Raw genomic sequence first — 115,343 nt, forward strand, 5'->3', positions numbered from 1 at the left:
TGAGTTCGAAACACCTTCAAGTCATGGGTAATATTAGCCGTGACAATGAAGACTACGGCATGCTAATGAACTTCATCACCCACTCCACCATTAGCTATAACCAAATAAACAATATTTGGACGAAGCCAGAGAATAAAGTGGTGGGTCGCGAAGGCAAAGGTCTCTTTGTCTACAATTCTGGATACAACGAAATTAGCCACAACACCATAGATACCGCTGAAATTGGCATTCACCTCACTGCGGGCTCTGAAAATGTCAAAGTCACTGGTAATAGCTTCATCAATAATCCGATTCAAGTTAAGTATGTTTCAAATCAAGCGCAAGAATGGAGCATTAACGGCAAAGGGAACTATTGGAGTAACTATCTAGGATGGGATCTCAATAATAGCTCAACGGGCGATACCCCATTCGAGCCTAACGATGGCATTGATAAAGTGGTATGGAAATACCCAGAATCTAAAGTACTGCTCGATAGCCCTACTATTTTGATGCTGCGCTGGATTCAAAAACAATTCCCAGTATTAAAACCATCGGGAGTGAAGGATTCCTACCCACTCATGTCACCGCCCAATCACTCGGAAAAACGCGAGCAACTACTGGCTCCAACAGCATCACAATTACAGGGGAGTCACTCATGAATCAGGCTATCGTTCAACTCGATAATGTGAGCAAGCAATACAAAAATGTCTGTGCGGTTGATGCGCTGAGTTTCTCCATTATGCCCGGCGAGGTATTGGGGTTATTTGGTCACAATGGCGCGGGCAAAACCACGACCATGAAACTCATTTTAGGCGTCACACAAGCATCGCAAGGGAGCGTATCCGTCTTTGGCATGAATCCAAGCAGTCAACAAGCATGGCAAGGACGCAAACAAATTGGCTATTTGCCTGAAAATGTCAGCTTTTACGAGCAGCTAACCGGGCTCGAAGTCCTCACCTATTTTGCTCGTTTAAAATCGGCGCCCAAGCAACAGATCACCGATTTACTCAACCAAGTGGGTCTGTCCCATGCACTACACCGACAAGTCAAAACTTACTCAAAAGGCATGCGACAGCGTCTCGGTTTAGCACAGGCTTTTCTTGGTAAACCGAAACTACTGCTTCTCGATGAGCCCACAGTTGGACTCGACCCAATTGCCACTCAGGAATTTTATCAAAGTGTCGACACATTAAAAAAAGAAGGGGCAAGCATCATACTCTGCTCTCATGTACTACCGGGTGTCGAGCAACATATCGATCGAGCGATGATCTTATCTCAAGGTCGCTCAATCACCATCGGTACTTTGGATGAGCTGAGGTCACAAGCACAGCTACCGACAAAAATAAAAACCAGTGGGCTGAATGGTGCAATCTATAGCAACAGCAAACTCGCGGAGTTCGCGATTTCAAATGATCAACTCTCTGTTCCCAAAGAAGACAAAATGCGAGTGCTCAAAGAGTTACTCGCACATGAATCGTTGAGTGATATTCAAATGGAACCCGCTAACCTAGAGCAGATTTACCAACACTTTCTCGGGTTAACACCAAGCACCAGTCAGGACAAATTCACTAAGCCGCAGGAGAACACACTATGAACCCTATTTTTGCTGTCGCGCTTAAAGAGTTTCAAGACGGATTGCGAAACCGCTGGTTAGTGTCCATCACTCTGGTCTTTGCCTTGTTATCGATTGGTATTAGCTATTATGGAAGCGTCGCCTCTGGTCAACTGGCAACACCATCGCTATCTTCCACCATTGCTAGCCTCTCTAGTCTATCCGTGTTCATTATTCCGTTAATCGCGCTGCTACTTTGCTATGACAGCTTTGTTGGCGAGCAAGAGTCTGGCACCTTACTATTATTGATGACCTACCCTGTGAGTCATGCGCAATTGCTGTTCGGTAAATTTATCGGACAGGGAGGAATCATTACACTCGCAACGGTACTAGGTTTTGGTTCTGCAGGCGTTTTGTTAAGTCTTACCACACCAATTCAAGCCATTTGGGGGGCGTTTACTCTATTTATTATCACCTCTAGCTTACTCGGTTTATGCTTCGTTGCACTGGCGTATCTCATTAGCCTTATGGTGTCTGAAAAATCCAAAGCGGCCGGGGCTGCATTACTCACTTGGCTATTTTTTGTTTTGGTTTTTGATCTTGTGCTGCTTGGCGTACTGATTGGCGGATATGAATTACTCGACCAACAGACGCTCGTACAGATCATGTTGCTCAACCCTGCCGATCTTTTCAGGCTCATCAATCTTTCCGCCCTTAATCAAACCGATGTAAATGGCGTACTCGCCGTAGCAATAAACAGCAGCCTATCAACGCAGAGCCTGATTTTCGCCTTGTTCGCTTGGATCTTATTGCCCTTAAGCGTGTCACTTTTCATTTTTAGACGTAAGCACTTATAGCAATAACAGACGCATGCAACACAATAATAATCACGACAATAATCATCACAATACCGATATACCTTGAATGACTCAAATCTCCAAAAGACAAAGGACGACTACTAATGAATATCATTAAATCACTGATTATCCCTATTTTCGCCTTGCTCCTCTTTGGCTGCGGAGAGTCGGAACAACAGCAAGTTATTCGGCAAGCCCAAGCTATCGAAAGCGCCGACGAATGCCATCTATGTGGCATGGTCATCACCAATTACCCCGGACCAAAAGGGCAAGCCTATCAAAAAGGCAGCGACACAACGGTTCGCTTCTGCTCCACCAAAGATATGTTTAGCTATATTTTACAGCCAGATAACCAGCGCCAGATCGAACAGGTCTTTGTCCATGACATGAGTAAAACGCCCTGGCAGAAACCAGAAAATGAGTATTTTATTGACGGCAAAACAGCGTGGTATGTCATTGGTTCGAATCAAACCGGAGCAATGGGCAAGACATTGGCAAGTTTTAGCCAAGAGTCTGATGCCAAGGCATTTTCAACGGAATTTGGCGGCGAAGTCTATCGCTTTGACGATATCACTCTCGACAAGCTGTAACGGACACACTGCATCGGCTTCACGTTAACTTTTCGGCTATTTCATCTAGCCGCTATCAAGGCAAATCCGTCCGGTCTGGAAAGAGAACCGCTACTCCTTCCAGACGAGTGATAATACGTAGCTAGATTATTGCAATGCCGTAATAATCAATTACGCTTTCCGTACTTCCAAATCAATATTTTTTAATTATACTTCGCGCCACAGAATACGAGTTGTTTCGTGTTCATCTATGCGGCGTGTTGCTATATGTTCCAACTACTTGTTTCGTTGCCCCCAGCCATTGCACTTTCTATTGCCATTGTAGCTGAGGTGATTGCCACTTCATTCATTCCAAAAACACAACAATTCACCAAGTTATCACCCAGTATTATTGTGCTCATTGGTTACGGTATCGCTTTCTTTTTACTGTCCGTTACGGTCAAAACCATGCCCGTTGGCGTAGTGTACGCGATTTGGAGTGGTGCCGGTATCGTGTTAGTCGCCACCGTTAGCTACTTTGTTTACGGTCAAAAACTCGATTTACCAGCATTAGTCGGCATTGGGTTTATTCTTGCCGGAGTTCTTATCGTGAACTTATTGTCAAAAACCGTTGGTCACTAAATACGCGCTTTCATTGGGAACCATAGAAAAGACAAGGTCGGATAGACTGCGCCTGCCTTGTCTCATTGCACACTTACGTGTGATTTTTAATGTATTCCATAAACGCTCTATCAGCGCGAGACAAATAGCCATCTTTACGCCATGCTAACGCAAGATCGACAAAAACAGGTGGATCAAACGAGACACCGCGCGTTTTGGGTTCGTGCTCCGTTACCAATTCTAATAAAGCGGTGATAGCAAAGTCTTGCTTTACTATGCTTAAAATCATCGGCAGTAAGTTCGTTTCGTAAGAAAACTGAGCTTCTACCCCTCTTCTTTGACACTCTTCATCAATAAAATCCCGGTGAAAATAACCCGGCTTGAACATCACCAACTCTTCTTGAAAGAACGCGTCAAAGGTTAATGTGTCTTGCGACGCAAAAGGATGGTGTTCGCTCATTACCGCAACCATCTCTGAACGGTAAATGGGGTCGACATCTAAGTCATCCGGTACATCGGTGTTGCGAATAACGCCTAAATCAATCTCCCCTGCCAGTAGCATTTTACGAATATCTTGCGTGCCCGCTTCAACCACTGTCATTTTTAAGTTGGGGTACCTTGATTTAAACGCCATGATGATTTTTGGGAAAAAATAGCTCCCCATCATGCTTGGAGTGCCTAAACGCACCTCCCCTTTCAGCAAGCCTTTCAGCTCATCAATGGCCAATGTCGCGTCGTCGACTTGCTGCAATATTTTTTGGGCGTGCGGCTTCAGCGCCCGCCCTTCCTGAGTCAACACCACCTGCTTGTCGATCCGGGAAAATAGCTGAACACCCAATTGTTGTTCAAATTTTTTAATTGAGATACTTAACGCAGGTTGAGCAATGTTTACCTTCTTTGCTGCTCGGGTAAAGTTTTGCTCTCGAGCCACCGCGAGGAAATGTTTGAGCTGTCGAATATCCATATAAACAAAATATATTATAGTGATATTTTTAATATATTTTATTTATTACCACTCAGGTGATAATTTCGTCACATTGCTGCATTTTAGTCGGCATTTAGAAACCAAATGAGGTGATTTGTGATTGAACGACATTCAGCAGAATATAGTAAAGTGACTTGGGGACTTTCACTCGGTTCATTTCTGGTATTTTGTAACCTATATGTCTTTCAACCAATCCTGCCCCAACTCTCACAGCATTTTGCGGTTTCTGAAACCGAAATCAATTGGGTCTTTGCCGCTGCAACGTTAGCACTTTCCCTTTCATTGGTGCCATGGGCAATCAGTTCAGAGAGCTTGGGACGACGCGCGGTCATGTTAACTGGGCTATTTCTACTGCCTGTCATTGGCGCATTAATGCTACTTACGACAAGCTTATTATCGCTTGTTATGCTGCGCGCGTTAATGGGGTTTGCTTTAGCCGCATTTGCCTCTGTTGCTGTCGCCTATATGGTTGAGGAGCTCTCTAGCGAAGCATTTAACAATGCGATTGGCGGTTACATTGCAGCCAATTCTTTGGGGGGAATCGCCGGCCGTATCGCAGGAGGCGTATTAACCGATATGTTTGATTGGCAAACCGCTGTCATTGTTATCGCTTGCTTTACCTTTGTATGCGTCTTAATAGTGGCATGGCTGCTTCCGCAACAAAAACACTTTAAACCCACTAGAGGCATGTTCCGCCACCACAACCGAGCTTTAGTGATGCATCTCTCCAATCGCAATATATGGCTTGCCATGCTGATTGGCGGGGTAAATTTTGCTTTGTTTGTTAACCTATATTCAGTCATGGGGTTTAGGCTAGTCAGTGAGCCTCACAACCTGCCCATCGCAATGGCGGCACTGATTTTTCTTTGCTACCTCGCTGGTACACTAAGCTCCAAATGGAGTGGTATTTGGAGTCGTCACTTTCCCCCTATCACCGGAATGGCACTCGGTGCGACCATTAGCCTATGTGGGATGCTCATTGCCATTGTCGACACCATTCCAGCAATGGTTGTTGGGTTACTATTCATTAGTGGCGGCGCTTTCTTTACGCATACCTTAGCCTATGCATGGGTAAGCCAAAAAGCGCAACAGGCCAAAGCGACCGCAACTGCATTATATTTGGTGCACTATTACATAGGCGGCAGTTTAGGGGGATTCTTTCTACTTTATTGCTGGCAACACTCTCAATGGCTCGGGGTCGTAGAAGGAGGGGGAATATTATACTTACTGCTATTCGCTCTTTGTTGGAAGCTAAAACTTGTCAGCGAGTCTGTGCTAGTCGTCAACTCTCCCGCTTAACGGTTATTTTGAGCGATTATTAGCGAAACGTCTTCAGCGATCATATAATCCGATTTAAGAATTTTATCGGTAGAGTGTTATGTCGTTACGAGAAGAAATTGTCCACATTGAAGGGCAAGTCCAACAATGGTTAAAAGAGGTCGTAATCGGGCTAAATTTATGCCCTTTTGCTGCAAAACCAGAGCGCAATAAGCAGATCAAGACCTTTGTCAGCTTAGCGAATAAAGAAGAAGGACTGCTAGAGGATATTTTGGGAGAACTCATGCTATTGGAGCAAACTGAGCCCGAAGACCTCGAAACGACTTTGGTCGTTGTGCCTAACATGCTTGATGACTTCATGGACTACAACTTCTTTATCGATTGGGTAGAAGCGCTCATTAAGCAAAATGACTGGGAAGGCATCTATCAAGTGGCTACCTTCCATCCAAACTACTGTTTTGGTGGTGCCGAACCTGAAGACGCAGAAAACCTAACGAACCGTTCCCCTTATCCTATTTTTCATTTAATTCGTGAAGCGAGTATGGCAAAAGTACTTAAGCACTACCCGGATCCAGACGCCATACCCGATAACAATATTGCCCGTGTCAATGGCCTTAGTGAAGTTGAGCGTAAAAAACTATTCCCATATCTATTTGTCAGCTAACTCGACCGATAGCCGTTAGCTTGACAGTATTCGTTTCTTTAGAGATGAATACTGTCAACGCTGGCATAACAAGAATGAGTGAAGACAGCAAAGTAACATTGCGATAATAGCGATTTCATCGTAACCAAGTGAGTGATAATTTCTCAGTATTCACCTATTAGAGACTATCGTTATGAAAGCTTGGATCAAATTTATTCCACTCGTATTACTTATCACCTACTGCATCACCTACGACGTCATGGATTCAATGCAGCACAACGATGCAAATACCCCATCTCAACAAGTGATTGCCAGCGATTAATCCTCGCCTTAGCGCATAAATGCAGATGCTCAACACCCGACTCACGCTAGTGTGTCATCGCCCGCCATAAAGGCTTTACAAACGCTCACAAATTTCACTATTCCATATGGTGATAGGTAAAGTAATAACTGTTACCATCTCGCTCAAAAGTCGTGTGCGACAATGGAGCAATCATGAAAATGTCTCTTGCTATTTTTATGCGTAATGAAGACAGCGGTATTGAGCTTGCGCGCAGCAATGAGGTCAGCGAAAACGAATTATTGGCGCAGTGGCATGCGATTCCACAAGCAAAACGCATCACAAGCCATTTTTTAGTACTAATGAGCGGGCACGAGCACATTAACGCAAAATTTATTGACGACCCAGCGCTCAATCAGCTGCTTCATTTGTGGGGAAAATTCGACAGCTTTTACCAAGACCTATCGGAATGTGGCTAAATCACAACGTATTTACATTCGGTTTTTAGAAGGCAAACATCATCAAGTAAAAAGCCACCTCTTTCGAGGTGGCTTTTTGTGACGAATCGGGACCCTAATTCCAAAACGTCGTTTCCAAAAAGTACGTGTACCTTTTGAAACTGGCTGCCTAACAAAAGCCATTCACCGCCTGTCAGACATTAACCATAAACAACCGAGCGGTCACCACTCCATCATTTTAATCTAATAAAAGTATATGACGTGATAGCCTCACAAGCAAAACCTTGTAAAATATCAATCACTTTGTATATAAACCTTATAGAATCGCCACTAATTTTACAAGGTAAAATTAGTCACAGAGTGTGTCTTCTCCTTCACGATGCTAACTTAATCTAGCTATAACGAAACGCGTTTGATAGGATCACAAGCATTGTTGCCTAACGAATAATTATCAATGAAACTAACAAAACTGACACCAGAGATTTTTGCCCACCTTTATCGTGATATCACTGAGTTTCGTGCCACGTTCGACTTACCGGTTAACGCACCCGAGACACTAGACGACGCAGCCGATACGCTGCACAGCTCGCTAGCTATCGAGGAGATGACGGAGCTTGCAGAAGCCGATTCAAAAGTAGAACAAGCTGATGCCATCATCGACTCTGTTTACGTATTGATGGGGCGACTGGTGCACTTAGGTGACGACAAAGTCGAAGCAAACGTAGCCATTAGCTATTTGATTGAATTGCTACTGCACGTGGCAGCGAATCGCAACATCGACTTCATCAAGTGCTGGGATGAAATCCATTCCAGCAACATGAGCAAAGTTTGTCGTAACGAACAAGAATACGCAGAAACAGAAGCGCATTATGCGACCCAAGGCATCACTTTGATGGCGGTTCAAAAAGGGGCTTACGTTATTGCTAAGTGTGCGGAAGACTTCGTGTCCGATGCTAAAACCATCCGTAAAGGCAAAGTACTCAAGTCGGTTTACTACCGCCCTGCTGACTTAGCACCGATCGTATAACGTTTACTGCAAGTAAGTTTGTAAGAAAGGGCCCTGCGGCCCTTTTTTTATGCCATCTGTTTGGAAGTTTAATGCTGTAGCTCATTTTTTCTCAAAAGCGCTTCTGAATTAGCAACTAACACATCCCAACCATTCGTCATTCCTTTGAATGAAAGGAATCTACTTGACGCTTGCTACATGCACCGACAGAATCGCTTGGTGATCACAACAATTTTATGGTTAAACCAACAAGCTTTTAGACCAAAATGAGTCATTGATTTTGCTAGTTTAACTATTAATGAATTAGTTCAGTATGGCAGGAACTCTGATACTAAGTCTGACAGCAGCTGATTCGCACATAATACCCAAGGTTTTGATATGGCAGCGACTAGGCTTAGATAAAAGAAGATTATGGCAAGTTCATGGGTGGTGAGTGCTACCATCTCAAAGGCTTACTAGAATACACGGTTTAGAGATGAGCTAACTCTCACAAGATCCCTCCTTCTCTCAGACAGATAATTAGTGTCCCTTGTTTAACCAGAATCGCCCGGTAATAGCCAAATGTATCACTAGCTCTTTCAATGTTGTTTCGTCGGACCTTTGCAAGTAAAGTGACAGAGTGTTCCTGTCTAAATAAAATGCTAATTGACCTATTTTTTACTGGAACTATTGAATAGTTTGATGCCATCAATATTGTTGGCATCAAACTAATATTTAGTTTTAACTTTTACTCCTAAAGCATTTCGTCTTTACATGTACAGCCCTTATCCAGCATTTTATGTATTGGATTGTAGACTGGACACATGGTCAGGTTAGTCTTTACATTGGTTCCAAATCTCCCAGACTGATGTCGCTAACTCTGGTGACTTTTCTTGATGATGTTTATTCAACAAACCTTTGTGTTTTTCTGCTGCACCATAAGGGCCACCTAAGTTGGGGTTATCTCGATATGCCATCCAAGACATAGCCGTTAGGCCTGCATCGATTAAATCCTGTCGCTGTTCACAGAACTGCTTAGCAACATACTCTTGGGCTCCTGACCAGCTAGTTATCTCTTGAGCATCTTGTGGTTTTTCAAAATCACGAAGTGAACCAGGATGTTCAGACACCATGAGGTAATCTAATCGAACGGGACGCATAAATTTACGTCTCAGATAATTACTAAATCGAATCACTTCATCTTTAGATTTAAATGCCTTTTCGGCCACGGTACCGTGAATAAGGTACTCTCGATCCCACACGAGTTGTTCATGAGGAGTGCTGGTGTCCTGAAAGCCATGAGTGCTATCTGTCGAAGCTGCCATTCTTTGGGTTGCAAAGCAATCGGCATTTGGCGCAGCATCTTCCAATGACTTGGGAATATAGTTGTGAAAGTCCCAGGATCCTGCAAACAAGCAAACATCAATATCATTACTATGGAGAATATTCATCGCATCATTCATCAGCTTACTGTAGCCAGGCCAATTCTTTAAATTGCCTCCTGGAGCATTGTATTCTGCCTCGATACTAATCAATGTATTCGTATTAGCTCCTGGGTTCGCCATTTTACGAGCATCTTGAATACGTGCCGCGAAATTTTGAATATAGTCCAGATATTTGGCTCTTTCAGAGTCACTGGGGATACTTGGGTTATCGCCAAACTGGAAACTAATGGCCTGAAACAGTTTTCCATCATTATAGATATCACTTAATAATTTGGTATCCAGCCACTCATTCCAAGCATTATCTGGCGTCAACCATGAGGTGATATAGTCGGTTTTAAACCCATCTCTGTTGTAGATATGAGGTGCATTGATCCAATTGCCATCATTATCTTTAAAGGTGACATCACCAATACCTTTAGCGATCCCACTAGATGCACTCAGATAGGCTGGTTTCACTAGGGTATCGTTCCACTCTTGAATCGAACGCCCATCTTGGTTAACCGCAATCACACTGACAAGGCCTTTTAACTCGCCCTCTCCGTTAGTGGATATGCGCACTTGGTGAACGTTTTCTAAATGCTGTCCAGCGTTAGTTTCTATAACAGATTGTACATTGCTCGAAAATAACACTCTTGCATAAATGGGTACATTGGAATCAAAAGATACTATGGCATCTGTGTCGCTTAATTCAGTTACCGAAAAGTTGCTTATCTCAGGAAGAGCAGTTTTGTCTGGTGTTTCGAAACCAAATAGATCCATGCCACTGATGCCACCCCAACCATAAGCGTCCATGTTACCTTTGGTTGCATCTAATATTTCGACATCAACATATTCGGTTGGCATGGTAAAGCTTTCGCTGAGGTCAAGGGTTTCCCAGGGCCCCGTAGGCGTGCCTTCACTTTCAGCCTCATCTACCGTTGTTGATGTGAACGCGGAAGGATTAAGTGTTATGGACTGACCGTAGGAATTGGTCAATTTCATTTCCTTCACCTGGCCCCATGGCAAGTGACCATGCTTCATCGCAAGCTGAGTGACAATAGCCGGTTTGGCAAGATTGAGCCTGAACTCAAAACCTGTCAGGGTAAACGCGCCAGCCCCCATATCTGCATTGCGTTCAAATAACCAATAAAGCGGATTTTTTCCATCTTCAATTACATCAGTGGTCGCCGTTACCTCCAGTACGTTAGGTTGTATTTCTACCTCCGGAATATCCGGGGTTTCTGCACCACAATTGAGATAGTCTTTGACATTACTAAACTCCAGTTTAGCGTCCCTATGGGCAAATACTTTACTGGCGTTAACGGCGCCAGTAAATTCCCATTGAAACCCAAGATATACATTGTCAGCGGCAGAAAGTGCCGTATCGACAAAAGTTGAAGTATTGGAGTGACCCGCCGCATGTTTTAAGTCATTGATAGAACTATTGGAGTGTATCCATATCGGAGATAATTTTTCATTATTACCAACAACCTTAAACTTGTGAGGAATAATAAGGGGCGATTGATTATCAAAAAAGATACGCACCGGGCCTTCTCCGGCTGTCTCGAAATGAACCTGGTTTCTTTTGTCACTGTCTTGCCACTCTTGAATGAAATAATCACCAGAGCCAAAAGTGACCTTAGTACCAGAGTCAAAATCTATGGTACCTATGCGCATGCCTTCCGGCGGTGCAGTTAAACGTAGGTTTGCCTGATATTGAGAGCGCAACCTTTCATAATTGCTCGCTTTGAACTCTCCGTGTGTAATATTCTCGTGTGTACTACCATTTACTGGTTTAGGGATATTAAACCTCCCAATAGAGACTATATGGCTATTGTCTCGTACGCGACATTCATGGCGGGAGCTAGGTTGGTCATGAGCACGATCACACCCATTCACGACGGCTCTATCGAACTTTCTAAAGTCACCAGCATAATCTGGAACGTCTCCTAAATAACCGTCCCCTTGACCATGGAAGTTAAAGAGGTTTTTTGTTGGTAATCGTCCTGTACCCGTACTGGTTTGGGCAATATTGGTCTTCCAGTCAATAATAATTCTGCCGTTCCCACTTGTTTGCAGTACATCATCAAACACTCGCTCACAAGCGATGGGTGGGATCCTGTCATCTGGGGGGAGAACCCCTCCCCCGGGGTGGGTGATCTTGAGCTCAAATTTGGACTGCTTATGCGTTGACCATACCTTATTGCCTTTTTTAGACTGCACTGGAGCAACAACACCTTCAATATTCCTGTTGCCAGCCTGAATGCCGGGTATATTTTTTTCATTAATCCTTTTTGCCAGCTCAAACGGCCATTGGAGCATGTCTCCCTTATTTGCTTCTTCTACCTTAAACTCAACCTGATAAAGTTCGCCTTTATGATCAATCGTTGCCTTCACAACCGCGCCAACCTTAAGCGAAGTGCTCGCCGTTATCTCATGTATGTTATGCAGTTTTAATAGGGTGATAACCTTAGCCTTTGCACTCTTATCCTTGCTCCAGATATCATTACCGCTGACACTTCTTTCTGGTATTGGGTCAGCCTGGCCTTCTTGTTTTACGCCAGCCTTTACCTTACCCCCGCCATTTTGGTTAACAACCTTGGCAAGCTCCATTGGCCAATAATCGGCTTCACCCATAAAGTCGTCTCTAATGCGAAAGTCAAATTTTTGCTTCTCGTTGTTAGTGGCATTTTCAATGATGGCCCTCGCGATGTAGTTGGCTTCTAATTTAGTGCCGACTATGCTACCCACTTTTTCCCACCCTACTGGAATACCGCCGCCATTGTCATTCATATCACAAGAACTAAATTTATCAGCAACATCAACGAATTTTAGGTTTTCTTGGTTATTTTCCAGCTCGATATTTGGCGCGTTAAAGCCACCGGAAAGCCCTATTGTTTGCCCATTGGGGTTATGGTCACTATTTGCACCAATCTTTATCGAACTGGCAGAAGAAAGCAGCGTATTTGCAGTAATGAAGTTAGTTTGAGTATTAATACTATCATTTACATGCAAGAGTATTGGGCTGTCGGTTGAGCCTAAGATTTGGGTGTTATAGGCTGCACTGTACGCGCGGTTAACAAATATCCTTACTGGTCCATCACCGTTTGATTTTATAATCGGATGAGGCGACTCATTTGTTAACTCTCCTATATAATAATCTCCAGATGATAGTGTAATGGTCGCTCGATATTGTAATGAGAGCTGACCTATTATCATTCCATCGCTGGGGGCGACCAAGCGTGTTTCACTGCGCATTGGCACGCTGACAGATGCGTATTTTTTACCTGTTAGCTCACCTGAATTAGATATCTTCTCGCCTCCGTCAGCACTGGGAATGACAACGCGATCTATTGACTTAACATCACCGTCTCCCACTGCAATGCATTCACCGCCATCACATTTCACCCCATACTTTATTACATTTTCATCGCCAAATTTTGCAACCGGTAATGTGGCGTCACCATTCGCTGTTTTTATGTCGGTTGTCCAGCCTAACTTTAACGTGCCACCATTGACTGTTTGAAATATATCTGGAAAAACTGCACTACAAGGCTGTGCGCTGACCATTGTCGATACCAGCGTGATAGACATGAAAGCGCTTGGAATTAAAATGGCCAATCTTTTTTTTCTATAGCAATTAAAAGGCATTATTCTTCATCTTATTATGAGTTAAAGTACATTCGATGTGATGCAATCGAGTTATTTTTTGGTCACCTACATTTAAAAGTTATTTATAGGTAGCAGTGCAATAAGTAACTTTGAAATAAACGGGTCATTATCAGCGTGTTATGTCCAAAACATTTACCTTATAGAAGATTAAACATGAACGTTATTAAACCAACCATTAATAAGTCACAAGAACCACCTCTAAGCCATTGATGCAAAATCACACAAAGGAAGACTAGCGAGAAAATCATACTAATACAAATCAGAAACCGTAGTAATTTTGCTGCAGTCTTTGATTGTTAATCCATTTAGATGTAATGCAAAGTTATTATCAATATCAAATTTTCTTTTGATATTGATAACTGTAACTATTAAAAGAAGCTTGCTTCTAAATGAGAAGATAATATGCTTATTAAAAAACCATTTACTTCGCCCATGCGTGTGATATTCACTGGCATCTCAATTATATTTAATTTGAATGTTAGTGCGACTGAAACTCCCCTCCCGACCGATAAATTAACGTTCGATAGCGGATATAAAAAAATAGTATTCCAAGACTTTGAAAATGAATCGAGCTACCGCCTAAGCCATAAGGGAACTCGGGGAGGCTGGGTGCACAGGGGAGGGCCTGAAGGCGAGTCTAACGCGGTTCGTTTAACCCCGTTTGGCGGTAAAAATGGAGGTTGGCAACCCGCTGAAGAAGACCGATCCATTCATATATTCCCAAAGGAAGATGCGTTTGATGCTAGCTCAATGTCCCATTTACGCTTTGATATCAAGGATACTGATAATAACAACAGTGCCTGGGTGATGTTAAAGGATTGCGGAGGTCAAACAGCATCAAGCTGGACTGACGACAAAGCAGTTAAAAACCAATGGACCTTGATGAGCCTGGAGCTAGATAAGCACTTCAAGGGCAAAATAGACCTGAGTTGCCTCAAAGAAGTCATCGTCGGTGAGCACTGGAGTGGCGATTATTTTATCAGCCAGGTTCACTTTCTAAAGGAAAAAGGAGAGGAGCCAGACTACGGAAAAGCCCCTCCGGTTGCTAAGAAAGACGGCTCTGTCAATATCCCTGTACCAAATGTAAAACCCTTGCCTAGCAACAGCCACACAAGTGTCAAGCCAGTGAGTAAAGGCAGCTTTCAAACATTCTTTCAAAATGGGCATGTTATCCCTTCTTTCGATAAACATAAGGGGCGTGAGTACATTAGTTTGGACGGGGATTGGCGCTACCAATACGCGGGCAATATGGACACGGATAGCTTAAGTTTAAAGCCAAGAACAAATGAGATTATCAAAAAACTGCAACGGGAAGCGGGAGACAAGCTAAATGCTGATTTTGATGACCATAACTGGGAGACCAGCCAAGTTCCCATGCCGATTAACAAATCAGGCTATAAGATCAATGATTATAACGGCAATGGCAATGAGGATGGGTTGAAACCAAGTGATTCCATGAAACAGTATGGTGGAGCCTGGTACCGTAAACAATTTCACTCTGACGGGGAATGGAAAGGGAAAACAGTTAAACTGAATTTTCACTCTGTCAGCTACACGGCTGACGTTTGGTTAAATGGCCACTACCTTGGTCATCATAATGTTGCTCACTTGCCCTTTAGTTTTGATGTGGGTGAGCATTTGAACCAAGACGATGTGAATACTTTGCTGGTTAGGGTTGATAACAAGCAAACCACCACAGCCACCCCAGGTATTAATGACCCCATCTATTTCCCCCCAAAGCGTTCAGACTGGTGGACCTATACTGGTGTTTTACGTCAAGTCTACCTAGAAGTAAGCAATACACTTCATATTGCACGCGCTGATGTCAGACCCATTGACATCCAAGGCAGAGTGGAAATTACCACGACACTTAACAACAAGGGCGTTAGTGATGAAAGGATAACTGTCGAGCATAATATCTATCAGGCCAGCGTAAATGAAAACAACATCTTGTCTGAGTTTGCTGATGATTTAAAGGACGGAGTGGTTGAAAGAAAAGCCATAACTCACACCGTAAAACCAAACCATGTTGGTATAAACCGAACCAGCTTAACTCTACCTAATGTGCGCTTATGGTCGATGAAAACGCCTAATTTGTATGTTCTTGAATCCACAGTGATGAAAGGTGGCGTTATACTGGACAAGTATCAGACTCAGTTTGGGGTGAGGACGCTTTCCACGGAAAAACACAATATTCATCTTAACGACAAGGTCGCGCCCTTCCTAGCCGGCATTGGCCGAACAGAGGATCACAAGGTATACGGCCCATCAATGCCGAATAAGGTCATTCTTGATGACTTAAAGATAATTAAGCACAAGTTGAACGCAAACTTTGTGCGCACGGGTCACTTTCCATCAAATTTGAACACTAACTTATACGCCGATCGTTTAGGGTTAGCTATTTGGGAAGAAATTCCCGTTTATTGGGTAAGTGAAAAGCGTGAATTTGACAAAATTATCAGACAGGGACAAGCACGTCAGATGATACAACAGATGGTACTATCAAACTATAATCGTCCTTCGGTTTGGTTTTGGGGCACCATGAATGAATCCGGTGACCAGACGGGCAGATTAGAGCTTCAGCAGCAACTTAAGCAAGCGGTTCGACCATTTGACGACACCAGATTAATTGCACAAGCCATCGCGACCGAAGACCGAAGCCGGGATGCAAGTTTAGAAGCGTCTGATGTAGTAGGCTTGAATCTCTATGATGAAACTCACCACAGAAGATTCGATCCTGGCAATCAGCATACCAATTTTGACCATTTAAAAGAGCAGCAAGGTGAAAATCTGGATCTAAGGCGCAGCAACCATCCAGATAAACCCATTTTGATCACAGAATTTGGACGATGGAGTTATGACAATAATTATCTGCAAAATGACCAGGCCGAGGTGTTTAGTCAAGCCTTCAATCAAGTTTACGCCAAAAGAGCAGCCTGGTTATTGGATCCTGTATCCGGTAAAGGTGTATATAACCCTGAGGGCCCCGTTGCCGGCGCCACTTGGTGGACCGCATTCAATTGGTTTTCTCCCGAGAGTGAAACAACTCAAACCATGGGCGTGATCCAAATGAATCGAACCATGCTCAAACCTATTGCTGAAAAAATGTCTAAAAGCTATCAACAGTATAACAGTGTCGATACTGGGCATCATTACGAATGATAGAACCTGAATTTTGATATTTTAACTAATTATCAAATAGTTATATTGATTCAATTAAAATAATAAGGGCTACCTTCTTTGAAAAAGGATACGAAAGTAATCAAAGTTAAAAAGGTAACCCTTAGAGGTCTAAAGGTCTCGTAAGGCTTTCTCAACATCAAATAGTTGAATCATATGTCTATCTGTTTTAGGAACTGGCCTGAATTGACACCGTTATAACGATAGTACAGACTGAAGCTAACCAGTACGCTAGATTTGCATTTCCCAGAACGTAGCCATCTTAACTGTGTTCGTTGTCACCTTTAATGCAACCAACCAAACCGTCGCCACCTTACTCATCAAAAAGTAAATAATCCCGTTGATTGATCTTCACCCGCTGCACTTGGGTTGAATAAACGTCACTCACGTTCTCTTCCGTCAATACGCTGCGGCTATCGCCTTGCTGTACCAACACGCCGTTGTTGAGCATAACGACGTGATCAGCTCGCTTTAGCGTCACGTTCAGATCGTGGTTGGCGACGACGACCGAGGTACCCTGTTGGGTAATCCGCGCGATCATTTCGTGCAGATATTTTTCTTGGCCTACATCAAGCGGTGCTGAAGGTTCATCAAGGATCAGTAGCTTGGCAAAGGGGTTGATGGGCTTCCAAATCTGTAAACAACACGCCGCTAACCTCACTCGTTGCCATTCACCGCCAGACAAGTGATGAACGGTTCGAGTTAGCATTGACGTTAAGTTTAACAACTGAGTGATCTCTTCTACCGCTGTGTTGATCGCAGCACTTGAGGTAGCACAGCTTGGGATGGAGAGCGACAAATATTGATAAACAGGCATATTAAAAGCCGGACGCGATGACTGGTTTAGGTACGCACGCAGCAAAGAGAGATCCGCCAATGACAGCGTTGCCATTGATACATTATCAATGGTTGCTTCCCCTTCTGCACTCAGTACACCAGCCAACGCCGATAAAAAGGTGCTTTTACCACTACCATTGGGGCCGATAACATGCGTGACTTTACCTTGAGGAATCCTCACCGATAACGGTAATAAACGCGTGCCCACCGCTAAATTATGAACCTGTATCATGACTCTTTACCAACATCCAAATAAACACAGGCGCACCAATTGTCGTCGTCATCACGCCAACGGGAAGTTCAGCAGAGTCAAGCACAGTGCGAGCTAATATGTCTGAAACCACCAGTAACGCGGCACCAGACACCGCAGACAGTGGTAGTAAGTAGCGGTTCTCAGTACCAAAAGCGAGACGAAGTAAATGAGGAATGACCAAACCAACAAAGCTGATCACCCCACCTAACGCGACCGAACCACCCACTAATAGCGACACCGCAAGTATTAACTGCCAACGAATACGGTGTACATCAACACCCAGTTGCTGCGCATGCACTTCGCCAACCATGAGCTTATCGAGCACAGAGCCCTTAGCACACAGCCATAACGCAACCGGAATCATAATCAACGTCAAGCTGTGTTGGTACCAACTCACCCCGCCTACGCTGCCCATCAACCAATACATTAATTGGCGAATACTTAAGTCATCACTAAAATAAAAGGCCCATGTCACGACAGCACTCGATAAAATACCCAGCGCAACACCAACTAATAATAGACGAGTCGTGGTGAGACGCATGGCGCGTGCCATGCCAACTAGAAGCAACGTGAAGCATAACGCCCCGCCTACCCCTGCTAACATAAATGCTAAAGGCGTTGCAGCCACCGGAAGGATAAACAACACCAACACCATACCTAGGCTGGCTCCGCCCGAAATACCCAACACGCCGGGCTCTGCCAGTACATTGCCCAGCAGCACTTGCAATGCCGCACCAGAAAGCGCCAATGCAGCACCAATCGCCGCAGCGGCAAGTAAGCGAGGCATCCTTAAGTCATACAGTAGTCGCGACTCAAGTGCGCTATTGGGAGAAAATGGATTAATTAAGATTTCACCTACTGAAAGGTGAAGAAAAGCACAACCTAGCAAGACGCTGCTCATCGCAATAATTAAATTACGCCAACGTCTCTGGTTTCTATTCAGTAACTGATTGAATTTCATAAGAGGAGCATAACAGTGGCGCTAAAATACGCCACTGTTTTTTGTTAATCGTAGACGAGTTGGTCATCCTCGTAGCGAATCGCGACTTTAACGACCATTAATGCCGCGCGCTGACCAATTTCAACATTGCGGTTAGGAAACACAATCGCTTCATTGTCATTTTTCGCCATCAAAGGCTTATCGCCATCATGACCAAATACTTCACCGTGTTTAAACTCAGTGAAATTAGCCACCTGTTCATCAAACAAAAAGTCAAAATCTTCATGATGACGAGCAATGGTTCTGGAGACACGATACATTATCGAAGGTTTGGCGATATGCTCGGCCGTCTCATCCGAAAGTAGGTCCCTTGTTGCGATATCAAACGCAAGTAATTTATCGAGATCATTTTCACCAATTTTGGCAACACGACCCAACTCCATCGTTAGTGCCTGAGCGGCAAAGTTTTCAGCGGAGTACCAGCTAAATGTGCTCGATGGTGAGTTAGAGAGTAGTACCGCATCAATATGTGCGCTAGCTACGTAATCAAACAAAGCTTGGCTACGAACTGGATGGCGAGTCTTAGGACTCACTACAAAGGAATAATGCGCCGATTTACGTATCGCACAATGCAAATCTAAATGCCAGCGCTGAGACTCTAATGTACCTTGATAAAACGCCGTCACCTGAGACTTAAGATGCTTAGCAATAGCAACTTCGCGGTTCATCGGATGCGAACGTTCATCGAAGAGTCGATTTAAGTTTTCATCAATGTAACGAGTGTGTTTATTCGTCGACTCTGGATGAGCGATAATAAACAGGCATCTCGATCTCAAAGTAAGAAAACCAGATTCGATGTCTTCCACCATCTTGTCGACGAGTTCCATGGGCGCAGTCTCGTCGCCATGGATACCACAAGAGATGATGATATGTTTCGTGTCCTTATTGACCGAACACGGTGTCACTTCCAACATTCCACGGTGAGTAAGATCCATTTTGATACCGGCATCGGTCACCATGGATTTTGCTTGAAACTCAATATGGGTTTCTAACGTATCTTTAAGAAATGATTGGCGAAAAAACGATTTCGTCATGCGCTGCTCCCTATCTGACAGCGGTATGGTAATGAATCAGAGCGTAAATTTATACTGAGATGATCGCGTTTATCGAAGTAAATCGCGTTTAGAGAGACGAAAGACTTCAATTTGGACACAAATCGCCCCTATAAATACAACCAATTGAGTTGGTTAGCCGCGCTTTGGTTCAATACCGTCCACGGTAAATGGCGTATTCATTGCCACCCTATTACAAAAGGGTGGCTAATAATGTTTCAAACTCATCCACTTTTTGTTCCAACCTTGCCATGCTCTCCTGCCAGAACTCAGGTTGCGTTAAGTCGCGTCCCATATGCTGCGATACCACCTCTTCGGCCAAGAAGGATCCCGTATCTCTAAGTAATGAGACATAATCGGAATAAAATGCTTCCCCTTTCACTGAGCGTTGTGCATATACCCCTAGGCTAAACAAGTAGCCAAACAGATAAGGATAATTATAAAAACTTAACTCAGAGATACTAAAGTGAAGCTTACTCGCCCAAAAATACGGATCCTGCCCTTCCATGGAATCCCCGTACCAGGCTTGCCAAGTATCTGACATCAGTTGGCACAGCTGCTCTGCATCCAGTTCATTGCGTTCACGTGCTCGATAAAATGCTTTTTCAAACTCATAGCGAACAGGGATGTTGATGGTCAATGCATAAGCTGAAGAAAGCTCTTCCCATAACATTTCCAACTTTTGCTCTGGGCTTGTCGCATGGCTAAGCAAGTAATCTCTAACAATATTTTCAGCAAAAATAGACGCAGTTTCGGCCAAGGTCATTGGATAACGAGTACGACAAAGCGGTAAGTCTCGCATCACCCAGTTATGGAAGGCATGCCCAAGCTCATGCGCTAAGGTCAGCAAATCTGAGCGGCTGCCTCCCCATGTCATGAACACCAACGGCGTACGCGTTGCCGCCAATTTGGTACAATAGGCGCCTAAGCGGCGATTTTCTGATGGTTGCGCATCAATCCATCCGTTATCAACCATAGTCTGAACAAACTCTGCCATCGCGGGTTCAACGGTAGCGAAAGCGGCTTTAATAACATTAATGCCCTCTTCAAATGTGTAGACTTGTGGCTCAGTTTTCCCCAACGCAGGCATAGCGGCAAGGTGGTTCCACGGTGTCATCGCACTACCGCCATGAACCTTAGCCATCAATCGACCCGCGCGCTGACCAATGTGCTTGTTCGACTCGGCAACCGACATCATCGCATCGAGGGTTTCGCGCTGAATACGATTCTCCCTTAAACTGGAATCTAAGAAATGTTCCGGTTGGTGAGAAGAGCGCTTCTTCGCTTCCGACAGTCGCCAGCCTGCCAAAGCATTCAAAATGGCGGCGAAGGAATGGCAATGTTGCGCCATTGCGCTCTGAATGCCTTTCCACGCGGCTTCTTGCTTGGCAAACTCACTGCCGTAAAGCAAACTCGCCGCTTGAGAAAAACCGATAATCTCTTGCTTATCATCGCACTCTATTGTGATTTGAAGTGCGCCGGTGATGTTATCGTAAAGCCGTCCCCACGCGTCTCTACCGTCCACCTGCATCGCAGACAATAGCTGCTCTTCCTCTATACTTAATTGCGTTTGCGCCTTGCGCTGCAACAGCTCTATTTGAAAACCTTGCCCAGCAACACAAGGATCTATATGATCCAAAACCTGCTCAATAAAGGGGAAGTCAGCCAACGCTAGGGTGTTTTCATACGGGGTAAACGCCTGCTCTAGTTGAGAGCTCAGTTGGGCAATGCGTCCAATGAGTTGCTTAGCTTGAGTATTCATAGCATTGGTTGAAGCCGCACACGTCGCTAGCGTATTTACCGTTGCTAACAGTGTACTTGCGGCTGACTGCGTTTGAATCGCGTTCTGCATCGCAATCACTTGCGCTCGCTCGTCTTGATAACTTTCAAGCAGCTCAATCGAACGTTGAATTAATACGATATCTTGCTCTATTTTTGGATCATCTAATCCACTATAGGCAATCGTCAGATCCCAAATAGCTTTAGTCATCGTTAGGTCCTTTTATCGGCATACCGATCGCTTTGATCAATACATGCTCTGGAAATTTAGGGTTAATTTGAATATGTGTCAGTGAGCCGTTTTGGATAGATAAGGTCGAATACCATTTCGCATTCGTCCAATCAAGATCTAGAAGGTGGGCGAGAATCATTCTAATGACCCCACCATGCGTCACGACTAAGGTGTCTTGTTTTTGTGTAGCCAGTGACTCCCAATAACCGACAACACGAGTGTGAAAGTCACTGAGTGATTCTGCGTTAGGCAGCCGTATTTGAGCTGGCACTGTCCAAAATGGTTCAAGCATTTGCCACTCTTGCGTCGACATCGTATCAAAAGGGACACCATCAAGATCCCCAAAGTACATTTCGCTAAGTTCAGGCGCCACGCATAACGGCAAGGCTTGTTGGTGCGCATATTGCTCGGCAACGCTGTGACAACGGACTAAGGGTGAAGTAATCACCTGCCTTAACCCTAAGGATAAGGAGCCCAAGTTAGCCGCTATACGATCATTCTCTTCACAAAGTACTGAAATATCCGTATGACCATAGAGCGCAGCCTTTCCGGTCACTTTACCGTGCCTTAGTAGATAAATATTAATCATTGAATTAGCCGTTCCGTGCTCACTCACTCTCCGGTTTTAACGTAAGCGGTAACCCAGCTGCCACCAACACCACTTGCTGTGCAATACGTGCCAGAGCCTGATTCATCCTGCCTGCATTATCCACAAACAAACGCGACACCGCCCCCATAGGTACGACCCCCATCCCCACTTCATTTGAAACTAGAATCACATGGGCGGAACATTGCTGCAGGGCAACCACTAACCTTTCAATTTCTTGTTCTAGACTCTGATTGCTACACGACGCCCCTTGATGATAAATCACATTGTTTAACCAAAGCGTTAGGCAGTCAATCAGTACCACATCCGCTGAATCAAAACGGTCAAGTTGCGAGACAAGATCACAGGGGCACTCCCATTCTTTCCAACCTTCGCCTCGCTGCAGCTTATGATGTTTGATCCGGCTTACCATTTCATCATCTAAGGCTTCCGACGTAGCCACATAATGTCTAGTGCGTGGTTTTGACGCTTGCGACGCGAGTGCTTTGACTCGGTTTTCCGCAAAGCGTGATTTTCCCGAGCGCGCACCACCTAAAATAAGTTCTATTGGCATAGTAATTACCGCCTATTACCCTAAATATACCAGCAAAGCGAGATAGATCAGCAACTCCATAATTTGCTGCGCTGCCCCCAAGCAATCCCCTGTATAGCCACCAATTCTAAGCTGTAACCAGCGTCGAAATAAGACATGGAACACCACCGCGATAACAAAAACGATTAAAGTGAAATCGATACCTATGAATAAAGCGGGTAGAACACCGCAACCCGCTAGAAACAACAGTTCGCTTGGGCGTTGTGTATTGGCAAGTGGTTTGCTTTTGCTGCCATCTGGGTCAGAGACGTATGGCATCGTTGATATAAATGACGCGGCGACGGCTCGACTAGTGGTATAAGCAACGATCCACACCGCGAACATGGACGTAATAGCCGTTAATTCAACTAATGTGACGAACTTGACAAGCAGCCCCATCATCAGTGTCGCCGCACCATACGTGCCTAATCGGCTGTCCTTCATAATGGTTAAGCGTTTGTCTAGCGTCATCCCACCGCCAATACCATCCGCCATATCGGCCAACCCATCTTCATGAAATGCCCCCGTTAGAAGCAAACTCACGACCATAGTCATTACAATTGACACCGATGACGGCAACACCATATTCAGCAGTTGGTACGCTATCGCGCAGATCAGCCCTAGAAGCAGACCAACCAGCGCAAAGTAGCGCCCAGAACGATTCATTCGCTCTGTGGAATAAGGGGTTGAAGCAGGGATGGGAAGACGAGAGAAAAAACTCAAAGCCAAGCAAAATAGTTGCCACTGAACCAATAGCCACGAAGAACGCGGATCTTTTATACCACCACCCTCGCGATTCTCGACATCCCTTTTATCACTCACACCGTCACTCCGGCACTTTCAAAGCTGGCCATATGATTATAGAAATCGACCGCGCATGCCAGAAGCGGGTATGCCAGTGCAGCGCCTGTGCCCTCCCCTAATCGAAGAGACAAATTCAATAACGGACGAGCTTGCATGCGCTCCAACACCAATTTGTGTGCCCCTTCATCCGAGCGATGAGAGAAGATCATGTAATCGCGAGTTTCTGGAACCATTTGGGTCGCAATTAATGCCGCAACAGAAACGATGAACCCATCAACCAATACTGGGATTTTGTGCTCGGCTGCACTAATAAACCCGCCCACCATATGAACAATCTCATGGCCTCCAACTTCACTCAGTACTTCCATGACTGATTTGTCTGCGCAGCGCTCAATTCCGAGCTGAACCAAATGACGTTTTCTAGCAAGTTGGTCTAGAGTAATTCCGGTACCAAAGCCTACGCTTTGTTCCACTGGCACTTGGGCAATACTCGACAGCAATGCTGAAGCAGAGCTCGTATTGCCAATGCCCATCTCACCAAAAATCAGTAATTCACATCCCGCCTTTACTTTACGAGTGACGATTTCGCTGCCGCTAGAAAGCCCTTGCGCCACTTGCTCCATCGACATCGCCGCCTGAACGGAAAAGTCATGGGTACTTGCTGCCACACGACTAACAATTAGGTCTTGGGAGTCGCTCTCTACCGCGGCCAACATCCCGCAATCCACAACGGAAAACGCTAAGTGATTGGTTCGACAAAAACAATTAATCGCAGCGCCACCGGCTAAAAAATTAAGCACCATTTGCTGCGTGACTGAACTTGGCGCGATACTCACACCTTGATTGGCGATGCCATGGTCCCCAGCAAAGACAATAACAGACGCTGCATCAATGGAGAGCGACGACACAAACTTACCGGTTCGATTACTTTGGATCTGGGCAAGCTGAAACGCCACGTTTTCTAGCGCACCGAGAGCACCGAGTGGTTTGGTTTTTTGGTCGATTCGATGTTGTATTTGCGCGTCAAACTGTTTATCTAACATAGATCCATTCTTGTTATCGATATGATGGGAGTCAGTTTCGCTATCTGACTGAAGGCTAAAGCGAAACGACAGTACTTTTGTGGCAAACAGTGTACTGGTTCAACCTAGGTAAACCAAGGTGAATAGATAAGTTTCTGTTAACAAAAAGTCCTCGATGAACGAGGACTTTATTAACAATAAAATGTGAACATGGCATTAGAAGTAATGCACCATTTAAATTACAGGATCTTCAACTTGGTTGCTGCAATTCACTAAAGAGCAGTGCTAAGCTTTCTTGCGACACTTTCGATGACTCCATATGGCATGCATCACAACCATCCGTCGCCCCAGAACACACCTGTCTCATCATAATTTGGTCTAGGTTTCTAATTCCCGCTTTGCTGTCAGCTTCAATCGATTTAAATATGTGGCAACGCTCCGTATTTGGCGCATCAACCAACCCGACAATGGAAACACCTTGTGACTTTGCCAATACAAGGAGTTCTTCCAGTTTTTGTTGAAGTTGTTCGTTCATTGATCTATCTACCTCTACGCCACTGTGAATAACAAACACATTTTGACTAAAGTCTAATGCAGTTTATGAATGTCACAACCTTAACCTTGTAAAACTGTAGCCATGTCATATTTTGCTGTTTGAATGCGTTCGCTCCCCTCGCATTAAGGAGCAAAAACCAACAAGAGCGAACAATAGCGATAATAACAATGAAATCAATAGGCTATATAGCCGTGTCGAAGTAATTAATTCGCAGCGTGAATAGCTAATTCTGACAAATATTTAATTGTAATTTGTTTTATCTTTGCTGTAACGTAAGAGTACAGCGTACAGTGAATGCAGCATAAACCAAATAATAACGGTATTCATATAATAACAAGCATTAAGAAAGGACTCTCTATGGGTAAAGTAGACGCTAAGGATAGCCAAGCAACAACACGAAGTGACGATGGATTTAACATCGGTACCACTTATTTCAAAGAAGTCTCTCATCATGACTTGCTCAGCGCTGAAGATGAACGACATATTGCCCGAAAAGCTCGCGCAGGCGATGCCCTCTCCCGACAAAATTTGATCAATGCCAATCTACGCTTAGTCATCCGAACTGCGAAACGCTATACCGGCCGAGGTGTGGATTTTTATGACCTCATCAATGAAGGCAACATCGGCTTGATCCAAGCCGTAGACAAATTTGACCCAGAGCTTGGTTTCCGCTTTTCTACTTACGCCGTATGGTGGATTCAACAATCCATCGATCGTGCGATTATGAACCAAGGGCGTACGATTCGCGTTCCAGTTCACGTGACCAAGCAAATTCGAGAATGCAGTAAAGCAGAGAGAGAACTCAGAAAAGAAGGCAAACACGAGCCAACCTCGTCAGACATTGCCACTCGTACTGGACGCTCCCCTGAAGACGTGAGCAAGCTGCTTAAGTTGTCTGAACAGTCCCTATCTTTAGACAACGGGTGGGATGACGACGGTGAAAGTAAAGACCACTTTCAAACCATTGACGATGACGATGTTTTCGAACTCCCAGAGCGCGATATTGTCAATCAGGACCTTAATAAAGCCTTGCTTGGCTTAGTCGATAGTTTACCCGAGAAACAACGCGTCATCCTTTATCATCGCTTTGGTCTACTTGATGACACCCCAAAAACCCTAGAGGAAGTGGGAGAAATCGTTGGCGTCACGCGAGAACGGGTACGTCAAATACAAAAAGGTGCCATGGACATTCTAAAAGAAAAGCTGCATCGCCAAAACTTAACTAAGGAAGAAGTTGTCGAGTAACGCTTTGGTTGGATTGATACTAATTAGCTGATTATTTTGAATTAATTAGCTAATTATTTTCAACGAATTTAGGTTAAATCACAGCATAATGGCAAAATGTTCTCTATAGTCCCTGATAGCTTATATCGAAGGACTTTTTTATGGCTCAACATTTCAACGTGATGATCGCAGGGGCCTCAGGTTTGGTCGGGAGTAAACTGTTATCACTGCTTGAGCAGACCCCACATATACAATCCATTTACGCCTTGTGCCGCTCACCAATAGACACCCCATCCGATAAAACCACAACGCTATTGGATGGCGCACTGCGCATCACCGACTCAGATCGGCTTCACCCCTTGCCAACATTAGGCTTTATTTGCCTAGGAACCACGTTAAAACAAGCAGGAAGCAAAGCCGCCTTAGAGAAAATAGATTATGAACTGGTGTGTGATGTCGCCCAAACCATGAAAATGGTGGGCATTACTCACATCGCTGTAGTCTCCAGCCTTGGCGCATCGCCACGATCACTCTCCCACTACCTAAAATGTAAAGGTCGCGTAGAAAAACGAATAAATAGTATGGGCTTTCAGCGAGTTGTCTTTGTCAGACCGGGGCCGCTCGCCGGAAGAACAAAAGACATCCGACCTGACGAGACCGCTGTTCAAAGTTTATTCAAAATTATCAATCCACTCATGGTGGGGCCGTTAAGAAAGTTCGCACCGATCTCGGCAGAGTCTGTGGCAAAGGCGATGCTTTACAGTTTGATAAACCAAGATGAGACCCCATGTGCTGTCTATGATTCTGCTAATATGCGTGACATGCTCGCTAAATATAACCATTAAATATACTCATCTCTTTTTGATATAACTATTTGCACTAACTAATGACGTTTATTTATTGTTAACGATTACACTAGATCGGTAACTTAGCGCGTTCGAATCCTGAAACCCTATATATAAAAGGGTTTTATAAAAGCTAAAATATAGATAAAGGACGCTTATTATGTCAGTCGCTGTTATCGCCTCACTCGCGGTATTTTTGGGCATACTTTTTTTCTTGTATGGACAACAGAAAAAAGAGAACACACTTTCACGCCTAGTGCTATTTGGACTGGTGCTGGGTAGTGCCTTCGGTTTAGCACTTCAACTGATATTTGGTGAGGGTAATGAAGCCATTGCCGCTACGCTAGAGTGGGTGAATGTCGTTGGCCGCGGCTACGTTGGCTTACTAAAGATGGTCATCATGCCATTAGTACTTGTCTCCATGATTGCCGCTGTAGTCAAGCTTGAAAAAGGCGGGTCACTAGGCAAAATTAGTGGCCTAACTATTTCTGTTTTACTTGTTACTACCGCTATTTCTGCCGTGGTCGGTATCGCCGTAACTCAAGTATTCGGTTTAACCGCTGAAGGACTCGTAGAAGGGGCTCGCGAAACCGCACGCATCGCCGTGTTAGAGAATCGAATCGACCGTGTAACCGATCTCAGTATCCCTCAAATGTTGGTGAGCTTTATTCCAACCAACCCATTTGCAGATCTTACTGGTTCTCGCTCTACTTCTATTATTGCGGTCGTCATCTTTGGCGTTCTTACTGGTATTGCCGCTCGTAAAGTAATGGCGGAGAAAGAAGAGCTCGAATCTCCTATTCGTACTTTTGTTGAAGCGACTCAATCGGTTGTTATGCGATTGGTTAAAATGATCATGGCGCTCACACCCTACGGTATCGCGGCGCTTATGGCTAAAGTTGTTGCCACGTCGAGCGCTGGCGATATCTTAAGCTTACTTGGGTTTATCGTTGCTTCTTACGTTGCGATTCTGCTTATGTTTGTTGTCCACGGTTTCTTGGTGTCACTGGTTGGTGTAAGTCCAAAAGAGTACTTCCAAAAAATCTGGCCAGTGCTTACGTTTGCGTTCTCATCACGTAGTTCAGCCGCAACGATTCCACTTAATGTTGAAGCGCAAGTGACTAAGCTTAACGTGCCACCAGCAATAGCTAACCTTTCTGCGTCGTTTGGTGCAACAATTGGTCAAAATGGCTGTGCTGGTATCTACCCTGCGATGCTTGCGGTCATGGTGGCACCCTCGGTAGGTATTGACCCAATGGACATCAATTTCATTTTGTCGCTTATCGCTATCATTACGGTGAGTTCATTTGGTATTGCTGGTGTTGGTGGTGGTGCTACATTTGCCGCATTGATTGTTCTTCCTGCGATGGGCTTACCAGTAACGATTGCCGCGCTATTGATTTCTATCGAGCCACTTATCGATATGGCACGTACCGCACTGAATGTCTCGGGAGCGATGACTGCTGGTACCATTACAAGCCGCATACTCAAGAAAAAAGAAGCCAAAGCGCTAAAACAAGCAAACGCTTAGGTTTACCCTCTATTAAGCGGTACTCAGGTACCGCTTAAATCTTTCAACGCTCATTATTAACCTTCCCACCCTCCTGTTCTCACCATCATTTTATACCCACTCACTTTTGCATTGTGCCTTGGTGCATCCTAAAAAGTAATTAATACAATAATTTTCAAACACCTAGAGAAATTACGTCTATACTTTCCGTTATTGCAATCAGTGTTTTTTTGCTTTGAGACTGAATCTCTGAGGAAGAACAATAAGTGGACAGCGTTCCGTACTAAACTCAGTATTCTCAACGCGCGGTAACCCACATTCCTACTGGGCGAGTACCAGTGTCAAGAGTCGCGCGAATCGCAATACTGCTATCAAGGATGATATTGTTTTCAAGGATGATGACTAACAAAACTCTATTTGCGCTTAAAGTCGCAGTCAGCCTCACGTTGGCTTACCTCATTCCTTTTGCTCTGGGCTGGCCTCAAGCCTCAACAGCCGCAACCACTGTCATGCTTATTGCTTGTACAGGTGGTCAAAGGGAATCTTTAGAAAAAGGAACTTTACGTGTTCTAGGGACCATCGTTGGAGCAGTCATCGGACTACTGTTAGTTGGGCTATTTGCGCAAGACCGCTTGCTATATATGCTCAGCGTATCCGTCGTAGTCGCCTTCATTTTTTACCTCCGTAACGCCTACCAAAAAGATCCAACCTTGTTCATGTTAACGGGTGTGATGACACTCATGATGTCTAATGGCGGCGACGCCAATGGCGCATTTCTTTATGGCATCGATCGTGCTCACATGACGATTTTTGGTGTTGTCGTTTATACGCTAGTTGGCACCTATTTGTTTCCCTTCAAAGTGGAGCAAAATCTCCAAGCTTTAACTCAAGAAGTGTTGCGGGCGCAGCGTCAATTATTTACCTCCGTTATCACCCAGCTTCGCGATCATGCCCAAATGACTAGCGTCAACGAGGCTAGTACTAATGAGGCTAGTAACAATAAAACTAGTAAAAACAAGACTGGCACCATAAATGAGAGCTCAACAGACTTCACCGACTTAAAGGAACACATTGATAAACAAGTCGCTGCGTTATTTAGCGCCCAAAATCAATTGGAGCAACGGTTTTCCAGCGTCAGTAAAGAAAGTAGTGACGTCGCAGCCTACTTAACCGAGTGGCGCCTAGCCCTCCATTACAGCAAAAGCATTACTCAATTATTGGTCACTGTATCTCAGGGGTACTTTCACCACGGCAACACACAGCACCTATTAAACGACTATGATGCATTTGTAGAAAATATCGACTCACTTTTCCAGCGCTGCCATGATACTTGGGGGGAAGAAGGCGCGTCATACCGAGCCACTGAAACAAAGATCCAGTTAGACGACCAACAGCTCAATATGGCGGCTCACCTCGATAAAGCGACAACACTTACTTTGGCTTACGCCATGAACCGACTTCATCGCCACCTTTCTCGCCTTGCTGAAACCATTAGTTGTATTGACTCGATCACCAAACAAGTGTCCTTCAAAGAAACACTGCCACCCGCACCAAGTACGTTCATTTGGTGGGACAGTGAGAATTTTAAAACCGCTATCAAAGTCTTTATCACCTATTGGGTATCAAGCGCCGTTTGGATTTTTATCAACCCGCCGGGCGGTTACAGCTTTGTCATTTTTTCGACCATTTTTATGTCGTTGCTGTCGTTTATGCCAATACACCCCAAACTGCTTGCTGGGCTATTCACCTTTGGCTTTATTTTTTCTGTTCCTGCCTACGTTTTCATTTTGCCCCAACTAGAGCTGGGCATTGAATTGGCACTGTTTCTGTTTAGCTATACCTTTATTGGCTTTTATCTGTTTAAAGGCCCCATCACCATCTTTTTTATGTTGGGACTATTTACCCTAGGCATCAACAACACGATGACGTATCACTTCGGAATTATCATGACCATTATGATGCTGTTTTACTTAGTCGTTATGATGATCGTGTTCTCTCACTACTTTCCGTTCTCATCAAAAGCAGAGCATCTTTTTCTCACGATTCGAGAACGACTGTTTCGCCATCAATATCAACTTTTTACTCGCTTACAATCGCCCTCACCATCTTGGCTCGACACATTTGCCATTCCTTTGCATGCAAAAACCATGAATATTGCCGCCAAAAAGCAAACACTATGGGCCAGTAAAATCGACGTCAGCTACTTTTCACAAAACACAACATCATCGCTTAATCATTACACCAAAACCTGTCAGACCTTAGTCGATCACACAAACAATCTACTACTGGCACAAACCACTCTAAAAAATAACCCCTTGATTACTCGGCTTAGATTGGAGCAGCAAGACACCGTAATCCCAAAGCTAATTCAACTACATGCGCTTTATGCAGAAGCGCCGTACGCTGAACATCAGGAAAGAGAGCGCGTATTCTCATCGCTTCATGATGAGTATGACAAAGCGGAATCCGCTATTGAATCATTTTTCCAAGGACTCAATTTGGACAATTACAGCCAAAACGACATTGCTCGTTTTTATGTGTTTCTAAATTTAAAGCGAAATATTTTTGAAGCGCTTATTCAAGTAAATGATGCCAGTCAAGCACTGGCATTCGACAACCTCAAACAGCATCGGTTTTAAGGATGGAACGATGAACTTAGCTAATCTTCGCTCCTATGGGTTGGTTTTAACGACGATATTACTATCAGCCTGCACCACGGTGGGCCCCGATTTCCAACGACAATCTGAGTCGGCGGTATTACCAAGCCAATGGACTCAGCAACAAGTCAATGCCGATAGTCAGTCGACTGCACTTTGGTGGCAGCAATTTAACGATCCCATACTCAACACTTTAATTACTCAGGCCTCTCAACAAAACCTTGATGTTGAAGCGGCGGGATTGCGTATCCTACAAGCACGATCCGTACTAGGTATCGCGGATGGGTTTCGCTACCCACAAGTGCAAGCCCTATCGGGAAACTTAGCCTACGCTTATCAGAACAATCATTCCTTCAACAATGCTGCTCTAACCTTTGATGCAGGATGGGAAATGGATGTATGGGGAAAATATGCGCGAGGAATTGAATCCGCGCAAGCGAGCTATTACGCTTCCGTCGCATCCTATAACGATATACTGGTAACCATTACCTCGGAAGTCGCCCGTAACTACATCAACTATCGGACGTTCCAAGAACGTATTCTATTATCGCAACGTAATATCGAAATCCAACAGCGCGTCGTCAATATCACTCGCGTTCAATTTGAATCGGGCAATGTCACTGAACTCGACGTTCAACAAGCCCAAAATCAATTATTCACTACCATGGCGGCGCTCCCTAGCCTGAAAGTTGCGATGCTCCAAGCCAAAAATGCGCTCGCGGTATTACTTGGCACCTTACCTGAACATGTCGAGCCGATGCTTCACAATGATGAGAGCAAGCTCACTCGTAATGAACAACAATTTCAATCAACCGGCAAAAAAGTCTCGGCACGTGAAAGTGATATTCAATCTATGGTTCCCAGTACCCTGCCCCTTGAACCTAGCATTAATGCCAGTTTGATTTTAAGACGACCAGATTTACAAGTAGCAGAGCTACAGGCCCATGCTCAAAGTGCTCAAATCGGCGTTGCGGAAGCAGCGCTCTACCCTAGTTTTTCATTATTTGGCTCCATTGGCGTCAATAGCACGACACCAACAGGCAGCAGCTTTAGTTTTAGCGACTCACTAATGCTTGTGGCGGGCCCTAGTTTTAGTTGGAATATTTTCCAATACGGCCGGATTAAAAATAACGTCCGCTTTGAAGATGCACGCTTCCAAGAAACCCTGACCAACTACAACAAAAAAGTGCTGCAAGCCGTGCAAGAAGTCACCAATGCCCTTGACGCGTACCAGTTATATCAACAACAGCAGGCATTGCGTTTGCAATCTGTCAATGCCTCTATTCGAGCGTTCAATATTTCGATGACGCAATATGAAAATGGTCAAATTTCCTTTGAACGACTGCTTAGCTCTCTAGAAAAGATGACTCGTAGTGAAGACAGTTATGCGCAAATCAAAGGAAACGTGGCGAATCAGGTAGTAGCGCTATACAAATCATTAGGCGGTGGCTGGCAGGTTAACTCCGGTAAACCCTTTATTTCTAACGATCTCGTGGAAACAATGACTCAGCGGTCTGATTGGGGAGGAGCCCTATCTGAAGACGCGGTTACGTTACCAGCAAGTTCACAACCCCGCGCAAGCGGTGCGATAGATTCGTCTTCTGCTAACCAAGAGGCATCGTCTCAGGCTACGCCACTTGCTAATAAGGAGCCGCACTAATGCCTCACGAACTCGCATGGGGAGACATTTATTTCTCCCCGTTATTACTGGTTCTCATCTTAGCACTCGTGGCAACTTGGGTAACCGTTATCGTACTGAACAAAACAAAATTATCGCGGTTTGTCGCATTCCCATCCCTGACATTTTTGGCACTTTTAGTGATGTATGTCGTGGCTATTGATGGTCTTTACTTAAGGTTCTAGGTCAAATAAGGTTCTAGGTCGAATTATGAAAAAAACAGTTGTTGTGGTAGTGAACCTCGTTGTCATCGGCTTCGCCGTTTGGCTCGGCTATGCCAAATTCCAAGAGTATTTTAACAACCCTTGGACCCGCGATGGACAAGTCCGAGCCAATGTCATCAAAGTGGCTCCACGTGTGTCAGGGCCCATCATTCACGTCGCCATACGAGATAATCAGGCAGTATCGCAAGGTGACTTACTCTTCGAAATTGATGATGAACCCTATCTAGTGACGCTGTCACAGTCAGAGGTGGCACTTCAGAAAGCTATCGTCAGTGCCAGAGGGAAAAAGATCGAATATGACAGACTGCTTGATATACGAAAAAAAGATAAAGGCGCGGTATCGCACAAAGATCTGACGCGTCGTGAAATCGCTTATGAAGAAGCCCAACTACAAATCAAAGCAGCAGAGGAAAACGTTCGCTCCGCGAAGCTTAATCTCAGCTACACAAAAGTCTATGCCAGTGTTGACGGGCTTATTTCAAATTTAGACATTCGAGATGGAACCCAAGCCGTTGCCAATCAGCCCCTTGTTGCACTTATCGACAGTAACAGCTTTTGGGTATTTGGATTTTTTAGAGAAAACCAACTCAGCGGAATTCACCCTGGCGATGAAGCAAAAGTCACGCTCATGTCTCATCCTGATACTCCCATCCCCGCTACTGTGGACTCGATTGGCTGGGGGATTGCACCTACTGACGGTACCGTTGGGTATAACTTGCTTCCCAATGTTAACCCCGTATTTCAGTGGATTCGCTTAGCACAAAGAATACCAGTAAGAGTCACCTTAAACGAACTGCCTGAAGGAATTAAATTGCGGTTTGGCTTAAGTGCGTCCGTCATGGTTATGCAAGACGCCAACAGCAATGACAACACCAATGGCAGAAGTAGTGACAACACGTCGAACTAAATTATCACAGGAATGAGCCATGCAAAGAAAACTCGGGCGACGGATAAAAAACATCAACGACGGTAATAATTTTTTCTATCTTACCTTGTCTTTGATTGCGCTATTAATTAGTGCCTCCCTTGCTGAAGTCGTGGGCGAAGGCGTCATCGACCACATATTACAAGGCTTCATTATTTGGACCTTTGTTGTTTGCCTCGCTAGCCTTAGGTTTGACCGTAAGTGGTTTCGCTTTCTCGCTTTCCTCACCGCCGTCTGGGTTGCTGTTCTGATCCTAAAAAGCGTGTTAAATATCCGGCATATGGATCTCGCGATGCTGGCACTGACCTTCGCTTTTTTCTTTGCGACTTTTCAGTCCACCGCTAAGCAAGTTCTATTTCACGGTAACGTGAATGCAAATAAAGTGATCGGTTCTATCGCATTATTTCTTTTACTTGGGCTAATGTGGGCTATCGTTTATTTATTGATCCTTGAATTTTCTCCTACCGCGTTTACGGGCATGACAGCCTTAACTTGGGGAGATAACTTTTCAAACGCGGCGTATTTTAGTTTTGTAACACTAACAACCTTGGGGTATGGCGACATCAGTCCAACCACGCCATTTGCTCAGGTTGTCGTATATTTAGAAGCAATCACTGGCGTATTTTATATGGCTATTGTGGTGTCAAGTTTAGTGAGTGCCAACATCGAGCACAGGGAACATAAAAATGGATAAACAAATAGAGCAACGCCAAAGTAAACTCTTCATCAACAATATGGTGGAGTCTGCCATCAGAATCGGATTACTGATTCTACTCATTACCTTTACCTATGGCATTATTAAGCCGTTTATTATTCCCGTATTGTGGGGGGCGATTATCGCCGTCGCATTATTACCGTTAACCAAACGGCTTGAAAAAACGTATGGCGGAAAACGCGGATTGGCTGCAACATCTGTCGCTCTTATTGGTATAGGAATACTCGTGGTTCCCTTCGCGCTCGTCTCAGGATCCTTGTATGAAGGGGTCGCCCATACGACGGAAGTGCTTCAAAGTGGTGAAATCAAAATACCGGGGCCAACGGCTAAAATCGCAGAAATCCCCGTCATTGGCGACAAGCTCTACAGTATATGGAATCTGTTTTCGACCAATTTAGAGAAAGGCATTCAACAGTTCTTACCTGAGATTAAAGGGTTTTTAGGTGCGATTGCCTCAATATTAGGTGGGGCACTGACGAGCTTGGTGATGTTTATTATTTCCCTCGCGATTGCAGGTGGCTTCATGGCACACGCTGAAAAAATCTCCGGGGCACTAGAAACCGTCGCGGTACGAGCGGTCGGAAAAAAAGCCGAGCAATGGGCTAACTTAATGGCGGCGACTATTCGCAGTGTGCTACTAGGGGTGGTTGGTGTCGCATTCATTCAAGCGGTGATCATCGGCGCTGCGATGTTTGTGTTTAAGGTTCCTGCTGCGGGTCTATTAACACTGGCGATCTTAATACTCTGTATTGCCCAATTACCCGCCCTTCTTATCGTCGCCCCTGTCATCTTTTATGTCTATTCGACTGGTGATGGCACCAGTACCACACTCTTTACTATCTGGGCCTTGGCAGGTGGATTATCGGATAACTTCCTAAAACCTATGTTGATGGGCCGTGGTGTCGACGTGCCAATGCCGGTTATTTTGATTGGTGCCATTGGGGGGATGTTATTTGCAGGGATTATTGGCTTGTTCTTAGGGGCAATCGTACTGGCTATTTGGTATGAGTTGTTTTTGTTCTGGTTAGATTACGAAGTGGAAGACGAAAGTAAACCCGAAATCAACGAAGATACATCATCTCAAGAGTCTTCCTAAACCCGTAACCGAGTAACCTAACAAGCACACACCTTCGAGTTTGAAATAGGCAGAAGGTAAATAGAAGGGAGCAGACTACTGTCTTGCTCCCTTTTATTGGTCATTAATAATGCCGGTATGGCGTACTTAGCTTACTTTCCCGAGCGTTGCTGCGCCTTTATCGCGCGCTTTTGTTTTTTACGTTGCTCAATTAACTGGGCAGCGTCTCCCCCAACGTGAGTTTCACCTCGAGCATTGGAGAGCTGAACTTGTTTTTCTCGCTCACGAAAACGCGCTTTTTGCTCGGCGCTGTGTTTGTCCACACATTTTGGACAACTCACCCCTTGCTCAAAATGTTCAGACGCTTGATCTTCGACGGTAATTGGTAAGCGACAAGCGTTACATACGTCATAACCACTTTTTTCCAGCTGGTGATTCACCGCAACTCGTCCGTCGAACACGTAGCAGTCGCCTTCCCACATACTGTCTTGTTCAGGCACATCTTCTAAATACTTAAGAATACCGCCTTCGAGATGATAGACTTCTTCAAAGCCTTGCTCTTTCATATACGCGGTGGATTTTTCGCAACGGATCCCTCCCGTGCAGAACATCGCCACTTTCTTGTGTTTTGTGGGGTCTAGGTTATCAGCAACGTATTGAGGGAACTGCCTAAACGTTTCCGTATTTGGGTTAACGGCATTTTTGAAAGTACCAATATCCACTTCATAGTCATTGCGAGTATCCACCAGCAAAACGTCTGGATCAGAAATCAGTTCATTCCAATCTTTCGGTTTTACATAGGTACCCACGACATTGAGCGGATCAATCCCTTCCACGCCCATCGTCACGATTTCTTTCTTCAGTTTCACTTTCGTGCGGTTAAACGGCTGCGTGTCACTAAACGACTCTTTATACACGACATCCTTTAATCGAGAATCTTGTTGAAACCAATGGAGCAACGCATCGATTGATTGGCGTTTACCTGCAACGGTGCCATTAATACCTTCGCTCGCCAACAACAGCGTTCCACGAATAGCGTTTTTGGTGAGTATTTCGGTGAGTGGCTGACGAATTTCTTGGTAGTCTTTAAGCGTGACAAACTTATATAGCGCACATACAACATATTGAGACATGGTTTTTCCTTCTGCGTGCTGGAACGTAAATCCAGAGCGTGCCTTGTTCGGCTTTGAGTATCACGCGAAGTATAACCAAGCATTACAATGACAAAAACCAACCAAAAATAGGGCTATATAACGTTATTATTAGTATGGTTTAGGTGTTCCTAGCTGATTTCCTGCGTAATCTCCACCAGCACGGGATAGACCGATAGCACGAGTAGCCCCGACATAGCGAAATTAAACCACTTGCGACGCTTCGGGCTATTGAGAATGTTTTTCAGTAGTGAGCCAAACGCCAACCATAGGCCGACACATGGAAAGGAAACCACAAAAAACGTTGTGGCTATCATCATGTTCTGAGCTAGGAAACTCGTACCAGCAGTGGTAAACGCAGCAATCGCCCCTGTGGCGACCACCCATGCTTTGGCGTTGAACCATTGAAATATTGCGCCTTTCATAAAGGATAAAGGCTGATTTTGATGGTCCGAATGAATAGAAGAAGAGGAGCTTGCAATCAGATAAGCGAGATATAGTAAGTAAAGCACCCCAACACACTTAATTATAAAATGGAGATTGGGGAATAGCTCAAAGAGTTGTGAAAATCCGACGCCAACAAGTAACAGAATCCTATAAAGGACACACACTTAAAAAGAAATCAAAAGCACTCCCCTATCCAAAGAAGCAATTAACTGCATACTTTAGCTTTCTTCAATCTATTTTGGTAAAGCTGCCTAGTTTCTTAAAATACGTTACTTATGTTTTGGAGTTGGGCGAACGGCAGTATCCAGAATGTTCACTGGCCTATGTTAATGAATAGTGATGAATGGCGGTGCTTATTCTAGTTGATAGATTTGCATCTTTCGTTTATTAAGGACAACCTTAGCTTGGGCTGCATTTAGGCGACATCCAACGGCTGTCGAACGTGTTTTTTCTAATCCAGTACATACCGTTAACCAACTCTTTTGATTGAAATTCAAGCGCGCCAAAATAGCGGGTTGATTATCAACCATACTGGCTTTGTCTTCGCGAAATAGACGTGCAGTCCAGTCGACTAACTTAATGTAGTCGATGAGCCGAAATGGAATGCCATCTAGCATTTTATTCGTCGGATTGCCGATAAAAGGGTGTAGACATGGGGCTGTCGCTAAGTTTTTATCCAGCGCATCGATTCTGGCTTTTATCGAAGTAAACTCCGACATTTCAGGGGTTTTGGCAATGCCGCCCGAATAGGGTTCAAGTCGACATAAGCCATTGCGGCGGCAAGTGCTTTTTCATCTAGTAGCGCTTGGCTTTTGAAGCGGCTTTCCCAAAAGTGCCCGGTACAGTTATCTTCTCTGTTCGCCCTACACGCAATGTCGTAATTGAGCTCTTTCATGAACCAACTTAAGTTCCACAGCCTTTCTCGCCATATTTCAATGAGTTCAATACACTTGTCTTCTTCTGCTCGGTGAGTGAGTTGCTTATTCTGCCAACGCTCTATGAGTACGGGCAATTTATGTTCACGCCCCCAATGCTCGGCCACTTCATGCAGTGACAATGCTAGCGCCTTGTTTTTATTGATATGAAGTACCAAGTGGTAGTGATTACTCATGATGGCGTAAGCGCATACATCGATACAGTATACGTCTGTGAGAGCGTGAATTTTTCGCTCTATCCACTCTCTTCGATGTTCGTAGCTAGTGTTAGTGAGCGGGTCTTCCCCGCACAAAAAGCTACGCCTCACGCAACGTGATACGCAGTGGTAATACGAAGTCGCATCAACGGAAATAAGCTGTTTCTTGGCTGTTGTCAAAATGAGCTCCGCTATGAAGGTTTTAAGTAACTTAGCAGTTCTCTTTTAATGGAATTGTTGGTGAGTCGGCGAATTGGACAAAATCAAACTAATTTCATACTTTTGGTGTGTGTCCTTTTTATCTTGCTAAAAGACAGTGAATACTGAACACATTCTTGGCGAGGTCAACGCCAATAGTTTGAATGGTGGACATAGTCACCTCCAGTTCTTCAGCGTGTACCGAGTAAGTATGGCACGCAGAGTGTCAGGTAGAGGGAGTCCATATCATTCGTTGAGCGGATTACTTGAGGTATAGCAAAATCTCTAATGTAGTGGCCAGATTCACTATGCCACTACAAGCTTCACTCTTGTGGAAACCCATCATTTTTATGCCATTAGAATCAATGTAAGATGATTGGCGGAGGTTTATTATGGGAAAATTCACGTTAAACATTGATGTTGAGTCGATGTATGGAATCGATAACAAAGATGGTTTAGTTATTGATCGAGAGGGAAAAATATTTCAAGAAACAGAAGCTATATACTCTGTTGGAAAGTGTGTATACGAACATATCTGTGACTTACAAAAAGAAGAAGCTGATCAATGTTCTGGCATTAATGAGTTTATTGAAGAGAAAGGAAGTTTCATTGCAGAGGTGTATAAGAGACTAATTTTACAGTTATCAGATCATGGCAACTTTATTCTATCTTTTCCTGATGGTAGAGAGCTTGGTGGCTCGGACCTGAGAGAGCATGTCTGTACATCTTCGTTTGACGATATTATACATATGGGACTGTGCCTTGAAGATGCTCTAGCCAACGAAATGGAAATTCGTGTGATTCCATGGCATAAATCAGGTGTTCATGCAGTTATGTTTTTCTGGGAAGTGAACCGTTCTTTCGATGAATACTTTCAATATCATGAGTCAGCCACAATGATGGAAATTCTCAATGATTGCTGGCTACATCGTGAAAAGATGAGCAACGTAATATTCGCTGATGCAGTTAGAAAAGAGAATGCTAGGAAAGCGGCAAGGAGTCGTCATGCAGAAACGGACTCTATGAAAGATGAAGTTTTGAAAATTTACGATGAAAACAAGGCTGAGTATAAATCAGTAGCAGATGCGGCGAGAAAATTGTCTCGGGTAGTGCCTGTAACGGATAGAACCATTGATAAATGGATACGGCAAAACACTAGATCTTAATTTGTCTATACATCGAGCATGCAGAACGTACATTTTGCTTGCTCGTCGTACAGTGTACTCGTAAACGGCATTTATCAAGTATGAACAGACGATAAAATGAGCGTACCTACTTCAAATAAGGAATGCGATATGCTCATTTTCAAGTATCAAAGTATAAAAGCCACACTCTATATCCGAGTTAATATATCTTTTATCGTTCAGGTAGTTATCGTGGCAAGCTCTTTTTTTTCTTTATGAAAGGCAATAACAAACACTGAAAGTTTGATCTAGTGGAATCTCACACCTCAAAATGAGTATGGTCTTACACTCGTCATTAGATTAGATTTGGTAGGGAAAAGGCTCGCTACAAAACAATGTGTAGAGTATTTGCTCTAACGCGTTTTGGGGCAAAAGCGAGTTAAACAATAACGGGTGTGACTTTGTGATCACCAAGAAATTCTGTAAACATTGTGAGTAGGCTCCTTGCTTCAAAGAAGTGACGAATTGTTGGGCTAGATGGGTATGCGTATATTGTATTTAACGATATGGCTTGGCTAACTTTGCTACCGCTTTAGCAAATTTGAACCCGTCGCACAGTTTATACTGGGTTAGATTGCTGCAAATCATGATCTTCGTTAGTGTGCGGCGACATCATCTACAGAATAAGGTTTCTGAGTTGTCTTCTGTTTTAAAGCGCTGTGCCTTCAAATTGACTGCATGCTTCCTTGGCCTTTCATTGCTTTCGGCATGTGGCGGAGAAGGCGATAATGGTTCGGGCAATGTTTCCCCCGAGCCGATCCCCCTGACACAAGATCAGCGTTATGACCTTCTCTATCGCTCGACATTTGGTCCTAAACCGGACTCCTATCAAGAACTCGCAACGTTAGGTTATGTCACTTGGCTCAATCAGCAATTTTCTATGGTGCCAAGCTTGCACTTAACACGTCTTAAAGAGTACCCACTAGAAGGTGCTGGCGACAGTTACAACCAATCGGATCGTGCGGCCGTGTGGTGGGACCTTAGCCTGAATGCCCCAGATCAACTAAGACAGCGTGTCGCGTTTGCACTAAGTGAAATATTCGTGATTTCACGATATGGCGCTAGCTTGAATGGTCGAGCCTTAGAGATGACGGACTACTACGACATGCTCATCACCCATGCTTTTGGCAATTATCGTGATTTGATCGAATCAGTGACGCTTCATGCCGCGATGGGTGATTACTTGTCAATGATGGCTAACCAAAAGGCGGCTCCAGAGAGTAATCGCTACCCTGATGAAAACTATGCACGTGAAGTGATGCAATTATTTAGCATCGGGCTTTATGAACTCAACCCAGATGGCACCGAAAAACTTGATAACCAAGGGCAACGGATCCCAACGTACTCACAAGACGACATTGAAAACCTTGCGCGCGTATTTACCGGTTGGCACATCGCCGAAAAAAACCAACCGAATTGGGGATCTAAAGACGGGAATTGGTTCTTACCCATGGTGGCATATCCTGACCGTCATGATGATGAAGAAAAAGTGGTAATGGGAGAAGTGTTTGCACAAGGGCAAACCGCGGAACAAGATATGGCACAAGCCATGGATATGTTGCTTAATCACTCGAACACCGCTCCATTGATCAGTAAGCATCTTATCCAAAGGTTGGTCACATCGAACCCCTCGCCCGCTTATGTTGCACGGGTTAGTGCACTATTTGCCGATAATGGTAAGGGAGTAAGGGGGGATCTTAAAGCCGTGATCCGTGGTGTTCTCACTGATAGCGAGGCTCTGAGCGGCGGTGATCGTTCACCTGCTAAGATGAAAGAGCCATTAATCGCAATGACCAATTTTTTCCGCGCCTTAGAGGCTAAATCCGCCGATCCTTCAGGTCGTTTTCACAACTCTATTGGCACGTTTGGTTCATATGGACAATCTCCGCTTGGATCGCCAAGCGTGTTCAATTTTTTCTCTCCAGATTACGCTCCAATTGGCGAAATTTCGGCGGCAAGTGACGTTGCACCAGAGTTTGAGATACTCAGCTGGAACAACTTTATACTCACCAATAATCAGCTTTGGTCCGCGACGGGCAGAACCGATTATGAGGGAGAAGATAACCCGACTCGTATTGTCATCAATACCGCACCTCTAGAAGCGATAGCCAACGATCACACAGCATTGATTGAAGAGATTGAACGGCGCCTGCTTTCTAAAAGAATGAGTGAGCCGCTGCGAGCCATCGTATTAGAAGGGTTAGACGATCTTCGTGATACCCAGCAGAGTTTAAAGGTTCGCAATGCACTCTATATTGTTGTGACGAGCCAAGAGTTTCATATAGAGGAGCTTGCCCAATGATTTCTCGTCGTCAACTTTTAGCGGCAATGGCCTCGACACCGCTTGTCTCGATGATGGGTACTGGCTCTGCACATGCCCTACCAAATAATGATTATAAAGCCCTGGTTTGTGTGTTTTTGTTTGGCGGGAATGATGGCTTTAACATGTTAGTACCCAACGACAATGCACACTATGATGAGTACGCTGCTGCCCGTCCAGATATTGCCCTCCCGCAAGCCTCATTATTGCCATTGTCGTTGAATACGGGGTCAGACCTGACATTAGGTTTACATCCATCAATGACAGGTGTTCAAAGTCTTTTCGACAGTGGCAAAATGATCGCCATTGCGAATAGTGGTGTGCTGATAGAGCCTTCAACGAAAACGGGTTTGCAAGATGGAACGCACGCGATGCCACCGTTTCTATTTTCCCACAACTCACAACAAACGGAGTGGCAGCGTGGCTGGTCTGGCAGTCCCACAACGTTAGGCTGGGCAGGACGCTTGATGGATGTGCTCAGTAGCGATACAGACGCCATTAGCCCGACGTTTAGTCTTAATGGCTATACGCAGCTACTAAATGGCAGCGATCATAGTGCTAACCTTATTAATGCATCATCACTGCCTAAAGTGAATGCTGTTAGTAATAGTTTGCGCCGTAAGAGCTTTGATCAAGTCATGAGTCTATCCCCGCAGACGGCGTTTGGAAGAGAGTTTGATCGCGTAAAGGGAGATTCGATTTCTATACGCGACAAGCTAGCAGCAGCGATTGAATCGGTTCCGGAAGAAGGCCATTTTCCTGATATTTCTTTAAGTCATCAACTCCATACCGTCGCGCGATTGATCAAGTCGAGCGATCAACTTATGCATCAAAAACAAGTCTACTTTGTCGGCTTAGGTGGCTTTGACACACACGCGAACCAATTGGATACTCATACACAATTACTGAGTGCTTTGAGCCAGTCGCTTGCCGCGTTCAATCAGTCTATGGAAGCATCAGGGCTGGGCGACAAAGTGACCACAATGACGATGTCTGATTTTGGGCGACGCTTAGCGAGCAATGGTGCCGGAACTGACCATGGCTGGGCAAGCAATCACCTAGTGATGGGCGGCGCGCTAAATAGTGGACAGTTATACGGGCAGTGGCCATCGTTAATCCTTGATGGCGAAAATGATTTCAATAAAGGACGAATGATCCCAACGACTTCTGTTGAGCAAATTGGTGCCACCATCGCGAAATGGATGGGCGTGAGGAGTGATAGTGCGATGGCGCATATCTTTCCCAATTTAGCGAATTTCTCGGTACAAGATTTGGGGTTCTTGAAATAGTTGAATCTGAATGTGCATCAGAGCTGCCTGTACCACAAACCGTCTAGTGCTGACGGTTAACTACTGGTGCTCAACTTGCTCCAAGTAAAGGCATGTGTTTTATTCTTTGATAGGTCATCGCCAAAGCGATACAGTGCTTAATTTCGCTTTCAGGAAATGGTTGAGTCATCGATAACACGATGGTTCTATTGCCTTGAAACTCAAGTACGTCACTATATAACTCACGAAATGTGTCGACTAATTGCGTGTTGCAGTTGAAATACAGGTAGTAGTTATTCGGCGTCTTTAACTTCCAATCCATTCTAATTGGGCTGCCCGATTGAACACGGTAACTAGGCTCGCCCCATTTCAGCGTTTCTTCCACGTCACCTAAATCTAACGCCTTCGCACACTGAAAAATGAGCGATCTTAAATCAAGAAGTGACCGTCGAACATCACTTGGATAATCATTAAATTTGTTTATCACTTCCATCGTCTTGCTCCCCTCTCTGCTCAACAGTCAACGTTGCGTAAGTTCGCAATTTAGGCCACATCGATTATATTTATGAATACCCTTGGATAGAAATCAAAGTGGCCGCTATGTTCTTAACTCGATTAATTTATGTCAGTACACTATCAAAGAATTGTGATTCAAATGCTATAGGAGACATCCTTTCACAATCCCGTGAGCACAACAAAAAATCTCATATCACCGGACTACTGAGCCACAATCAAACCTATTTTCTGCAGTGTTTAGAAGGATCGAGAGACGCCATAAACGACACCTATCACCATATTTTAAATGACCAACGGCACAGTAATGTCAGCATACTTTATTTCAAAGAAATCGACTGTCGCTCATTTGGGGACTGCTCTATGGGTGACATACCACAATCGCATTTAACCACGCTATTAAAGCTGCAATTTTCAGGTTCAGAACACTTTAACCCCTATGAAATGTCAGGAGAAAGCGCCTACCTTATGCTTTTAGAGCTCAAAAAAAACTTGCCGTCGGAATAATCGTCAAATCCGTTCGTTACTGTGCTGATAACGTTTATGCTACCCGTCATAACTCAACAGTGGCTGCGCAGTAACTTACGCAGCTCCCCATGCAACAAGCCGCTTCTAACCTAGTCACTGACTATAACTTCGCCGACAACTTAGGGTTACTCCCGTAGACATTTTCGGCGTTTTCGCTGTCTAAAACTAAGAAATACAACATAACGAAAAAACCAATAATTGGAATAAAGTAAAGCAACATCCACCAGCCAGTACGACCTGTATCATGTAAACGACGAGCGGTGACTGATAGGCTTGGTAATATAATTAATAATGTAAAAATACCGCTCAGAATACCAATTTCTTCAGATGCGCTGTACCAACCGAGTGCATAATCAATCATGGTTAGAGGAAGTGAAATCAAAATACTAATTGCCACAAAGTACCAATACTCTTTACGTCGTGCGCGACCACTAAACTCTATCGGCCGTTTTAAAACAGAAATGAACCAATTCATGTAACCTCCTAACCATAAATACTTTCATCATCGAGCGCACTTGCACCGCTCTATTAATTACAAAACCTACTGATCACGCAAACTCCGCCGTAAAACACACAGCGCGACACAATACAAATAAAGCCCGTCAACATAACGAAGTCAAATTGGTAGTCACGAATATTCGGACTTTAACCACTTAAACTTTGTTAACCCAATGACCTATCCGCAGGGTGGTTAACACCATCATTAGTGGCCACCTCACCCAAATCAAAAGGGTTCACGCCCAATAAACACCCAACATTAAAACCATACTCTGTTGGGTCTGAGCGTCTTTGATGGTGAGTATAAATGCCACAATTAGAACAAAAATAATGCTTAGCGGTACCGGTATTAAATTGGTAAAGCTTAAGGAATTGTTGACCTTTTAGTACACGAATGCCGTCTAGCTTTACTGAGGCGACAATCGCCCCTTTCCTTCGACAGATCGAACAATCACAACGTCTTGGCTTGTCTATGCCATTGGGTAAGTGCAACTCCAGTTCAACGGCACCACAATGACAACGAGCCCTGTGATTAGTGTCTATGATTGTGTCGCCAACTTGTTTAATCATAACGACTCCCTTTATTCTACACAGTGAGCTCAGTGATAAACATTAAGCTCAATATCAAACAGTACGATAATTTTAATTGCCGCACATAAGCAACGAAATACTCGAAGACGATGTCGAACAATATGACGCCCAGTACAACGACAATAAATAGCGGACTACTCGATGATTTTAGTTGTTACGAGTGTCGTAACAGAATTGGCAATAAAGCAATTTTCATGGGACAAATGGTGCATTTTTTGTAACTGCGCCATCGTAGGGATACGCTTTCCGGAAAACTTAACATGAGGGTGCAGCACCACCTTGGTTACCGCGAGTTTTCCCGATTCATTTTCACCAAGAGTACCGATAGCTTTGTCAGTGTAACTGTCTATCACGTAGTTGCGCTTCGCGGCGATAGAAAGAAATACCAGCATATGACAACTCGACAAAGCGGCAATAAACGCTTCTTCAGGATCAACATGTTCTTCTATGGAAAGAGGTAACGGCACCACATGAGGAGATGGCGATGCCAACACTCTCGCTCCACCATCAAACTCCCAACTATGCCCTCGGCTATACTGGTTGTCGTGGAAGACTTCTCCTTCGCCTCGTGTCCAACTGACCACTGCGTAATGTTCCGACATATCATCCTCCTGATTTCGATGTAGATATCCCTAATGGTATTCAATGCGCGTCTTGTGTCTAATTTTTATTGCCTATGGGTAGAAGCTTTTATTGATGATGCTAGAAACGTCTGTTGATAAGAGTAGAGGCTTCCATTTTACTTCACGCCCTAGCATAGATGATGCAACAATAAAAATCTGTCATTAAGAGTATTAACCATGTCGCATATCGTAACAATCGGAGAGTGCCCACTATGAGTGCATAACATGAAGACAAACATGAGTAAAAGACAAAGTAGAGTTGCAGGTTAAACTTAATACCCGACAATCATATCGGGTATTAAGAGTAAATGTCGTACGAGTGCTTGACTTTAAAATGATGAACTAAGCCTTGCTAATACTACCTGCTGATCTAATTCTTCATGATAAGGTTGGTAGTCTAAGCCACTGTCAAATATATAGTGCGTCACTAAAGTGCGAACGCAATCCGTTAGCGCATCGGCATTCCATGGCTTTTCAAAGTAATGGCTTACCCCCGCTGTATTAATGGCGGTAATGGTGTCTGAGTGTGTGGCCTGCCCTGTTAACAGCACTTTTTTCGTCCATTTAAACCGGCTATCTTGTGAAATACTCGTCAGTAGTTCCACCCCCGTCATGCCTGGCATTACGTGGTCAGAAATAATGACCGCCACGTGTTCACCTTCTGCATCTAAATCATCCAGCAGGTCTAACACCTCCGCGCCGGACTCACAATCTTCGATATTTAACCAGCTAGACAAGCGCTCTAAGTCCTGAACAACAGCACCCAGTACCTCTCGCTGGTCATCCACACAAATAATATTAAGCTTCTCCATTTGCTTCTCCTACTGGTAATTTGACTCGGAAAATAGTTTGTTCTGGACTGCTTTTCACCACAATCGTGCCGCTATTCTCACTCACAATACGTTTAACAATCGATAACCCCAGCCCTAATCCAAAACTGAGACCACCTTTTTTAGTGGTGAAGTTAGGCTGGAATATTTTTCTTCGAATGGATTCATCTATTTCAGGTCCATTATTAGCAATGGTGACCAAAATTCGCTGATTCACCCAACGGGTTTGAATCTCTATTTCTGGTGCAACGGTTGTATGCATAGCGTCACAGGCATTTTTAATAATGTTGCTCCAAATCTGCACATACTCCGTTGAAGCGCCCTTAATTAATGGCAAGCTCGCCGGACGCATCCTCACTGACACAAGACGTAAATCACTTTGTAGCAAAGACAGGGCTTTGTTAATGGTGTCATTAATATCAATCAATTCGTCTTGCTCACTGTCGGTACGCCCTAACTGTTTGACCGACTTTACAATGCCGACGGTGTGGCGTGCCGCGAGTCTAAGATCGTGAAGATCGCGCCCTAGTTCCCAATACTTTATCGCTTGCTCCGGTCTATCTAGCCACTGTTGTGGTAGCGTCGCAGTACCTAGCGCTTTTGCAAGTCGCTTCGCCAGTGAACGATCAAGTTTGTATGCACTTTCGATCTGCTTGGCGATCTTTCTCGCCTCGCTAGACGACGTCCATTGCCCTTGCATCAGGCCTAAGTCGAAATATTGGCTCGATTCTGGATGCGCTTCTTCTAGTAACTGAATAAGCTCACTCTGTAAATGGTCAGTCTTACTGCTGACCACACCAATGGCATTATTAAGCTCATGGGCAATGCCTGCTGCGAGTTGCCCTAGCGTGGTCATTTGTTCAGCTGTGTGCAGCCGCTGCAGCACCTTTTCTTTGGCAATTGCTTCTTGGGTTGCACGACGCTGACGCCGAGATAGCTCATTCACGATCACTGGCATAAACTGCGCACTGAGCGGACCTAGCTCTTCCGGCCTGATCGCTGGTGTGTTTTTATCTATCCACGCCAGTTTGACTTGCGTTTTTGCCTTAACAGTTGACGACGCAGTCCACGTGCCAGAAAAGAAACTGTGTACGCCAATAAAAGCCCCACTTGATGCGGTGAATAATTTGGTCAGGTTGCCATCTTCCTCTCGTTCATCAAACCCTTCCAGCTCACCACTTTGCACATAGTACAGTCGGTCATTATGACCGTGCTGACGTAATACGACATCGCCAGCCATCATCGTCACTTGTCGCGTGGGTTCTGAAAAATAATGTCTTACCAGCTTATCCATATGGGTTATCCAATATGTCCTACCGCATGCAACAGCCAAACGAGCACAAAACTTAATAACACGCCGACGACGCCAAGAATGACGCCAACTTTCGCCATTTGATTACTTTGTACATTGCCCGTAGCGTGCGCCAAGGCATTAGGCGGTGTACTAATCGGTAACGACATGCCCAATGACGCCGCGAACGTCACAACCAAAATCAAGGTAATTTCGCCGCCAAGTGGCGCGAGCGATACCATAGACGCGCCTAACGCCGCCATAATTGGCATCAGTAAGTTTGCGGTTGCGGTATGCGACATGAAGTTGGCCATGATGAGACACAAGAATGCAGCGCCAAATAGCACGACGTAAGGTGAGTACGCATCGAAAGGGATGCTATGCACCACTAATCGAGCTAATCCGGTTTTGTCTAAAGCTAAGCCAAGCGCAATCCCGCCGGATACCAGCCAAAGTACATCCCACGAGATACGTTTGAGATCTTCTTTATTAATGATACCTGTTAGTGAGAACACCGCTACAGGAATAAGCGCTACGGTATAAGAGTTCATGCCATGCGTTGAGCCCATCAACCATAGGATAATGGTGCCAGCGAAAGTAATGTACACCATGATCGCTTTTGGCGTTTTTAGAAACTTACCTTTGATCGCCAGCTCTATTTTTTTCTGCTCAGCACCATAAAGTGTATTAATCAACACCCAAGCCAGAGCCATCATCACCACTACAAATGGCACACCAAATGCCATCCACTCACCAAAACTAATGTAGTTTTCACCCACTAGATATTTTAGTGCTATTGCGTTTGGTGGTGTGCCAATAGGCGTACCAATACCACCAATATTCGCGGCGACTGGGATACACAAAGCAAACGCGATGCGTCCGGGATCTTTAGGCCCAAATAACGCAATCACCGGCGTCAAAATAGACAGCATCATCGCGGTGGTCGCTGTATTTGACATAAACATAGAAAAAACACCCGTAATTAACATCAAACCGAGCATCACATATTTAGGGTCGGTACCAAACGGTTTCAGCAATACCCTTGCAAGGTTGACGTCTAAACGATATTTCGTCGCTGCCATCGCGAGGAAGAACCCGCCAAGAAACAGCATAATGATCGGGCTTGCAAACGTCGCCATGATCTCTTCATATCGCAACAAGGTACCGAAGTGCGCTTCACCTTCTGCGGCACGAAACCAATACATGCCTTTATTCGATAGCATGAGAAGTTCCAATACGATAATAACCACAGACGTTGCATAAATTGGGATAGGCTCAAACACCCAACATAGTGCAGCTAATAAAAATATCGCGATGACGCGCTGCTGAATAATCGTCAATCCGTCGAAAGGAAATGCAGAGAGAGGCAAAAGTAATACGATCAGTGGAACTAAGATCGGAATAATGTATTTGAGATAGTGGCGCATAACATGGCTCGTCCTGAGAAATAGCTACAAATAGTTTTGCTAATAGTGAATAAAAAAATGATTTACTGAGAGCAGTATCACGTTGTTATGCAAGAGCATACTTAGCGTAAGATCAAAGACTTGGCATTTAACTGAGTTACTTTTTTGGAATGTGAGTTAAGTCTATTTTGCGCACAAAAAAGCCTGCAGAGATGCAGGCTTCATTTACTCATTCCATTTATTAGCTATCAGTATTTAACTATCGGCATTTAACTATTAGCATTTAACTTCGGCGACCGAGTCTAACGGTGCCTTTGGTTGAGAACCATAGCGATTCCTGCCTACGACGCCCTAACAAAATCGGACCATCATCGTAAAACAAAAAGTTCTTCCAATACTTTTTGAAAATCGACCACTTGGTTTCAATCACATTGTATTTTTCATAACAAAAATACACCGTCACGTCGTCTTGCCAGTCAATAAATTCCGCCACCGCTTCTGGCAATGCGTTGTCATCGGCTTCCCATGCTTTCATCCAATCGACACTTTCTTGCCAGTTGCTGTCTTTCATTGGCCAGTCCTGAGAGGACATACGCTCAGCATCGGGGCTTTGTGCACTGATATTTTCTTTCCAAAACTGTGCTGCACGTGCTTGCGTCATCGGTTTGATGAAAGGCCAATCACTTTCTGGTACAGGCATAGATTGATGAGTGAAAATCCATTTTCTTTGGTATTCATCCAAAGTCGTGTACGACATTCAGTCTCCTAGTGTTTTAACCAGCCGTTCTCTACGGCTTCTTCTATCAGCGATTGTGCTTTATCCCACAGCACTTGTGAACCTTTTTCTATCTTCTGGTTCACCTTCATGACTTGTTCCTTCGACACATCGTTTTCTAACCAGCTTTGACCTTGATTATGATAGTTCAACAGCATCGGAATTAACCGGTCGAGTGCCTTGGCAAATTTAGCCTCTGGGCTTTCTGCCGCTTCAAACTCCTGCCAAATCGAAAACAACTCGTCGCCTTGTTCTTGCGGTAGCATAGCAAACAGCCGATTTGCCGCCGCTAGCTCTTTTTGTTCTTGTTCTAATGATGCGGCAACATCGTAGACAAAAGTATCACCCGCGTCGATTTCCACCATGTCATGCAGTAACAGCATTTTCACCACGACAGCAATATCTACGGGTTCGTTAGCATGCTCTTCTAATAACAACGCCATCATCGCCACGTGCCAACTGTGTTCCGCACTATTTTCAAAGCGACCAGCTGAACTTTTTATTCGAGTTCGGCGCAATACGCTTTTAAGCTTGTCCAATTCCATTAGTAATGTGAGTTGCTGTTCAAGACGCTTCATTAGCTGATTCTCCAATATTTACTGGCTGTCCAATATTAACTGGCTCTCCAATTAGGGTTAATCAATGCCGTCTGGATATGATCCTCCCATTGATCGTTTATCAGCAAGTAATCACTTGCATAGCCCTCTTTTTGAAACCCCATGGCATTAAGTACTGCGGCACTTCGTTCATTATGAGGCATATAACTCGCCGCAATGCGATGCATATTTTGCACATTGAACATATAAGGAATCACCATGGCGAGAGCTTTGCGCATATACCCATGGCCTTGGGCATTTTCGGCTAACGAGTAGCCTAAATTACATGAGTGAAGTGGAAACCTGACAAGATTGCTCAGCGACACCGTGCCCTTCATCTCTTTTGAATCCGTATCGAAAATTAAGCAATAATAGGCAAGCCCGAGTCGGTGTAACTCTTCCAGCTTAACCAACTTTGCTGCCCAAGTATCCGCTCGATAAAAAGCGGAATCTCGCTTAGGCTCCCAAGGTGCTAGAAACGTTTTATTTTCCTGAAAATAGTTGGATATTGTGTACGCATCTGAGGGTTTGGCGGTACGAATCAGCACATTCCCATCACGGCAATGTATTCCCACCGCCGAGCTGCTATCTTCCATTATAACTCCCTGATATTTGACAATAATTGGCGAGATCAAATGCCTTACCAGCGAAAGTCGCAGTGCCATTTGCTAGGCCACTGACGACTTTACACTATTGCGTGTGTTTTATTAGCGTCCGACGCCTTCAACATCAATTCTTGCGAATGTTGTAATCACGCAATTTGTTAGCAATGGATGTATGTGACACGTTCAGCCGCTTTGCTAATTTTCGACTCGATGGAAATGACTGGTACAGTTTCTCAAGAATTCTAGACTCGTAGTCCTTCATCATGTCATCTAATGAGCCGTCTAGATTCAGGTTCGCACCGCTTGTCGCCACTGACTCCAGCTTAGGTAGCTTAAAGTCTTCAATCTGCAAGGTATTACCACTAATTTGAGTCAATGCTCGTAGCACCGAGTTATCGAGCTGTCTCATGTTACCCGGCCATGGGTAACTGCCGAGATCCTTTACCAGTGTCTCTGTGCATTGTGGCTTAGCAATCGCCAACTTTTGACTGTGTTTTGCAATAAATAAGTCTAGCAATGGTGCAATATCGCTCGCTCGCTCACGCAGTGGTGGAATCGTCAGCGTCAGTACGTTGAGGCGATAATACAAGTCTTCTCTAAATGCCCCCTGCTCCGCTAAATCCGCTAGATTGTGACGAGTGGAAGCAATAATTCTCACATCTACGTGTACTTCATGTTCTTCACCCACACGTCTGAACGTACCGTCTTGCAAAAACCTTAACAGCTTAATTTGCAGATGAGGGCTCATTTCACCAATCTCATCTAGCAATACTGTGCCACCGTTCGCCTGCTCAAAAATACCTTTATGACCATGCTCGTGATTAAAAGAACCAGGCGCATGACCAAACAACTCTGTTTCAGCCACGTCATCAGGCATAGAAGCACAGCTCAGAACCAAGAATGGGTTAGATGCACGGTTTGAGCGACTATGGCAAGCCTTCGCCAGCATTTCTTTACCTGTCCCCGTATCCCCTTCAATCAATAAGGGTTGATCTAACATGGCCAATTTCTTTGCCTGACTCATCAACGCTTTATGACGGTTTGAGACACCGACGAAATGCTCAAAACCAAGGGTATTATTGTCAGACAGTGACTCAGAAACAATCGCCGTGCTACTTGGCTGAATACTCATTACAGCGCTAGCTAGCACCGTCTCATTGGATTCACCCGTAATGTATACAGGCAAAATCTCCATCCAGTAATCCATGCCATCAACAACAATCGCTTGTTTCTGGCGGCAAATATCACCCTCAATCCATTTTGAAAATTGAAAACTCGGTAACAAATGAGAGATATGTTGTGCGATGGCTTCTTGCTCACTTTTTCCAAGCAATTTTAGTGCGGCGTGATTCGCCATATCGACAGAACCTTTCAAGTTAATAGAAAGCACCGGATATGGAAGATTAGTTAGCAAAGAAACCAACTCAGTGTTATGCCTTTCACTAGGCATAAATTGGATCTTTCGAACATCTTTAACACCTGAAATTCGTCTAATTTCCGCCATTAGATCGCGAAATGTATCAAAATCAATATCTGGGCAGTTAAGATAAATTATCCCCGTAATGTCGATTTCTATGCCACGTAAATCAATGCTTCTGGACGCTAAAATGTCCAATAACTCACGAGTCAATCCGAGTCTATCTTCACATAAGACTTCTAAACGCACTGGGTATTCCTACTGAAAGTGTCACGAAAAGTTGACAGTTAGTGTGTATGACAACGTATGTTACGTCAACTAAAACCACCCTCCTCGAGTACGAAGTGGCTTGTTTGTATTCAAATTGATCACCCCATGTCCGCCACTGCGTGATCAATATCACGATAGATATTCAATAGCTGGTCGACTTTAGTCAATTTGAATAAATTGAGTACCGAGGGGCTTTGGCTGATGATAGACATCTCTCCAAAGTCGTGGGTTTTATGTAAAGCCATGATCGTCCCAAGTGCACTGCTATCCATAAAAATCACCCCCGTTAAGTCAATGAGTAATTTGTTAGATGCGAGTTGCTCGAACTGATTAAGGTACTGGCGAAAGAGCGGAATCATTTTGGCATCAAATCGATTCGCTTGTACCTCTATGACTGTGAGAGAATCATTGCTATACAAAAAAAACGCCATACTGTACTCCCGCTCACCAGATAGATATCACCACTTCCTCTATTACTATAGGATGCCCAACACAAGTGCACACAGTTGCATTTGTGGTTTTTAATGAAACGTTGATCAATCGCATGCATTCACTCTGGAAATAAATCCCCTTGTGATGCAAAGCTCACTCAATAGGTTAGGCTGTCACCAAAACCCTCTTTTCTACGGGATTTTAGATGGAGTCTTGTCGCCAAATAGCGCAAAATAAACAAAAAACCAAGATATCTTCGTTATGGCTAACCGTTTTCGCGCTGAATTTATATTAATCTTTACCACTCTACTTGCCGGAGCTGGCTGGGTCTTCTCCAAAGAGGCAATACAGGGACTCCCTCCTTTTGGTTTCATTGGTCTACGCTTTTTGCTGGCATCGCTGATCCTATTGCCATTTTGTTTAAAAGCCCTTAAAACAACCAGCTTCAAGGATGCTTTACGCGCTATGGGGGTCGGTAGTGCGCTTGCTCTTTCCATCTTTTGTTGGATTCATGCCATCTCGATAAGTGAAACTCTGGGTGAAGGAGCATTTATTATGAGCCTTTCCATGTTATTCGTCCCTATGGTTGCTTGGGGGCTATTTGGCAATAAACCCGTGCGCGCATTCTGGTTATCACTCCCCATTGCACTCGTTGGTTTATTTTTGCTTTCTTGGAATGGCGGATGGCATGCACAGACAAGCCACCTATGGTTTTTAACAGCGGCTGTTGGTCTTGCCGTGCACTTCAATTTAAACAGCAAATATTCAGCACGTCTGTCACCGATGCTATTAACAACATTTCAGCTTTTTTCTGCTGGTTGCTTCGGGCTGATCCTTTCTTTTTGCGTCGAGTCATGGCCTGAGGTTATTTCAACAGAAACGTGGACATGGTTTGGATTGAGTGTTGTGCTGGCTACCAGCTTACGTTATTTGATGCAAACTACGGGACAAAAATTCGCACAACCGACCAATGCGGCGCTGCTCATGCTTCTTGAGCCAATATGGACACTGATATTAAGTATCATCATTTACTCAGAGCCAATGCCACTCAACAAAATAGTTGGGTGCGCGATACTGCTAGGTTCACTCATTTTCTATCGCCTTAACTCCATGAGAATGAGTAAAGCGGTTTAGTACATTTTTCTATCGGCACCTTAGGCGGTGCCGAACACCACTGCTCTCTGCTCTCTGCTCTCTGCTCTCTGCTCTCTGCCGAGCATAATCGATATAACTTTAAAGCAAGTAGAATCCGATACTATCAATATCGTTTAGTTATCAGATAGATCGGAGCAAATTATCGCCATTATTCTCCCGTTCTCATCGAAACTCTCCTAAGCTAAATCACATGCTGCTGTTTAATTATATTCAAGGGGCAGACACCGTTCGCTCCGGTCCAGCAGCATTTTTATCATTACTTTATACTCGGTGATCTGGCTTAAATATCATAGTGAACCGCATCCTTCTAAAGGAAACCTTATGCCTACTAATGAACATTTATTACGCCTTGCAAGACATACCACCATTATCACAACTGCAGCTCTTGCAAGCTTTACTCTGCACGCAGCTCAGTCTCCGAAACTCGTCGTACAGATTACCGTCGATGGACTAAGAGCCGATTTGATCGAGCGCTTCAAAGACAACTTTGGCGAAGGTGGTTTTCGTTATCTTATGGATGAAGGTGTGTATTACACTAACGCCAATTACCAACACGCTAACACCGAAACTATTGTTGGCCATGTTTCTCTAGCCACTGGCGCACCACCTTCGGTGCACGGTATGGTCGGTAACGTTTGGTTTGATCGAAATCTAAACCGTTTGGTGTATAACGTTGAAGATCCTAACTACGCGATGCTAACGCAAGGTTCTGGGGTCAATAAAGCGACAGAGATCGACCCTACACAAAAAACCGCACAGGGAGATGGCCGCTCACCAGCCCCTATTTTGTCTTCAACATTTAGTGATGAGCTGACCATTGCCAGCAGCGGTCAATCACAAGTGTATTCTGTTTCCGTTAAGGATAGAGGTGCCATTTCTCTCGCTGGTCATGCTGGAAAGGCCTTTTGGTTTTCCAAAGCTCAATCAGAGTTTGTCACCAGTGACTATTACTATGATGAAACACCAGCATGGGTAACGAAGTGGAATGAAAAATCGTTCCCGGATCGCTACTCGGGCAAAAAGTGGCAGTTATCTTTGGATCAGGAGGCTTACTCTGTTATAGAGCATAATCAAGATCACAAAGTCGAATTGGCGGGCTTTCAAAGAACCTTCCCACATCCCTATGGTCCTGCATCCTTCCAATACTATTCAACAATGTTAACGGTAAGCCCAGCAGGGGATGAAATCACTGCTGATTTCGCCAACACATTAATAGCAGAGAAAAAGTTAGGCCAAGGTAATAGCACCGACTTTCTTGCTGTGAGTTTCTCTTCAAACGATTACGTCATTCACCTCTACGGCCCTTCTAGCTTAGAAACGGAAGACAATCTTATCCGTCTTGACCGAACGCTGGCGACTATGTTCGAATCCATCGATAAGTCCGTTGGCTTAGATAACACATTAATCGTCCTTTCTGCCGATCACGGCGTACCTGAAGCGTCACCGACTACAAATCAACTGGGTCTTAAGCAACCGTTCTATTTTCAAAAAGATGCGCTCTGGCAGTCCGGATTGGAAGCGAGACTAAAAGCAGAATTTGGTTTAAACAAAGATGTGATTAAGCTCTATGCCCAGCCATACATCTATCTTGATCATGTGATGATTAAAGAAAAGAAATTGGACTTAGCCAAGGTGCAAAAAGCTGTTGCAGAGGAAGTGGTAAAAATTACCGGAATTTCCAGCGCAGTTACCAGCAATGATATTGCAACCAACCGAGTCGCCGATACGAGAGTGAATCAATTAATTCGAAACAACTACCATCCATCTCGTTCTGGCGATGTCTATTTGGTTTTCGACCAAAGAACCTATATCAATGATATGGATGGGCTTACGATAGCATCTACTCATGGTTCACCATGGCGATTCGACACTCACGTTCCGGTGATTTTTGCTGGAAATCAGTTGAAAGCACAAACGGTCAATAGAGCGGTGACGCCTTACGATATTGCACCAACGCTGTCTAACTATCTCGGTATTAGTACACCAAGTGGCGCGACAGGTGACGTATTAATTGAAGTCGTAGACGATAAATAGACGGACACGACGAGTAACAGTAATAATGCCGCTAGTAAAATAGCGGCTTTATTATTTATCGAAGCTCTAAAAAGCAACCGTCATTCATAAACAGCAGCCGTAGCATCAGCCCACGGATTTCAAAGATGGTCGAGCACGTTTTAGCGCCACAGAAGCAATGTAGTCTGTTAAGGCATTAAATTGAATACTATCTATCGCCAAACCTAACTTACCACGGCGCCATAAAATATCCTCAGCAGTCACAGCCCATTCTGCATCTAATAGGTAATCGACTTCAACTTGATACAGTCCTGCACCAAATTCCTGTCCTAAATCATCTATCGCCTGCTTGCCTTCTAATAAGGTATAGATCATGGTTCCATAAGCATGTACCCATCGCTTAACCAAAGACTCGTCCATCCAGCGATGTTCGCTCATCACCTCGGCAACTAAGCTTTCGCGATTAGAGAAATTGCCTCCGGGTAGTGCTGCTGTTCGGGTCCACTCTGGTCCCATTTTCGGAAAAAATGGCGCAAGTTTATCGACAGCCGCTTGTCCCAATTTTCGATAGGTGGTGAGCTTACCACCGAAAATGGACAGTAATGGCGCATCATTGAGTGGGTCATCTAACTCAATAGTGTAGTCTCGTGTCACCGCCTGAGGGTCGTCTGACTCATCATCACATAACGGCCTAACACCTGACCACGTAGTAATAATATCGTCAGCGCTAATTGAACTCTTGAAATGCTGATTGACCACATCGCACAAGTAGGCAACTTCACTATCTTCGATAGTCACTTCGCTAGGGTTACCCTGATATTCAACATCCGTCGTTCCCACTAATGAGTAGTGCCCCATATAAGGAATGACAAACACAATCCGGTTATCTTCATTTTGTAAAATGAACGCCTTGTCACCACTGTACATACGAGGTACAACAATATGACTGCCTTTCACTAAGCGAATACTGCGAGGCGAAACCATATCAAGCTGACGGTCGAAAAAGCGGTCAACCCAAGGTCCAGCGGCATTCACTAGCGCCTTACAACGTACGCTTGACACGTCTCCAGTCAAACTGTGTTCAATGTCAATTTGCCATTCGTCATTACTTCGCTGCGCGTTAATGCATTTTGCTCGGGTGTGTATCTCCGCCCCTTTCTCCCGCGCCAATTTGGCATTGGTTACGACTAAACGCGCATCGTCGACCGCGCAATCGGAGTACTCAAACCCCACTGTCATTTCTGGTTTTAACGGGCTGTCTTCAGCCGAAAATTTCACACTGTTGCTTCTGGCCAAAGACACGCGTTTGCCTAAAGTATCGTACAAAAATAGTCCGGCTCGAATCATCCATGCCGGACGTAGGTGCGCGCGATGAGGTAGCTGAAAACGAAGAGGGGAAACAAGATGTGGGGCATTTTTTAATAACACCTCTCTTTCCGCAAGCGCTTCTGACACTAAACGAAACTCATAGTGCTCTAAATAGCGCAATCCGCCATGAATCAGTTTACTACTGGCGGATGAAGTTGCTGACGCAAGATCATTCATTTCATAAAGTGCAACTTTCAACCCACGACCTGCGGCGTCCGCAGCCACAGCAACACCATTTATTCCGCCGCCAATCACCACTAAATCATACATTTTTTCTGAGACACTCATCTTTGCTCACCCTTTATCGAAACCGAATAATGCGCACCAATGTTCGTTTAACTAACTATAATGCTCGAAAACGAAAAGATCGAGCATTTTGTACACTTATTTGTCTTCCTTAAAGTGAACTTGTGTTTTGTCACACTTCGTTAATACTTAAGTATTACAAGGCTAATTTTGCGAGATAGGTAAAAGCAAATTTTCTGAAGAATTATTAAAATATCTGCAAATTAATGCTCATATGGTCGATAACGAACATTTAATTGATGCAGTGGCCACGTATTAACTAAACGTGTAAACAACTTTTTTCGCCCTGCCTGCAATCACCTAATACGGTGCGATATCGAGTTCTATTAAGTAGCTAATAGTCCAACCTAATCCCACAAAAACTAAGAACGAGAATGGTATGAACAAGCCTAAAAACGTCGTCGTCGCATTAGATCAAGGTACGACTAGTTCGCGTGCGATCATCTTCGACCGCGACGCCAACACGGTGTGCTCAGCACAAAGAGAGTTCACTCAAATCTATCCTCAGCCAGGCTGGGTCGAACATGATCCTATGGAGATATGGGCGACACAGCGCTCGTCATTGACCGAAGTGCTTGCTCAGGCAGATATCGCCAATGAAGATGTTGCCGCCATAGGCATTACTAACCAACGCGAAACCACCATTGTTTGGGACAAAGAATCCGGTCAACCCATTTATAATGCCATTGTTTGGCAATGTCGCCGCACAGCCAACTTTTGTGATCAGCTCAAGCAAGATGGCCACGATACCATCATTAACCAACGCACCGGACTGGTCGTTGATGCGTACTTTTCTGCCTCCAAAATTGCTTGGATACTCGACAACGTCGAAGGGGCTCGTGAACGAGCAGAAAAAGGCGAATTACTATTTGGCACTGTGGATACTTGGTTAGTGTGGAAACTCACTCATGGTAAATCTCATGTGACCGATGTCAGTAACGCTTCACGAACCATGCTATTTAATATTCATACGTTGCAGTGGGATGACACACTTCTTGGCATTTTTAATATCCCTAGATCGATGCTTCCCGAGGTCAAATCAAGCAGTGAGATATATGGCTACGCACATATTGGTGGAGGGACAGAAGACATTCCAATCAGTGGCATTGCCGGCGACCAGCAAGCTGCACTTTTTGGTCAACAGTGCTTTAAAAAAGGCATGGTAAAAAACACTTACGGTACTGGGTGCTTCCTATTAATGAACACAGGTACAACCCCCATGGCCTCTAAGCATGGGCTACTCACCACGATTGGCTACCAAGTTGGTGACAGCGTGACCTACGCGTTAGAGGGCAGCGTCTTTATGGGTGGAGCAACCATTCAATGGCTGCGCGACGAATTAGGCTTAATTCGTGATGCACAAGACACACAATATTTTGCAGAAAAGGTTGATGACACGAATGGCGTGTACTTAGTGCCTGCATTTGTTGGGCTAGGTGCCCCGTATTGGGACCCGCATGCCCGTGGTTCTTTAACGGGACTCACTCGAGGTACCAATCGCAACCACATCATTCGCGCTGCACTTGAATCCATTGCCTATCAAAGCCGCGATGTGCTTCTTGCGATGGAAGAAGACTCCGGCATCAAGCTGAGCCAAATCCGTGTCGATGGCGGTGCGGTTGCTAATGATTTCTTAATGCAGTTTCAAGCCGATATTATGGGCAGTAAAGTCGTTAGGCCCGTTGTACGTGAGTCCACTGCATTGGGCGCGGCGATGTTAGCAGGACTTGCTACAGGCTTTTGGCAAAGCCAAGATGAATTGGCTGATAAAAAAGAAATTGAGCGCGTCTTTCGCCCGGCAATTGATCGCCAGCAACGTGACGCTCTCTACCAAGGCTGGGAAGATGCTATCGGCCGAACCAAATCCTCATCCCGAAACGTTTAGCGATGCAGACAAGGCTTGACTAGAACCTAAATAAAACCGTTTTACTCAACCCAAAATAAAAAAAGCCTTGCTGCATTACACAGCAAGGCAACATCAGTACGGTGCCTAATCAGTACCATGTCTAAGTTGGATGCGCGACCGAGTTGAAAGTGGACCATCAACTGCTCACGTGGGTTATTACATCACATCCATCTTTGTCACTACAGCAGATAACTTGATCAATAGATGTCAAAGCTACTGCATTTAATGAGTAATTGTATCTAAATATAAAACGGCGACACCGTTAGTATTGAAATATCGGCAAACAACTCACGTTTACTCGCATACGTACCAATCGACGTCACTTTGTTCCATAATATCAATGAGCTCTTGTGGCGGCTTTTCATCCGTGAAAAACGCATCAACCTGAGAAATGTGCCCCAAATTGACCATGGCTCCACGGTTAAATTTCGTGCTATCAGCTGCTAGTAAAGTTTGACCAGAACATTCCATAATAGCTTGGGCAATACGCACTTCCGAAAAATCAAAGTCGAGTAGACTCCCGTCTTCATGGATCCCAGAGATACCTAAGATGCCAAAGTCTAGACGAAACTGTTCAATGAACTCTTTCGCGGCTTCACCAATAATGCCACCATCTTTATTGCGGATCTGTCCACCAGCAACAATGACGGTGAAATCATCTTTTACTCGTAAAATGTTCGCGACATTGATGTTGTTTGTCACTACTTTGAGATCTTGATGATTCAGTAGCGCGAAAGCGACTGCTTCTGTCGTTGTACCGATATCGATAAACAACGACGAGCCATTGGGAATTCGACAAACCAACGCGTTGGCAATACGTGTCTTTTCTTCCTGATAATGGACCTTTCTCGCAGAATAGGCTTCATTTTCAGTACTTGAATGCAGTGATGCGCCGCCATGATGACGCGTTACTAATCCCTGTTTAGCTAAATCATTTAAGTCACGACGAATGGTCTGTGGGCTAACCCCAAATTCGTCAACAAACTCTTCGGTATTAACAAAACCGCTTTGTGTCAGCATCGCAAGAATTTCGCGATGGCGCTGCGTTTGCTTCAAAACGTCACTCCACTATTTCCATGAAATTCAATTATATACCCAAGTGACCTCAAGATGCAGAATTCATCACACCTTCGAAGAAATTGTTTGGGTACCGATACAAATTACTTTGATAACTCGAGGTAGACTGAAAATAGTGATTCATGCGTATGTGGATTCAAAGCACGAACCTCATCACAAGGTTCTACTAAATCGAGAATTTGGTAGGTTTTCATCGTTGCCGCCATGGCCGATTTTACACCATTATTAGAGTCTTCAAACGCTAAGCAAGTCTCTGGTGCAACACCTAGTCGTTGTGCCGCGAGTAAGTATATTTCCGGATGGGGTTTACCATGTGTCACTTCGCAACCCGTGGTGATATTACTAAAATAACCATCTAAACCTGCGAGCTTAAGCTTCACCTCAGCGACATCGCGCTGAGTCGATGTCGCAACGGCCAAAGGAATGTTCTTCAACGTCAACCAATCAAGCAATGCAATGGCACCCTTTTTTACCGGAATCGCTTCATGAAGCACCACAGCATCATAGTTTTTACGCCACTCTTGATGGATCAATTCATAATCAATCACATCTTTGTAGCCCTCAGTAAGGCGAGTACGAATCGTTTTCGCATTACAGCCAATGATCGAAAGGTACAGCTCTTCAAAAAACGGTACTCCAAGCGTTCGGCAGGCTTCGCTAAATACCTTCTTACATACATTCTCAGTATCGAGTAACAAACCATCCATATCGAAGATTGCAGCTTTAAACATCATAAGGCTCACTTAACTAACAAAATTGCTAGCATTTTGCCTTAACTCTTTGATGATTACTACCGCAGGTCCTGTAAGCAATTTGCTACGGTATCGGGTTCAGCACTGCCTAGTATGTGCTAACTTTGACAGTATTGCTTGGCAATCTCTGCGCCTAATCTAGCATTATTGAGTACCAATTGAATATTTGAATCCAAACTGTTTCCACCAGTCAATTCACAAACGCGAGCTAATAAAAATGGCGTTGACTCTTTACCACATATACCTTGATCGTCCGCTTCCGCTAGCGCCTGTTCAATAACCGCGTTAATGTGTTCAACAGGCATTGCAAACTCATGGGGTATTGGATTAGCGACCACAACTCCCCCCGTTAACCCCATCACCCATTTCGCCTTTAAGGCGGCCGCGATTTGTTCTGCGCTATCAAGACGATAATCCACGCTGTGCTCACTTTCTCGAGTATAAAAGGCTGGCAAACTGCTTGTCTGATAACCAATCACCGGAACGCCCTGTGTTTCAAGGTATTCACGAGTCAGTGCCAAATCTAATATTGATTTGGCTCCTGCACAAACTACGGCAACATCCGTATTGGCGAGCTCTTGAAGATCGGCTGAAATATCAAACGTTTCTTGAGCGCCTCGATGTACCCCACCAATACCGCCCGTCGCAAACACTTTAATGCCTGCCATTTCGGCAAGAATCATAGTAGCGGCGACTGTCGTTGCACCATCTTTTTTGCCCGCGACCATAAACGGAATATCACGACGACTTACTTTGGTCACCGCTGTACCCGCTTGGCCAAGGTGGGTAATTTCCGCCTCACTCAATCCTACTTTAAGTCGCCCTTCTATAATGGCAATGGTTGCTGGGGTCGCGCCTGAATTTCGGATTGTTTGTTCCACAAGTAATGCCGTTTCTACATTACGAGGATAAGGCATGCCATGAGAAATGATGGTCGACTCTAGTGCTACGACAGGTCGATTATTGGCTAACGCGTCGGCAACTTCCGGTAATATATCTAAATAGGTGTTTAACATGCTGCTTCCTCAATCAGGCGTGTTACCGCTCTTTCTGACATAATAGTATTGATGGTCGAATTGGACTGTAGTGCTAACCTCGCTGCACCTAACGCAAAGTTCACACTCTGTGTCCAATCCCAACCGGAAATAAATCCGTGTGTCACACCGGCCATTAGGGCATCCCCCGCTCCGGTCACATTATTCACTTCAACGTCTTGTGCTGGGATAAATTGACCAACACCCTCACAACTAGAAAACGCGCCTTGTCGTCCTAAGCTAATCAGTAATTGCTTTATCCCTTTGTCATGTAGCCGTTTAGCCAATTCAGGTAAATTATCTACATGGCTTAGCGTATAATCCGCCAAAAGCTCCGCTTCAGATAAGTTGGGCTTTAAGGTATGAATATGATGAAGGTAGGGCGTAAGTTTCGTTGCTTTCACGCTAGAAACAGGATCAACCAATATCGGTTTATCAGCGTGGGCATAGAACAGATAGTCCAAAGCACTTTCGCTTAGGTTAGCATCAAGGACAATCGCAGAGGCGCAATTAAGAATATTGGCTCGTTTAGCTAATAGTTCTCCGCTCAGGACATCAATTAATGACATATCATTGAGTGCCAGTTGTAGCTCTCCGGCGGGGTCATGGATCGATAGATAAGTACTGGTTGGCTTACCCGCAACTGTCAGCACATGCTCGATCCCAATACTCGCTTGTCGACATGCATCCTTTAATTGCTCACCCCACAAATCATCCCCAACGACACCAATAAATTCGACTTTACTGCCTAAGCGGCTAAGGTTATCAGCGATATTTCGTGCCACCCCTCCGGCACTCGATGTCAGGGCACCAGGATTGGAGTCCCCCATAATAAGATCAGCGGTCGAACGACCACACAAATCCATATTTGCTCCACCTACAACCGCAACATATCGCTCCGGCGCGATGACGTATCCTTTGCCATGAATAAACCCTTTACGAGTTAAATTCATAATATGACCTGCGACCGCGCTGCGGCTAAGTCCCAGTTGCTGCGCCAAGGTTTGCTGGGCAATCATAGGGTCTTGCTTGATCAGTTCTAGAATCTGTTGCTCACGTTCCGTCATAAACATATGTCCGCATAGCCAAACATTTGTTTGTTACATTAGCGTCTAAAAAACAACCAAGCAAACGTTTTCGCTTTCAATATCATTAGCTTGATAGCGAGATCACAAGTAAAACATGCAACTTCCTGTTTATTGGTTTACATCATTGAGTGAGAAGTTGATCACTTGAATTCAATGCATAATGCTGATTACTATCTAAATAACCATATAAAAACTATTGATAAGAAACGTATGGATTATACTAATTGCATCTCAACAACAAACCGAGCATTAAGCTGTCGCAACGGCATCGATGAGTTATTTGAATCTCTCAAAATAAGCTACCCATTGCTGTCACGACTCTGCGTCACCGTGACCCATTCAGATTACTTAGAAAACTTTCACGTCATCGATTCTCAGCATACTGGCGATCGTTATGATGTGGTATCAATGGCTTCTTCTTCCTGCCTTTCTCTTATGCAAATCATTGAGAATGAAGAAATTCGTATTGTCTCTGACCTCGCTGAATTACCCAACAATGAGCGAGTCAGAAAGCTCCGCTCTCTTGGACACCAAAGCAGTCTCACTATCGGTATTAAGCTGAATCAAACGGAAGGGGCACTACTTTTTTTTAATTCCACGCAACCCGGCTATTTTGAAAACGGCGCCTTGCATTCAGATCTCTTGTTTGTCAAAGAAGTGATCTTTAGTCTGCTCTGCCATGATAAAAACAAACATCAGATGTTGCTCCAAGCATTAAAACTGGCGTTAAGCATTAGTCATAAACGTGACCCAGAAACAGCGGATCATTTACACCGAATGGGCCTATACAGCAAGCTCCTTGCTGAATTACTAGCGAAATCTCAGCCCATTAATCACCGGTTTATTCAATGGATTGAACTCTACGCACCATTTCATGATATTGGGAAATATCGCATTCCAGATGAAATCCTTTTTAGCACTAAACGTTTTACGGCCAAAGAAAGAAGCATCATGAATCAACATGTCCATTATGGCGTCGATATTATTGATGATGTGTTAACGACAATTGATGCTGTTCACTCCACCAGTGCCGAAATAGAATTTTTGAAAAATATTATCCTATGTCACCATGAACGTTATGATGGTCAAGGTTATCCATTAAATCTCGCCCATACCGCAATTCCGCTGGAAGCTCGTATTGTCAGCATCGCTGATGTCTTCGATGCGCTCTTGAGCAAAAGAGCCTATAAGCCTGCATGGCCTATTGAAAAGACGAAACAATATATCGCCATGCAAACGGGCAAAGCATTCGACCCTATGGTTGTCGACACTCTGGTTACTAACTTCGAACAATTTGAAGCCATTTATCGGCAACATCCCCCCAAAGAAATCAACACGGAGCAAGATGCTCCAGCCATACAAAAAACGCAAGAAGCCATCAAACCATCACTCTAATCAAGCAAATACCTTTCTAACCCAATAATAATATCTCTAACCCAATACAGTTAAGCTGAAACGACCACTTTCACTTCAGCTTAACTTTATTACCTCATGGCCATGCCGTGCTGGATTATCGCCATCTCAATTTACGCTTTGTAACAACTCTTTTTATGCCGCTCGCCAAAATTGAATTAGTCCATTTGACTTACACGTGTACGCTGATATTCTAGCTTACAAGCGTAAGCTTAAATGAAAAATCAACTCGGTCAGGAACTTATGAGCACGACAAATAAACCTCCAATTATATGGCTAAACGTCACCATCTTTCTGGGGACGTTCTTACTGGCAACTGTTGGCGTCACTTGGTACGGCATCGCCTACGGTTACACGGCACACCATTGGGTTTGGCTAGCGCTTAGCTTTATCTTCTGCGGTATGTCGATCACCGCTGGGTATCATCGCTTGTGGTCACACAAAACCTATAACGCCCACCCCGTTATGCGTTACATCTTTGCTATCGGTGGCGCTTTTGCCCTACAAAACAGTATCCTACACTGGTCCTCCGATCATCGTGTTCATCACAAGCACGTAGACAACAATGACAAAGACCCCTACTCCGCAAAGCGAGGGTTTTGGTATTCCCACATCGGCTGGATGTTAAGAGAGTATCAAGCGTCTCGATATACCGATTATAAGAACTGTCGAGATCTGCAAAAAGATCCTGTGGTCATGTGGCAACATAAATACTACGTCCCCTTAGCACTACTGATGAATGTAGGACTCCCTATCTTTCTCGGTTTACTTTACGGCGACCTACTCGGCTTTATGCTTGTGATTGGAGCCTTACGTTTAGTACTAAGTCACCACACCACCTTTTTCATTAACTCGTTGGCACACGTTTGGGGATCACAGCCCTACACCACTAAAAATACCGCGAGAGACAATGGATTCCTTGCCTTTCTAACCTTTGGTGAAGGCTATCATAACTTCCATCATATCTTTGAACACGACTATCGAAACGGCATCCGTTGGTGGCAGTTTGATCCAACTAAATGGCTAATTAAGAGTTGCTCTTGGCTAGGGCTCACAAAAGACCTTAAACGTGTTTCCTCATACAAAATAGAGAAAGCACGATTAGCTCGAACCTTGCAATTAGCAAAAATTAAAGCGGTCTCTTTACCAGACTCTGATCGTATCGTCGCGATGATTGAACAAGAGTTTCAGTTACTTGTATCTAAACTCAAAGAATACGACGACCTAAAAAAACAATGCATTAAAGACGCAAAGCATAATGTGAAACAGAAATATGAGCAGGCGCTCCTTTCGATTCAGTTAGAGCAACTTGAGCATCACATTAAGCTGAAAAAGCAGCAGTGGCAAAGCTTAGTCAATAACCCACAACAAGCCTTGACCTAACTTCTAAAATCCTTAAAGGCGCGCCTAAAACGCTGGTCTCATCACCTCTTTTATGCGCGCAATTTTCACTGCCACTCACATCATTTCGTCAAGTAATTTGACGCTCAGTGACCGCTGGTCGTTTGAGCATTTCACGTACACTATTAGCTCGACATCTCCCTCGAGTACAAATAATGAAACGATCATCTTTATGGCTAACAAGCCAAGCATCCATGGGCATTGTTCAATGGATTGGTGTGGCTATTATTATTGCTCCACTCATTTTGCAGCGCACATCCAGTGGCTTATTAGTCGGCCAGGTCATGTTAATTTTGGGCCTGACTGGCTTGGTGGCACCGCTGCTAGGCGCCATTGCCGACCGCTACTTAATTCATCGACAACTACACCTGGGGGCGATGCTTTGTCACTGCCTCGCTTTATTTATTTTGTTATTTGTTAATCAGACACATTGGCACTATTGGTTTGTCGCGTTATGTATTGGTTTAGGAAGTAACCTATTACTCATCCTTAATCCAACCTTTGCTATTCGCCTAAACCAAGAAGCAAAAGAAAAAGCCAATGCGTTACGGCTATTATTTCAATTTCAAATGGCAGGTGTGGTCATTGCTGGCATCACCATGGGGATTTTGCACCATTTCTCACTTTCGACGACTGTACAACTTGCCGCCCTACTTTCACTGGATATCGCCTGCCTAGCTATCAGCCTATTACGTCCTCCACAATCTATTCACTCAATGCAGTCTAATCATCCAACACAAGAGAGCGTTACTGTAAGCTCTACGCCAAAGACAAACTCTACGTTGCTTTGGTTTTGCTTTGTTTTGTGTGTTTTACTGTCAATGTTTGTAGGGTCAAATATGGTTGAGATGGGGCCTGTTATTATAGCGCAGGCTTTTGATGTCGAGCTGTCTCATTCTTCATTTGGCATGGCAGCTGCAGCGCTGATTACGTTAGTCGCGTTGGCACCGGCTGGAAGGTGGATGGAAAAACATGGCAGTCACATTCTTTGGCTAGGAACTGTGACGATAAATACCTTCGTGGGTGTCGGTATTTGGTTAATGTTCGGAAACGATGTTTTGGCTCTGTTTCCGTTATCGTTAATACTTATCTCAATCATTAATGGCGCATGGAATGATATCTCCATTGCGAGTTTCGCCGATGAAATTAGCCCTTTTGGACCAGCAACCAGCCAAGGTTATATGGCTGCCGCGGTTTCTATCGGGTTTTCAATAGGGACTTATATTGTCGGCCATCAACTGGATCATCAGGATATCCAAGGAGTCATGGTGTTCTTAGCTACCAGTGGTATTGGAGTCTTAGCCGTCGCGACAGTCGTTATATTGATGTATCACTACCGCAATATCCCTGCGCGGAACCAATCCAAAGTACCCAGGGCGTAGTGTTGTCTGCGTTGCTAAACCGCAGGTTAGCTAGCGATATTCGTACTGTTTCGGCCATCTTCTTTTGATTGATAAAGGGCTTTATCAGCTCGTTTCAACCACTCGACATGGTTACTATCATTGCCCGTTAACTCGGCAATCCCTAAGCTGATGGTGTACTTTAGTGCACCTTCCGCCGTCTCAATATCGAGCGATTCAATACGTTTTCTTAAGCGCTCAGCAAAGTAGTATGCTTGATCGGCAGTGGTATCGTTAAGCAACACAGCAAACTCCTCTCCACCGTATCTACCGCAAACATCACTACCTCTCGCAGCTTTGCTTAATTGACTCGCCGTTTCTTTAATCACTTCATCACCAAAAGAATGGCCAAAGTTGTCATTCACTCGTTTAAAGTAGTCAATATCGAACATGACTAATGTCGGCTGTCTGCCTTTTGTTTTGGCCTCATTAAACGCTTCAATTACACACGATTCCCAGTAAGCGCGATTAAATAACCCAGTTAACCCATCAACCCGCCCTAACTCTGTCAGCTTCTCATTGGAGCGCTTTAGATGCATCTGACTCTTGGCAATGTCTGACACATCCTGCAGCATGATAGCAAAATGAGTGATCTCTCCAGTTGGTGACTTTAAAGGGGTGATAACCATGTTCTGATACATGTTTAGCAACCCTTGAGAAATTGGGGAGAAGTTTTTAAATTCAAAAATAATCGGCCGATCTTTCCAATTAGAGAAACCACGAGTGCGCATTTTTTCGGTTGAACTGAGCTTAGTCTTGAGCCATTTCTCTGGAAGGTTTGGATAACATTCAAACAGGCTTCTGCCCATAATTTGATCCGCATTCACTCCACTGTAGTTTTGCATAAAACTGTTCCAAGCACAGACCTTATGCTCCTTATCCACCACAATTAACCCTGCGTCTAAAGTATCTATAAGCTGCATCGTCCAGTGAAAGTCGGACAACTCTAATGTCATCGTTTTCAATGTAATATCTCCATCTGCCTATGAATAATATCCACTGATTCTTGGTCAAACATAAACAATACGGAGCAATTTAAGTCCAACGTTTCTGCGTCATAGGTATATTCTGTGGTAAATATGTGCTCAGAGTCGCTCATCATTGAGTTTTGAGGCGCGAAATGGTCTATTCGCAATGGTTCTCGAAGTGAAAACTCTACGCCCAGCTGTTCTGACATTGAAACTAGAAATGAAGAAACCAGCACGTTTGATAGATTCACCACTAATTCATCACGAGTACACTCACCTTGATCAAACCCAAACCGCAAACCGACTTGGTTAATATCGCTTCCGGTAATACAAATTAGCGCCTCACCATGCATGCCGCCACCAACAAATCGTTGTGCGACCGTATAGTTATCTTCGCGGCTAAGATTGTCTTCTATCATCATGGTCACTTCACCAAAAGAAAGATCGCCAACAGTAGGAACGGGTAATTGAATAAACTCTTTTAATTGCTGAGCAATAACTGATGCCCCTTTACCTAACGCTATATTGGCGGTTTCACGAAACCGTTCAACACTCTGTTTAATGGTAAAAGCTTTCTTGGTAATCTCGGGAAGACGGAATTCTAATCCTAAATCATGAAATAGCGGCTCAGCAATTTCTTGCTTTAGTGGTTTTTCAATGAAAGCATAGGCACCGAGTTGAAAACAACGTTCCTGAGCTTTTTGCTGAATATCACCAGATATCACTACAATATTTGTGGATATAGATTCATGTTTCATCAGAGCTAGCACTTCGAAGCCATCCATTTTTGGCATAGTTAAATCCAAAAACATGAGGTCGATGTTACCTTCTCGAAGAATATCAAGAGCTTGATATCCATCTTCAGCAAAAATAATATGGCTGTTTTCTGGTGCTACAATGCTTCTCTCTAAGCTCTTTCGAGCAACGGAAGAATCGTCACAAATAAGTATCTGCATGAATCTATTCGCATTTTACATAACTGTCCCTAACTATATAAACAGAATTCTCATTAGGTAGCCAGAGAATTCATGAACTAAGATCACACTTCTCGCGCTTACTCACGCTTCTTGAAAATTCACACCTAATACCATCATGATTGATAAAATTAACAGCATTTTATAACATGCGCTAAATTATGGTTCGTCACTAACCTAACTGTGTCGTTGCCCGTATGAAAGCAACCCTGGCAGTAAATAACAGTGATACCCGCTGCATTGATGCAAATTGGGGCTATTCAAAACAACGTCATTGTATTAGAGGCTAATTATTCGAAGAATAGAAAAAACGAAGGTAATTTACACAGCACTAGAATAGACTTTGTTGTGGGTTTGACAGATCATCTTGTAACGCATCTTCTTGTCTAGCTTTTGCCATTTTTCGCCGATAGCGCTGACGACATAGTTTAATAATGTGCAGCTGTTGAGTTGGCGTAAAAGAAAGCCAATTAAAACGCTCTTCTCTTTTTCTCATGCAACCTTGACAATAGCCTTTATTATCAACCGAACATACTCCAACACATGGGCTCGGAACGTTGAAAAACTCTAATTGTTCCATCACTGACCTCCCTATGCTGTCCCTTAGAATTCAACTTAGTAAGAATAGTCTCAAATTAATACAATTTAGTAATTCTTGCTGTTAATTCGATCGTATATTATCGGTACCCTTAAAAAAACACTATACTAAAGATAACGCTCGCCTGACAAAAAACAGTGTTTTATTAATTATACTTATCAATAATTTCATTTAGTTGGAGACACATACTATGAAGATTTTTTCAAAGACGCTACTGGCTGCTATCGCGGTACCTGTATTACTCACCGCGTGTACTACTGCAAATAACAGCGCAGAAGAACCTATGGCAACCGTAACCGCTCAGGATCTTCAACACCATAATTGGAATCTAGTTCAGATTGATGGCAAAGCGATTCAACTCGACGAACAAGGCCAACAACCTCGCCTAGAGATTGGTGAAAAGATGACGGCAAACGGTAGCGCTGGATGCAACAACTTCTTTGGTCAGGGTGAACTCAAAGATGGTCAGTTCCGTATCGAAAAAATGGGTATGACCATGAAGATGTGTGGTGATAATGCAATGAACGTTGAAATGACAATGTCAAAAGCATTATCCGATTGGAGCGAGATCCATCTTACAAAAGACAGCCTAGAACTTAAAGGTAGTGAGCATACGCTAACATTTGAATTGAAAGATTGGGTAAACTAATCACCCAATGATGACAAACAAACGGCACTTACTCGTAGGCGCCGTTTTTTATGTCTGCTCATCACGTCACTTAGGCATATATTATCTCAAATAGTACGCCCATTTCGCAAAACGACTGACTAATTCGTTGTTCTAAACAGCAGGACTTTCAAACTCGCATCAGGGTCAATATCGGCAAATTCTGGCGGATTCTCTAGCCGCTCCACAAACTTCAGTCCCGGCGCTTCTTCTTTCATGCTATCAATCAGGAAATCTGGGGTAACGACTGGCGAATTAACGCAAGCGATTACTTCGCCACTTTCCGTCATTAGTTCAGGTAAGCGACGTAAGATCTTTTTATAGTCTTTAGTGAGTGCGAAACTGCCTTTTTGAAAAGATGGCGGATCAATAATCACTAACTCGTAAGGGCCGCACTTCTTGATTTTTCCCCACGACTTGAAAATGTCGTAGCCTAGAAACGTTACATTTGAAAGATCATGCCCATTGGCACGGTGGTTCTCACGCCCTTTATTTAGTGATGAGCGAGCCATATCAACGTTGACAACTTGTGTCGCGCCCCCTTCCATTGCGGCAACAGAAAAGCCACACGTATAGGCAAAGAGATTAAGCACCCGCTTCCCTTCTGCGTTGGCTTTCACCCAATCCCGACCAAGGCGCATATCTAAGAACAAACCAAAATTTTGGTTACGCCCTATATCCAATTGGTACTTACAATCAGATTCCATCACCACCGGACGTGTATCTAACTCTCCCCAGACTACGCTCATTGGCGCTCCATCTAGGTAGCGATGCTGAATCGCAACACACTGCCCAGCTTTGGCTTGCCATAACTCGCTGTTCACTATTTGCTCTAAACCATCCGTCAACGCATTAATGAAGCTTTCATCCACTTCCTTAAAAACATTCACCAACAACTGATTATTTACCCAATCACAAGTGAGTTGCTCTAATCCAGGCCAACGCTTACCTCGTCCATGGAAAAGCCGGCGAACTTCGTTCGGTGCTAGAGTCAGTTGTGATGTTACTTCTTCAAAAAACTCGAGCAAATTATCTTTATTCATCGTTATTCTCCACGAATCTTAGCCTTTCGCTATTTTTTCGGCCACGTCAAATTCCAAGGGGTAGCCCAAGCGCAAATGGCACTGCTCACGGCCTCAGAGTGCCACTTTTCACCATAAATTGTATTGCTTCTTGGATCACACACAAACTCGTAGTCCGTACCTAGACAAGCAAAACGCAGCGCAAAAGCATGAAGGTAACCACGATCGGACTCTGAACTGACGTTATATATAGGATCCCCTACAATCGCAGACCCCACCGACTTTAACGCAACTCGGATTTGGTGTGTCTTACCCGTTAAAGGGCGGCACAAAAACACCCGCTCGCCATTATCACCAGCCACTGAAAAGAATTGAGTCGTGGCGGGATTAGTCTTCGTCGTCATCAATTTCCACATCGAACGTCGTGAACGCTCCATATCGCCGGAAATTAGCCCCTGTTTCTTTTTCGGTTTCTTCTCGCCAATCGCTAAATAGAACTTCTCTATCTGTTTATTAGCAAAAAGTTGCGACAATTCGGCAGCAATCGTAGCATTCTTGGCTAACAGCAAAATACCTGACGTCATCTTATCCAAACGATGCACAAGATACAGTTTGGCGTCACCGGTAACTTTTGCTACCTCTTCCACCAGCATGGTATCGCCATCGTCTTTATGTACACTGACGCCGGGGTGTTTATTGATGACCACAAAGTGGTCATTTTCAAATTGAATATCAAACATAGACACTACACAGGGCAAATTACTGGCGCCGATCATACACAAAACAAAGCAAATAGGCAGCGATAATAGCGCTAGTGTCATTTTCAACGCTACAAATAACAAATGCCAATCGCACAAAGTCCGATTGGCATTAATTCATCAGCGTTGAAGCGAACGCGAGACACGAAGCTCAAGTTACAAGCATAGTACTCGCGTTATTCATGTTTAAAGAAACGGATACGCAAACACCGTTAAGATAGCCACTGGGCACACAAACTTGACATACCATGGCCAGATCTTCCAAAACCACGTCGTCTCTATTTCTGGGTGACCTTGCTTAATTTCTTGAAGAAGCGCATTTCTATGCCACACCCATCCAATCACGACTGCCCATACCACACCGAGTAACGGCTGCATGTACATGGTTGAAGCGGTGGCCACCCAATCAAACAGAAGACCAAAGTTAGCGGCAATAATGGTACTGCAAAGTAGGATAATTCCACCTAGCATCATTGCTGCTTTATCGCGCTTAATGTTCATTTCTTCGTGTAAACAAGCAACTGGCACTTCTAGCATTGCTATCGACGAGGTTAATGCTGCGATAACCATTAAGGCAAAGAATGCCACACTGAGAAACTCACCAACAAACCCCATAGTGTCAAACAAACTTGGTAGTACCACAAAAACCAGGTTGCCAGAGCTAATCAGTTCGCCAACTTCATTAAAAATCTGTACGCCATTCGCTTTTGCAACGAACATAGCGGGCATAATTAGAAGCCCAGCTGAGAATGCCACACCGGTATCAATAATCGCGACCTGTCCCGCGGTTTTAGGGATATTAACGTCTTTTTTCAAGTACGACCCATAAACCATCATGGCTCCCACACCTAAGGAAAGCGAGAAGAAAGCCTGCCCCATCGCGTTGACCACCAATCCAGCATTAACATGACTCCAATCTGGAATCAGGTACATTTTCAAACCGGTCATTGCACCATCTTGAGTCAAGATATAGATAATCAATAACAAAAACAGACCAAACAGCAGCGGCATTAAACGCGACGACCATTTTTCAATACCATCGGCGACACCGCGTCGAACAACAAATACCGTCAGAGACATAAACAACACGGTCAAAAAGACGTTTCGCCCGGTACTAAACGTCACCAACCAATCAGCAAGGCTGTGGAGTCCTATCAACTGAAGGATCGGCTCTGCACCGAAACCAATTAGCCAGCCTGCCAAAATGGCATAAAAGCTTAGAATCATTGAGGCTGTGAGCATTGCTATGCTGCCAAATGCTACCGCTAAGAACTTATTTTTTGTCCATATTTTTCGCAGTGAAGCAATAGGGTTAGATTGCCCAAAACGGCCAATCGTTAATTCTGCAACCAGCATTGGGTAAGCTAACAGCGCCATCATTAACAGGTAAATTAAAAGGAAGGCGGCGCCGCCATTACTTGCCGTTTGGGTTGGAAACCCCCAAACGTTACCTAGACCGACAGCGGAGCCGGCTGCAGCCATAATAAAGCCGAAGCGGGAAGTAAATTGTCCTCGGGTGGAACTTGTCATTATTGGTACCAATTTTCGTCATAATTTGACGAAGTAGTTGGTTACTATCCTGAAGTGAATCACAACACGATCGTCTGCTTTCACGTAAAACAGACCTTTCCTTATGTTGCGGTGGGTATCGCCAGCAAGGTGTAAACAAATCAATACATCTAGAGAAGTTATTACCTGACCAAGGCATCTAGCAATTAAAACATCTAACCAATACAATTGAAAGCCCCGCCGCTATATTCATTTGTACATTGGTCATTTTAAGTATTATTTGCTTACTTATTGGCCATCACCCAGCATATAACTATACCTATTATGAATATAAGCAGTGCTATCATTGGCAATGTAAGCATCCGGTGTAATCGTAGTTTCGCAAACCACTACTGAAAAGTACGGTAAATAGGCTCAGCAATCTCAGTAACTATTTGACAGCGACGCGACTATTCCAAATACTTGATTACACGATTATTCTCTAATTACCGTTCTTCTATCGAGGCGACATGGACAAGGTCTATCATTTTCTCACGCTTGCTGGCATTGGCCTTTACTGGGTACTGGTTGCCGGTGTCACATTGCGAGTCGTACTCAAACGTCGTGCTGTCAGTGTCTCATTGGCATGGCTCATGGTTATCTACATCATTCCAGTTGTTGGTGTCCTTTGTTACTTTATGTTTGGAGAGCTAAACCTCGGTCGCAAAAGAGCCGAACGAGCTCGCGTCATGTTTCAACCATTCGGCGATTGGTTTCATCAATTAAATGACTGCAAAGCGCACACTCAAGACGGACTTGGCACTCACATTTCCAAGATTGACAACCTTTGTAACAATAGAATGGGCATCCCTGCTCTTTGTGGCAACACGTTGCAATTGCATACTACCCCTGAGTCTAGCTTACGTTCCGTTATCAAAGACATTGAGCAAGCAAAACACAGTATTCGTATGGTGTTTTATATTTGGCACCCCGGTGGGTTGGCCGACTCAGTTGCAGCAGCGCTTATCCAAGCGGCAAAGCGAGGAGTTGAGGTAAAAGTATTATTAGATTCCGCTGGCAGCCCCACATTTTTCCGTAGCCATTGGGCCAAAATGATGCGTGGTGCCGGTATTGAGTTAGTGGAAGGGCTCGAGGTTTCTCCATGGCGTATCTTTTTAAGACGCCTCGATTTAAGACAGCATCGAAAAATCATCGCTATTGATGATGAAGTGGCCTATACAGGCTCAATGAACATGGTTGATCCCGCCTTTTTCAAGCAAAACTCTGGCGTCGGTCAATGGATTGACATCATGGTACGAATTGAAGGCCCAACCGTGAACGTACTATCGGCAATTCACTGTTGGGACTGGGAGGTAGAAACGGGGGATCGTACCCTTCCGGTACATCCTGACTGTCAAATTGATATTCCTCAAGACTCGAAACCAATCCAAGTTGTACCTTCAGGTCCAGGTATGCCAGATCAACTGATTGGGCAGGTTCTAACATTAGCCATGCATCAAGCAGAACGCTCTGTCACCATTACTACGCCCTACTTTGTTCCTAGTGCCGACTTGCTAGAAACATTAAAAACAACTGCGCAGCGTGGCGTCACTGTTGACCTAATTATTCCTAAGCACAATGACTCACTAATGGTGCAATGGGCATCACGCGCCTTCTATTCTGAGTTACTTAATGCGGGCGTAAAGATCCATGAGTTTGATGGTGGTCTGCTCCACACTAAATCCGTCGTTATTGATGAACTATTTTGCCTTGTGGGCACGGTCAACATGGATATGCGTAGTTTATGGCTCAATTTCGAAGTAACACTGGCGGTTGAAGACCCGATTTTTACCGAACAAATGAACCAGTTACAACACAGCTATATATTGCACTCAGAAATGATCGACGCTACCCAGTGGCAGCAGAGAAGCTTATACCATCGATTTTTCGAGCGTCTATTCTACTTATTTAACCCTCTGCTATAACAGCCAATTCTCCCAGAGCACATCTGCTCTGGGGCTCTCCCTTAAAGATTCAGTAAAACACGAGGCTAAGGACTTGAAACTCTTGAGCCTTCGTGTTTTATTGCTAGTTACACTTTTCTCCGTTCACATCGCTCATTACAACGCTAGAAATCCTTGATAACAAAGGTTTCGGTGAATTTAACATTAGCATCGTGACAAACTAGCCAATCAAACAGGGATTCTTGATGTCAGAAAGTAAAATAACTAAATTTGTTACCGCCGGTCGCGATAAAAAATGGACAAACGGAGTGGTAAATCCTCCGGTACAAAGAGCGTCTACCGTTGTATTTAACACGGTTGCAGAAAAAAACCACGCCACAATCAACCGAGCTAAGCAGACTCTATTCTATGGCCGTCGTGGTACGAATACCCACTTTGCATTCCAAGACGCAATGACGGAAATTGAAGGCGGCGCCGGGTGTGCACTTTACCCCTGTGGCACCGCTGCTATTTCTAATGCCATTCTGGCGTTTGTCGAAACGGGTGATCATATTTTAATGGTTGATACTTGCTATGAACCAACACGTGATTTCTGTGACACCATCATGAAAAAAATGGGAATAGAGACCACCTATTATGACCCAACGATCGGCGCCGGCATTCGTGATCTTATTCAACCAAATACCAAAATTTTATTTTTGGAATCACCAGGGTCCGTCACCATGGAAGTTCAAGATGTGCCTACCATGGCAGCCATTGCTAAAGAGCAAGATGTCATCGTCATGCTTGATAATACCTGGGGCGCAGGGGTGAACTTTTCACCGTTTGATTTTGGTGTCGATATCTCGATTCAGGCGGCAACGAAGTACATTGTTGGTCATTCTGATGTCATGCTTGGCACTGCTGTTGCCTCAGAAAAGTACTGGGATCAATTACGTGAACAGAGCTACCTGATGGGCCAATGCGTATCGCCAGACGATGCTTATCTTGGCTTACGCGGTATTCGTACACTCGATGTACGACTACGCCAACATGCTGAAAATAGTTTAGCGGTGGCAAATTGGCTCGCGGAGCGTCCTGAAGTCGATCATGTTCGACATCCTGCGTTAGAGACTTGTCCGGGAAGTGAATTTTATCATCGCGACTTTACCGGTGGTAATGGTCTGTTTTCTTTCGTCCTAAAAACATCTTATCCACGAGCTACCACGGCTTTCTTAGACGGAATGAGTCACTTTAGCATGGGCTATTCTTGGGGTGGATTTGAAAGTTTAGTACTCGCAAATGAGCCAAAAAGCTTTAACTCGCTACGTACAGTCGCTCATCCAAACTTTACTGGTACACTCATTCGACTTCATATCGGCTTAGAAGATGTGAATGATCTTTTGGTTGATCTTGATGCTGCCTTTGCACGCTACAATGAGGTGATTCAAGACGCACCTACAAGCTAATTAAATTTGGCCATAATCAACGATAGCGGCTTGCATCTTTAATGGTGGGAAGCCCTATTAAGTTTCAATAGCGTTACGGTTTGCTGTCACTTACCGTATCGCTTTCTATTTGACTTCATAGGAATAACATTATGAGATTAAAAGCTGATGTCGCCATTTTGACATTATCGGTCACCTAATATTGTGGCTCATCCTTTCGATTGTGACTTTTGGCATCGCACTGTTTTTTTTCCCCTATTCGTTTTCTAAATTCATTCTCAACCGCACTTATCTTATTGATGCAAACGGCGTAGAAAGGAAGATGAAATGCGATATTGATTTATTTAGTGATCTTGGGCACGTCCTGCTATGGTTCATTATTTCTATTCTAACGCTTGGTATTGGCTACATTTTTTACTTTTATCGCGTATGGAATTACGCCCTCAATAACACTCATATCGACTAACGTTCCATTCTTTAAGTAAAGGATTACTGGCTATGACCACTGCGACGCTCTATTACGTCTACGACCCAATGTGCTCTTGGTGCTGGGGATTCAAGCCAACATGGGGCATCATCGAGAATAGCCTTAAGCAGGAAATCACGATCCAGTATGTGCTAGGCGGTCTGGCACCAGACACCGACGTAGCAATGCCGGAGGCGATGCAACGACAAATCGCGTCCTATTGGCAGCGAATCGAACAGGAGCTTGGCGCTGAATTTAACTACGAGTTTTGGTCTAAAAACACCCCTCGTAGAGCGACTTACCCAGCATGTCGCGCGATCCTTGCCGCCAGAAAACAGAATGCAGAACAAGCGATGAATCAAGCCATTCAGCAAGGTTACTACCTGCAGGCAAAGAACCCGAGCGATAACAATGTACTTATCGCACTGGCGCAAGATATCGGCTTAGATATGGTGCAATTTGAAACGGATTTTTTAAGACAATCCACGCAGCAAGCCTTACTGGAAGAAATTCAATTTGCGCGTTCAATGGGGGGTAACAGTTTCCCATCACTGTTTGTCTCACAGCAAGGCAGAGTAACGGCGTTACCTATCGATTATATAAATCCGACAACGACCATCAAGCTAGTGAGACGCCTGATAGCAGAAACCCCTTAATGTTTGTTCGGTAGCTGCGCGGATTCGCTTTCATAGTTACCATCTAATCCATGATGTTTCGCAACAAGCTTTGCTGAAGCACATCTTGATGGAGTAATGGATGCGGAGCCGCCCCAACAGATAACACTATGTCAACCGAGGGCAATGCTGGCATAGTTTGTAAAATAGTCATGCCTTCCATCACACTCAGCTTACCCATTGCGCCAACAGCAAGTCCGGCATTAACCAAGGCATTTTGCGCCGAAGCAGAATTACAACATGCCAAAAGTTGAAACTCTCGTCCTTGTTTCGTTAAACCATCAATCGCTGCGGCATGGTATTTACAATCGGCTTGAAATAATACCAAAGGAAGCGGCTGATTGTCGTTTTCAACAAAAGATGGCGAGGCAATCCATACGCCTTGATCAGAGGTCAGCCAGTACCCTTCTTCACTATCAGGAGCGCGCGTGATAATGGCCGCATCAATTTTACCCTCATCCAACCAACGTCGTAGTGTGATGCTTGGTTCATTAAAGATCTGAATCGAACACATCGGTGCTAAGCGTTGCAGCCGCTTGACCACTTTGGGTAATACCGAATGATTATAATCTTCAGGGCAACCTAGCTTTAGAGAGCGTTTATTTTGATAACCTTGTAGTTGATTCACCGCACTATCGTGTAGCGAGATTAATTGTGTCGCATGAACACTGAGCTGCAGACCCGCTTCACTTAAACTTAAATTCCGCCCCTCTTTTACAAACAGTGGTGCCCCAAGTTCAACTTCCAATTTTTTCATCTGGGCACTGAATGCCGATTGAGTTCGATTAATTTGCCGCGCCGCTCGAGTAAAGCTCCCCGTTTCAACGTAGGCTAAAAAACTTCGTAGTGCCTCTATATCCATAACGCTTTTCTTCCTTGAACACTCATCATCAGTGTGCGAACTATCTATTAATGCCTGTTTAGGTGTTACCCATCGATTTTATTGATGGCTGACATCAAAACTATCCGTTAGTTATACGAAAAACAATCCTTTAAGGTTAATTGCAACCGAAAACAAGGAGGTTAACTATGCGGTTATATATCGGCAACCAAAACTACTCGAGCTGGTCATTAAGAGCATGGCTTATTTTTGCTCAACATGACCTCAACCCAGATATTATCAAACTATCGCTATTTACCGATTCGTTTTACCAAACTCTACAACCAGTGAGTCCGACGGCTAAAGTTCCCTTACTTATCGATGGGGATACCACGGTTTGGGATTCACTCGCTATCTTGGAATACGTTAACGAGGCGTACTTAAACCATTGCTGCTGGCCCCAAGACCGACAGCAGCGAGCAACCGCTAGAGCTATCGCCAATGAAATGCATTCAGGCTTCATGGCTATTCGCACTGAAATGCCGATGAACTGCCGCGCGTCTCGTAAAGTGTCCCTATCCAGTGACGCCCGAAAAGACATTGCTCGTATTGAACAAATTTGGGCGCAGCAGATGAGCCAATACCCTAATCAATGGCTGTTTGGCGAATGGTCAATCGCCGACGCTATGTTTGCGCCGATTGCGCTGCGATTTGCTACCTATCAAATTCCATTGTCAGAGCAAGCAACGCAATATCAGCGAACCGTTCTAAACAGCCCTGCGATAAAACAATGGTTAATACAAGCGCTAGAAGAAACTGAGATCGTAGAGGAGGATGAGGCTGGAGAGCCCGTCAATATCGATTGATAACGCGGCCCTGAGCCTAGATACTCCTATTCACGATTAGTAGCTGCGATATTCTCGCAGCTACTAAATTAGACAGGCTTCTTTCTTCATCCCTTTACGTGGCACCTCGTCTTTGTATCTATTGCCCTACATAAAGTGAGACGCATAGCATATATTTGAAATCTATCATTCTTTGAAAGGCAGCAATTACGCGCAAATATCACCGACCTCACAACATTGCTACGCCATATCGCCTAAGATAACTTTCATATTATTATATACTTAGGTGAATAAATGCGAGTGGTCCCAGAGCTGTACTGTTTTGATATTCAGCGTAGCATCGACTTTTACGTGGATGTGCTTGGTTTTCGGGTGAAATATCAACGTCCGAGTGAAGCGTTTGTCTTCCTAACTCGCCACGGTATCGATCTCATGTTAGAAGGCTTAAACGGTGATGGGCGACGCTGGATTACCGGTGCACTTGAGTATCCGCTAGGGCGAGGCGTTAATTTGCAATGGGACACCTATCACATCGACGCCTTTTACGCCCATATCAAACAACACTCTCCAGATAGTATTTACCTTCCTATCGAAAATACCGACTATCTCTGTGGTGATAATATCGTGGTACAAAAACAATTCGTAGTACAAGACCCAAACGGCTATCTCATTCGATTTTGCGAGAGTAACACCGAGCTAGTCAAAGAAACCTAAAAGGGAGACTTTGCTTGGCAGATCTAGAGCGTTTGAATTCTACTGTGCCTGGTTGTTTAACCGTAAAAAGCATATACCAAGTGATAACTCTATTTATATGCACTTAGTTACACTACATAACACTATTATCTTCACATAAATCCCACCAAAGAAAGGTAGATAATTTCCGGTCGCTGTCCTAGCATTAAATCACACGTAGACAACTTGGTTCATAACGCGTGATATGCGTAAATTAACAATAGAAACCTACAATATTGATAATAAAATTGTTAATAGAAGTACTGTTGTCGAATCTGTCAGCTTTCCTCTTTGCATTTCTCGCTCGCTCATATCGTTGCTCCCAAATGACCTCATCATTCGCTTTAGTGAAAATAGCGAGCAGTTGGAAGCACTCCTAAGCGCTGCTTTAGACCCTGATGCACATGGCGTCATTATGGAAGTGATCGACCAAGAAGAAAGAGTCGTAATATCAGTTGTTTAGTCTTAGCGGGAAAGCACACTAAAGTGTACATCGCCCTTATCATGGTTTTCCAACAACTCATCACAAAAATCTATCATTGAGCGCCTTTTAATTCATATCGCTCACTTCTCGTGGCACTTTCCTCTATTGTGCCCCACTCACGACAATTAACAATAATATCACTAACATAATAAAACACTAACTAACAAGGAGAGACCATGACGAACCGAGTATATGTATTGGCACAATTTAAGCCTAAATCGGGTAAGGAAGCTGAATTGTTTGAGGTACTAAAAGCCTTAGAGCCTGATTCATATCGTGAAGAGGGCTGTATTCAATACATGCTAACACGTCAGATCGGTCACCCGAGTGCTACGCGAAATGACTACCCAATCGTCTTTAATGAAATTTGGGAAGATGCGGATTCATGGGCTGCTCACGGAAGAAGAAAACAGATTCAGCACTTCTTCAAAACTCAAGTTCAAGCCGAGGCTGGACTTGTTGAAGATGCAATTGTTACCGCTTATAGCGATGAGGGCTATGACTTCGACGCGCCAATTTACGAATAATCTTGATTAATATGGCAACAATATCGAGACGAAAAGACGTCTCGTTCTAAAATCCACCCGCCCACGTATCAAAACTGTCGATATTATCAAGTTCAGTTTGAGTTCGTGGTGCAGGGTAATAAGGTAGCGCAAGTAACTTGTCTGAAGGGAGTAACTGCCATGATGCTTCCATTTTTAAGCGTTTAAGTACACCGTTAGCACGGACATACATGTAGTAACCACCTTGGTGAGTATTCGCATAACTTGCAATTGTCACTACCTCGTTACTTGGTAGTCTAACTTTACGACCTAATGGAAACAGCTGATGAAGTGAAAAGCTCACCTTTTCATCTTCAAGCGCACCTTGATGGAACCGCTCAAGTCCAATCGCCGTTGATGTCTGCCTTTCACTCCAACCCGCGAGTAATAACCCGGACAAGCGATCAGAAAAAGGTTTACCTTTTGTGATGCCTTCATTGGAAATAAACTGCACTCGAACTCGATCACCGGTCTTTTCTATAATCTGGAGAAACTGCTCTCCTGTCTTATCGGCTAATAGCTGCATGATTCTCACATGACGAAAATTATAATCAATGAGCATTACATTAAACTAGACAGCTCTTCGCCGCAAGGCAGCTACAAAGCCGCATTCCATATACTGCAACCTTTTCCTTGCGTCCCAATACGGGGTACCAAAGGTTTAGTCATACTCTGTCACCAGCCAAAAACCCCGGCTACTCATCCAGTCCAATTTGAATTCCACTATGCAAAGGTGCGGACTCGCTCATCGTTCTTTCTAGAATAAGTCGAATTGATGTGCTGAACGACAACCCACACATCACATCGTTCGTGATGACAGAGTTAAAGTGACAGGACATAGCTAAAGCGACATGACATAGTGGAAGCGACAGGACATAGTGGAAGCGACAGGACATTGAGGCTGTGCGACTATTTGAAGACAGCCTATACTCAGCTTTAACCTCTTTTACCCCACCAGTCTCTATTTAACGAGAAGTTAAATAGGGACGAAGCACTTAAAGCCGTTCTAATTACTGAACCGTGACTTGTTGGATGACAATCACATCGTTAGGCACATCATCATGTCCTAACCTTGAAGTTGTCTTCACTTTAGCAATGGCATTCACCACTTCCATGCCGGCGGTGACTTGACCAAACACGGCATACCCCCAACCATTATTCGTCGTTGCGGTATGATCTAAAAAGTCATTGTTATCCAGGTTAATAAAGAACTGAGCCGTTGCTGAATGAGGCGCATCCGTTCTGGCCATCGCAATGGTACCGATAGTATTTTTCAAACCACGATTCGCTTCATTGACGATAGGTGCACGAGTCGGTTTTTCTGTCATTTTTTCATCCAAACCTCCTCCTTGAATCATAAAGCCATCAATGACGCGATGAAAGATCGTGCCTTCATAAAAGCCTTCCTGACAGTATTTAACAAAGTTCTTTGCGCTCACAGGAGCTTTTTCAAGATTCACTTCAATTTCAATATCGCCAAAATTGGTTGAGATAATTACCATAGTCATCACTTAAGTTATGTTTCAGTCGCTACGCGATTCTCCCACCGTTGTGAATGTGAATCGCGTCTCTTTTTCGGCTCGCAGTTTGATGGGTCGCCTCTCATTCGTCAAGGCAGATTATCACGGCTAATCAATCGGCCACTGAGACAGTGAGCGCTTAAAGTCGTCGTAACCAAATTCATTAAGCTTTTGAATTCGCCCATCCACTCGCTGACAAAATATCGCCGGCATTTTTAAACCATTAAACCAGTTTAATTTCACCATGGTATAGCCCGCGCTGTCTTCAATATGCAATTGCTGACCAATCGCTAACGGATGCTCGAACTGAGTGACACAAAACTGGTCTCCAGCCAAACAAGAGCATGAGCCGATAACATATTCATGTGAGCCGTTATCGCTCGCTTCGCGAATTGAAGCCGGTTCATTGTAAATCAAGGTATCCAATCGATGTGCTTCTGTCGCAGAATTCACAATGGCCGTTTTCATACCGTTCTCAACAATATCGACCACTGTAACAACCAAATCTGTCGTCTTGGTAATGATCGCTTCGCCCGGCTCTAGGTAAAGTTGAACCCCATGCTTTTCGGCAAAATGTTTTAGCGCTTGTCCCAACTTCTCAATATCATAATCAGGCCAAGTGAAAAAGACGCCCCCGCCTAGACTCACCCAGTCTAGCTTATTTAATTGATCACCAAACTGCATTGAAATCGCATCTAACAGCGCCGTAAATGCATCCACATCTTTATTTTCACAATTCATGTGAAACATCACGCCATCAATCGAATCAAAAACGGTCGGGTCAAGATGATCCGCTTGTACGCCTAAGCGAGAGAATTCCCTTGCTGGATTCGCTAAGTCTTGTCCGGCATAGCTCACACCTGGGTTTAGTCGCAAGCCAATGGAAGCTTTTCCTTCCACTAAATGACGATGCGCTGATAACTGAGACTGTGAGTTAAAAATCAGTTTGTCGCAAAGCCCCGCCACTTCTTTCACATCATCTTCGGTGTAGCCGACGCTGTAGGCATGCGTCTCCCCACCAAATGTTTCGTGACCAAGTCTAACCTCATACGGTCCACTGCTTGTTGTGCCGTCAAGATAAGGCTTGATGACATCAAAAACACCCCAAGTAGAAAAACACTTTAGTGCCAGTACTAACTTAACGCCAGAGCACTCTTTAAGTTGCTTTGCCTTCTCTAAATTAGCGATCAATTTTTCTTCATTGATCATAAAATAAGGCGTTTTTAATTCGCTGTTTTGCATGATTTAATCACTCATAAAGATCCAACAAAGCCGATGTTCAATACATCGGCTTGGATTGATTTGCCTTGCTACTGTCTACTACTTCAAAATTTGAATATCAGGCTGACCCACTTCAAGTTCTTGAACATGCCAGTCTAAACCAATCTCTGGCATCGTCGCGAGGAATGGATCAGGGTTAAGCTGTTCCATGTTGAACACGCCGGCTTCAGCCCATTCACCTCGGAAATATTGAAGTGCAGCGGTGATAGCAGGAACGCCAGTCGTGTAAGAAATAGCTTGATGTTCTACATCTTCATACGCCACTTCATGATCTGCATTGTTATAGATAAACACGCTACGAGGCTGACCGTCTTTCGTACCCTGAACCCAAGTGCCAATGCAGGTTTTACCCGTATACCCCGGAGCAAGGGATGTTGGGTCTGGCAGCAGCGCTTTAAGAACGTGCAACGGATGTACTTCCGTACCATCGTGCAATGTTACTGGGTCTGGACTCAGTAAACCAATGTCACGCATGCAATTGAAATAGTTTAAGTAACTATCACCAAAGCCCATCCAAAACTCTATACGCTTAGCTGGGATAAACTCTTGCATAGAACGCACTTCATCGTGCGCCATTGAGTACACTTTATGCTTACCAACAAGCGGGAAATCAAACTCAAGCATACGAGAGTGACAGCCCACTTGCTTCCATTCACCGCTCTCCCAATAGAAGGAGTCACCTTGAATCTCTAACATATTGGTTTCTGGATCAAAGTTTGTCGCAAATTTCTTACCGTGATCACCAGCATTCACATCCATGACATCAATCGTGTCGATCTCATCAAATAAATGTTTAACCGCGTATGCTGCAAAAACACTCACCACACCAGGATCGAATCCAGCGCCCAAGATGCCCGTAATGCCCGCTTCCTTGAATTTGTCGCGAAAGCCCCATTGCCAATCATAAGCTTGTGGCACTTGCTGCCCTTCTGAACAAAGATCAACGGCCACTGAGGTATCAAGATAAGACACTTTAGCTTGTAGGCACGCTTCCATGATTGCAATGTTTACCCATGGAGGGCCAGCGTTGATGACTAGATCTGGTTGAACTTCTTTGATAAGCGCAACCAAAGCATCCACATCATCCGCATTGACCGAGCGAGCTTGCAACGCCTTAGTCGAATCTTGAAGGTTGTTTTTACCCTTGATGGATTCGATAATTTTTTCGCATTTAGCGACGGTGCGTGATGCGATCGTAATATCGCCCAATACTTGGTTATTTTGCGCCGCTTTATGTGCGATAACCCAACCAACGCCACCTGCACCGATTTGTAAAACTGCCATTATTTGGTTTCCTTTGCTACTAGCTCTAGGGCTAATTGATGAATATTGTTCAGTAACGCTTCAAAATGCGAAAGCGTTAAACAAGGATTAAGAATTGTGAATTTTAAGGCAGAGTGCCCGTTCACGACCGTCTCGCCTAGAACCGCTACGCCTTGAGTCAACGCTTCTAGTCTAATTTTTTGATTGAGCGAATCTAACTCTTCCGCTTGAAGATGAGTCGCTCTGAACAGCACCGTTGAAAGTGATGGGGTTGCAAGCAACTCAAAGTGGCTATGTTGGCTAACAAGCTCGGCGACATCCTGAGTTTGATCAATAAGATGATCAACCATGCTACCTAGCGCATCTGGTCCAACACTTTGCAGCGTCATAAAGACCTTTAGCGCATCAAAGCGTTTAGTAGTCGCAATCGACTTATCGACTAAGTTCGGCAGTTCATCGTGCTCTCGATTAAGATAATCAGCGTGATGCAACAGATACTTGAAATTGCTTCTGTCTTTTATCAATAATGAGCCACAGCTAATGGTTTGATAAAACAACTTATGAAAATCGACGCTCACAGAATCCGCTTTTTCAATGCCCTGCAATTTGGTTTTATGACGGCCAAGAATCAATGCCCCACCGTACGCACTGTCGACGTGAAACCACATATTATGAACGTTGGCGACAGCAGCTAATTCATTGAGGTCATCGATAGCGCCATGGTCTGTCGTGCCAGCGGTACCCACTAAAGCAAATGGTATTAGCCCTTGCTGTTGCAAGGACAAAATATCTGCCTGCAATGCCTCAAGCTGAATGGTGCCGTCATCATTAGTTGCAACACAATGTACAGCGCTTTCACCGAGCCCTAGCAGTGATGCAGACTTTTGCACAGTAAAATGTGATTTATCGGAGCACACAATACGCAATTTATCGGCGTAACTTGGCATTCCATGCTTTTGAATAGAGTGCCCAGTGGTAATGTCAGCAATGCGATCTCGCGCTAACAGCAAGCCCATTAAATTACTTTGTGTACCGCCGCTTGTGAAAACACCATCCGCCAGTTCCCCTAACTCATAGCGTTCACACAGCCAATTCAGAACTTTCTGCTCAACATACGTCGCTGAAGAAGCTTGGTCCCAAGAATCCATAGATTGATTCAAGACGGCAATAATGGCTTCTGCTGCAATCGCCGGCATGAGTGGTGGAGTGTGAAGGTGAGCGATACAATGAGGGTGTTGGGTGAAAATGGCGTTTCTGGCTACGAGATCAGCCGTATTGTCCACGACGGTCTGCAAGCTGTGGTGATTCCTGTCCAAGTTCACGGCATTAATTGCAGCTTCAAGTTGCTTTGGATCAAGCGCGGAATATGGCGCTTCAGTTTGTTCAAGCACTTCTTTCATTGCTTGAGTGGTGTGATTCATGACCTGAGCAAACTCATTGCTACCGTTTGCGCCTGTATGGACAAAGTGTTTTTCCCAATCCAAGCGTTTGGCATCTTGTGGTGTTTTTTCTCCACCACCCGCAACAATAATCGCTTCTTCAAGCACACGTAAGGCAAAGTCAATCTGTTCATAGGAAATAATCAGTGGTGGCAACAAACGAATGACTGAACCATCACGCCCGCCTTTCTCTACCATTAATCCACGTTCCAACGCCGCTCGTTGAATGGCAAGAGTCAACTCACCATCAGCAAGAGGTTCACCAAACTTGTTTTTCTCTCCTGTCGGCTTCATCACCTCAAAACCAAGCATCAGCCCCATTCCACGCACTTGGGCAATGCAGTTAACGCGGCTCTGAATTCGCTCTAACCCTAAACGCAAATAGGCACCAGCCACGTTGGCATGTTCAACAAGATTGTCACGCTCTATAATTTCTAGCGCTTTAGCGCCAGAAACCATGGCTAATTGGTTACCACGAAATGTTCCGGTATGTTCTCCGGCTTGCCAAGTATCAATGGCCTTGTCAAAGACCAACAGGGACATGGGTAACCCGCCACCTATTGCCTTAGATAAACATAAAATATCTGGTGAAACCCCAGACTCTTCAAACGCAAATCGGTAGCCTGATTTACCTACGCCACATTGAATTTCATCTAAAATCAACAAAATACCGTGTTCATCACAAAGGCGTCTGAGTTCTTTAAGCCAAAAAGCCGGAGCCGGAATAACCCCACCTTCGCCTTGGACTGGCTCAACGATCATGGCCGCGGGTTTCATGATACCAGCCTCGTCATCATTAAGCAGACGCTCAATATAACGAATACTCTGTTTCGCTCCGGCATCGCCGCCAAGACCAAATGGACACCTTAAATCATAGGGAAATGGCATAAAATGCACGTCTGACATCAGCCCTGTACGACGAGCTTTGGTGCCCAAGTTGCCCATCATTCCCATGGTGCCATTGGTCATGCCATGATAAGCCCCTCTGAAGGCAAACATGGTATTTCTACCCGTTGTTTGTTTAGCAAGTTTGATGGCGGCTTCAACGGCGTCTGCGCCTGACGGCCCACAAAACTGAATCACGGAATTTTTGGAAAATTCACTTGGTAGGAAGGCTTTAACACGCTGAATAAACAACTCTTTCGCAGATGTTGTAATATCCAGCGTTTGATAAGGTAAACCCGAATCAAGTTGAGCCTTTAACGCTTGATTGATTTCAGGGTGGTTATACCCCATAGCCAGAGTACCTGCCCCCGCTAAACAATCAAGAAAGACCTGCCCTCGAGTATCTTCAACCAATGCACCATAGGCGTGTTTAATCGCTATGGGAAGACGCCTTGGGTATGAGCGAACGTTAGATTCATGCTCAGCTTGATCCAACAGCAGTTGGTCAGGCGTAAGATCATAGACCCCATTAACCTGTGGAATAGTCGCCGATATTGACGCGACAAAAGGTGTAGATTCGATATCGAATGCTGTACTCATTTCTGTAACCTAGAGTTTATGCTGAGTAAGTTCCCAACAAAATAGATAGCAAAATACGCCCCATCTGAAACGACAGATGTGACAAAGCGCTAAACGGAATATTCGGTTTAGACGGGTATTAGCTAATTTGGATCAAGGCTCTGTAATGTGGCTTTTTGCGCGCACAATACAGTTAGGAAATATACAGTTAGGAAATAGGCAACGTAGAGATACGATGCTAGTAAGAACGTGTGAGTTAATAAGTTTCAATGTTGGGTTTCCCTTAAACATGCCGCTTTGCGACAACAGTATCCCGTCTACTGATTATTAGAATAATCAGTACCTACCCTACGTTACATCACTGCATAAGCGATAGTAACGCGTATCCCCCAGAATCACTCCGAGATTGCGCGGGAAAATAACATAAAACTCATTAGCATCGCAATGTTTTTTGCCACAGAAGCATTCGATATTATGGTGAAATGAAACCTGTAGAATAAGCGCCGCAACCATGGTTCACGGCGCCATTATCTAACGACAACCAATCGTTTACTTCTTGTCAGAAAGATGACGAGTCGTTTCCTGACCAATCACATCAATATTCGCCCCCTGCTGCTCCAGAAACTTTTCAAACATCGGCAACAGAGGACCCAGTGTTTCTTTAATGGTGTCTCGCACAGTATCGACAACAACTTGCGTACCGCGCTCAATTTCGATGTTGACGTAGTCATCGGCGCCTTTATGTCCAAACGTCGTCATTCGTAGCGTTTCAGGGATCAACCAAACATCGAACCAGCTTTGCTCCTTATCCACCTCAGATACCGTTAAACTCGCCCCGTTTATCGCAATATATCCCTTAGGAAACACATAAGGTTTCCACTCTTTAGGTAAAGAGAAACGAATTCGATAATTGTCTTCTTGCTGATGGATATCTACCAGTGTTGTCTTAAAGTCAACATGTCCAGACAATGGGTGCCCACCAATTTCTGCACCATCCTTAGCCGCTCGCTCGACGTTAATACGCTGACCTTGCTTAAATTCACTCAGAGTCGTAATCAATAAGCTTTGCAACATAACGTCAAATAAAGCACGATTATCATCAATGAGCTCTGTCACGGTTAAGCAAACGCCATCTACCGCGACACTAGCACCAATCTCAAGATCCACACAAAAGCCCGCAGGGAAGTTAATCTCGAACGTACGAATGCCATTTAAGTCCGTGATTTTGTCGATGGTGGCAACAGATTGGATAATTCCTGTAAACATGCTTACTCCAGAGTCATTTGTTTTTGCAATGAGTCACACATCATGGCAAAAACCACCACTAATATAAAGCCTGAATTGGCACTCTGCGCAGCGGTAACATTGGCGATGGAAGGTTATAGAAAACAGAATGAAAGGTTATAAACGATAGAAACCAAAAAGCCCTAGCATTTCTGCTAGGGCTTTGAATTGGAGCGATACATCGGGTTCGAACCGATGACCTCAACCTTGGCAAGGTTGCGCTCTACCAACTGAGCTAGTATCGCATTGCTGTAATGGCTATAAAGCTATACAGACTTTAATAGATGGTGCCCCGGGCCGGACTTGAACCGGCACAGCGCGAACGCCGAGGGATTTTAAATCCCTTGTGTCTACCAATTCCACCACCAGGGCACGCAATTCTTTATTGCGATGCCGATTACTGAAAAGTAAAACACCATCTTATGCATCGTTATTACGCTGCATTCAAAATTTGGAGCGATACATCGGGTTCGAACCGATGACCTCAACCTTGGCAAGGTTGCGCTCTACCAACTGAGCTAGTATCGCAAATTTTTCTTACATAACCATTTCTCGCTAAGAGAATGGAGGCGCCTCCCGGAGTCGAACCGAGGTCCACGGATTTGCAATCCGCTGCATAGCCACTCTGCCAAGGCGCCTTTTTTATTTCTACTCTCCAGGTCGCTTTAAGCAGTTCCTCTTGAGTACGGGATGCATTTTACGTAATCAGCCAAATGAGTCAATAGTATTTTTTTATATTTTGAATCGTTTGCCTAATAAACATTCAAAAACAGGCAATTTGCTCAATTTAGTAGCATAAACATGCAGGTTATTTGCAATCTAACTGCTTATTTTCTCTAAGTTGAAGGTTGGTCGGTAGTAGGCTGCGCCAAAATAAACGAATCTATCTTAGCAAATGGACGTCAACTAACTTACAAGTATGAAAAAGGCGAGCTAATCGCTCGCCTTTTTCATCTTAAATTCTATTCGTCTTCTGAATTCAATAAATCGTCTTTCGCTGCCGCCAAATACTGCATCATTGACCAGTAAGTAAGAATCGTTGCAATGTACAAAGCAACATAACCTACCCAAATCATCCAGTCATCATAGCGCCATACCAAAACCCACAAAGCGAACATTTGTGTGACCGTTTTGACTTTACCGACCCAAGAAACCGCCACACTCGCTCGTTTGCCGATCTCTGCCATCCACTCTCTCAAGGCTGAAATAATGATTTCACGCCCAATCATGGTAACCGCAGGAATGGTGATCCAAATACTATGATAGTGCTCGGTAATAAGAATCAATGCTGTGGCAACTAGTACTTTATCCGCAACAGGGTCAATAAAGGCTCCGAAACGAGAGGTTTGGTTCAGCTTTCTTGCTAGCATTCCATCCAGCCAATCGGTGAAGCCTGCTACCCAAAAGATCATTGCTGCGGCAAAGGGCGCCCAGCTGTAGGGTAGATAAAACGCTACGACGAAAACGGGGATGAGAAATAATCTCAACAAAGACAAAATGTTAGGTATATTTAAACGCATATAATTATCAGCTCTATTCTACTGCGTCTTTATGTTGCGGGATTTTTACTAGTGTTTCAATGCTTGATAGATGTTTTCTGCTAAAGAAATACTAATTCCGGGTACTTTGGCGATTTCTTCAACAGTTGCGCGCTTCAATTCTTGTAAGCCCCCCATGTACTTAAGCAGTGCCTGACGGCGTTTTGGTCCAACACCTTCAATCCCTTCTAGTGGACTGGTTCTTCTTGCCTTGGCGCGCTTAGCTCTATGTCCTGCTATCGCATGGTTGTGACTTTCATCACGAATATGCTGTATGAGGTGAAGTGCTGGTGCATCACTTGGCAAATTAAACTCATCTCCCTGTGGCGTAATCAGTGTTTCTAAACCGGGCTTGCGAGTCACGCCTTTCGCGATACCTATCAATAACGGTAATTTGGGCCATTCGCCCCAGTATTTAGAAACAATCTCAACAGCACGATTTAGCTGACCTTTACCGCCGTCGATAAAAATGATGTCTGGAATTTTATCTACATCCACTTTTGAGTAACGGCGCTCAAGCACTTGCCCCATGGCTGCATAATCATCCCCACCAGTAATACCAGTGATATTATAGCGACGGTACTCTTGTTTCACCGGTCCTTCTTGATTGAACACGACACAGGATGCAATGGTGTTTTCGCCCATGGTATGGCTAATATCAAAACATTCCATACGCGTGATGCTGTCGAGCTTAAAGACTTTCTGCAACGCCTTAAAGCGTTGATTAACTGTCATCTTGTGATTGATTTTACTGGTGATAGCCGTCAATGCATTGGTGTTAGAAAGCTTCAAGTATTGACCACGAGACCCTGATGGATCTGTATTGAAGGTCACCTTTCGACCCGCGATGTCTGACAACCCAGTTTGTAAAACCGCCATATCGTCAATAAGGCCACTATTAAGAATAATGCGGCTTGGAATCGTGCGTGACTCGCTCTGATTTAAATAGTACTGACTTAAGAAGCTGTAAAACACTTCATGTTGTTCCGTGTCGACCGGAATTTTGGGGAAATGGCTGCGGCTACCGAGTATCTTTCCTTGGCGAATCATTAAAATATGAATGCAAGCAACGCCATTTTCTTGCGCATAACCCAATACATCCATGTCATCATCGCTATCTTCTGATACAAATTGCTGCTCTTGAACACGACGAATAGCTTGAATTTGATCACGAAACTTTGCCGCATCTTCAAATTTAAGGGTCCGACTTGCCTCATCCATTTTATCAACGAGAAGTTGTAGGACATGCTTATCTTTCCCTTGTAAGAAAAGGCGAACATACCCAACCAGTTCTTGATAGTCGTCATCCGAGATAATGCTACTCACACACGGCCCTGCACACCGCCCAATTTGATACATCAAACAAGGTCGACTTCGGTTGCCATAGACGGAATCTTCACACTGACGCACAGGAAATATCTTTTGGATAAGGTGTAATGTTTGACGGACCGCCCCCGAGTCAGGATAAGGACCAAAATATTCGCCTTTACGTCGACGGGCCCCTCTGTGCAATGACAATCTAGGATGCTTATGATTAGAAATAAAAATGTACGGATAAGACTTGTCGTCTCGTAATAAGACGTTGTATTTCGGTAGGTATTGCTTAATGTAATTATGTTCTAAGATCAGCGCTTCGGTTTCAGTGTGGGTCACTGTCACATCAATTTTATCGATATGACTAACCAAAGCACGAGTCTTTTCACGGTCTACCTTCTTACGAAAGTAACTCACCAGCCGTTTTTTTAAATCTTTTGCTTTGCCAACATATATCACCACCGACTCGGCGTCATACATTCGATAGACGCCGGGTTGGTTGGTCACTGTTTTTAAAAAAGAGGTTGAATCAAAGGTTGGTTCTGACACTACAATGTCTCAGTATCTAACATTCCATGTCTAATCGCTAAGTGAGTCAGTTCAACATCACCATTAATATCTAACTTACTAAATAAGCGATATCGATAGCTGTTCACCGTCTTTGGACTAAGACTAAGCTGTTCCGAAATATCCGTCACTTTTTGCCCTTTCGTAATCATCATCATGATCTGAAGTTCGCGTTCGGATAAATCTTTAAATGGATTCTCTGAAGCCGAAGAAAATTGGCTTAGGGCCATTTGCTGGGCAATTTCAGGTGAAATATAGCGCTGTCCGCTATGAACTAAGCGAATTGCGTTGACCATTTCATCAGGCGCTGCACCTTTGGTCAAATAACCTGCTGCCCCCGCTTGCATCACTTTGGTTGGAAACGGATTTTCGGTATGTACTGTTAATACGATGATCTTAACGTCTGGATTATGGCGAAGAATTTTTTTCGTTGCTTCTAAACCACCAATTCCAGGCATATTCATGTCCATTAAAATAACGTCTACATGATTGTTACGACACCATTTTACAGACTCTTCACCACTGTCAGCTTCCCCTGCTACGTTCATTCCACGGACGTCTTCAATAATACGTCGGATCCCTGTGCGAACCAGTTCGTGATCATCTACAAGGAAAACATTAATCAAACTTGTATCTCCACACTTATTTATTGGCTCTGCGACCACTCAAGGTTAGTGGATAGCAGCTTAGCTGCGTATCATATCGCAAATTATACAAAAAAGCTTTCGCGCAAATCGTGCACGACTGCAAACTTTGATAAACACATTACGATGAAGTGGTAACACCGTCAATCATAAAAACTTAAAAATCATTAGGTTACAAAATATACAAACGAACCCTTTGTCTCCGTAAGCCTCCGTTTTATCACAATAATTTGCTCTTTAGACCTATGAAACTAACTCCACATGATTGTCTAGTTAATCGTCAAAGTACGATACAAATCACTATTATAGAACAGCGGTTCACAACAAAAATGGGAACTGACCATTAAGTTTAGCGTATCTCAGTAAATTTTCTCTCTTTACTGAGCTTTGATACACTAAAACAAATTCGCTTTTATCAGTCACTGAGTATTGCGTAAAAATTCATCTAATTCGTGACTGTATGGGACCCCAATTGGATATAAATACTGGCTTTCTTCTTACCCGCCAAGCGCGCGATACACATAAAGAACCCGTCATTGAATTATGGCTGACGACAAAAGAAGGGCCGGCGCAGCTTCTGATTGATGATCAGCAACCCGTTTTTTTCATCCCACAAACTCGCCTACGCACTGTCATCGCCCAGGCGGAGTCTCTTAACATGACTATCGCCCCTAAAGATATCGCACTCAAAAGTTTTGAAGGCGAAGCGCTTAATGCTGTCTATTGTCGGAGTATTAGTGACTCTCGTAAACTCGCAGAGGCGTTGAAAAACAACGATGTGTTGGTGCTCGAAAGTGACATTAAACTAGCCGATCGCTTTTTGATGGAGCGCTTCATTCAAGGCAGCTTAACATTTACCGGGCAGCGACGAATCATCAACCCAGGTCAACCCAATCAATTTATCCAAGTCTCAAACGCCAAATGTAAAGCAGGTAAACACACCCCTAAGCTTAATGTGCTATCTATCGACATAGAGTGCTCGGAAAAAGGTCAGCTCTATTCCGTCGGCTTCGACGCCGCTAATGACAGCCGAGTAATTATGGTTGGTCAACCTCAATACGCCGAAACCTCCATCCAATGGGTAGATGACGAAAAGTCACTACTTATCGCATTAATTCAATGGTTTAAGGATTTCAATCCGGATGTAATCATCGGCTGGAGTGTCGTGGATTTTGACTTTAAATTACTGCAAAAGCGAGCGGAGCATCATCGAGTAGATCTCAACCTTGGACGTAATGAACAACGGATATATTTCCGAACGTTGCAATCTAGTGGCCAAAGCTTCATCAACATACCTGGTCGAGTGGTGCTCGATGGGATAGATACGTTAAAAACTGCGACTTACCACTTTCGCTCTTGGTCTCTAGAGGCTGTGTCTCAGGAACTACTCGGTGAAGGCAAAGCAATACATAACGTTCATGACCGCATGGACGAAATCAACACAATGTTTTCTGAAGACAAACCTGCCCTGGCAAAATACAACCTGCAAGACTGTGTATTGGTAAATCGTATCTTTCAAACCACACATTTGCTCGATTTCGCAATCGAACGTACACGCCTGACCGGTGTGGAGTTGGACCGAGTGGGCGGCTCTGTTGCAGCATTCACCAATCTATACCTCCCTCGCCTGCATCGCGCCCAATACGCAGCACCAAACCTTCACCCTGAAAACTGGATCGCTAGCCCGGGCGGCTATGTCATGGACTCCATTCCGGGGCTCTACGACTCGGTATTAGTACTAGACTTTAAAAGTCTTTATCCTTCGATTATCCGCTCATTCTTAATAGACCCGATGGGGCTTATCGAAGGACTCAAGCTTGAAGTAGGCAAAGACAAACAACAAGCGGTGGCAGGATTTCGCGGTGGTAAATTCCACAGAACTCAGCATTTTCTTCCAAATTTAATTGAAGACCTTTGGAAGGCTCGTGACGTGGCAAAAGCCAATAAAGAGAAGGCCTTTTCTCAAGCAATTAAAATCATCATGAATTCGTTTTATGGGGTACTAGGCTCATCCGGCTGTCGCTTCTTCGATACTCGACTTGCATCATCCATCACGATGCGCGGGCATGAAATCATGAAAACAACAAAAGTTCTCATCGAACAGCAAGGCTATCAGGTAATTTATGGTGACACGGATTCTATCTTCGTCTCACTTAACGGCAGCTTTATCAACGACGAAGCCAATGAAATTGGTAACAGCCTAGTGAATTACATTAATGAGTGGTGGACTCAGCACTTACTTGATAAATATCAACTCACCTCGATTCTTGAGTTGGAATATGAAACCCATTATGGCAAATTTTTGATGCCAACCATACGCGGTTCAGAAACTGGCTCTAAGAAGCGTTATGCAGGGCTTCAACGCACCTCTGAAGGTGAAACGCTGATATTCAAAGGGTTAGAAAGCGCACGTACCGATTGGACTCCGCTGGCTCAAGAATTTCAACAAACGCTTTATCAAATGATCTTTACCGGGCAAGATCCAGACGACTATATCCGCGCTATCGTAGAATCAACGGCCAATGGAGAACATGACCATAAGCTGGTTTATCAAAAACGTCTAAGACGAAAGCTGCATGAATACGTAAAGAACATTCCACCACAGGTACGCGCGGCTCGAATGGCTGACCAAATTAACCAACAACTCGGTCGTCCGCTGCAATACCAAAATAAAGGACGCATCGAGTATCTCATTACCGTCAATGGACCAGAGCCAAAGGACTATCGCTCTTCTGCTATTGATTACCAACATTATATCGACAAGCAGTTGAGGCCTGTTGCTGAAGCGATTTTGCCCTTTATTGGCAAGAATTTTGATGATCTTAGTGCACCACAAATGGGGTTATTTTAATTAACTAGGCTTTATCAAACACAGAATACGGGCTTGCGACCCACCGATAAAACACATCTTATCTTGTAAGTTGTATACTAAAAAATAGACCCCCCGATCCCAAACACTATTTTGGAGAAACGAAGTGTTCATTTCTATCCCTTGACAGTTATTTTCAGCACCTAATATCACTTTCTGCGGTCTCATTAGAGTGATAAAAAACCAATCTGTGTATTGTGCATAAACATGTACTTGATACATGCAAATATTATTAGGTTCAACTATGCTATAGCTAAATTTAATACTTGATTCATCGATTTTTGCATTACCATGAACCGTCTTTACGTCACGAGCGCTAAGATCGACCAACGTATAAGCCACCTCTTTGCCAGTGAGTTTCGCATAGCTATCAAAAAGCAAATAATTCACAAACCCTAACGCAACAAAAGACAGTATCACCAAGAATATTTTATTCATTATCACTAAACTCGGCTACAAATCACTAATGGATTATCATTATATTCTTCTAATTCCAGTGTCATTGAACCACTTTGCTCAGGCTCAGAACATTTAACAACACGAATTATCGACTGATCAGACCCAAGCACATCAAAGATAACCGTTGAATTAAGCGCTATAACGGTATGGCTTGTTATTATCAACGCAAAGAATACTAAGCTATTCAGAGAAACTCGGCTGAAACTTCTCAATATAAATGCTTCACACTTTATCGATAAGTACGGAAATGTATTTTTAACTATTAAAAAATCATACCACTTCACCTGTGTCACAGTCCGAACAATCAACTCACTATTTAACGTATAACCGACCCTAGGAATCGTCTCTAACACATCATTATTGCCGCTCACTTTACATATTTTCTTCCGTAAAGTACTCGCCAATTGATTTAAATTAACATTGCGATCAACACAACCATTATCATCCCATAAAAGCGCGATAAGTTCATTTCGGCTAACAACCGACGGTGTCGATGTGAGAATGCGATGAAGTAATTTTTCCTCCATAGTGGTCAAACTGACGCTCGCAAGCTCTGATGTCAAACTCGCATCAGAAAAGCACACTTCTAAGTTGTTACGATTCACCTTTATGATATAGCTTGTTTGTTTTCTCATATTATTTCTGACTTCCTTGCCATACTACCTTAGATTCAACATCACTCATCAACCATAATAGTATGCACATAAATATAAATAAATAAACCGAATATCATGCATAAATTTATATTTATCACAGGGATCACATACATCACAAGCTATGTATAAGCTGTAACTTCACCACCAAATCAATACCAAAATATATACTTATACGTTAAAAGGTCCTACACCAACGAAATGACTTTTACCTCACATAAGTAATACTTATCTTTAATCACCATTCTAAACATGCTTACTAGCAACAGATATACACTTACAGAAGTATAATTCATATAGTTTCACTAAAATATAACGATATAGCCTGACTCTGATACCTACCAGGAAGTAATATTGTTCTCTCTCTCTTTGGGTTAATTAACAAAATATGATCTTTAAATGTTTCTCCACGATACTGGTTTCCATTGTCTTCGTCCTCCATAACTAGACTATTAGGAGTATGTGCTAATATTGGCGAGGTTCCTATCAGTTGTGGTGCCCCCTTATCTTTCATCCATAACAGGTCAAAACTGCGGCAGTCTGTCGCGTTATTACAATCTGTACCGCTCGCCGCCCCAGTTTTCTTAATCAAATATCGCTGTTGCGAAGTTCTAATTGCCATCTTATAATTTGCTTTAATTGATATGGTCACTCTAGTTTCCCTAAAGTTTGAAAATCCATTTGAATAATCTAGCCCCAACTCGACCGTTTTTATAGCACTAGCCCATGGTCCACCCATCCAACGGAATTCATGGATAATTTTACGTGGGACATCCATTTTTAGATCTAGCCATATATCTACGCCATTCCCACCTACAGCTACAGATAAATGGCACAATTGAATAATCACAATAAACATTACTTTTTTTGAAACTACCATCATATAATCTCCTCTACTCGGATTGAGAAACCTTCTCTTAGATCATAGTGACCAGCCTCAATTTCAGATTGTTCACCATACCAGCCAGGCCATATGAAGATCGGCAATGTGTTATTTATAAACTCGACCCAAGCCATATCAAGCCTGTGTTGCGGAGTGTCCAACAGCTCGAGCGCGGAAACAACCATGTGGAAACAACTTGTTGACTTGCGGCAATCTTTAGATTCCAGCACCGCTGTATCACCTTTTGTAACGTTTAGGCCGTGAAATTTAATAGTTGGCCGACCGTCACTAAACAAACGAGCATGATAACGGCGACTAGAAGAACCTACAGCGGTAAGTGTTGCGATCTTCTGCGCTTTTCCGGATGTCAATTTGCCATTAAAATTGAAAGGATCGAGCACCACTGATATCCTATCCGTCTTCTTTCCATCCACCAATATTTCGACTTTACCTACTTGTATCTCCATATAAGCTTCGCTACTTTCTCCATCTATATTTGTAGCTGTAATAGAAGGCTGAGTCGTTTGTTCTCGTTCCCCCTTAATATTAAGAGGAATAACGACCACTCTGTCATGTAAGTACTCTTCAAACTCTGCTTGCGAATCTTGGGCTTCCCACATGTATTCGTTGTCAGATTGCACCGTTGTTGGACAACCAGCAATAATGGTATCTGCCTCTGGTTTGGTTCTTACGCAAGATAATCGAGTAAGTCGGTCGTCTCTTTTCCCGCTAATCACTGCCAACGCTTGTGTGTTGCCTGATTCAATCTCTAAAATCGGAGTATCCGATTGAATCACGAACGCGCCAGTTTCTTCACATCCCTTCGGTGAGAATTGATAACATGTCTCATCAATCAAACTCTGTAATTCTAGGGCGTCCACAAATTCATTTGTTACCGTTTGCCGGTCCTGAGTCGAAATCACTTCAATACTAATAGCATCAACGTTAGTCGAAATTATTAGTGACATTGCCAATGCTATTAATTTCATTCTTCGATTATTACTTTATAATGTTGCTTATTAATACCTTCAGTCAAATCAAACTCAACCATTGTATCCACGTCACAATTTTCACAGAAATCTTTGGTTTCACCAGGAAATAGTCGATAGTTCATTGCACTCCCACACTGGTCCGTGGTCGCATTACACGCATATAAATTTGTAACAAGCACAACGCTATCGCCTTCATTAGAAATTACCAACCCGTTTTCTTTTACAATCTTAGTCCTATACGTTGGATTTTTCTTGGGCACAACCACTAACATTGCTATTGAAACGTCCATTTGAAGAGAAGCAGTAGGCCCATTGCTTTCCGACTTATTTTTATTACCACTCATTTGTAACGGCGTTCCATATACTTGAACAGGTGTTATAGAATAATAGCGGTCATGATCACGAGATTGGTCCAAAGAAAAAATCCTAAAATCAAATGATGATTTGGGTCTAATAGCGACCTGACTCGGTGTTGTAACAATGGGTGCATCTGGTTTAGAAATATCAACTTTTTTATCTTTTACTTCTTTTGTTCTCGGGTTTACGATTTCAGAAATATCAAATACCACATAAGCTATTTCATTAGAATTATTGGTTAGTGATGCGTTGACTCGGCTTTCACTTGGTGGGATGTAATAACTGGTATTCTCAGGAGTTAGCGCAAAGCAACCATTTGAAATAAACAATAGCCATAGTAGATATATTTTTCTTTCCATTATCCGTACTGCCTCTTATCAGTAATAACATTCTGGGTTTCAATAAGTTTACATTTTAGATTACCTGCCAAAACAATCTCTTCATTTTTTATATTAGACATTGCATATATAGGTATAAGACAAGTTCTTCCGGAAGAGTCGAATACCTTTACATTCGGGTTTTTAACGCTCACAGGCATTATAAACATACCATTTTTGTCTGTTGCCGTTTTTCCAATATGATTTTCTACTATGGCATTTTCAACAGGAACCTCATTTTCATCGACTATTCTTGCCATTACTTCCACCGCCCTCTGTAAGTCAACCTTTGCATAGTGCACTTTTCCTTTATAAGAAACACCAAAGTCCTTATCAAACGTGTCAATGTTATAGGTGTACTTGGTATTGGGTGTCATTCCTACTAGCAGCTTTTGGCTACTATGAACCGGAAATGGGGTAAAAACTCTCCCATTTTTCTTAATCACCTTACTATTAACTTCTATCTCATCCCCCTCAACTAAACCTAATACATCAACAATCACTCCACTAGAGGTACTGCCAACAGAAGACTGCGCAACCGCTTGAGAGTTATATACTGTAGTTCCTCTAGCATTTAACGTGGCGTTGGTACTACTTTCTCCAGTCGATTTCGTTTGATTAAGCCCTATCGAAGCATTTCCTTGTATATATTGATTTTGGTACTTAGTTCGTAGTTTTCCTTGCCTAGAGGCTTTCGAGTCAATGGCATTTAAAGATACCGTTCGAAGCAAACTACTTTCTTGTTCAGAAAATTTACGCTCCCCTCTAGCACTAATATTGTAGCCATTATTAGTGTCATAATTCCCCGATGAGTGAATCGAATACCCATGGTCGTATGTATAATTAAGCGTAAAGCCAATATTAATAGACTCATCATTCCGATAAATACCTGTTCCTGATTCCTCGCGCAATTTCCACGTCGTAAACCAGTTCATACTAGAGGTTGCATTTAATCTAACTGGCATCGAATAACGTATGGAAGCATCTTTCTGGTTACTAATACCTCTAAAAGAATCCGTTCTAGTGAAATTATTTCTTATACTTTTCCGCTCTATCGCGCCTTTATACATAGATTCACTATAATTGAGTGCAATCTGAGAACCTGAAAATAATTTTTTATTAATATTAACAGACCCATTATAGAAATCATATTTTGATCGTTCAGACGATTCATTTGTTTCGCTATGCCCCGTTGTAACGTGACCACTAACTCTAAAACCGTAAAACAATCCATTTAGGCCTAATTTGTACTTAAACTGATTAGTATCAGACAGTGCCAAGCCATTTCGTATAGTGAGTCCTGGGAGTGATTTATCGATCTGGATAAATAGTTTTTCCGTGTCATCAATAACTTCCCCCCCAACACCAACGGCAAAACTTCTAGGCAGCATTTTTCTATAGTACCCAGTTATCCAAGGCGCATTAGGTTTACTATTTTCTGATTGCGAATCCCTAGTAAAACCAATAGAAACTTTATACTGCAGTGGTTCACTCATCATTGGTGATTTATAAATTGTGTGGCTTTCTTCTCTCTCGAGTTTTCCGCCTTCATAAAATCTAAGTAATACGTCATAAATTCCATCCGGGAGTGGTCTTGTATCTAAGTTTGTTACCCCTACGTTAAACTCTTGTGTGTTAATTAATTCATTATCACGCCAAACTTCAATTGTTGTTGGAGCACTAAGGTAAAGCGTGATAGGTACCTCTGACGTTGTTTCTTCTGAATTTGTGTCATTATCAATAGTGGCCGTATCACTCTCAAAAGACGCTCCATAATACTCAACCGAAGTTGATTCATATGCTGAAAAAGAGCTGAACTTAGACCCGGTCGAAGCAAAACCTAAGTAACCGACTTGTGTAGTCCTCCCTTCAAACTGCCTTGCGACCACTGCTTTTTTAACCGGATTTGGTTTCGCGCTGCCAGCACTAAATCGAGCATCAATATAAGAGGTTCCTAAAGAATGCAGTAGCCCGCCGTTAATACTTGAGTTCATTCCTGAAGTTGTTTTATTGGCATAAGCACTATATGATACAACGCCACTTTGAGTATCATCGCCAGCTTCTAAGTATTTAGTATTAACACCTAACTTATCTTCACGAGTTTCATTATAGTTAATTTCACGTTCATTGATATCTAGCCTAATGGACATATCACTAGGTTGGTATTTTATTGAAGCCAAGCCATCAGCAATCAGCACGTCGTTGGCTTCGGAGTAGTTAATACCCAATTCCATTTCTTTATTAATTGTCTGAAGTAATTCCTCATCGATATTTGCGATTTTTGTCGTTGCCACTTGCTTGATAAAGAGTTTTCCATCTCTGATAGTTAGAAAAATTGGCACCTCCTTCCCGGTGTTTGTAATTAGTACTGACGAAATCCAGCTACCATGTCCGTAAGTTCTAAATTCCGGAGGAATACCCCTCTCTATTGGATGATCCACTACATTAGCGACCAAAGATTTTGAGTGCTCCACTTCTGTACTTTTAGCCTCCAATGGGCTGCGTGTTTTTTTCGTAAGCGGTTGCTTCTCCACCGACGGCTGTTCCTGTTGCCTCGCATTCGCTGGAGGGTAAAACTTCAAATCCGAATTCGACGTTGTAGAGTTTAGTGGAACTATCGGATTAAATACTAGTTGTTCATTACTAAATCGTTTATACCCAACTCCAACTAGGAGGAAGCACGCTAATATGAATATACTTCGTTGTAACTTACGTTTATTATCACTCATCTTAGCGCACCTCTCCCCAGCTTTACCCCTTTATACCCTTTCGATAAATATTAAATTCACATCTTGCGTAGCTCTATATTGACCAGGATCGAGCTCTTCTGTACCGGCCGTGCCGGCACTAGTCAGATGCAGCTTGTGCGCTTGTAACAGCTGCTCATTGAAGGGTTTGAATTTACCAGTATTTACTTCGGCGTTATGTGCAGGAGTACCAACAGTCGCAATTCCTAGGATATCCTCAACGGGCTGACCCACCATCTCCCATTGTAATTTCATTTGGCGACAATCTTTTGATGCTGCCGTACAAGCACCAGGGCTCACACCTTTCCCGTCCTTAGTAATCATAATTATCGGTTGAAGAGCCTTTACATTCATATGGTAGTTTGAACGAATGTTTATTATCTGTTCCGCTGCGGCAAAGTCTTTAACCTTAATATTATTAGGGTCGGTCTTGTCTTCAGTGTTAGTTAGCTCTAATCCTGCGGAACCATCTTGCCATTCACTTTCCCCCCAATAAATACTAGCAGCAGGGGTCTCTGTACCAACAGCCGCTATGACTTGAAATTTTTTCAGAATCGGAGCCGCTAGTTTAGGTGCTGGGGTAGTGACGGTGGCGTTTACCGACGACATAAACATAAGACCTGATAACATTAATGCTACTTGGGTTTTTTTCATTCTATTTACTCACTGTATTTAATTCTTAAACTTACTTCGTTATTTGTACTCTAAAGTTAAATTAGTTGGCCTTAACACAACAACACTTCTTGAATACCCGGTTATTTTATATATGGAAAAACAACATTACGAGTAAATCGTACTAATACTTAATAAAAACTTATCTTTGACATCCCGCAGTGGGAGTTAACATTAAAATCATGGAAATCACTTATTTCCAACACATCCCTCACGCAAATTAACGCCACAGAAAAACCAGTAAAAATCACCACAAAATCAACAACTTAATCAATCTTCACACAAATTAACCTACAACTAACGCACCACTTAACACGCAAAAGAACCCAATAACAACGCCCTATCCACCGAGAGAAACCTAGTCGTTTATTAGTTCTCCATATTAATTAAAGCAGCCCTTCTCTTTATTATTTTGATAACAACCGCTCGATAGATATTATAATTTTCAATATTTTCTTGTTCACGCCTGCAAAAACCTTCCATATTGTAAGTTAATTTTATTAGGTTATATACTTGATGTGAGTTAGCAAGCTGATCAGATTCATAGGACTCTAACATATCAATAACTATATTAATGATGCTATCGTGTCTTGTACCTCTTCGTTGATTGATATTCCCGTAACGACGATTAAACGTTTCAACAACTTTTATTGCAACTAGCAACTCATCTCTGCCAACCTGACTATTATACATATCTATCTCCTTTACTTAATTCCCCTCACATTACGACAACCATATTAGTGTCGTAAGCTAATTCCTATTAATTCTTACAATTTATTTAGTTTTTATTATATAACTCATTGAATAGTGTATTCCGATTGGATCTTGACCGTTTTAACCAGACCAAATCAGAAACACTGGATAAAAATAAGGAAGAATATTTAGACTGAAAGAGAAGTATCGACGACTTACCGAAAAATTAGCATGCGAATGCGGCTAGATATCAACATATAGGAATATGTATAAGGTTAGAGATAAAACGACTGACGACCCAAATATTCAGCCGATTCTAAATTCTGTCTTTTTATACTCACTGACAAGCCAGCGACCAAAGTCGTCCAACAACGCAACCACCGAGCGTTTAGCGATGACTCTTGGTCCTAACAAAATCTCAAGGCGCTCTATGATCACTCGCTTCTCAGGATAGAAGAGAAGAAATTGTTGTGCACAATGATCAGGTTCATCGTACCAGCGTTTGGTTTTAGGCATGACTAGCCCATAAGCCGTACGGAGAAGCTTTTTAGCCATCTCTCGCTGCGCTTTTAGTAACGCCTTATCAGTGTCCGCGACGGCAATACGGTGCCTAAGTACGGGCACTGCCTGTCCGATATCCATATTCCATTGTTTGGCAATTTCCCAACTTGCAACATAATCGCCAAAGCACTCAGCAAGATCATCACCATGCACACATATACAGCACTGCTTCAATAAAAACCCCCACGTAAACAAGGCGTCTAAAGAGACGACGTCATTGATGATAGTGCTTCGAATTGAAACAGCAGCAACAACAGGGAAGTTTTTTTGAAAACGCCAATCAATAGTATTGAACACTTTTTTCTGGCTGGCTGAAAGCGGCGTTTGTGTTACCACCACGATATTTAGATCGGACACACCTGCAATTGCTTTACCGTGGGCAACGGAACCATAAATATAAACACTATGAAGATTGTCCCTAAGACCACTTTTTAAACACATCAGTAGATCATGTATCGCGGCATGATAAGTCACTTGCGGGATTGGTAAAGAATGGTGGCTAATCACTTGCACTGGCACTGTCATATATAAAGTAACATGGCGCTATTTTACTTACACGTCGGCTTAGATTCAATTCACTTAGCCACTCACAGACTGTCGTTTAGTCGACAGTGTCTTACACAAGATAAATTCTTCGCAAAGTTTCTCGCTGCGAACAGTTGTTTCTTGAGCAAATCAACCATTCGGTCGTATAATTGGCTGTCTAATTAATACGAAGGAAAAATTTCATGCCAAAGGCAAGTGAGCTTAAAAAAGGTTTTGCGATTGAGTCAAATGGTAAGACGTTGCTAATCAAAGATATCGAGATTACCACTCCTGGTGGTCGTGGCGGAGCAAAGATCTACAAATTGCGCTGTACCGATTTAGCAACGGGCTCAAAAATCGAAGAACGATATAAGTCTGATGAACTTGTTGATACCGTTGAAATGAGCAAAAGAAACGTTACGTTTTCTTACGTAGATGGCGACGAGTACATCTTCATGGATAATGAAGACTATACTCAATTTACCTTCAAACACAACGAAATCGAAGATGACCTGCTGCTCATCAATGAAGAGACTCAAGGTGTGCAAGTTGTCTTGATTAATGGCAATGCTGCAGGTCTAGAGCTACCATCATCAGTAGAGTTGGTCATTGAAGAAACAGACCCGTCGATCAAAGGCGCATCGGCATCTGCTCGCTCTAAGCCAGCACGTTTTGCTACTGGTCTAACTATTCAAGTGCCAGAGTACATCGCAACAGGTGATCGCGTTGTGATCAATACTGCTGAACGCAAATACATGAACCGAGCGTAATATTATGCCTGAACTGATTTCATACGACGACGTTATCGATGCCGCTTACGACATCTTCCTAGAGATGGCACCGGATAACTTAGAAGCTGCAGATGTCATCCTATTTACAGCTCAATTTGAGGACCGTGGCGCTGCAGAGCTTGTTGAGACTGGTGAAGATTGGCCAGAGCACGTTGGTTTCGCTGTCGATGAAACCTTTGCAGAGGTACGCATTGGACTCGTAAACGAAGAAGATGACGTGCTGGACGATGTGTTCGCACGCCTACTCGTTAGTCGTGACCCAGATAATAAGTTCTGCCATATTCTTTGGAAACGAGACTAATTCAGTTACTCAAACTTGATATAACAAAGCTCAGCAAATGCTGAGCTTTTCTTTATTCGCTCCAAAGACTCGATACTGTGCAACGAAACAAGCTACCAAACATACGTCATTGAAACGCCTGCTCCCCTCGATGTAGCCCATGGTAGCAACTGCATGTTTGGTGCTAAGCTATCGGTGAAAAGCCATCCAGTAAACGCACCTATTGCCGCGCCTGCTGCCACATCACGCCAATAGTGTTTATTCGCCTGTACTCGCCCAACACCAACGAGCGTCGCAACGCCGTAAGCAGGCAAGCCAACTTGCCAACCATGGCGAATATGTAACGTCGTGGCCGACGCAAAAGCATTAGCGGTATGATTAGAAGGAAAACTCTTATTGTCGCTGCCATCAGGACGTGGCGCATCAATGGTATGCTTGCCCACTAAACCAATGGCTGACGCCGAGCCAATACTAAGCCCCGCTTGCCAAACGCCATCCCAGTCACCTTGATACGCGGGCAAACCTGCTGCAAGCCCAACCAAACCATAAGCACCAATATCACTAAAGGTATCCCATCCTTGGCTGTTAGAGGCGAGCCCTAACGGACTTATCACTAAGCAAGAAAAAAACAGTAAAAATCTTGGCATAACAAACTTTAATCCATTCACATCAAGGCGATAATTCTACCTGAGCTAGCTATAGTTGCATACCAAGATGGTTGCTTTATCAAACTTGCATTGATAAGACTATTGATTAACGGACTTTTGACGCCTGTTTCTTCAGTTCAAAATCAAACTCATCAGGGAAGAGTACTACCCCTTCTTCATTTTGATTCGGAAACACAACAACAGCCAGTTCATCGTCTTCAAGACCCATTGTCCAGCGACTGTGCCATTTGTTCAATGAAATAGATTCAGCCTTACATTCAGACCACTCACCTGTTGCCCATTGCAGCGCAAACTCTTCATTAGGCCAAACTGGAACACAATCTTCTTCTTCACTATTAAGCATCACACAACCATGCTCGTCGGTAAGAATCCAGATCTGACGCTCTTGCACCATTGTCTTAACACTGTACTTTAGACGTTTTTCTTCGTCGTAACGTGCAATTTCTTCGATTTGATTTTGCTCTAATGCCATGATGTCATGCCTTTTGTAGAGGGGAACTGTCGGTACAATTTTATACCTAATAAAAAACCCTAGCATCTATATTTGTTTAAAGGTCTATGACCATCTAACGCAAACGACACTAGGGCTTAGTTAATCGACATATTTGTCAGTTGAGATAGTGATTAAACCAACTCACCTTGAAGCCAAGGCCAACCTTGCTTCTTACGACTTAGCGTATTTTCCATCATCAACATGCCGTCTTTTTCATGCTTAGCAAGTTTCGCAGCCCACTCACCTTTGTAAATCAAACGTGTTTGTGCTGTTGTGATGTCTGTTAGCATCACTGCCGCAAATGCAAGCGCATCTTCGTCACAACGACGAGCCAGATCTTGCTCTAGTGCTTCGATCATGCCATCTACTTGCTCTAGCGTTGCAAGCTCAACTTGACCAACAACAACGTCACGACCGTTGAATGGGTAAGCTTTAAGATCTTTTTCAACAAGCTCAGCCGCCGAAAGACCTTCGATGTTTGTTTTCGCAATCAATAGCTCTTTAATGAACAACTCTAGGTCTGTGATACCCGCAATTTTCGCCAGCTCTTCTACTGCATCTTTGTCTTTTTGCGTACAAGTAGGAGAAGCAAACCCTACGGTATCTGACAAGATTGCAGACATCATAAGGATAGCAAGTGGACGAGTAATCTCCGCTTGCTCCATTTTGAATAGGTTAAACAAAATAGTACAAGTACAACCCACTGGCCAGATCCATGCTTCCAATGGATTTACTGTCATCACGTCACCTAAACGGTGGTGGTCAACAATGCCAAGGATCTCAGCGTCATTAATATCATCTGGTGCTTGAGCCAGATCGGTATAGTCCACTAACCATACTTTTTCGCCCGCAACACTTGTGCGAAGTTCAGGTTGGTCGACACCCGCAGTTTCAAGAATGTGCTGAGTTTCACGATTGATTTCACCTTGACGAATAGGTTTCGCTTCAAGGCCACGTGCTTTTAGTAGTTCTGTCGCTACTAGTGCACCACAAATGCTATCACTATCCGGGTTTTTATGACCGACAACTAGAATCATTATATTTCCTAACTATGTTTGATCTTGTGGGTGTACGCCCCACGACAACTGCTCATAAGGGCGATACTTTACCTGATTTTGTGAATTTGTCATCGCTTGTAAGCGGTTTTAGTGAATTTCTTGACCGATAAAACATCAAAAACAATATTGATAATCATTATCAATATTGTACAATGAGAACGAATCTCATTTACATCGGTGCACTATATGGAACAAACTAGAGGAATTCGTGGCTTATATGGGTTGTCTTTATCACAATTCAAACCTGCGTATAAACGTCTGTTGCTACCCATAACTATGGTTGCACTACTAATCAGTAAACCTACCAGCCTAATTGCAGTTACGGCACTTTCTGATGCCTATTGGGCTGTCTCTTGTTATGTCGTTTTTACACTCGCTGTTTATCATTATGTCTCTAGATTGCTCTCTCAAAAAAATGCGCTTGTAGAACTCTACCAACACTCACCCAGTCACCAAGTCGTATTCTCATCATTATTAGGCGCATTACCTGGGTGCGGCGGCGCTATCATCGTCACCACTCAATTTGTAGCGGGCAAAGTTGGGTTTGGCTCTGTGGTTGCTGTCTTGACCGCAACAATGGGAGACGCTGCATTTTTGATTTTAGCAAGTAAACCAAGCATCGGTTTTGGTTTAATCGCAGTCGGTGTCGTGGTAGGGGTCGTGACTGGGCTTATCGTTAATGCCATTCACAGCCCCGACTTTCTTCGCCCTAAATTAACCGAATTTGTTCGAACGCTTGCTCCTAAGCCAGATCCAACCCAGAGCGATAAGCAAGCAATGCCATTTGAAAAGTCATCGGCTTTTGATAATCAATGTCGTTGTAGTAAGAATGGCGATTCACACCTCCAAAGCAGCCCGGTTCAAACTAAGGCGATCAACCTTCAAGGATTATTTTGGAAATGGTTAATCATTCCGTCGCTGGTTGTCGCTTTTACCATGTCTTTCCAAATAGATGTGAACGAGCTTCTTGGTTTAAAACCACTGACGATCGAATGGCTTGGTGCGATTTTAGCGGTTATCACGATGTCACTATGGGCATTTACCAAGGAAATTGTCGATTATGAAAGCACTGTCGGTGAAGATAAAAAACTCTCTACTTCACACCCGATGCAAAAAGCTGCTCAAGATACTCACTTTGTTAGCGCTTGGGTGATTGTGGCTTTCTTGGCTTTCGAAATTACACTTCACTTTTCGCATATCGACCTTAGCAACTCGTTTAGCGGTTGGGGTATCTATATGCCGTTACTTGGTATGTTAGTCGGCCTACTCCCTGGCTGCGGCCCTCAGATCCTGATTACCAGCCTATACCTCACTGGCGCAGTACCCATGTCTACCCAGCTCTCCAACGCAATTTCAAACGATGGCGATGCGTTATTCCCTGCAATAGCAATGGCCCCCAAAGCTGCGTTGGTGGCCACGGTCTATTCTGCATTGCCAGCACTTATCGTTGGCTACAGCTACTATTGGGTATTTGAGAGCTAAATTTTTTTGAAATCGACACGTATTTAAAGCCTAAAGCTATTTTTAAAGCCTAAGGTAATTTTGGCCTAAAGCCGTTTTTAACTTGGGCCCTCAACAGATTTAGTACTCTTCGCTTGAAAAAACCGCGACAATAGCTCGGCTCTCACGAGCATGGTTTAGCGTAATAACGTGAATATGGCTTGGTTCTTGATTTAACTTTTCTCTGGTCCAGAAATCAAACCAATCACATGGATACTCGGATGCCAACGTATAGTCAGTCCCTTCCTCTGTATAATGAAATAAGCAGTGGAGACGGCGCTGTTCAGTCAGCTTTAACATAGAATGATTCATCGTCAATGATTGAAACACCGATGTGTTATTGGTTTGTTTTTGCCGACTAACTAAGCTCTCGAGCGTTTCTTTTGCAAAGGGATTCAACTCCGGCAGTGGATCACCAGACAACAATAGGCCACCAGATGCTAACAGGACATTGCGGTGAAACTCATAGCTTGAACGATCAGTGCCCTGGTTAGGTAAAGACGTTAACGTCACACAGTCTGGATCGATCAACCATAAGCGTTGATGCTGCCAACTACGCAGAAACGTTTCTTTCGCTATTTGCTCAAAACGATGTGCATCACGCTCCACATCATCAGATACACGCATCGCGTCAACTAAGCCTAAAGACGGCCACATCGGTGCATTACAGCCTAAAACTAACGCCTCTCCAGCGCCTTCCGTAATGGCTTGCATTCCTAATCGATACGCCTCGACACCAGTCACGCCCGGGCGATAGCGCTGACCTTTTAATGTCCCCCAATAGTTAGCATCAAGCTTAAATAACTCAATTCCCCACTCTTCTCGCATGGTTTTAACAACGTGAGTAAGGTGCGCTAATACTTCAGGGTTAGAACAATCTAAGATGTACCAAGGCGTGCACCGCCAACCGCCATATGTCACATCTTCTGCTTTCAATGCCGTATCATCAGAATGCTTGAGAAACCAATCTGGATGTTGCTGGAAAATCTCTGATTCAGCCTGAGCAATAAAAGGAGCAATCCAAATTGCAGGTTTCTTGCCTTTGGAGCGAATACTATCAATAAGAGCTTTTACGCCACCTTCAAACTTATCCGATGGTGTTAGCCAGTCGCCCATAAAGGCTTGATAGCCATCGTCAAGTAGCACCCACTCAAGCATCTCTTGTTCTTGTTCCATCACCTGAACATTATCAAGTACATTTTGGCGATCAACATCAGCATAATATGCGTACCAAGAGCACCAGCCTATTGGGCTTGGCTGAGACACACCGACTTTAGCAGGGTGGTGGCTCGCGATGATGTCCGCAAACTGACTAAACACTGAATCCATAGTATCGCTATGTAATACCACCAGCGACTCTAACTGATTACTTTCCCAAGATTGAGGCGCACTGTCCTCTCCATCGATAAACGCCAAAACATCAATACCTTGAGTTGTAGTATGCAACTCAAAATAACCCGAAAAACGATAGCAGGATGTAAAGCCAAACAGTGTAAATCCAGAAGATTGCTCAATAACTAGGTAGTTATAAAAACGCTTGGGCGCATCTTCATCATAAATCCGGTAGCTTGCACTATTATCCGGACATCGACCGATATCAACGAGTTGATTCACCGTTCCTGATGTCTGGCACAGCATTTGGAAACCATCGCCCAGTAACATGGCATCAGATTCAACTTGGTTCTCAAATCGAGTTAACGCAGTACGAGAAGCTAACGGTTCAAAATTTAAGCTCGTGTATTCAAAATAGAGCTCGCCATTGCACTTAGTAATACTGATGTTAGGGTTGACAGCCAATGCATCAACCTCTTTTGAGAATGGAATATATTCGGTCATACGTCCTCGACCTAGTTAATAGATTACTTAATTAGTATATTCCGAGACAAAAAAAAACCCATTCAAATGAATGGGTTTTGTGTGCTAGTTAAAACTCTGTACGGTTAAATTCTCACTAGATGACTTCGATTGGTCCACCGAAGGCGGTCACTGGTGGTACCTTACCTGTGAACTTCTCAAAACTCACCAAACAGGTATTCGCTGACGTTGCCTGCGCTAATTCAGATGTTGGAATATCCTGCGTCAATGTATTTGGATCGCCATACGTATCTAACGCGCCAATCTTATTATCAATTGGACCGTACCATGCGCCTTCTTCGATTCTGACAACGCCTGGTGCGTAGCTATCCGTTAAGACTGCACCTGCAAGCAATTGTCCACGGTCATTAAAGACTCGAACCAAGTCACCATCTTTGATGCCTTTCGCTTTTGCATCTTTAGGATTGATATAAATTGGTTCACGTCCCTGTACCGTATACGTTGCACGGAACTCTTCCGACTCACACATTTGCGAGTGTAAACGCTTGTCTGGGTGACATGACTGTAGCCAATATGGATGCGCTTTAGAACCCGGTCCACCGTGTGAACGCTCAGATTTTTCAAACCACATTGGGTGCTCTTGGCAGTGTTCGTAGCCCATGTTGCCCACAGTACGGCTGGTAATTTCAATAAAACCAGACGGTGTGCCTAGAGCATTAATCTCCGGATCTTCACGGAAATCGGCATGACGAACCCAAGACTTACCAGTACCGAAGTCCAAGTAGCCTTTCTCCCAGAACTCGTCAAACTCAGGCATCTCAAACTTGCCTTTGTTTGCTTCTCTACAGCCGTCATAAAGTGATTTCACCCACTCCATCTCAGACATACCACGAGTATAGTCTTCATAACGACCCCAGCGGCGAGTCAGATTCGCCATGATCTCGAAATCAGACTTAGACTGGAACATAGGATCAACAAGCTTATTCATCGCCACTAGACCACGTCCAGAATACGCACCATAGCCATCAATGTCGTTGCGCTCATACTGAGTACACGCCGGTAACACGATATCAGACTGACGACATGTCGCTGTCCAAGCAAAATCAATCGCTACAACAGTGTGCAATGACCTAAAGGCCTTGTGCATTCTGTTACGGTCTTGGTGATGATGCCAAGGGTTATTACCAC

At 43.9% G+C, this 115,343-nt stretch carries 103 protein-coding genes, 4 tRNA genes and 1 pseudogene (2 of these 108 cut by a window edge); 43 read left to right on the forward strand and 65 right to left on the reverse strand.

Translation table 11 applies throughout. The features are described from left to right. From L4D05_RS05910 to L4D05_RS05930, 5 genes are all read left to right on the forward strand, one after another. Positions 1-638, forward strand: the end of a protein-coding gene (locus L4D05_RS05910; RefSeq protein ID WP_428793319.1) for a nitrous oxide reductase family maturation protein NosD. 688 nt of this gene lie to the left of the window's left edge; 638 of the gene's 1,326 nt are visible here — the last part of the coding sequence; its start codon lies beyond the left edge, outside the window; the stop codon is at positions 636-638. Beyond that, positions 635-1,573, forward strand: a complete 939-nt coding sequence (locus L4D05_RS05915) for an ABC transporter ATP-binding protein (RefSeq protein ID WP_428793320.1) — start codon at positions 635-637, stop codon at positions 1,571-1,573. The genes L4D05_RS05910 and L4D05_RS05915 overlap by 4 nt, the downstream gene beginning before the upstream one ends. Continuing rightward, positions 1,570-2,388, forward strand: a complete 819-nt coding sequence (locus tag L4D05_RS05920; protein WP_428751057.1) for an ABC transporter permease — start codon at positions 1,570-1,572, stop codon at positions 2,386-2,388. Before L4D05_RS05915 ends, L4D05_RS05920 begins: the two co-directional genes overlap by 4 nt. Positions 2,389-2,492: 104 nt before the next feature. After that, the gene (locus L4D05_RS05925) at positions 2,493-2,978 is read left to right on the forward strand and encodes a nitrous oxide reductase accessory protein NosL (protein ID WP_428793321.1); all 486 of its coding nucleotides are present in this window, start codon (positions 2,493-2,495) and stop codon (positions 2,976-2,978) included. 246 nt (positions 2,979-3,224) lie between these two features. Beyond that, a complete protein-coding gene (locus L4D05_RS05930; protein WP_265673220.1) occupies positions 3,225-3,578 on the forward strand; it encodes a DMT family transporter in 354 nt (117 codons plus the stop codon). A gap of 73 nt (positions 3,579-3,651) precedes the next feature. On the opposite strand, the gene L4D05_RS05935 is transcribed toward L4D05_RS05930, so the two are convergent. Beyond that, entirely contained in the window at positions 3,652-4,521 is an 870-nt protein-coding gene (locus tag L4D05_RS05935; RefSeq protein WP_428751059.1) for a LysR family transcriptional regulator, read from the reverse strand. Positions 4,522-4,638: 117 nt separating this feature from the next. On the opposite strand from L4D05_RS05935, the gene L4D05_RS05940 reads away from it, so the two are divergent. From L4D05_RS05940 to L4D05_RS05960, 5 genes are all read left to right on the forward strand, one after another. Beyond that, positions 4,639-5,841 carry an MFS transporter gene (locus tag L4D05_RS05940; RefSeq protein WP_428793322.1) on the forward strand — a complete coding sequence of 401 codons (1,203 nt, stop codon included), beginning with the start codon at positions 4,639-4,641 and terminating at the stop codon, positions 5,839-5,841. Positions 5,842-5,920: 79 nt separating this feature from the next. Further along, positions 5,921-6,484, forward strand: a complete 564-nt coding sequence (locus L4D05_RS05945; RefSeq protein ID WP_428793323.1) for a DUF1415 domain-containing protein — start codon at positions 5,921-5,923, stop codon at positions 6,482-6,484. A 172-nt stretch (positions 6,485-6,656) separates the two neighbouring features. Next, on the forward strand, positions 6,657-6,785 hold the full coding sequence (locus L4D05_RS05950; RefSeq protein WP_265673225.1) for a hypothetical protein: 129 nt from the start codon (positions 6,657-6,659) through the stop codon (positions 6,783-6,785). A gap of 173 nt (positions 6,786-6,958) precedes the next feature. Continuing rightward, positions 6,959-7,222, forward strand: coding sequence for a hypothetical protein (locus L4D05_RS05955; protein WP_428793324.1), 264 nt, complete (start codon positions 6,959-6,961; stop codon positions 7,220-7,222). A 433-nt stretch (positions 7,223-7,655) separates the two neighbouring features. Next, positions 7,656-8,228, forward strand: coding sequence for a nucleoside triphosphate pyrophosphohydrolase family protein (locus tag L4D05_RS05960; protein ID WP_265673227.1), 573 nt, complete (start codon positions 7,656-7,658; stop codon positions 8,226-8,228). Positions 8,229-9,019: 791 nt separating this feature from the next. Here the strand turns inward: L4D05_RS05960 and L4D05_RS05965 are convergent. Next, positions 9,020-13,204, reverse strand: a complete 4,185-nt coding sequence (locus L4D05_RS05965) for a hypothetical protein (RefSeq protein ID WP_428793325.1) — start codon at positions 13,202-13,204, stop codon at positions 9,020-9,022. Between the two features lie 480 nt (positions 13,205-13,684). Between L4D05_RS05965 and L4D05_RS05970 the strand changes: the two genes are divergently transcribed. Then, positions 13,685-16,444 (forward strand): glycoside hydrolase family 2 protein, encoded by a 2,760-nt coding sequence (locus tag L4D05_RS05970; protein ID WP_428793326.1) that lies wholly within the window; start codon positions 13,685-13,687, stop codon positions 16,442-16,444. Positions 16,445-16,775: 331 nt separating this feature from the next. Here the strand turns inward: L4D05_RS05970 and btuD are convergent, their stop codons facing one another. From btuD to L4D05_RS06015, 9 genes are all read right to left on the reverse strand, one after another. Beyond that, a complete protein-coding gene (gene btuD, locus L4D05_RS05975) occupies positions 16,776-17,531 on the reverse strand; it encodes a vitamin B12 ABC transporter ATP-binding protein BtuD (protein ID WP_428793327.1) in 756 nt (251 codons plus the stop codon). Further along, positions 17,515-18,513, reverse strand: a complete 999-nt coding sequence (gene btuC, locus L4D05_RS05980) for a vitamin B12 ABC transporter permease BtuC (protein ID WP_428793328.1) — start codon at positions 18,511-18,513, stop codon at positions 17,515-17,517. The genes btuD and btuC overlap by 17 nt, the downstream gene beginning before the upstream one ends. Before the next feature lie 44 nt (positions 18,514-18,557). Further along, on the reverse strand, positions 18,558-19,586 hold the full coding sequence (locus L4D05_RS05985; RefSeq protein WP_428751069.1) for a succinylglutamate desuccinylase: 1,029 nt from the start codon (positions 19,584-19,586) through the stop codon (positions 18,558-18,560). Between the two features lie 211 nt (positions 19,587-19,797). Continuing rightward, complete coding sequence (locus tag L4D05_RS05990; protein ID WP_428793329.1) at positions 19,798-21,594, reverse strand: M3 family oligoendopeptidase; 1,797 nt, start codon at positions 21,592-21,594, stop codon at positions 19,798-19,800. After that, positions 21,587-22,204 (reverse strand): histidine phosphatase family protein, encoded by a 618-nt coding sequence (locus L4D05_RS05995; protein WP_428793330.1) that lies wholly within the window; start codon positions 22,202-22,204, stop codon positions 21,587-21,589. Before L4D05_RS05995 ends, L4D05_RS05990 begins: the two co-directional genes overlap by 8 nt. Before the next feature lie 19 nt (positions 22,205-22,223). Then, positions 22,224-22,775 (reverse strand): bifunctional adenosylcobinamide kinase/adenosylcobinamide-phosphate guanylyltransferase, encoded by a 552-nt coding sequence (cobU, locus tag L4D05_RS06000; RefSeq protein ID WP_428793331.1) that lies wholly within the window; start codon positions 22,773-22,775, stop codon positions 22,224-22,226. A 15-nt stretch (positions 22,776-22,790) separates the two neighbouring features. Continuing rightward, positions 22,791-23,573: an adenosylcobinamide-GDP ribazoletransferase gene (locus L4D05_RS06005; RefSeq protein ID WP_428793557.1), complete on the reverse strand. Its 783-nt coding sequence runs from the start codon at positions 23,571-23,573 to the stop codon at positions 22,791-22,793. Between the two features lie 38 nt (positions 23,574-23,611). Then, complete coding sequence (gene cobT, locus L4D05_RS06010) at positions 23,612-24,640, reverse strand: nicotinate-nucleotide--dimethylbenzimidazole phosphoribosyltransferase (RefSeq protein WP_428793332.1); 1,029 nt, start codon at positions 24,638-24,640, stop codon at positions 23,612-23,614. Positions 24,641-24,869: 229 nt separating this feature from the next. Then, positions 24,870-25,154: a hypothetical protein gene (locus L4D05_RS06015; protein WP_428751074.1), complete on the reverse strand. Its 285-nt coding sequence runs from the start codon at positions 25,152-25,154 to the stop codon at positions 24,870-24,872. A 378-nt stretch (positions 25,155-25,532) separates the two neighbouring features. Here L4D05_RS06015 and L4D05_RS06020 point away from each other — a divergent pair, with 378 nt between their 5' ends. From L4D05_RS06020 to L4D05_RS06060, 9 genes are all read left to right on the forward strand, one after another. Continuing rightward, on the forward strand, positions 25,533-26,420 hold the full coding sequence (locus L4D05_RS06020) for a sigma-70 family RNA polymerase sigma factor (protein ID WP_428751075.1): 888 nt from the start codon (positions 25,533-25,535) through the stop codon (positions 26,418-26,420). A 140-nt stretch (positions 26,421-26,560) separates the two neighbouring features. Further along, complete coding sequence (locus L4D05_RS06025) at positions 26,561-27,244, forward strand: Rossmann-fold NAD(P)-binding domain-containing protein (protein WP_428793333.1); 684 nt, start codon at positions 26,561-26,563, stop codon at positions 27,242-27,244. Positions 27,245-27,404: 160 nt separating this feature from the next. Then, on the forward strand, positions 27,405-28,775 hold the full coding sequence (locus tag L4D05_RS06030; protein WP_428793334.1) for an L-cystine transporter: 1,371 nt from the start codon (positions 27,405-27,407) through the stop codon (positions 28,773-28,775). A 377-nt stretch (positions 28,776-29,152) separates the two neighbouring features. After that, positions 29,153-31,393: an FUSC family protein gene (locus L4D05_RS06035; RefSeq protein WP_428793558.1), complete on the forward strand. Its 2,241-nt coding sequence runs from the start codon at positions 29,153-29,155 to the stop codon at positions 31,391-31,393. Between the two features lie 10 nt (positions 31,394-31,403). Further along, positions 31,404-33,071, forward strand: coding sequence for a TolC family protein (locus tag L4D05_RS06040; RefSeq protein WP_428793335.1), 1,668 nt, complete (start codon positions 31,404-31,406; stop codon positions 33,069-33,071). Beyond that, positions 33,071-33,274: a DUF1656 domain-containing protein gene (locus L4D05_RS06045; RefSeq protein WP_428751079.1), complete on the forward strand. Its 204-nt coding sequence runs from the start codon at positions 33,071-33,073 to the stop codon at positions 33,272-33,274. The genes L4D05_RS06040 and L4D05_RS06045 overlap by 1 nt, the downstream gene beginning before the upstream one ends. Before the next feature lie 25 nt (positions 33,275-33,299). Beyond that, entirely contained in the window at positions 33,300-34,220 is a 921-nt protein-coding gene (locus tag L4D05_RS06050; protein WP_428793336.1) for an HlyD family secretion protein, read from the forward strand. A gap of 19 nt (positions 34,221-34,239) precedes the next feature. Further along, entirely contained in the window at positions 34,240-34,932 is a 693-nt protein-coding gene (locus L4D05_RS06055; RefSeq protein WP_428751081.1) for a potassium channel family protein, read from the forward strand. Then, positions 34,925-36,049, forward strand: coding sequence for an AI-2E family transporter (locus L4D05_RS06060; protein ID WP_428751082.1), 1,125 nt, complete (start codon positions 34,925-34,927; stop codon positions 36,047-36,049). The genes L4D05_RS06055 and L4D05_RS06060 overlap by 8 nt, the downstream gene beginning before the upstream one ends. Before the next feature lie 131 nt (positions 36,050-36,180). Here L4D05_RS06060 and trhO read toward each other — a convergent pair whose 3' ends face one another. The 3 genes and pseudogenes from trhO to L4D05_RS06075 form a co-directional block, all read right to left on the reverse strand. Continuing rightward, positions 36,181-37,161, reverse strand: coding sequence for an oxygen-dependent tRNA uridine(34) hydroxylase TrhO (gene trhO, locus L4D05_RS06065; protein WP_428793337.1), 981 nt, complete (start codon positions 37,159-37,161; stop codon positions 36,181-36,183). 149 nt (positions 37,162-37,310) lie between these two features. Continuing rightward, entirely contained in the window at positions 37,311-37,790 is a 480-nt protein-coding gene (locus L4D05_RS06070) for a LysE family translocator (protein WP_428793338.1), read from the reverse strand. Between the two features lie 189 nt (positions 37,791-37,979). Next, positions 37,980-38,938 (reverse strand): annotated as a pseudogene (locus L4D05_RS06075) (transposase). A gap of 410 nt (positions 38,939-39,348) precedes the next feature. Here L4D05_RS06075 and L4D05_RS06080 point away from each other — a divergent pair. The 3 genes from L4D05_RS06080 to L4D05_RS06090 all read left to right on the forward strand — a co-directional run bounded on the left by L4D05_RS06080 (position 39,349) and on the right by L4D05_RS06090 (position 43,749). Further along, the gene (locus L4D05_RS06080) at positions 39,349-40,122 is read left to right on the forward strand and encodes a hypothetical protein (protein WP_428793339.1); all 774 of its coding nucleotides are present in this window, start codon (positions 39,349-39,351) and stop codon (positions 40,120-40,122) included. A 655-nt stretch (positions 40,123-40,777) separates the two neighbouring features. Next, positions 40,778-42,442, forward strand: a complete 1,665-nt coding sequence (locus L4D05_RS06085) for a DUF1800 domain-containing protein (RefSeq protein ID WP_428793340.1) — start codon at positions 40,778-40,780, stop codon at positions 42,440-42,442. After that, complete coding sequence (locus L4D05_RS06090; protein WP_428793341.1) at positions 42,439-43,749, forward strand: DUF1501 domain-containing protein; 1,311 nt, start codon at positions 42,439-42,441, stop codon at positions 43,747-43,749. The genes L4D05_RS06085 and L4D05_RS06090 overlap by 4 nt, the downstream gene beginning before the upstream one ends. 70 nt (positions 43,750-43,819) lie before the next feature. Here the strand turns inward: L4D05_RS06090 and L4D05_RS06095 are convergent, their stop codons facing one another. Continuing rightward, positions 43,820-44,221 (reverse strand): DUF1801 domain-containing protein, encoded by a 402-nt coding sequence (locus tag L4D05_RS06095; RefSeq protein WP_428793342.1) that lies wholly within the window; start codon positions 44,219-44,221, stop codon positions 43,820-43,822. A gap of 107 nt (positions 44,222-44,328) precedes the next feature. Here L4D05_RS06095 and L4D05_RS06100 point away from each other — a divergent pair, with 107 nt between their 5' ends. Next, a complete protein-coding gene (locus tag L4D05_RS06100; RefSeq protein WP_428793343.1) occupies positions 44,329-44,748 on the forward strand; it encodes a BLUF domain-containing protein in 420 nt (139 codons plus the stop codon). Positions 44,749-44,869: 121 nt separating this feature from the next. Here the strand turns inward: L4D05_RS06100 and L4D05_RS06105 are convergent, their stop codons facing one another. The 11 genes from L4D05_RS06105 to L4D05_RS06155 all read right to left on the reverse strand — a co-directional run bounded on the left by L4D05_RS06105 (position 44,870) and on the right by L4D05_RS06155 (position 54,102). After that, a complete protein-coding gene (locus tag L4D05_RS06105; RefSeq protein ID WP_428793344.1) occupies positions 44,870-45,244 on the reverse strand; it encodes a DUF805 domain-containing protein in 375 nt (124 codons plus the stop codon). Between the two features lie 188 nt (positions 45,245-45,432). Further along, positions 45,433-45,837, reverse strand: coding sequence for a GFA family protein (locus tag L4D05_RS06110; RefSeq protein ID WP_428793345.1), 405 nt, complete (start codon positions 45,835-45,837; stop codon positions 45,433-45,435). A 155-nt stretch (positions 45,838-45,992) separates the two neighbouring features. Then, entirely contained in the window at positions 45,993-46,460 is a 468-nt protein-coding gene (locus L4D05_RS06115) for an OsmC family protein (RefSeq protein ID WP_428793346.1), read from the reverse strand. Positions 46,461-46,810: 350 nt separating this feature from the next. Next, on the reverse strand, positions 46,811-47,293 hold the full coding sequence (locus L4D05_RS06120; RefSeq protein WP_428793347.1) for a response regulator: 483 nt from the start codon (positions 47,291-47,293) through the stop codon (positions 46,811-46,813). Beyond that, the gene (locus L4D05_RS06125) at positions 47,280-48,605 is read right to left on the reverse strand and encodes an ATP-binding protein (protein WP_428793348.1); all 1,326 of its coding nucleotides are present in this window, start codon (positions 48,603-48,605) and stop codon (positions 47,280-47,282) included. The genes L4D05_RS06120 and L4D05_RS06125 overlap by 14 nt, the downstream gene beginning before the upstream one ends. A 5-nt stretch (positions 48,606-48,610) precedes the next feature. Then, positions 48,611-50,029, reverse strand: coding sequence for an SLC13 family permease (locus tag L4D05_RS06130; protein ID WP_428751897.1), 1,419 nt, complete (start codon positions 50,027-50,029; stop codon positions 48,611-48,613). Between the two features lie 262 nt (positions 50,030-50,291). After that, complete coding sequence (locus L4D05_RS06135; RefSeq protein WP_428751895.1) at positions 50,292-50,765, reverse strand: DUF2947 domain-containing protein; 474 nt, start codon at positions 50,763-50,765, stop codon at positions 50,292-50,294. A gap of 8 nt (positions 50,766-50,773) precedes the next feature. After that, positions 50,774-51,361 carry an HD domain-containing protein gene (locus L4D05_RS06140; RefSeq protein ID WP_428751893.1) on the reverse strand — a complete coding sequence of 196 codons (588 nt, stop codon included), beginning with the start codon at positions 51,359-51,361 and terminating at the stop codon, positions 50,774-50,776. A 35-nt stretch (positions 51,362-51,396) separates the two neighbouring features. Then, complete coding sequence (rimJ, locus tag L4D05_RS06145) at positions 51,397-51,975, reverse strand: ribosomal protein S5-alanine N-acetyltransferase (RefSeq protein ID WP_428793349.1); 579 nt, start codon at positions 51,973-51,975, stop codon at positions 51,397-51,399. Positions 51,976-52,108: 133 nt separating this feature from the next. Next, the gene (gene tyrR / locus L4D05_RS06150; RefSeq protein WP_428751890.1) at positions 52,109-53,650 is read right to left on the reverse strand and encodes a transcriptional regulator TyrR; all 1,542 of its coding nucleotides are present in this window, start codon (positions 53,648-53,650) and stop codon (positions 52,109-52,111) included. A 119-nt stretch (positions 53,651-53,769) separates the two neighbouring features. Then, positions 53,770-54,102 (reverse strand): STAS domain-containing protein, encoded by a 333-nt coding sequence (locus tag L4D05_RS06155; RefSeq protein ID WP_428751888.1) that lies wholly within the window; start codon positions 54,100-54,102, stop codon positions 53,770-53,772. Positions 54,103-54,364: 262 nt separating this feature from the next. Between L4D05_RS06155 and L4D05_RS06160 the strand changes: the two genes are divergently transcribed. After that, on the forward strand, positions 54,365-55,237 hold the full coding sequence (locus L4D05_RS06160) for a DMT family transporter (RefSeq protein WP_428751887.1): 873 nt from the start codon (positions 54,365-54,367) through the stop codon (positions 55,235-55,237). 342 nt (positions 55,238-55,579) lie between these two features. Continuing rightward, entirely contained in the window at positions 55,580-57,292 is a 1,713-nt protein-coding gene (locus tag L4D05_RS06165; RefSeq protein WP_428793350.1) for an alkaline phosphatase family protein, read from the forward strand. A 105-nt stretch (positions 57,293-57,397) separates the two neighbouring features. On the opposite strand, the gene glpD is transcribed toward L4D05_RS06165, so the two are convergent. After that, positions 57,398-58,927: a glycerol-3-phosphate dehydrogenase gene (gene glpD / locus L4D05_RS06170; protein WP_428793351.1), complete on the reverse strand. Its 1,530-nt coding sequence runs from the start codon at positions 58,925-58,927 to the stop codon at positions 57,398-57,400. Positions 58,928-59,324: 397 nt separating this feature from the next. On the opposite strand from glpD, the gene glpK reads away from it, so the two are divergent. Further along, a complete protein-coding gene (gene glpK, locus L4D05_RS06175) occupies positions 59,325-60,830 on the forward strand; it encodes a glycerol kinase GlpK (RefSeq protein ID WP_428751884.1) in 1,506 nt (501 codons plus the stop codon). A gap of 315 nt (positions 60,831-61,145) precedes the next feature. Here glpK and L4D05_RS06180 read toward each other — a convergent pair whose 3' ends face one another. From L4D05_RS06180 to L4D05_RS06195, 4 genes are all read right to left on the reverse strand, one after another. Next, the gene (locus L4D05_RS06180; protein WP_428793352.1) at positions 61,146-61,907 is read right to left on the reverse strand and encodes a DeoR/GlpR family transcriptional regulator; all 762 of its coding nucleotides are present in this window, start codon (positions 61,905-61,907) and stop codon (positions 61,146-61,148) included. A 104-nt stretch (positions 61,908-62,011) separates the two neighbouring features. After that, positions 62,012-62,662 (reverse strand): HAD family hydrolase, encoded by a 651-nt coding sequence (locus L4D05_RS06185; protein ID WP_428751882.1) that lies wholly within the window; start codon positions 62,660-62,662, stop codon positions 62,012-62,014. 116 nt (positions 62,663-62,778) lie between these two features. After that, positions 62,779-63,696, reverse strand: coding sequence for a pseudouridine-5'-phosphate glycosidase (locus L4D05_RS06190; RefSeq protein ID WP_428751880.1), 918 nt, complete (start codon positions 63,694-63,696; stop codon positions 62,779-62,781). After that, positions 63,690-64,781 carry a PfkB family carbohydrate kinase gene (locus L4D05_RS06195; RefSeq protein WP_428793353.1) on the reverse strand — a complete coding sequence of 364 codons (1,092 nt, stop codon included), beginning with the start codon at positions 64,779-64,781 and terminating at the stop codon, positions 63,690-63,692. The genes L4D05_RS06190 and L4D05_RS06195 overlap by 7 nt, the downstream gene beginning before the upstream one ends. A 231-nt stretch (positions 64,782-65,012) precedes the next feature. Here L4D05_RS06195 and L4D05_RS06200 point away from each other — a divergent pair, with 231 nt between their 5' ends. From L4D05_RS06200 to L4D05_RS06210, 3 genes are all read left to right on the forward strand, one after another. Continuing rightward, positions 65,013-66,197, forward strand: coding sequence for an HD-GYP domain-containing protein (locus L4D05_RS06200; RefSeq protein ID WP_428793354.1), 1,185 nt, complete (start codon positions 65,013-65,015; stop codon positions 66,195-66,197). A 261-nt stretch (positions 66,198-66,458) separates the two neighbouring features. Beyond that, positions 66,459-67,598 (forward strand): acyl-CoA desaturase, encoded by a 1,140-nt coding sequence (locus L4D05_RS06205; RefSeq protein WP_428793355.1) that lies wholly within the window; start codon positions 66,459-66,461, stop codon positions 67,596-67,598. A 173-nt stretch (positions 67,599-67,771) separates the two neighbouring features. Next, entirely contained in the window at positions 67,772-68,998 is a 1,227-nt protein-coding gene (locus L4D05_RS06210; protein WP_428793356.1) for an MFS transporter, read from the forward strand. Positions 68,999-69,024: 26 nt separating this feature from the next. Here the strand turns inward: L4D05_RS06210 and L4D05_RS06215 are convergent, their stop codons facing one another. The 3 genes from L4D05_RS06215 to L4D05_RS06225 all read right to left on the reverse strand — a co-directional run bounded on the left by L4D05_RS06215 (position 69,025) and on the right by L4D05_RS06225 (position 71,538). Continuing rightward, on the reverse strand, positions 69,025-69,972 hold the full coding sequence (locus L4D05_RS06215) for a GGDEF domain-containing protein (protein ID WP_428751915.1): 948 nt from the start codon (positions 69,970-69,972) through the stop codon (positions 69,025-69,027). 5 nt (positions 69,973-69,977) lie between these two features. Then, a complete protein-coding gene (locus L4D05_RS06220; protein ID WP_428751875.1) occupies positions 69,978-70,940 on the reverse strand; it encodes a response regulator in 963 nt (320 codons plus the stop codon). 349 nt (positions 70,941-71,289) lie between these two features. Beyond that, entirely contained in the window at positions 71,290-71,538 is a 249-nt protein-coding gene (locus tag L4D05_RS06225) for a DUF1289 domain-containing protein (RefSeq protein WP_428751873.1), read from the reverse strand. 208 nt (positions 71,539-71,746) lie between these two features. On the opposite strand from L4D05_RS06225, the gene L4D05_RS06230 reads away from it, so the two are divergent. Next, positions 71,747-72,205: an META domain-containing protein gene (locus L4D05_RS06230; protein ID WP_428793357.1), complete on the forward strand. Its 459-nt coding sequence runs from the start codon at positions 71,747-71,749 to the stop codon at positions 72,203-72,205. Positions 72,206-72,324: 119 nt separating this feature from the next. Here the strand turns inward: L4D05_RS06230 and L4D05_RS06235 are convergent, their stop codons facing one another. The 3 genes from L4D05_RS06235 to L4D05_RS06245 all read right to left on the reverse strand — a co-directional run bounded on the left by L4D05_RS06235 (position 72,325) and on the right by L4D05_RS06245 (position 75,533). After that, the gene (locus L4D05_RS06235) at positions 72,325-73,266 is read right to left on the reverse strand and encodes a class I SAM-dependent methyltransferase (protein ID WP_428793358.1); all 942 of its coding nucleotides are present in this window, start codon (positions 73,264-73,266) and stop codon (positions 72,325-72,327) included. 29 nt (positions 73,267-73,295) lie between these two features. Further along, the gene (locus L4D05_RS06240) at positions 73,296-73,985 is read right to left on the reverse strand and encodes a TIGR01621 family pseudouridine synthase (protein ID WP_428793359.1); all 690 of its coding nucleotides are present in this window, start codon (positions 73,983-73,985) and stop codon (positions 73,296-73,298) included. Between the two features lie 204 nt (positions 73,986-74,189). Next, on the reverse strand, positions 74,190-75,533 hold the full coding sequence (locus tag L4D05_RS06245; protein WP_428793360.1) for a sodium-dependent transporter: 1,344 nt from the start codon (positions 75,531-75,533) through the stop codon (positions 74,190-74,192). A 488-nt stretch (positions 75,534-76,021) separates the two neighbouring features. Between L4D05_RS06245 and cls the strand changes: the two genes are divergently transcribed. The 4 genes from cls (at position 76,022) to L4D05_RS06265 (ending at position 80,004) form a co-directional block, all read left to right on the forward strand. Continuing rightward, positions 76,022-77,476, forward strand: coding sequence for a cardiolipin synthase (gene cls / locus L4D05_RS06250; protein WP_428751866.1), 1,455 nt, complete (start codon positions 76,022-76,024; stop codon positions 77,474-77,476). Positions 77,477-77,700: 224 nt separating this feature from the next. Beyond that, positions 77,701-78,903, forward strand: a complete 1,203-nt coding sequence (locus tag L4D05_RS06255) for a cystathionine beta-lyase (RefSeq protein WP_428751865.1) — start codon at positions 77,701-77,703, stop codon at positions 78,901-78,903. Between the two features lie 202 nt (positions 78,904-79,105). Continuing rightward, positions 79,106-79,348 (forward strand): DUF6693 family protein, encoded by a 243-nt coding sequence (locus L4D05_RS06260; RefSeq protein ID WP_428793559.1) that lies wholly within the window; start codon positions 79,106-79,108, stop codon positions 79,346-79,348. Between the two features lie 32 nt (positions 79,349-79,380). Next, positions 79,381-80,004: a DsbA family protein gene (locus L4D05_RS06265; RefSeq protein WP_428793361.1), complete on the forward strand. Its 624-nt coding sequence runs from the start codon at positions 79,381-79,383 to the stop codon at positions 80,002-80,004. 43 nt (positions 80,005-80,047) lie between these two features. Here the strand turns inward: L4D05_RS06265 and L4D05_RS06270 are convergent, their stop codons facing one another. Next, positions 80,048-80,884, reverse strand: coding sequence for a LysR family transcriptional regulator (locus tag L4D05_RS06270; protein ID WP_428793362.1), 837 nt, complete (start codon positions 80,882-80,884; stop codon positions 80,048-80,050). Positions 80,885-81,051: 167 nt separating this feature from the next. On the opposite strand from L4D05_RS06270, the gene L4D05_RS06275 reads away from it, so the two are divergent. The 4 genes from L4D05_RS06275 to L4D05_RS06290 all read left to right on the forward strand — a co-directional run bounded on the left by L4D05_RS06275 (position 81,052) and on the right by L4D05_RS06290 (position 83,430). Further along, positions 81,052-81,708, forward strand: coding sequence for a glutathione S-transferase family protein (locus tag L4D05_RS06275; protein ID WP_428793363.1), 657 nt, complete (start codon positions 81,052-81,054; stop codon positions 81,706-81,708). 273 nt (positions 81,709-81,981) lie between these two features. Beyond that, a complete protein-coding gene (locus tag L4D05_RS06280) occupies positions 81,982-82,401 on the forward strand; it encodes a bleomycin resistance protein (RefSeq protein ID WP_428793364.1) in 420 nt (139 codons plus the stop codon). 223 nt (positions 82,402-82,624) lie between these two features. After that, positions 82,625-82,882 carry a hypothetical protein gene (locus L4D05_RS06285; RefSeq protein ID WP_428793365.1) on the forward strand — a complete coding sequence of 86 codons (258 nt, stop codon included), beginning with the start codon at positions 82,625-82,627 and terminating at the stop codon, positions 82,880-82,882. A 197-nt stretch (positions 82,883-83,079) separates the two neighbouring features. Then, entirely contained in the window at positions 83,080-83,430 is a 351-nt protein-coding gene (locus L4D05_RS06290; RefSeq protein WP_428793366.1) for a putative quinol monooxygenase, read from the forward strand. 46 nt (positions 83,431-83,476) lie between these two features. Here the strand turns inward: L4D05_RS06290 and L4D05_RS06295 are convergent, their stop codons facing one another. The 13 genes from L4D05_RS06295 to uvrY all read right to left on the reverse strand — a co-directional run bounded on the left by L4D05_RS06295 (position 83,477) and on the right by uvrY (position 95,744). Further along, on the reverse strand, positions 83,477-83,974 hold the full coding sequence (locus tag L4D05_RS06295) for a hypothetical protein (RefSeq protein WP_428793367.1): 498 nt from the start codon (positions 83,972-83,974) through the stop codon (positions 83,477-83,479). A gap of 484 nt (positions 83,975-84,458) precedes the next feature. Beyond that, positions 84,459-84,950, reverse strand: a complete 492-nt coding sequence (locus tag L4D05_RS06300) for a peptidylprolyl isomerase (protein WP_428793368.1) — start codon at positions 84,948-84,950, stop codon at positions 84,459-84,461. Between the two features lie 126 nt (positions 84,951-85,076). After that, entirely contained in the window at positions 85,077-86,210 is a 1,134-nt protein-coding gene (gene nspC, locus L4D05_RS06305) for a carboxynorspermidine decarboxylase (protein ID WP_428793369.1), read from the reverse strand. A 78-nt stretch (positions 86,211-86,288) separates the two neighbouring features. Continuing rightward, positions 86,289-87,533 carry a carboxynorspermidine synthase gene (locus L4D05_RS06310; RefSeq protein ID WP_428793370.1) on the reverse strand — a complete coding sequence of 415 codons (1,245 nt, stop codon included), beginning with the start codon at positions 87,531-87,533 and terminating at the stop codon, positions 86,289-86,291. Then, positions 87,533-90,436 carry a pyridoxal phosphate-dependent class III aminotransferase gene (locus L4D05_RS06315; protein ID WP_428793371.1) on the reverse strand — a complete coding sequence of 968 codons (2,904 nt, stop codon included), beginning with the start codon at positions 90,434-90,436 and terminating at the stop codon, positions 87,533-87,535. Before L4D05_RS06315 ends, L4D05_RS06310 begins: the two co-directional genes overlap by 1 nt. A 528-nt stretch (positions 90,437-90,964) precedes the next feature. Beyond that, complete coding sequence (locus L4D05_RS06320) at positions 90,965-91,681, reverse strand: riboflavin synthase subunit alpha (protein WP_428793372.1); 717 nt, start codon at positions 91,679-91,681, stop codon at positions 90,965-90,967. 187 nt (positions 91,682-91,868) lie between these two features. Beyond that, positions 91,869-91,944: transfer RNA gene (locus tag L4D05_RS06325), tRNA-Gly, on the reverse strand. A 40-nt stretch (positions 91,945-91,984) separates the two neighbouring features. Further along, a tRNA-Leu gene (locus L4D05_RS06330) sits at positions 91,985-92,071 on the reverse strand. An 80-nt stretch (positions 92,072-92,151) separates the two neighbouring features. Further along, positions 92,152-92,227: transfer RNA gene (locus tag L4D05_RS06335), tRNA-Gly, on the reverse strand. Positions 92,228-92,263: 36 nt separating this feature from the next. Continuing rightward, a tRNA-Cys gene (locus L4D05_RS06340) sits at positions 92,264-92,337 on the reverse strand. Positions 92,338-92,661: 324 nt separating this feature from the next. After that, entirely contained in the window at positions 92,662-93,219 is a 558-nt protein-coding gene (gene pgsA / locus L4D05_RS06345) for a CDP-diacylglycerol--glycerol-3-phosphate 3-phosphatidyltransferase (RefSeq protein WP_428751850.1), read from the reverse strand. 48 nt (positions 93,220-93,267) lie between these two features. After that, positions 93,268-95,100, reverse strand: a complete 1,833-nt coding sequence (uvrC, locus tag L4D05_RS06350; protein ID WP_428793373.1) for an excinuclease ABC subunit UvrC — start codon at positions 95,098-95,100, stop codon at positions 93,268-93,270. After that, on the reverse strand, positions 95,100-95,744 hold the full coding sequence (gene uvrY / locus L4D05_RS06355; protein ID WP_250616787.1) for a UvrY/SirA/GacA family response regulator transcription factor: 645 nt from the start codon (positions 95,742-95,744) through the stop codon (positions 95,100-95,102). Before uvrY ends, uvrC begins: the two co-directional genes overlap by 1 nt. 490 nt (positions 95,745-96,234) lie before the next feature. Here uvrY and L4D05_RS06360 point away from each other — a divergent pair, with 490 nt between their 5' ends. Further along, complete coding sequence (locus L4D05_RS06360; RefSeq protein ID WP_428793374.1) at positions 96,235-98,613, forward strand: DNA polymerase II; 2,379 nt, start codon at positions 96,235-96,237, stop codon at positions 98,611-98,613. Here L4D05_RS06360 and L4D05_RS06365 read toward each other — a convergent pair whose 3' ends face one another. The 9 genes from L4D05_RS06365 to L4D05_RS06405 all read right to left on the reverse strand — a co-directional run bounded on the left by L4D05_RS06365 (position 98,614) and on the right by L4D05_RS06405 (position 107,550). Beyond that, entirely contained in the window at positions 98,614-99,069 is a 456-nt protein-coding gene (locus L4D05_RS06365) for a hypothetical protein (protein WP_428793375.1), read from the reverse strand. It abuts the gene before it with no gap. 5 nt (positions 99,070-99,074) lie between these two features. Next, complete coding sequence (locus L4D05_RS06370) at positions 99,075-99,725, reverse strand: winged helix-turn-helix domain-containing protein (RefSeq protein ID WP_428793376.1); 651 nt, start codon at positions 99,723-99,725, stop codon at positions 99,075-99,077. Positions 99,726-100,035: 310 nt separating this feature from the next. Further along, positions 100,036-100,626 (reverse strand): hypothetical protein, encoded by a 591-nt coding sequence (locus L4D05_RS06375; protein WP_428793377.1) that lies wholly within the window; start codon positions 100,624-100,626, stop codon positions 100,036-100,038. Further along, positions 100,623-101,594 carry a hypothetical protein gene (locus L4D05_RS06380; protein WP_428793378.1) on the reverse strand — a complete coding sequence of 324 codons (972 nt, stop codon included), beginning with the start codon at positions 101,592-101,594 and terminating at the stop codon, positions 100,623-100,625. The genes L4D05_RS06375 and L4D05_RS06380 overlap by 4 nt, the downstream gene beginning before the upstream one ends. A 17-nt stretch (positions 101,595-101,611) precedes the next feature. Next, positions 101,612-102,334 carry a fimbrial biogenesis chaperone gene (locus tag L4D05_RS06385; RefSeq protein WP_428793379.1) on the reverse strand — a complete coding sequence of 241 codons (723 nt, stop codon included), beginning with the start codon at positions 102,332-102,334 and terminating at the stop codon, positions 101,612-101,614. Then, positions 102,334-104,886 (reverse strand): TcfC E-set like domain-containing protein, encoded by a 2,553-nt coding sequence (locus tag L4D05_RS06390; protein ID WP_428793380.1) that lies wholly within the window; start codon positions 104,884-104,886, stop codon positions 102,334-102,336. Before L4D05_RS06390 ends, L4D05_RS06385 begins: the two co-directional genes overlap by 1 nt. Before the next feature lie 225 nt (positions 104,887-105,111). Then, complete coding sequence (locus tag L4D05_RS06395; protein WP_428793381.1) at positions 105,112-105,753, reverse strand: hypothetical protein; 642 nt, start codon at positions 105,751-105,753, stop codon at positions 105,112-105,114. Positions 105,754-106,140: 387 nt separating this feature from the next. After that, positions 106,141-106,464 carry a hypothetical protein gene (locus L4D05_RS06400; RefSeq protein ID WP_428793382.1) on the reverse strand — a complete coding sequence of 108 codons (324 nt, stop codon included), beginning with the start codon at positions 106,462-106,464 and terminating at the stop codon, positions 106,141-106,143. A 306-nt stretch (positions 106,465-106,770) separates the two neighbouring features. Further along, a complete protein-coding gene (locus L4D05_RS06405) occupies positions 106,771-107,550 on the reverse strand; it encodes a nucleotidyltransferase domain-containing protein (RefSeq protein WP_428793383.1) in 780 nt (259 codons plus the stop codon). A 203-nt stretch (positions 107,551-107,753) separates the two neighbouring features. On the opposite strand from L4D05_RS06405, the gene yeiP reads away from it, so the two are divergent. Further along, positions 107,754-108,320, forward strand: a complete 567-nt coding sequence (gene yeiP, locus L4D05_RS06410) for an elongation factor P-like protein YeiP (protein ID WP_250616785.1) — start codon at positions 107,754-107,756, stop codon at positions 108,318-108,320. 4 nt (positions 108,321-108,324) lie between these two features. Beyond that, on the forward strand, positions 108,325-108,642 hold the full coding sequence (locus L4D05_RS06415; RefSeq protein WP_428793384.1) for an HI1450 family dsDNA-mimic protein: 318 nt from the start codon (positions 108,325-108,327) through the stop codon (positions 108,640-108,642). A gap of 92 nt (positions 108,643-108,734) precedes the next feature. On the opposite strand, the gene L4D05_RS06420 is transcribed toward L4D05_RS06415, so the two are convergent. The 3 genes from L4D05_RS06420 to L4D05_RS06430 all read right to left on the reverse strand — a co-directional run bounded on the left by L4D05_RS06420 (position 108,735) and on the right by L4D05_RS06430 (position 110,819). Then, positions 108,735-109,268: a phosphatase PAP2 family protein gene (locus L4D05_RS06420; protein ID WP_428793385.1), complete on the reverse strand. Its 534-nt coding sequence runs from the start codon at positions 109,266-109,268 to the stop codon at positions 108,735-108,737. Between the two features lie 106 nt (positions 109,269-109,374). Continuing rightward, entirely contained in the window at positions 109,375-109,761 is a 387-nt protein-coding gene (locus L4D05_RS06425) for a DUF2750 domain-containing protein (RefSeq protein ID WP_265673484.1), read from the reverse strand. 152 nt (positions 109,762-109,913) lie between these two features. Beyond that, positions 109,914-110,819, reverse strand: a complete 906-nt coding sequence (locus tag L4D05_RS06430; RefSeq protein ID WP_428793386.1) for a manganese-dependent inorganic pyrophosphatase — start codon at positions 110,817-110,819, stop codon at positions 109,914-109,916. Between the two features lie 207 nt (positions 110,820-111,026). Here L4D05_RS06430 and L4D05_RS06435 point away from each other — a divergent pair, with 207 nt between their 5' ends. Then, positions 111,027-112,322, forward strand: coding sequence for a putative manganese transporter (locus tag L4D05_RS06435; RefSeq protein ID WP_428793387.1), 1,296 nt, complete (start codon positions 111,027-111,029; stop codon positions 112,320-112,322). Between the two features lie 99 nt (positions 112,323-112,421). Here the strand turns inward: L4D05_RS06435 and L4D05_RS06440 are convergent, their stop codons facing one another. Both L4D05_RS06440 and torA read right to left on the reverse strand, forming a co-directional pair. After that, positions 112,422-114,176 carry a glycoside hydrolase family 36 protein gene (locus tag L4D05_RS06440; protein ID WP_428751841.1) on the reverse strand — a complete coding sequence of 585 codons (1,755 nt, stop codon included), beginning with the start codon at positions 114,174-114,176 and terminating at the stop codon, positions 112,422-112,424. A gap of 115 nt (positions 114,177-114,291) precedes the next feature. Further along, on the reverse strand, positions 114,292-115,343 hold the final stretch of the coding sequence (gene torA, locus L4D05_RS06445; RefSeq protein WP_428751840.1) for a trimethylamine-N-oxide reductase TorA. 1,411 nt of this gene lie beyond the right edge of the window; only the last 1,052 of its 2,463 coding nucleotides appear in the window; its start codon lies beyond the right edge, outside the window — the gene reads right to left on this strand; its stop codon occupies positions 114,292-114,294.

Source organism: Vibrio nomapromontoriensis (genome assembly GCF_050337205.1).
In the GTDB taxonomy this organism is placed as follows: domain Bacteria; phylum Pseudomonadota; class Gammaproteobacteria; order Enterobacterales; family Vibrionaceae; genus Vibrio; species Vibrio nomapromontoriensis.

What these genes read in the sequence shown, in the direction of transcription:
- L4D05_RS05915 (WP_428793320.1), top strand. Translation starts at nt 635, where the DNA reads ATGAATCAGGCTATCGTTCAACTCGATAATGTGAGCAAGCAATACAAA.
- L4D05_RS05920 (WP_428751057.1), top strand. Translation starts at nt 1,570, where the DNA reads ATGAACCCTATTTTTGCTGTCGCGCTTAAAGAGTTTCAAGACGGATTG.
- L4D05_RS05925 (WP_428793321.1), top strand. Translation starts at nt 2,493, where the DNA reads ATGAATATCATTAAATCACTGATTATCCCTATTTTCGCCTTGCTCCTC.
- L4D05_RS05930 (WP_265673220.1), top strand. Translation starts at nt 3,225, where the DNA reads ATGTTCCAACTACTTGTTTCGTTGCCCCCAGCCATTGCACTTTCTATT.
- L4D05_RS05935 (WP_428751059.1), bottom strand. Translation starts at nt 4,521, where the DNA reads ATGGATATTCGACAGCTCAAACATTTCCTCGCGGTGGCTCGAGAGCAA.
- L4D05_RS05945 (WP_428793323.1), top strand. Translation starts at nt 5,921, where the DNA reads ATGTCGTTACGAGAAGAAATTGTCCACATTGAAGGGCAAGTCCAACAA.
- L4D05_RS05950 (WP_265673225.1), top strand. Translation starts at nt 6,657, where the DNA reads ATGAAAGCTTGGATCAAATTTATTCCACTCGTATTACTTATCACCTAC.
- L4D05_RS05955 (WP_428793324.1), top strand. Translation starts at nt 6,959, where the DNA reads ATGAAAATGTCTCTTGCTATTTTTATGCGTAATGAAGACAGCGGTATT.
- L4D05_RS05960 (WP_265673227.1), top strand. Translation starts at nt 7,656, where the DNA reads ATGAAACTAACAAAACTGACACCAGAGATTTTTGCCCACCTTTATCGT.
- L4D05_RS05965 (WP_428793325.1), bottom strand. Translation starts at nt 13,204, where the DNA reads ATGTCTATCACGCTGGTATCGACAATGGTCAGCGCACAGCCTTGTAGT.
- L4D05_RS05970 (WP_428793326.1), top strand. Translation starts at nt 13,685, where the DNA reads ATGCTTATTAAAAAACCATTTACTTCGCCCATGCGTGTGATATTCACT.
- btuD (WP_428793327.1), bottom strand. Translation starts at nt 17,531, where the DNA reads ATGATACAGGTTCATAATTTAGCGGTGGGCACGCGTTTATTACCGTTA.
- btuC (WP_428793328.1), bottom strand. Translation starts at nt 18,513, where the DNA reads ATGAAATTCAATCAGTTACTGAATAGAAACCAGAGACGTTGGCGTAAT.
- L4D05_RS05985 (WP_428751069.1), bottom strand. Translation starts at nt 19,586, where the DNA reads ATGACGAAATCGTTTTTTCGCCAATCATTTCTTAAAGATACGTTAGAA.
- L4D05_RS05990 (WP_428793329.1), bottom strand. Translation starts at nt 21,594, where the DNA reads ATGACTAAAGCTATTTGGGATCTGACGATTGCCTATAGTGGATTAGAT.
- L4D05_RS05995 (WP_428793330.1), bottom strand. Translation starts at nt 22,204, where the DNA reads ATGATTAATATTTATCTACTAAGGCACGGTAAAGTGACCGGAAAGGCT.
- cobU (WP_428793331.1), bottom strand. Translation starts at nt 22,775, where the DNA reads ATGCCAATAGAACTTATTTTAGGTGGTGCGCGCTCGGGAAAATCACGC.
- cobT (WP_428793332.1), bottom strand. Translation starts at nt 24,640, where the DNA reads ATGTTAGATAAACAGTTTGACGCGCAAATACAACATCGAATCGACCAA.
- L4D05_RS06015 (WP_428751074.1), bottom strand. Translation starts at nt 25,154, where the DNA reads ATGAACGAACAACTTCAACAAAAACTGGAAGAACTCCTTGTATTGGCA.
- L4D05_RS06020 (WP_428751075.1), top strand. Translation starts at nt 25,533, where the DNA reads ATGGGTAAAGTAGACGCTAAGGATAGCCAAGCAACAACACGAAGTGAC.
- L4D05_RS06025 (WP_428793333.1), top strand. Translation starts at nt 26,561, where the DNA reads ATGGCTCAACATTTCAACGTGATGATCGCAGGGGCCTCAGGTTTGGTC.
- L4D05_RS06030 (WP_428793334.1), top strand. Translation starts at nt 27,405, where the DNA reads ATGTCAGTCGCTGTTATCGCCTCACTCGCGGTATTTTTGGGCATACTT.
- L4D05_RS06035 (WP_428793558.1), top strand. Translation starts at nt 29,153, where the DNA reads ATGACTAACAAAACTCTATTTGCGCTTAAAGTCGCAGTCAGCCTCACG.
- L4D05_RS06040 (WP_428793335.1), top strand. Translation starts at nt 31,404, where the DNA reads ATGAACTTAGCTAATCTTCGCTCCTATGGGTTGGTTTTAACGACGATA.
- L4D05_RS06045 (WP_428751079.1), top strand. Translation starts at nt 33,071, where the DNA reads ATGCCTCACGAACTCGCATGGGGAGACATTTATTTCTCCCCGTTATTA.
- L4D05_RS06050 (WP_428793336.1), top strand. Translation starts at nt 33,300, where the DNA reads ATGAAAAAAACAGTTGTTGTGGTAGTGAACCTCGTTGTCATCGGCTTC.
- L4D05_RS06055 (WP_428751081.1), top strand. Translation starts at nt 34,240, where the DNA reads ATGCAAAGAAAACTCGGGCGACGGATAAAAAACATCAACGACGGTAAT.
- L4D05_RS06060 (WP_428751082.1), top strand. Translation starts at nt 34,925, where the DNA reads ATGGATAAACAAATAGAGCAACGCCAAAGTAAACTCTTCATCAACAAT.
- trhO (WP_428793337.1), bottom strand. Translation starts at nt 37,161, where the DNA reads ATGTCTCAATATGTTGTATGTGCGCTATATAAGTTTGTCACGCTTAAA.
- L4D05_RS06080 (WP_428793339.1), top strand. Translation starts at nt 39,349, where the DNA reads ATGGGAAAATTCACGTTAAACATTGATGTTGAGTCGATGTATGGAATC.
- L4D05_RS06090 (WP_428793341.1), top strand. Translation starts at nt 42,439, where the DNA reads ATGATTTCTCGTCGTCAACTTTTAGCGGCAATGGCCTCGACACCGCTT.
- L4D05_RS06095 (WP_428793342.1), bottom strand. Translation starts at nt 44,221, where the DNA reads ATGGAAGTGATAAACAAATTTAATGATTATCCAAGTGATGTTCGACGG.
- L4D05_RS06100 (WP_428793343.1), top strand. Translation starts at nt 44,329, where the DNA reads ATGTTCTTAACTCGATTAATTTATGTCAGTACACTATCAAAGAATTGT.
- L4D05_RS06105 (WP_428793344.1), bottom strand. Translation starts at nt 45,244, where the DNA reads ATGAATTGGTTCATTTCTGTTTTAAAACGGCCGATAGAGTTTAGTGGT.
- L4D05_RS06110 (WP_428793345.1), bottom strand. Translation starts at nt 45,837, where the DNA reads ATGATTAAACAAGTTGGCGACACAATCATAGACACTAATCACAGGGCT.
- L4D05_RS06115 (WP_428793346.1), bottom strand. Translation starts at nt 46,460, where the DNA reads ATGTCGGAACATTACGCAGTGGTCAGTTGGACACGAGGCGAAGGAGAA.
- L4D05_RS06120 (WP_428793347.1), bottom strand. Translation starts at nt 47,293, where the DNA reads ATGGAGAAGCTTAATATTATTTGTGTGGATGACCAGCGAGAGGTACTG.
- L4D05_RS06125 (WP_428793348.1), bottom strand. Translation starts at nt 48,605, where the DNA reads ATGGATAAGCTGGTAAGACATTATTTTTCAGAACCCACGCGACAAGTG.
- L4D05_RS06130 (WP_428751897.1), bottom strand. Translation starts at nt 50,029, where the DNA reads ATGCGCCACTATCTCAAATACATTATTCCGATCTTAGTTCCACTGATC.
- L4D05_RS06135 (WP_428751895.1), bottom strand. Translation starts at nt 50,765, where the DNA reads ATGTCGTACACGACTTTGGATGAATACCAAAGAAAATGGATTTTCACT.
- L4D05_RS06140 (WP_428751893.1), bottom strand. Translation starts at nt 51,361, where the DNA reads ATGAAGCGTCTTGAACAGCAACTCACATTACTAATGGAATTGGACAAG.
- rimJ (WP_428793349.1), bottom strand. Translation starts at nt 51,975, where the DNA reads ATGGAAGATAGCAGCTCGGCGGTGGGAATACATTGCCGTGATGGGAAT.
- L4D05_RS06155 (WP_428751888.1), bottom strand. Translation starts at nt 54,102, where the DNA reads ATGGCGTTTTTTTTGTATAGCAATGATTCTCTCACAGTCATAGAGGTA.
- L4D05_RS06160 (WP_428751887.1), top strand. Translation starts at nt 54,365, where the DNA reads ATGGCTAACCGTTTTCGCGCTGAATTTATATTAATCTTTACCACTCTA.
- L4D05_RS06165 (WP_428793350.1), top strand. Translation starts at nt 55,580, where the DNA reads ATGCCTACTAATGAACATTTATTACGCCTTGCAAGACATACCACCATT.
- glpD (WP_428793351.1), bottom strand. Translation starts at nt 58,927, where the DNA reads ATGAGTGTCTCAGAAAAAATGTATGATTTAGTGGTGATTGGCGGCGGA.
- glpK (WP_428751884.1), top strand. Translation starts at nt 59,325, where the DNA reads ATGAACAAGCCTAAAAACGTCGTCGTCGCATTAGATCAAGGTACGACT.
- L4D05_RS06185 (WP_428751882.1), bottom strand. Translation starts at nt 62,662, where the DNA reads ATGATGTTTAAAGCTGCAATCTTCGATATGGATGGTTTGTTACTCGAT.
- L4D05_RS06190 (WP_428751880.1), bottom strand. Translation starts at nt 63,696, where the DNA reads ATGTTAAACACCTATTTAGATATATTACCGGAAGTTGCCGACGCGTTA.
- L4D05_RS06195 (WP_428793353.1), bottom strand. Translation starts at nt 64,781, where the DNA reads ATGACGGAACGTGAGCAACAGATTCTAGAACTGATCAAGCAAGACCCT.
- L4D05_RS06200 (WP_428793354.1), top strand. Translation starts at nt 65,013, where the DNA reads ATGGATTATACTAATTGCATCTCAACAACAAACCGAGCATTAAGCTGT.
- L4D05_RS06205 (WP_428793355.1), top strand. Translation starts at nt 66,459, where the DNA reads ATGAGCACGACAAATAAACCTCCAATTATATGGCTAAACGTCACCATC.
- L4D05_RS06210 (WP_428793356.1), top strand. Translation starts at nt 67,772, where the DNA reads ATGAAACGATCATCTTTATGGCTAACAAGCCAAGCATCCATGGGCATT.
- L4D05_RS06215 (WP_428751915.1), bottom strand. Translation starts at nt 69,972, where the DNA reads ATGACATTAGAGTTGTCCGACTTTCACTGGACGATGCAGCTTATAGAT.
- L4D05_RS06220 (WP_428751875.1), bottom strand. Translation starts at nt 70,940, where the DNA reads ATGCAGATACTTATTTGTGACGATTCTTCCGTTGCTCGAAAGAGCTTA.
- L4D05_RS06225 (WP_428751873.1), bottom strand. Translation starts at nt 71,538, where the DNA reads ATGGAACAATTAGAGTTTTTCAACGTTCCGAGCCCATGTGTTGGAGTA.
- L4D05_RS06230 (WP_428793357.1), top strand. Translation starts at nt 71,747, where the DNA reads ATGAAGATTTTTTCAAAGACGCTACTGGCTGCTATCGCGGTACCTGTA.
- L4D05_RS06235 (WP_428793358.1), bottom strand. Translation starts at nt 73,266, where the DNA reads ATGAATAAAGATAATTTGCTCGAGTTTTTTGAAGAAGTAACATCACAA.
- L4D05_RS06240 (WP_428793359.1), bottom strand. Translation starts at nt 73,985, where the DNA reads ATGTTTGATATTCAATTTGAAAATGACCACTTTGTGGTCATCAATAAA.
- L4D05_RS06245 (WP_428793360.1), bottom strand. Translation starts at nt 75,533, where the DNA reads ATGACAAGTTCCACCCGAGGACAATTTACTTCCCGCTTCGGCTTTATT.
- cls (WP_428751866.1), top strand. Translation starts at nt 76,022, where the DNA reads ATGGACAAGGTCTATCATTTTCTCACGCTTGCTGGCATTGGCCTTTAC.
- L4D05_RS06255 (WP_428751865.1), top strand. Translation starts at nt 77,701, where the DNA reads ATGTCAGAAAGTAAAATAACTAAATTTGTTACCGCCGGTCGCGATAAA.
- L4D05_RS06265 (WP_428793361.1), top strand. Translation starts at nt 79,381, where the DNA reads ATGACCACTGCGACGCTCTATTACGTCTACGACCCAATGTGCTCTTGG.
- L4D05_RS06270 (WP_428793362.1), bottom strand. Translation starts at nt 80,884, where the DNA reads ATGGATATAGAGGCACTACGAAGTTTTTTAGCCTACGTTGAAACGGGG.
- L4D05_RS06275 (WP_428793363.1), top strand. Translation starts at nt 81,052, where the DNA reads ATGCGGTTATATATCGGCAACCAAAACTACTCGAGCTGGTCATTAAGA.
- L4D05_RS06280 (WP_428793364.1), top strand. Translation starts at nt 81,982, where the DNA reads ATGCGAGTGGTCCCAGAGCTGTACTGTTTTGATATTCAGCGTAGCATC.
- L4D05_RS06285 (WP_428793365.1), top strand. Translation starts at nt 82,625, where the DNA reads ATGCGTAAATTAACAATAGAAACCTACAATATTGATAATAAAATTGTT.
- L4D05_RS06290 (WP_428793366.1), top strand. Translation starts at nt 83,080, where the DNA reads ATGACGAACCGAGTATATGTATTGGCACAATTTAAGCCTAAATCGGGT.
- L4D05_RS06295 (WP_428793367.1), bottom strand. Translation starts at nt 83,974, where the DNA reads ATGCAGCTATTAGCCGATAAGACAGGAGAGCAGTTTCTCCAGATTATA.
- L4D05_RS06300 (WP_428793368.1), bottom strand. Translation starts at nt 84,950, where the DNA reads ATGGTAATTATCTCAACCAATTTTGGCGATATTGAAATTGAAGTGAAT.
- nspC (WP_428793369.1), bottom strand. Translation starts at nt 86,210, where the DNA reads ATGCAAAACAGCGAATTAAAAACGCCTTATTTTATGATCAATGAAGAA.
- L4D05_RS06310 (WP_428793370.1), bottom strand. Translation starts at nt 87,533, where the DNA reads ATGGCAGTTTTACAAATCGGTGCAGGTGGCGTTGGTTGGGTTATCGCA.
- L4D05_RS06315 (WP_428793371.1), bottom strand. Translation starts at nt 90,436, where the DNA reads ATGAGTACAGCATTCGATATCGAATCTACACCTTTTGTCGCGTCAATA.
- L4D05_RS06320 (WP_428793372.1), bottom strand. Translation starts at nt 91,681, where the DNA reads ATGTTTACAGGAATTATCCAATCTGTTGCCACCATCGACAAAATCACG.
- pgsA (WP_428751850.1), bottom strand. Translation starts at nt 93,219, where the DNA reads ATGCGTTTAAATATACCTAACATTTTGTCTTTGTTGAGATTATTTCTC.
- L4D05_RS06365 (WP_428793375.1), bottom strand. Translation starts at nt 99,069, where the DNA reads ATGAATAAAATATTCTTGGTGATACTGTCTTTTGTTGCGTTAGGGTTT.
- L4D05_RS06370 (WP_428793376.1), bottom strand. Translation starts at nt 99,725, where the DNA reads ATGAGAAAACAAACAAGCTATATCATAAAGGTGAATCGTAACAACTTA.
- L4D05_RS06375 (WP_428793377.1), bottom strand. Translation starts at nt 100,626, where the DNA reads ATGATGGTAGTTTCAAAAAAAGTAATGTTTATTGTGATTATTCAATTG.
- L4D05_RS06380 (WP_428793378.1), bottom strand. Translation starts at nt 101,594, where the DNA reads ATGTCACTAATAATTTCGACTAACGTTGATGCTATTAGTATTGAAGTG.
- L4D05_RS06385 (WP_428793379.1), bottom strand. Translation starts at nt 102,334, where the DNA reads ATGGAAAGAAAAATATATCTACTATGGCTATTGTTTATTTCAAATGGT.
- L4D05_RS06395 (WP_428793381.1), bottom strand. Translation starts at nt 105,753, where the DNA reads ATGAAAAAAACCCAAGTAGCATTAATGTTATCAGGTCTTATGTTTATG.
- L4D05_RS06400 (WP_428793382.1), bottom strand. Translation starts at nt 106,464, where the DNA reads ATGTATAATAGTCAGGTTGGCAGAGATGAGTTGCTAGTTGCAATAAAA.
- L4D05_RS06405 (WP_428793383.1), bottom strand. Translation starts at nt 107,550, where the DNA reads ATGACAGTGCCAGTGCAAGTGATTAGCCACCATTCTTTACCAATCCCG.
- yeiP (WP_250616785.1), top strand. Translation starts at nt 107,754, where the DNA reads ATGCCAAAGGCAAGTGAGCTTAAAAAAGGTTTTGCGATTGAGTCAAAT.
- L4D05_RS06415 (WP_428793384.1), top strand. Translation starts at nt 108,325, where the DNA reads ATGCCTGAACTGATTTCATACGACGACGTTATCGATGCCGCTTACGAC.
- L4D05_RS06420 (WP_428793385.1), bottom strand. Translation starts at nt 109,268, where the DNA reads ATGCCAAGATTTTTACTGTTTTTTTCTTGCTTAGTGATAAGTCCGTTA.
- L4D05_RS06425 (WP_265673484.1), bottom strand. Translation starts at nt 109,761, where the DNA reads ATGGCATTAGAGCAAAATCAAATCGAAGAAATTGCACGTTACGACGAA.
- L4D05_RS06430 (WP_428793386.1), bottom strand. Translation starts at nt 110,819, where the DNA reads ATGATTCTAGTTGTCGGTCATAAAAACCCGGATAGTGATAGCATTTGT.
- L4D05_RS06435 (WP_428793387.1), top strand. Translation starts at nt 111,027, where the DNA reads ATGGAACAAACTAGAGGAATTCGTGGCTTATATGGGTTGTCTTTATCA.
- L4D05_RS06440 (WP_428751841.1), bottom strand. Translation starts at nt 114,176, where the DNA reads ATGACCGAATATATTCCATTCTCAAAAGAGGTTGATGCATTGGCTGTC.